Annotated in this window: 99 protein-coding genes and 1 pseudogene (2 of these 100 only partly in view); 50 read left to right on the top strand and 50 right to left on the bottom strand. The window is 64.0% G+C overall.

What is annotated here, in order from left to right:
• The 6 genes in view from U5A57_RS11955 to U5A57_RS11980 are tightly spaced (at most 60 nt apart) and all read left to right on the top strand, a layout consistent with a single transcriptional unit that may run on beyond the window.
• Positions 1-195, top strand: partial view of a MaoC family dehydratase gene (locus tag U5A57_RS11955; RefSeq protein ID WP_321911046.1) — the final stretch only. It extends 258 nt beyond the left edge of the window; 195 of the gene's 453 nt are visible here — the last part of the coding sequence; its start codon lies beyond the left edge, outside the window; its stop codon occupies positions 193-195.
• A 36-nt stretch (positions 196-231) separates the two neighbouring features.
• Positions 232-939, top strand: a complete 708-nt coding sequence (locus U5A57_RS11960; RefSeq protein WP_321911048.1) for a flavin reductase family protein — start codon at positions 232-234, stop codon at positions 937-939.
• Positions 940-968: 29 nt separating this feature from the next.
• The gene (locus U5A57_RS11965; protein ID WP_321911050.1) at positions 969-2150 is read left to right on the top strand and encodes an alpha/beta fold hydrolase; all 1182 of its coding nucleotides are present in this window, start codon (positions 969-971) and stop codon (positions 2148-2150) included.
• Between the two features lie 41 nt (positions 2151-2191).
• On the top strand, positions 2192-3085 hold the full coding sequence (locus tag U5A57_RS11970; RefSeq protein ID WP_321911052.1) for an alpha/beta hydrolase: 894 nt from the start codon (positions 2192-2194) through the stop codon (positions 3083-3085).
• Positions 3086-3115: 30 nt separating this feature from the next.
• Positions 3116-3904, top strand: a complete 789-nt coding sequence (locus tag U5A57_RS11975; protein WP_321911054.1) for an enoyl-CoA hydratase/isomerase family protein — start codon at positions 3116-3118, stop codon at positions 3902-3904.
• Between the two features lie 60 nt (positions 3905-3964).
• Positions 3965-4876 carry a LysR family transcriptional regulator gene (locus U5A57_RS11980; protein WP_321911056.1) on the top strand — a complete coding sequence of 304 codons (912 nt, stop codon included), beginning with the start codon at positions 3965-3967 and terminating at the stop codon, positions 4874-4876.
• 289 nt (positions 4877-5165) lie between these two features.
• On the opposite strand, the gene U5A57_RS11985 is transcribed toward U5A57_RS11980, so the two are convergent.
• Both U5A57_RS11985 and U5A57_RS11990 read right to left on the bottom strand, forming a co-directional pair.
• Complete coding sequence (locus U5A57_RS11985; protein WP_321911058.1) at positions 5166-5531, bottom strand: hypothetical protein; 366 nt, start codon at positions 5529-5531, stop codon at positions 5166-5168.
• Positions 5532-5583: 52 nt separating this feature from the next.
• Positions 5584-6072, bottom strand: coding sequence for a hypothetical protein (locus tag U5A57_RS11990; RefSeq protein WP_321911060.1), 489 nt, complete (start codon positions 6070-6072; stop codon positions 5584-5586).
• A 153-nt stretch (positions 6073-6225) separates the two neighbouring features.
• On the opposite strand from U5A57_RS11990, the gene U5A57_RS11995 reads away from it, so the two are divergent.
• Positions 6226-6921, top strand: coding sequence for a response regulator transcription factor (locus U5A57_RS11995; RefSeq protein WP_321911062.1), 696 nt, complete (start codon positions 6226-6228; stop codon positions 6919-6921).
• Here U5A57_RS11995 and U5A57_RS12000 read toward each other — a convergent pair.
• The gene (locus tag U5A57_RS12000) at positions 6918-8930 is read right to left on the bottom strand and encodes a hybrid sensor histidine kinase/response regulator (protein WP_321911063.1); all 2013 of its coding nucleotides are present in this window, start codon (positions 8928-8930) and stop codon (positions 6918-6920) included. The two genes, U5A57_RS11995 and U5A57_RS12000, sit on opposite strands and share 4 nt — an antisense overlap.
• A gap of 192 nt (positions 8931-9122) precedes the next feature.
• On the bottom strand, positions 9123-10433 hold the full coding sequence (locus U5A57_RS12005) for an MFS transporter (RefSeq protein ID WP_321911066.1): 1311 nt from the start codon (positions 10431-10433) through the stop codon (positions 9123-9125).
• A gap of 142 nt (positions 10434-10575) precedes the next feature.
• Here U5A57_RS12005 and U5A57_RS12010 point away from each other — a divergent pair, with 142 nt between their 5' ends.
• The 5 genes from U5A57_RS12010 to U5A57_RS12030 all read left to right on the top strand — a co-directional run bounded on the left by U5A57_RS12010 (position 10576) and on the right by U5A57_RS12030 (position 14330).
• Positions 10576-10908 (top strand): hypothetical protein, encoded by a 333-nt coding sequence (locus U5A57_RS12010; RefSeq protein ID WP_321911068.1) that lies wholly within the window; start codon positions 10576-10578, stop codon positions 10906-10908.
• Entirely contained in the window at positions 10883-11692 is an 810-nt protein-coding gene (locus U5A57_RS12015; RefSeq protein ID WP_321911070.1) for an acetoacetate decarboxylase, read from the top strand. The genes U5A57_RS12010 and U5A57_RS12015 overlap by 26 nt, the downstream gene beginning before the upstream one ends.
• Before the next feature lie 34 nt (positions 11693-11726).
• Positions 11727-12509, top strand: a complete 783-nt coding sequence (locus U5A57_RS12020; protein ID WP_321911072.1) for a 3-hydroxybutyrate dehydrogenase — start codon at positions 11727-11729, stop codon at positions 12507-12509.
• A gap of 26 nt (positions 12510-12535) precedes the next feature.
• On the top strand, positions 12536-13798 hold the full coding sequence (locus tag U5A57_RS12025) for a patatin-like phospholipase family protein (RefSeq protein ID WP_321911074.1): 1263 nt from the start codon (positions 12536-12538) through the stop codon (positions 13796-13798).
• Between the two features lie 97 nt (positions 13799-13895).
• Positions 13896-14330 carry a MarR family winged helix-turn-helix transcriptional regulator gene (locus U5A57_RS12030; protein WP_321911326.1) on the top strand — a complete coding sequence of 145 codons (435 nt, stop codon included), beginning with the start codon at positions 13896-13898 and terminating at the stop codon, positions 14328-14330.
• A 30-nt stretch (positions 14331-14360) separates the two neighbouring features.
• Here U5A57_RS12030 and U5A57_RS12035 read toward each other — a convergent pair whose 3' ends face one another.
• Positions 14361-15137 carry an enoyl-CoA hydratase-related protein gene (locus U5A57_RS12035; RefSeq protein ID WP_321911075.1) on the bottom strand — a complete coding sequence of 259 codons (777 nt, stop codon included), beginning with the start codon at positions 15135-15137 and terminating at the stop codon, positions 14361-14363.
• 245 nt (positions 15138-15382) lie between these two features.
• Between U5A57_RS12035 and U5A57_RS12040 the strand changes: the two genes are divergently transcribed.
• Together U5A57_RS12040 and U5A57_RS12045 are read left to right on the top strand one after the other, a co-directional pair.
• Complete coding sequence (locus tag U5A57_RS12040; protein WP_321911077.1) at positions 15383-15844, top strand: hypothetical protein; 462 nt, start codon at positions 15383-15385, stop codon at positions 15842-15844.
• A gap of 131 nt (positions 15845-15975) precedes the next feature.
• Positions 15976-16353 carry a hypothetical protein gene (locus U5A57_RS12045; protein WP_321911079.1) on the top strand — a complete coding sequence of 126 codons (378 nt, stop codon included), beginning with the start codon at positions 15976-15978 and terminating at the stop codon, positions 16351-16353.
• A 253-nt stretch (positions 16354-16606) separates the two neighbouring features.
• On the opposite strand, the gene U5A57_RS12050 is transcribed toward U5A57_RS12045, so the two are convergent.
• The 11 genes from U5A57_RS12050 to U5A57_RS12100 all read right to left on the bottom strand — a co-directional run bounded on the left by U5A57_RS12050 (position 16607) and on the right by U5A57_RS12100 (position 34878).
• Entirely contained in the window at positions 16607-17773 is a 1167-nt protein-coding gene (locus U5A57_RS12050; protein ID WP_321911081.1) for an alginate O-acetyltransferase AlgX-related protein, read from the bottom strand.
• Positions 17774-17777: 4 nt separating this feature from the next.
• On the bottom strand, positions 17778-19187 hold the full coding sequence (locus tag U5A57_RS12055; protein ID WP_321911082.1) for an MBOAT family protein: 1410 nt from the start codon (positions 19185-19187) through the stop codon (positions 17778-17780).
• Between the two features lie 4 nt (positions 19188-19191).
• Entirely contained in the window at positions 19192-19908 is a 717-nt protein-coding gene (locus tag U5A57_RS12060; RefSeq protein ID WP_321911084.1) for a cell division protein FtsQ, read from the bottom strand.
• A 39-nt stretch (positions 19909-19947) separates the two neighbouring features.
• Positions 19948-20601, bottom strand: coding sequence for an SGNH/GDSL hydrolase family protein (locus U5A57_RS12065; RefSeq protein ID WP_321911086.1), 654 nt, complete (start codon positions 20599-20601; stop codon positions 19948-19950).
• Positions 20602-20646: 45 nt separating this feature from the next.
• Positions 20647-24696: a cellulose biosynthesis protein BcsC gene (locus U5A57_RS12070; protein ID WP_321911088.1), complete on the bottom strand. Its 4050-nt coding sequence runs from the start codon at positions 24694-24696 to the stop codon at positions 20647-20649.
• A 13-nt stretch (positions 24697-24709) separates the two neighbouring features.
• Complete coding sequence (bcsB, locus tag U5A57_RS12075) at positions 24710-27046, bottom strand: cellulose biosynthesis cyclic di-GMP-binding regulatory protein BcsB (RefSeq protein ID WP_321911090.1); 2337 nt, start codon at positions 27044-27046, stop codon at positions 24710-24712.
• Positions 27047-27086: 40 nt separating this feature from the next.
• Complete coding sequence (gene bcsB, locus U5A57_RS12080) at positions 27087-29474, bottom strand: cellulose biosynthesis cyclic di-GMP-binding regulatory protein BcsB (protein WP_321911092.1); 2388 nt, start codon at positions 29472-29474, stop codon at positions 27087-27089.
• Positions 29471-31717 carry a UDP-forming cellulose synthase catalytic subunit gene (bcsA, locus tag U5A57_RS12085; RefSeq protein WP_321911094.1) on the bottom strand — a complete coding sequence of 749 codons (2247 nt, stop codon included), beginning with the start codon at positions 31715-31717 and terminating at the stop codon, positions 29471-29473. Before bcsA ends, bcsB (U5A57_RS12080) begins: the two co-directional genes overlap by 4 nt.
• On the bottom strand, positions 31714-32259 hold the full coding sequence (gene bcsR, locus U5A57_RS12090) for a BcsR/BcsP family cellulose biosynthesis protein (protein ID WP_321911095.1): 546 nt from the start codon (positions 32257-32259) through the stop codon (positions 31714-31716). Before bcsR ends, bcsA begins: the two co-directional genes overlap by 4 nt.
• An 89-nt stretch (positions 32260-32348) precedes the next feature.
• A complete protein-coding gene (bcsD, locus tag U5A57_RS12095; protein WP_321911097.1) occupies positions 32349-32777 on the bottom strand; it encodes a cellulose biosynthesis protein BcsD in 429 nt (142 codons plus the stop codon).
• A 463-nt stretch (positions 32778-33240) separates the two neighbouring features.
• Positions 33241-34878, bottom strand: coding sequence for an MFS transporter (locus U5A57_RS12100; protein WP_321911100.1), 1638 nt, complete (start codon positions 34876-34878; stop codon positions 33241-33243).
• Positions 34879-35089: 211 nt separating this feature from the next.
• On the opposite strand from U5A57_RS12100, the gene U5A57_RS12105 reads away from it, so the two are divergent.
• Entirely contained in the window at positions 35090-37174 is a 2085-nt protein-coding gene (locus tag U5A57_RS12105; RefSeq protein WP_321911102.1) for an alpha/beta fold hydrolase, read from the top strand.
• On the opposite strand, the gene U5A57_RS12110 is transcribed toward U5A57_RS12105, so the two are convergent.
• On the bottom strand, positions 37160-37639 hold the full coding sequence (locus tag U5A57_RS12110; RefSeq protein WP_321911104.1) for a monooxygenase family protein: 480 nt from the start codon (positions 37637-37639) through the stop codon (positions 37160-37162). The two genes, U5A57_RS12105 and U5A57_RS12110, sit on opposite strands and share 15 nt — an antisense overlap.
• 60 nt (positions 37640-37699) lie before the next feature.
• Between U5A57_RS12110 and U5A57_RS12115 the strand changes: the two genes are divergently transcribed.
• The 6 genes from U5A57_RS12115 to U5A57_RS12140 all read left to right on the top strand — a co-directional run bounded on the left by U5A57_RS12115 (position 37700) and on the right by U5A57_RS12140 (position 45520).
• Positions 37700-38263 (top strand): TetR/AcrR family transcriptional regulator, encoded by a 564-nt coding sequence (locus U5A57_RS12115; protein ID WP_321911106.1) that lies wholly within the window; start codon positions 37700-37702, stop codon positions 38261-38263.
• Between the two features lie 75 nt (positions 38264-38338).
• The gene (locus tag U5A57_RS12120) at positions 38339-39457 is read left to right on the top strand and encodes a patatin-like phospholipase family protein (protein ID WP_321911108.1); all 1119 of its coding nucleotides are present in this window, start codon (positions 38339-38341) and stop codon (positions 39455-39457) included.
• A gap of 94 nt (positions 39458-39551) precedes the next feature.
• Positions 39552-40322, top strand: a complete 771-nt coding sequence (locus U5A57_RS12125; RefSeq protein ID WP_321911109.1) for a hypothetical protein — start codon at positions 39552-39554, stop codon at positions 40320-40322.
• A gap of 54 nt (positions 40323-40376) precedes the next feature.
• A complete protein-coding gene (locus U5A57_RS12130; protein WP_321911110.1) occupies positions 40377-41156 on the top strand; it encodes a phosphoribosyltransferase in 780 nt (259 codons plus the stop codon).
• 392 nt (positions 41157-41548) lie between these two features.
• A complete protein-coding gene (locus tag U5A57_RS12135) occupies positions 41549-44524 on the top strand; it encodes a patatin-like phospholipase family protein (protein ID WP_321911111.1) in 2976 nt (991 codons plus the stop codon).
• Between the two features lie 138 nt (positions 44525-44662).
• Positions 44663-45520, top strand: coding sequence for a lipase family protein (locus U5A57_RS12140; RefSeq protein ID WP_321911113.1), 858 nt, complete (start codon positions 44663-44665; stop codon positions 45518-45520).
• A 14-nt stretch (positions 45521-45534) separates the two neighbouring features.
• Here U5A57_RS12140 and hydA read toward each other — a convergent pair whose 3' ends face one another.
• The 5 genes from hydA to U5A57_RS12165 form a co-directional block, all read right to left on the bottom strand.
• Positions 45535-46989 (bottom strand): dihydropyrimidinase, encoded by a 1455-nt coding sequence (gene hydA, locus U5A57_RS12145; RefSeq protein ID WP_321911114.1) that lies wholly within the window; start codon positions 46987-46989, stop codon positions 45535-45537.
• 44 nt (positions 46990-47033) lie between these two features.
• A complete protein-coding gene (locus U5A57_RS12150) occupies positions 47034-48536 on the bottom strand; it encodes an NCS1 family nucleobase:cation symporter-1 (RefSeq protein WP_321911115.1) in 1503 nt (500 codons plus the stop codon).
• 73 nt (positions 48537-48609) lie between these two features.
• A complete protein-coding gene (preA, locus tag U5A57_RS12155) occupies positions 48610-49887 on the bottom strand; it encodes an NAD-dependent dihydropyrimidine dehydrogenase subunit PreA (RefSeq protein WP_321911116.1) in 1278 nt (425 codons plus the stop codon).
• A gap of 62 nt (positions 49888-49949) precedes the next feature.
• Positions 49950-51344, bottom strand: a complete 1395-nt coding sequence (locus U5A57_RS12160) for an NAD(P)-dependent oxidoreductase (protein ID WP_321911118.1) — start codon at positions 51342-51344, stop codon at positions 49950-49952.
• 121 nt (positions 51345-51465) lie between these two features.
• Positions 51466-52731, bottom strand: coding sequence for a Zn-dependent hydrolase (locus tag U5A57_RS12165; RefSeq protein ID WP_321911120.1), 1266 nt, complete (start codon positions 52729-52731; stop codon positions 51466-51468).
• A gap of 347 nt (positions 52732-53078) precedes the next feature.
• On the opposite strand from U5A57_RS12165, the gene U5A57_RS12170 reads away from it, so the two are divergent.
• Positions 53079-53798 carry a TetR/AcrR family transcriptional regulator gene (locus U5A57_RS12170; RefSeq protein WP_321911327.1) on the top strand — a complete coding sequence of 240 codons (720 nt, stop codon included), beginning with the start codon at positions 53079-53081 and terminating at the stop codon, positions 53796-53798.
• 61 nt (positions 53799-53859) lie between these two features.
• On the opposite strand, the gene U5A57_RS12175 is transcribed toward U5A57_RS12170, so the two are convergent.
• A complete protein-coding gene (locus tag U5A57_RS12175) occupies positions 53860-54636 on the bottom strand; it encodes a helix-turn-helix transcriptional regulator (protein ID WP_321911121.1) in 777 nt (258 codons plus the stop codon).
• Positions 54637-54770: 134 nt separating this feature from the next.
• On the opposite strand from U5A57_RS12175, the gene U5A57_RS12180 reads away from it, so the two are divergent.
• From U5A57_RS12180 to U5A57_RS12205, 6 genes and pseudogenes are all read left to right on the top strand, one after another.
• Positions 54771-55718, top strand: a complete 948-nt coding sequence (locus U5A57_RS12180; protein WP_321911122.1) for a DMT family transporter — start codon at positions 54771-54773, stop codon at positions 55716-55718.
• A 213-nt stretch (positions 55719-55931) separates the two neighbouring features.
• Positions 55932-56420, top strand: a complete 489-nt coding sequence (locus tag U5A57_RS12185; RefSeq protein ID WP_321911124.1) for a MaoC family dehydratase — start codon at positions 55932-55934, stop codon at positions 56418-56420.
• The gene (locus U5A57_RS12190; RefSeq protein WP_321911125.1) at positions 56417-58102 is read left to right on the top strand and encodes a class I poly(R)-hydroxyalkanoic acid synthase; all 1686 of its coding nucleotides are present in this window, start codon (positions 56417-56419) and stop codon (positions 58100-58102) included. The genes U5A57_RS12185 and U5A57_RS12190 overlap by 4 nt, the downstream gene beginning before the upstream one ends.
• A 392-nt stretch (positions 58103-58494) precedes the next feature.
• Positions 58495-60415 (top strand): annotated as a pseudogene (locus U5A57_RS12195) (SMP-30/gluconolactonase/LRE family protein).
• A 1561-nt stretch (positions 60416-61976) separates the two neighbouring features.
• Positions 61977-62228: a hypothetical protein gene (locus tag U5A57_RS12200; RefSeq protein ID WP_321911127.1), complete on the top strand. Its 252-nt coding sequence runs from the start codon at positions 61977-61979 to the stop codon at positions 62226-62228.
• Between the two features lie 438 nt (positions 62229-62666).
• The gene (locus U5A57_RS12205; protein WP_321911129.1) at positions 62667-63428 is read left to right on the top strand and encodes a YoaK family protein; all 762 of its coding nucleotides are present in this window, start codon (positions 62667-62669) and stop codon (positions 63426-63428) included.
• A 35-nt stretch (positions 63429-63463) separates the two neighbouring features.
• Here the strand turns inward: U5A57_RS12205 and U5A57_RS12210 are convergent, their stop codons facing one another.
• From U5A57_RS12210 to U5A57_RS12250, 9 genes are all read right to left on the bottom strand, one after another.
• Positions 63464-63760, bottom strand: a complete 297-nt coding sequence (locus U5A57_RS12210; RefSeq protein WP_321911130.1) for an H-NS histone family protein — start codon at positions 63758-63760, stop codon at positions 63464-63466.
• A gap of 118 nt (positions 63761-63878) precedes the next feature.
• Positions 63879-64154 (bottom strand): hypothetical protein, encoded by a 276-nt coding sequence (locus tag U5A57_RS12215; RefSeq protein ID WP_321911131.1) that lies wholly within the window; start codon positions 64152-64154, stop codon positions 63879-63881.
• 137 nt (positions 64155-64291) lie between these two features.
• A complete protein-coding gene (locus U5A57_RS12220) occupies positions 64292-65134 on the bottom strand; it encodes a J domain-containing protein (RefSeq protein ID WP_321911132.1) in 843 nt (280 codons plus the stop codon).
• Between the two features lie 161 nt (positions 65135-65295).
• On the bottom strand, positions 65296-65493 hold the full coding sequence (locus tag U5A57_RS12225) for a hypothetical protein (RefSeq protein ID WP_321911134.1): 198 nt from the start codon (positions 65491-65493) through the stop codon (positions 65296-65298).
• Positions 65494-65581: 88 nt separating this feature from the next.
• Positions 65582-65875 carry a TIGR01841 family phasin gene (gene phaP, locus U5A57_RS12230; RefSeq protein WP_321911136.1) on the bottom strand — a complete coding sequence of 98 codons (294 nt, stop codon included), beginning with the start codon at positions 65873-65875 and terminating at the stop codon, positions 65582-65584.
• Between the two features lie 421 nt (positions 65876-66296).
• Entirely contained in the window at positions 66297-66581 is a 285-nt protein-coding gene (locus U5A57_RS12235) for a hypothetical protein (RefSeq protein WP_321911138.1), read from the bottom strand.
• 446 nt (positions 66582-67027) lie between these two features.
• Positions 67028-67246, bottom strand: coding sequence for a hypothetical protein (locus tag U5A57_RS12240; protein ID WP_321911139.1), 219 nt, complete (start codon positions 67244-67246; stop codon positions 67028-67030).
• 208 nt (positions 67247-67454) lie between these two features.
• A complete protein-coding gene (locus U5A57_RS12245) occupies positions 67455-67595 on the bottom strand; it encodes a hypothetical protein (RefSeq protein WP_321911140.1) in 141 nt (46 codons plus the stop codon).
• A gap of 70 nt (positions 67596-67665) precedes the next feature.
• Complete coding sequence (locus U5A57_RS12250; RefSeq protein WP_321911141.1) at positions 67666-68856, bottom strand: porin; 1191 nt, start codon at positions 68854-68856, stop codon at positions 67666-67668.
• 491 nt (positions 68857-69347) lie between these two features.
• Between U5A57_RS12250 and U5A57_RS12255 the strand changes: the two genes are divergently transcribed.
• The 10 genes from U5A57_RS12255 to U5A57_RS12300 all read left to right on the top strand — a co-directional run bounded on the left by U5A57_RS12255 (position 69348) and on the right by U5A57_RS12300 (position 80462).
• Positions 69348-70205: a VOC family protein gene (locus tag U5A57_RS12255; protein WP_321911142.1), complete on the top strand. Its 858-nt coding sequence runs from the start codon at positions 69348-69350 to the stop codon at positions 70203-70205.
• On the top strand, positions 70202-71305 hold the full coding sequence (locus tag U5A57_RS12260) for a M14 family metallopeptidase (RefSeq protein WP_321911143.1): 1104 nt from the start codon (positions 70202-70204) through the stop codon (positions 71303-71305). The genes U5A57_RS12255 and U5A57_RS12260 overlap by 4 nt, the downstream gene beginning before the upstream one ends.
• 46 nt (positions 71306-71351) lie before the next feature.
• Positions 71352-72368, top strand: a complete 1017-nt coding sequence (locus tag U5A57_RS12265; protein WP_321911145.1) for a quinone oxidoreductase family protein — start codon at positions 71352-71354, stop codon at positions 72366-72368.
• The gene (locus U5A57_RS12270) at positions 72365-72787 is read left to right on the top strand and encodes a PaaI family thioesterase (protein WP_321911147.1); all 423 of its coding nucleotides are present in this window, start codon (positions 72365-72367) and stop codon (positions 72785-72787) included. The genes U5A57_RS12265 and U5A57_RS12270 overlap by 4 nt, the downstream gene beginning before the upstream one ends.
• Positions 72788-72856: 69 nt before the next feature.
• Positions 72857-74515 (top strand): ABC transporter substrate-binding protein, encoded by a 1659-nt coding sequence (locus tag U5A57_RS12275; protein WP_321911148.1) that lies wholly within the window; start codon positions 72857-72859, stop codon positions 74513-74515.
• Positions 74516-74528: 13 nt separating this feature from the next.
• The gene (locus U5A57_RS12280) at positions 74529-75521 is read left to right on the top strand and encodes an ABC transporter permease (RefSeq protein ID WP_321911150.1); all 993 of its coding nucleotides are present in this window, start codon (positions 74529-74531) and stop codon (positions 75519-75521) included.
• Positions 75518-76411, top strand: coding sequence for an ABC transporter permease (locus U5A57_RS12285; RefSeq protein WP_321911152.1), 894 nt, complete (start codon positions 75518-75520; stop codon positions 76409-76411). The genes U5A57_RS12280 and U5A57_RS12285 overlap by 4 nt, the downstream gene beginning before the upstream one ends.
• A 46-nt stretch (positions 76412-76457) precedes the next feature.
• Positions 76458-78005, top strand: coding sequence for a class I adenylate-forming enzyme family protein (locus tag U5A57_RS12290; protein ID WP_321911154.1), 1548 nt, complete (start codon positions 76458-76460; stop codon positions 78003-78005).
• Positions 78006-78013: 8 nt separating this feature from the next.
• Positions 78014-78793 (top strand): SDR family oxidoreductase, encoded by a 780-nt coding sequence (locus U5A57_RS12295; RefSeq protein ID WP_415774612.1) that lies wholly within the window; start codon positions 78014-78016, stop codon positions 78791-78793.
• A 13-nt stretch (positions 78794-78806) separates the two neighbouring features.
• Positions 78807-80462: an ABC transporter ATP-binding protein gene (locus tag U5A57_RS12300; RefSeq protein WP_321911157.1), complete on the top strand. Its 1656-nt coding sequence runs from the start codon at positions 78807-78809 to the stop codon at positions 80460-80462.
• Between the two features lie 38 nt (positions 80463-80500).
• Here the strand turns inward: U5A57_RS12300 and U5A57_RS12305 are convergent, their stop codons facing one another.
• The 8 genes from U5A57_RS12305 to U5A57_RS12340 all read right to left on the bottom strand — a co-directional run bounded on the left by U5A57_RS12305 (position 80501) and on the right by U5A57_RS12340 (position 87443).
• Entirely contained in the window at positions 80501-81460 is a 960-nt protein-coding gene (locus U5A57_RS12305; RefSeq protein ID WP_321911160.1) for a branched-chain amino acid ABC transporter permease, read from the bottom strand.
• A gap of 9 nt (positions 81461-81469) precedes the next feature.
• Positions 81470-82348, bottom strand: coding sequence for a branched-chain amino acid ABC transporter permease (locus U5A57_RS12310; protein ID WP_321911161.1), 879 nt, complete (start codon positions 82346-82348; stop codon positions 81470-81472).
• Between the two features lie 12 nt (positions 82349-82360).
• Positions 82361-83107 carry an ABC transporter ATP-binding protein gene (locus tag U5A57_RS12315; protein ID WP_321911163.1) on the bottom strand — a complete coding sequence of 249 codons (747 nt, stop codon included), beginning with the start codon at positions 83105-83107 and terminating at the stop codon, positions 82361-82363.
• Entirely contained in the window at positions 83104-83874 is a 771-nt protein-coding gene (locus U5A57_RS12320; protein ID WP_321911164.1) for an ABC transporter ATP-binding protein, read from the bottom strand. The genes U5A57_RS12315 and U5A57_RS12320 overlap by 4 nt, the downstream gene beginning before the upstream one ends.
• On the bottom strand, positions 83871-85112 hold the full coding sequence (locus U5A57_RS12325; protein WP_321911166.1) for an ABC transporter substrate-binding protein: 1242 nt from the start codon (positions 85110-85112) through the stop codon (positions 83871-83873). Before U5A57_RS12325 ends, U5A57_RS12320 begins: the two co-directional genes overlap by 4 nt.
• A 42-nt stretch (positions 85113-85154) precedes the next feature.
• Positions 85155-85700, bottom strand: a complete 546-nt coding sequence (locus tag U5A57_RS12330; protein ID WP_321911168.1) for a carboxymuconolactone decarboxylase family protein — start codon at positions 85698-85700, stop codon at positions 85155-85157.
• A 45-nt stretch (positions 85701-85745) separates the two neighbouring features.
• Positions 85746-87122: an LLM class flavin-dependent oxidoreductase gene (locus U5A57_RS12335; RefSeq protein ID WP_415774613.1), complete on the bottom strand. Its 1377-nt coding sequence runs from the start codon at positions 87120-87122 to the stop codon at positions 85746-85748.
• 174 nt (positions 87123-87296) lie between these two features.
• Positions 87297-87443, bottom strand: coding sequence for a hypothetical protein (locus U5A57_RS12340; protein WP_321911171.1), 147 nt, complete (start codon positions 87441-87443; stop codon positions 87297-87299).
• A gap of 400 nt (positions 87444-87843) precedes the next feature.
• Between U5A57_RS12340 and U5A57_RS12345 the strand changes: the two genes are divergently transcribed.
• Together U5A57_RS12345 and U5A57_RS12350 are read left to right on the top strand one after the other, a co-directional pair.
• Complete coding sequence (locus U5A57_RS12345) at positions 87844-89454, top strand: ABC transporter substrate-binding protein (protein ID WP_321911172.1); 1611 nt, start codon at positions 87844-87846, stop codon at positions 89452-89454.
• A gap of 29 nt (positions 89455-89483) precedes the next feature.
• Complete coding sequence (locus tag U5A57_RS12350; protein WP_321911173.1) at positions 89484-91016, top strand: amidase; 1533 nt, start codon at positions 89484-89486, stop codon at positions 91014-91016.
• A gap of 49 nt (positions 91017-91065) precedes the next feature.
• On the opposite strand, the gene U5A57_RS12355 is transcribed toward U5A57_RS12350, so the two are convergent.
• The 4 genes from U5A57_RS12355 to U5A57_RS12370 are packed head-to-tail and all read right to left on the bottom strand — an operon-like array spanning position 91066 to position 95765.
• Positions 91066-91806, bottom strand: a complete 741-nt coding sequence (locus tag U5A57_RS12355) for an ABC transporter ATP-binding protein (RefSeq protein ID WP_321911329.1) — start codon at positions 91804-91806, stop codon at positions 91066-91068.
• A 53-nt stretch (positions 91807-91859) separates the two neighbouring features.
• Positions 91860-92726, bottom strand: a complete 867-nt coding sequence (locus U5A57_RS12360; protein ID WP_321911174.1) for an ABC transporter ATP-binding protein — start codon at positions 92724-92726, stop codon at positions 91860-91862.
• Between the two features lie 13 nt (positions 92727-92739).
• Positions 92740-94563, bottom strand: a complete 1824-nt coding sequence (locus U5A57_RS12365; protein WP_321911175.1) for an ABC transporter permease — start codon at positions 94561-94563, stop codon at positions 92740-92742.
• Positions 94560-95765, bottom strand: coding sequence for an ABC transporter substrate-binding protein (locus U5A57_RS12370; protein ID WP_321911176.1), 1206 nt, complete (start codon positions 95763-95765; stop codon positions 94560-94562). Before U5A57_RS12370 ends, U5A57_RS12365 begins: the two co-directional genes overlap by 4 nt.
• A gap of 305 nt (positions 95766-96070) precedes the next feature.
• On the opposite strand from U5A57_RS12370, the gene U5A57_RS12375 reads away from it, so the two are divergent.
• On the top strand, positions 96071-97270 hold the full coding sequence (locus U5A57_RS12375; RefSeq protein WP_321911177.1) for an ABC transporter substrate-binding protein: 1200 nt from the start codon (positions 96071-96073) through the stop codon (positions 97268-97270).
• Between the two features lie 210 nt (positions 97271-97480).
• Positions 97481-98821 carry an LLM class flavin-dependent oxidoreductase gene (locus tag U5A57_RS12380; RefSeq protein ID WP_321911179.1) on the top strand — a complete coding sequence of 447 codons (1341 nt, stop codon included), beginning with the start codon at positions 97481-97483 and terminating at the stop codon, positions 98819-98821.
• A gap of 266 nt (positions 98822-99087) precedes the next feature.
• Here the strand turns inward: U5A57_RS12380 and U5A57_RS12385 are convergent, their stop codons facing one another.
• The 6 genes from U5A57_RS12385 to U5A57_RS12410 all read right to left on the bottom strand — a co-directional run bounded on the left by U5A57_RS12385 (position 99088) and on the right by U5A57_RS12410 (position 106471).
• Positions 99088-99366: a hypothetical protein gene (locus U5A57_RS12385; protein ID WP_321911181.1), complete on the bottom strand. Its 279-nt coding sequence runs from the start codon at positions 99364-99366 to the stop codon at positions 99088-99090.
• Between the two features lie 2 nt (positions 99367-99368).
• On the bottom strand, positions 99369-99716 hold the full coding sequence (locus U5A57_RS12390) for a hypothetical protein (RefSeq protein WP_321911185.1): 348 nt from the start codon (positions 99714-99716) through the stop codon (positions 99369-99371).
• Between the two features lie 537 nt (positions 99717-100253).
• Positions 100254-101072 carry an alpha/beta hydrolase gene (locus tag U5A57_RS12395; protein WP_321911186.1) on the bottom strand — a complete coding sequence of 273 codons (819 nt, stop codon included), beginning with the start codon at positions 101070-101072 and terminating at the stop codon, positions 100254-100256.
• 488 nt (positions 101073-101560) lie between these two features.
• Positions 101561-104659: an efflux RND transporter permease subunit gene (locus U5A57_RS12400; protein ID WP_321911188.1), complete on the bottom strand. Its 3099-nt coding sequence runs from the start codon at positions 104657-104659 to the stop codon at positions 101561-101563.
• On the bottom strand, positions 104656-105777 hold the full coding sequence (locus tag U5A57_RS12405) for an efflux RND transporter periplasmic adaptor subunit (protein ID WP_321911190.1): 1122 nt from the start codon (positions 105775-105777) through the stop codon (positions 104656-104658). Before U5A57_RS12405 ends, U5A57_RS12400 begins: the two co-directional genes overlap by 4 nt.
• A 76-nt stretch (positions 105778-105853) precedes the next feature.
• Positions 105854-106471: a TetR/AcrR family transcriptional regulator gene (locus U5A57_RS12410; RefSeq protein WP_321911192.1), complete on the bottom strand. Its 618-nt coding sequence runs from the start codon at positions 106469-106471 to the stop codon at positions 105854-105856.
• Between the two features lie 98 nt (positions 106472-106569).
• Between U5A57_RS12410 and U5A57_RS12415 the strand changes: the two genes are divergently transcribed.
• The 8 genes from U5A57_RS12415 to U5A57_RS12450 form a co-directional block, all read left to right on the top strand.
• Positions 106570-108039, top strand: coding sequence for an efflux transporter outer membrane subunit (locus U5A57_RS12415; RefSeq protein WP_321911193.1), 1470 nt, complete (start codon positions 106570-106572; stop codon positions 108037-108039).
• Between the two features lie 548 nt (positions 108040-108587).
• Positions 108588-110057, top strand: a complete 1470-nt coding sequence (locus U5A57_RS12420; RefSeq protein WP_321911195.1) for a catalase — start codon at positions 108588-108590, stop codon at positions 110055-110057.
• Between the two features lie 66 nt (positions 110058-110123).
• On the top strand, positions 110124-110765 hold the full coding sequence (locus U5A57_RS12425) for an HD domain-containing protein (RefSeq protein ID WP_321911196.1): 642 nt from the start codon (positions 110124-110126) through the stop codon (positions 110763-110765).
• Between the two features lie 171 nt (positions 110766-110936).
• The gene (locus tag U5A57_RS12430; RefSeq protein WP_321911197.1) at positions 110937-111683 is read left to right on the top strand and encodes a glucose 1-dehydrogenase; all 747 of its coding nucleotides are present in this window, start codon (positions 110937-110939) and stop codon (positions 111681-111683) included.
• 996 nt (positions 111684-112679) lie between these two features.
• Positions 112680-112994 (top strand): AraC family transcriptional regulator, encoded by a 315-nt coding sequence (locus U5A57_RS41675; RefSeq protein ID WP_415764311.1) that lies wholly within the window; start codon positions 112680-112682, stop codon positions 112992-112994.
• Between the two features lie 243 nt (positions 112995-113237).
• The gene (locus U5A57_RS12440) at positions 113238-114059 is read left to right on the top strand and encodes an alpha/beta hydrolase (RefSeq protein ID WP_321911200.1); all 822 of its coding nucleotides are present in this window, start codon (positions 113238-113240) and stop codon (positions 114057-114059) included.
• 104 nt (positions 114060-114163) lie between these two features.
• The gene (locus U5A57_RS12445) at positions 114164-115087 is read left to right on the top strand and encodes an MBL fold metallo-hydrolase (RefSeq protein ID WP_321911201.1); all 924 of its coding nucleotides are present in this window, start codon (positions 114164-114166) and stop codon (positions 115085-115087) included.
• 29 nt (positions 115088-115116) lie between these two features.
• Positions 115117-115343, top strand: the 5' end (the start) of a protein-coding gene (locus U5A57_RS12450; RefSeq protein ID WP_321911203.1) for a carbonic anhydrase. The gene runs 319 nt beyond the window's last position; 227 of the gene's 546 nt are visible here — the first part of the coding sequence; its start codon is at positions 115117-115119; its stop codon lies beyond the right edge, outside the window.

Below are 115343 nucleotides of genomic sequence, written 5' to 3' on the forward strand. Positions count from 1 at the left end.
TGCGAGATCGAGTGGAAGCTGCCGACGCGCGCGGGCGACGTGCTGCATGTCGAAAGCGAAGTGATGGAGCTGATTCCTTCGCGCTCGCGCAGCGAAATCGGCACCCTCGTGCTGCGCTCCAGAACACTCAATCAGCAAGACCAGGTCGTGCAGAACATGACGGCCAAACTGATCGTCGCACGCCGCCCCGCATAACGCTGCGCACCTGACACCGTTTCAAGGACACGCTTCATGATCATCGACCCCACCACTCAGGACGCCGCTGCGAACTACAAGCTGCTGATCGGCTCGATCCTGCCGCGCGCCATCGCCTGGGTCAGCACACTCTCCACGGACGGCGTCGCCAACCTCGCGCCCATTTCGTTCTTCACCGCCGTGGGCCGCAAGCCGCCGATGATTTCCATTTCGATGCAGCCCCGCTCCGACGGCGTGACGTTGAAGGACACCTTCGTCAATATCCGCGACACCGGCGAGTTCGTCGTCAATATCGCCAATCTCGAGCTTGCGGATGCAATGCATCGTAGTGCATACGAATTTCCTTCCGATATCGACGAATTCGACGCACTCGGACTCGAGAAGGCCGATTCGCTGACGGTGCGCCCGCCCCGCGTGAAGGCCGCGCCGATCGCGCTCGAATGCAAGCTCGACCGGATCATCCCGATCAGCGATTACGACCACGTGATATTCGGTGAAGTGCTCCGTTTCCAGATCCGCGATGACCTTTACCTCGAACGTGGCCGGATCGACACCAGCGCCCTGCAAGCCGTTGGCCGCCTGGCGGCCGAATACACGGTGGTACAGAGCGCGTTCACGACGCCGCTCGCCCCGGAGGTGCTCGCGCGCCTGCAGAACAAGCGCATTGGCCGGCTCGACGACTTTGACGACAACTACTCGCCTGTCGATGCCGCGAACTGGTCCGCATCCGGCGCGACACGCTGATCTTCGAACCGCCAGCGAGAGAAACGAACATGCATCCGACTCATTCGACCCAGCCCGCGCTCGTATTCATCCACGGGTTCCTCGACGGCGCCCAGATCTGGGAAGACGTCACGCGGCACCTCGGCCAGCGCGCGGCCGGCGCGCTGTGCATCGATCTGCCCGGCATGGGCGCGCGCGCCGACGACCCCGGCCCGTTCAGCCTCGACCGCTTCGCAGCAGACATCACAACGCAGGTTCGCACGCTGTCGCGACCGGTCGTGCTCGTCGGCCATAGCATGGGAGCGCAGATTGCCGAACTCGTCGCACAACGGCTGGATCACCAGGTCCACGGCCTCGTGCTGTTGACGCCGGTGCCGCTGGGCGGCGCGAGACTGCCCAAGGAAGCCATCAGTGCGTTCCATGCAATCGGCGGCAATCCGGCGGCGCAACGCGAGCTACGCCGCAATGTCTCGGTAAGCCTCGATGACGCGCGGCTCGAACGCCTCGGCCAGCTCGGCGACCGCGTGGCCGCCCGGGCGGTCGGCGTCTTTGCCGACCTCTGGAACGCGGGGCATGCATCCGGCGCAGAACCCTCCCGGTATCGCGGCCCGGTCCTCATTATCCGCGGCGACGGCGACAGCTTCGTCGACTTCGCCATGCTTTCCTCGGGCGTGATGCCGCGCTTCAAGGCGCCTTCCATCGCGTCTATCGAGCACGCTGGCCACTGGCCGCACGTCGAGCAACCGGCTGCCGTTGCACATGTCGTCGAGTCGTTTCTCGCCGATATCGAACACGCGCCCAATGCCGCGCACTCGCAGGACACCCCTGTCGCCCCACAAGGATGGACCCGGGCCTTCGAGCAGAAGTCCGCGGATGCCTTTGCGGACGCATTCGCATCGAACGTCGTGCTCGAAGCGAGCGTGCTCGCGAAGCCGGCTGTCGGCATCGAACAGGTCAAGACCGTGATGACCACCGCGAGCAAGATCTACGAGGCGCTCTCGTTCACGCATGAGGCACACAGCGGGCTGCGCGAATACCTCGAGTGGGAAGTCCAGGCGTTCGGCGGCGAGCGCATGCGCGGCGTCACGGTGCTCACGAAGAACGCGGCGGGCAAGATCGTCCACGTGGCGATCCATCATCGGCCGCTCGGCGGCGCGCTGAAATTCTCCGCCGAACTCGGCCGCCGCCTGCAAGGCAAGGTGGACGCGAGCCTCTTTTATCCCGGCGCGTGAGTGGTATCCACGCGCAATCATCCCGATTCCAGGAGTGTGAAATGGTGCAACGTAGCGATGTTGAATTCGAAGTGGACGGCGGCGTCAAGCTGCGCGGCTGGCTCTTCACGCCGCCCGGCGAAGGAAGGCGCCCCGCCATCACGATGGCGCACGGCTACGCCGGCGTGAAGCAGCACGGTCTCGAGCCGTTCGCGCGCGCCTTCGCCGAAGCGGGCTTCGTCGTGCTGCTGCACGACCACCGCGGCTTCGGCGCAAGCGAGGGTACGCCGCGCCACGACATCGACCCGTGGCGTCAGATCGCGGACTGGCGGCGCGCGATCAGCTACCTCGAAAGCCTCGACGTCGTCGATCCGGCGCGCATCGGCCTCTGGGGGACGAGCTATGCGGGCGGCCACGCCATCGTGCTGGGCGCAACCGAGCGGCGCCTGCGCTGCGTCGTCGCCCAGGTGCCGACGATCAGCGGCTACGAACAGGGGCTGCGCCGCATTGCGCCGGAGAACGTCGCGGCCATCGAAGAAGCCTTCGCCGACGACGACCGCGCGCAACTGCGCGGCGAGGCGCCGCGTCGCCAGGCAATCGTCAGTGCCGATCCCGCGGTCGCCGCGTCGTATCGTGCAAAAGACGCGATCGACTTCTATCTGCAGTCGCTGCCGGAAGGCGTCTGGGAAAACAACGTGACGGTGCGCTCGACGCGCGCGGCGCGCATGTATGAGCCGGGCCAGTGGATTGCGCGTGTATCGCCGACTCCGTTGCTGATGGTGGTCGCCACGCGCGACGCGATCACGTTGACGGACCTCGAATTGACTGCCTACGAACGCGCGCTTGAGCCCAAGCGGCTCGTGACGATCGAAGGCGGGCACTTCGATCCGTATTTGTCGCAGTTTCAGATTTCCAGCAGCGCCGCGCTCGAGTGGTTCAAGCAGCACCTCGGCTAATCTCCGCACTCACGTTTCAAGGATCACCTCATGGCTCACCTGACTGTCAGCTTCGACGGCGCGCTCGCGACGATCGTCATCGACCGCCCTCCGCAAAATCGCATCGACGACCTGATGATCGACGAACTCGATGCGGCCGTCACCGCAATCGAGCGCAGCGAAGCTCGCGCCGTGCTCGTGCGCAGCGTTGGCGAAAACTTCTCGTTCGGCGGCGACATCATGACCTGGCCCGATGCGAGTGTGCGCGAACTGCGCGCGCGTTTCGGGCGTTACCTGTCCGTGTTCAATCGCTTCGAGCACCTGCCGCTGCCGGTGGTCGCCGCGGTGCAGGGTCTGTGCTTCGGCGGCGGCTTCGAACTCGCGCTGCGGGCAGACGTGATCTTCGCCGCCGAATCGGCGACCTTTGGCCATCCCGAGCAAACACTGGGCATCGTCACCGTGCTCGGCGGCATCTACCGCGTCGCGGAACGCGCGGGACGCTCGCGCGCTTCCGAATGGGCGCTCACGTCGGAGAAAGTGCCCGCCGCCACGATGGAGCGATTCGGCATCGTGAATCGCGTGGTGGCCGACGCAGCGCTGCTGGATGAAGCGACCCAGTTCGCGCGCCAGCTCGCGAGCGGCCCCACGCGTGCCTATGCCGCGCACAAGGCGCTGCTGCGCGCATGGGCCGTTGGCGGCGTCGCGGCGGCGGACGAAGCGATGCTCGACATTGCGATGCCGCTGTTCGAAACCGACGACGTGCAACGCGGGCTGCGCTCCGCCGTCGACGCGCTGAAGGCGGGCCGCCCACGCCCGGCGATGGACTTCAAGGGCATCTGAAAGCAGGTGTCGCGATTGTGCGGTCTAATGGCGGCGTCCCTTCGAACGGAGACGCCTGTCATGGACCGCATCGCAGCGATGAACGCGTTCGTGCGCGTGGTCGAGGCCGGTACGTTCACGAAAGCGGCCGAGACGCTCGACATGCCGAACGCGTCGTTGACGCGGCTCATCCAGAAGCTCGAAGAAGACCTGAAGGTGCGTCTGCTGCATCGCACCACGCGCTCGGTGACGGTCACGCCGGAAGGCGCGCTCTACTACGACCGTGTCGTGCGTTTGCTCGCCGACCTCGCGGACATCGAATCGTCGACGACCCATGCGCGGACCAAGCCCTCGGGCAAGATCCGTGTCGACGCGGCGACGGCGATCGGCACACTGGTGCTCGCGCCGGCGCTCGATGACTTCTACCGCACCTATCCGGACGTCCAGATCGAACTGGAGGTGGGCAATGAGCGCGCCGACCTGATTGCCGAGGGCTTCCACTGCGCGATCCGCGCCGGCAAGGTCGACGAACCGTTTCTCGTCGCACGGCAGATCGGTGCGTTCGGCTTCACCACATGCGCGACGCCGGCGCTGCTCGACGCGCACGGCACGCCCACCTCGCCGGATCAGTTGAGCAACTTTCCGACCATCGGCATGATTCCCTCGGGCGCAGGCTACCCCGCGTCATTCCCGTTTTTGTACGACGATCGAAAAGAGGGGCTGCCGCTCACTCACCGGCTCATCGTCAACGATACGAATACTTATCTGGCAGCCGGCCTCGCGAGCCTCGGCATTATCCAGGCACCCGCCTATTCGGTGCGCGACGCCATTGCCGCGGGAAAGCTCGTGCCGCTGCTCGAGGACTGGTCGCAGCCCACCTACCCCGTGCACGTGATCTATCCGCCCAACCGCTATCTGAGCGCGAAAGTCCGTGTATTTATCGACTGGCTCGTCGAGCTGTTCGAACACAATGAGCTTCTGCGACGCCGATGAGATTCAGGCGTCACGCTCGAAAAAAATAAATGCCGTGCGGCGCGATACGCGTGCCGCACGGCGAACGCCAACAACCCTGTAGTTATTGCTGGGTCTTCAAGGGCGGCGGTTGTTCTTGCAATCTCCTTGCCTGAACGAGGGACAACGGAACCCCGAGCGTTGCTGTGTCCGATGCCAGCATCGCGTTCCCGCTAGTGCGAATGGATGGTTCTTTCGCTGATTTTTTGGTGGTCTCTCACGCTTCCCGTATTGCTTTGCTATGCCCCCGCTTTTCTGCTTCCAACATTATTCAGCCCATTGCCTGCCCCCCGGACATGACCGCGAACCGATCCAGCAAACACTTCAGCCGACGCTCCTGAACGTACAGAATGCCCGGTGTGGACCGGAGTTCGAGCACACGAGCGTGCCAATAGCCCGCACCGAAAATCTCCATCGCTTTATCTGCGCCAATGGCGCTTTCGAGGTGAGCAATCGCGGTGTCGAGAGTGTGGACAGTGTAGGGACTGTGAGGCCGCCGCTCTGTCTCTGTCTTTGTTTCAATCGCTTTGTCGCGCCCTGCCCGCCGGCCTCCCACCTGGCTTTCGCGTTCCTGCGCGAGCAGGGATTGCAGGCGCCTTTCATCAACGGCGTCGTACTCGATGGAATGGTCTTGCATCGCACGATCTCCTCGTCAGCCAGGCGGTTCAGTCGGCCCATGCGTTGATCGTTCACCAATTACCATCGAGCCCATTGAGCCCGTCGCGCCGCTCGCTGATGATGACGGTCTGGCCACGGTTGTCGTGATTCACCAGGGTCACATCCGTGCACACGGCGCGCTTCGCTGCGGCCCCGCGCCGGTGCCGCGCAATCGACTCCAGCAGACTCAGCGTGATGCAGAAGCTCCGGTCGATCTGCTCCGTCCAGCACTTCTGGTCGTAGGCGCTCAAGGCCTGCACGAATACGTCGTAGATCTGGTCCGGGAATTTCACGCCGCTCGACTCGATGCGCACCATCAGCGCCCTTGCCCGCAGAAGCTCCGCCAGGATCGTGGCGTCAGGCTGCGTTGCCGGTTCCGCCTCCGGCTCCGGCTTGCACTGGCGCGCACGGGTTTCGTCGTCCGACGCGAAGCGGAAAATATTCAGCAGGCTTTTGAAGTCGGCATGCGGCGTATGCATGGTGGTGTCCCTAGTCGTCTGAACTGCACGTCCGAACTGCATTGACGCCATCGTGCTCGTTTCGGGACGCTGGAAAAACCGGCCATAGCGGGGGAAATACGCCTCCAGAAGGTGGCCCCGGATGCGTCCCCCGCTATGGGGGGATCGCAACCAGATGAATTACGGGTACAGTGGTCGCGACTAGAGAGGCGCCCGATGGACAACCTGTATTTCCGCCACGTACTGCTCGTAGAAGACGAAGGCCTGACGCGTATCGCGATGAAGAGCCTGATTCTGACTTCGGAGCCGACGCTCGATATCGACGAGGCGGGCTCGTACGACGCCGCCGTCGAGCGGCTCCAGAACAAGGCTTACGACCTCGTTTTTCTCGACTACCAGATCGGGAACAATCACACCGGGCTCGACCTGCTGCGCTGGCTGCAGGACAACGAGCGGGCTGCCCATGTAGTGATGCTGTCCGCGCAGGACGACCGCGAAACCGTGCTGGACTGCATCAAGAATGGCGCTGGCGGCTTCATTTCGAAGGCCAGCGAGGAAGGCGGCGCAGTGTTCCGGGAGGCCCTGCAGACGATCCTGAACGGACGCGTTTATCTGCCCAACAGCGTGCTCGGCAAAGGCGGGCATACCCCGCAGTCCCCGGGCCCGAGCAAGGGCGTGCCGATCGACTCGCTGAACCTGCCGCCGCGCCTCGCGCAAACCTTGGGCTTTCTATTGCAGGGCATGTCGAACAAGGCCATCGCGCGCAAGATGAATATCTCTGAGAACACCGCAAAGGAATACATCAGCGATCTGCTGAGCCGCTTCAACGTATCGCGGCGTACGTTCCTGATCGTCGAAATGGCGCGCCGGGGCATTGAGATTCCCACCGTGGCGCATGCCCCGGCGGTCTAACTCGCCCGGGCCGACGCCTCCGTCAATTCGAGCATGCGCGCAATCAGCAGGTCGGGAGACAACGGCTTGCTGAGCACGCAGCGCTCCGGCAATACGCCCTGCGTGCTGGCCACGGCTTCGCCCGTCACCACGAGGCACGGCACGGGCCGCGCAACGTGCTCGCCAAGCAGACGAATGACGTCGTGTGCGGTCGACATCTCCGGCAACCGGTAGTCGCTGATCACCAGGTCCGGCACGCGTTCGATCGACTGCAGCAGTTCGCTGAGTTCGGCGGCGGAGCGCACCGAATCGGACAGCACCCCCCACCGCGCAAATAGCGCTTCCATGGACGCGCGCACGAGGCTGTCGTCTTCCACCAGCAACACATAGAGACCGCGCAGCGACGACGGTGACTGCGACGCCACCGTATCGGCTGGCGGCAGCGTGGCATCCTGGAGCGCAAATTGATCCGCCACCGGCAAGCGCACCGAGAAGCGCGATCCGTGTCCCTCGATCGATTTCAGTTCGAGACGGTGCCCCTCGAGCAGGGACACCACCGCATTCACGATCGACAAGCCGAGTCCAAGTCCTTTCTCGCGGTCCCGCTCCGGATTGCCGAGTTGCACGAACGGCTGGAAGATCGTGTCCCAATGCTCCGGCGCAATGCCAATGCCGTTGTCGAGCACGTCGAGGCGAACATAATTAGGCATACGTACCAATCCCACTAGCACCGTGGAGCGCCCCGCTTTCGATGGATCCGAGTATTTGATGCCGTTCGCAATGAGATTGCTCAACACGCGGGGAATCCAGTCGGGGTCGGTACGCACCCATGCCGGTTTTTGCAGCGCCCTTGCATAGCGCAGCGTCACGCCGCGGCTCGCCGCGAAGGACGCGAGTTGCTCAACCGTCTCCGCGATTACGCGGCTTAAGTCGACGCTCGTATAGACCGGGTCGACATGGCCCGATTCGAGCTTCGACAGGTCGAGCACCGCGTTGAACAAACGCGCCGACAACACGGAAGCCTTGCGCGCCTCGCCGATCAGCTTGCTCGATGCTTCGATATCGCGCGCGTCCAGCGCTTCGTCAGCCGCGGCAAGAAAAAGGTTGAGCGCGTGCATGGGCTGGCGCAGGTCGTGCGCGGCTGCCGCCATGAAGCGCGATTTCGCCCGGCTCGCCTGCTCGGCGGCTTCGCGCTGCTGCTCGCGCAACGCGATCAGGGCTTCCGACTTGGTCTGCTGGTCGCGACGCGCGCGCTCGAGATCCTGGTGCTTTTGCGCGAGTTCGGCATTGGCGCTTTGCAACGCGTCGTTGCTATGGGCAAGCGCCTGGACGGCGACATAGCGGTCGCGCACATGCCGCTCGGCGTTCACGTTGACGCTATGGCCCAAAAGGGCGACGTTCAACAGGTAGAACATGCCCGCCGCGAAGTTATCGGGCTCGACCGCCTGAGTGAGCACTTGCGCCGCCACGATCACGGTTATCACGCACACGGTGAGTATGAAAGTCGCCTTGGCCCGCAAGCGAAGAAAGCCGAACAGATAAAAGAGAATGAGATAAAAGCCGACGAAGAAATGGGTGAAATTGAACGGACGTGGCGCGAGCACCGTTTGCATCAACAGGCAGAAGCACATGAACGCCAGCCCCGAAAGCAGGATCCAGTGTGCAACCTTGTCGCGATGAAATTCGAGTCTGAAGGCGAGCACAATGCCGACGGTCGCGCCCAATGCCCCCGCGCAACGGAACGCGAACACCTCTGGAAAGTACGGCCGGAACACCGTGCTGGTCTGCGCGAGACTGATTTCCCAAAAGCCGAAACACACCCAGATCAGCGTGCCGAGCACTAAGGCCGCGCGGCGAAAGTCGGCAAAACGCCGGCCGTAGTCCTCCGTGAATTCGCGCTCGACCTGCGGATCCTGGAATCGGGCTGGCCAGCAAAGCATGTCGACCAGCCATGCGCGAATCGCGCTGGGCGCATGCGATCGTTTGAGAAATGCCGAGTCCGTCGCCGATTGAAACCTGAATATGCTCATCGCATCTCGCCGGTATGCTCGCAGGCCTCGCGAAACAGGAAGCACGTCTTGTGCTTAGGCGTGCCAATCCATTTTAGTCCGTCACTATCTTGCTCACTCGTAAAGTGTCACGTTCCAGCCCTGGCCTGCGAACCCGCATTCATGCGCAATGAATTTGGGCGGCAGGCCGCGCATACCGTCGCTCGTTTGTGATCAACCGACGAGCGCCGGTGCCTCTTCTTCCTGTGCGACAGCGATCTTGCCACGCACGAGCGCCACATAGGCGAGTGCCGCCAGCAGCGACATTCCCGCGCCAATGTAAAGCGCAAGATCGAACGAACCGGTCTTCTGAACGATGAGACCCGTCACGATCGGCGCGCAGGCGCCGCCCAGGTAGCCGCCGAAATTCTGCAGCGAACCGAGCGAACCCGTATAGGCCGCGGGCGCAAACACGCTGACCATCGCCCATGCGATCGTCGTGGCGGCCGTTCCGCAGAACATGGCCCCCGAAAGGCATGCAATCGCGACCGCGTTGCTCGTGCTCGACACCGCGCAAATGACGAGCAGCGTCTGCACGAAGAGGAACACGCACGCGGGCGCCTTGCGGCTCGTGGTCAGGCTCGCGCCGCGCTTCGAAAGCCAGTCGACGAGATAGCCCGCCGTGATCGCGCCCACTACCGCGCACGAATACGGAATGGCCGCCATCCAGCCCACTTGCACGAGGCTCATGTGCCGCTGCATGTGCAGATAGCCGGGCAGCCACGTATTGAAGAGCCAGTTCACGTAGATGATGCCAAAGTAGCCGGCAAGCATGCCCCAGGTGGTGCCGGACCGGAAAAGGCTCGCCCACTGCCGCAGGCTCACCTGCTGAGCGCGCGCGCCGCCATGGGCGGGCGTGCCGAAATAGGCTCGCTCGTCTTCACCGAGCGCGACTTCGTGCGGGCTGCGGTATTTGAGCCCCCAAACGAGCGCGACGATCAGTCCGAGCACGCCCATGATGACGAACATCCAGCGCCAGCCGAACGTCAGCATGAGCCCCGTGATGAGCGGCGCGGCAATGCCGGTGCCGAGATAGCTCGCGCACATGAACCAGCCGGTGGCGCGGCCGCGATCGCGCACGGCGAACCAGTCTCTCGCCGCGCACGCGGCGGTCGGAAACTGCGGTGCCTCCCCCACGCCGAGCAGCGCGCGCGAGCCGGCGAACGCGAGGGTGCCTGTAGCCGCGCCGCACAGCATTTGTGCCGTGGACCAGACGGCAATGCCGGCGGTGAGCACACGGCGCGGACCGAACCGGTCGATCATCGGCCCGATGGGCAACTGGGCGACGGCGTAGGCCCACAGAAACGCGGACAGCAGCAGCCCCATTTCCGAAACGGAAAGGCCGAGGTCATGCCGGACAAGGGGATTGGCCACCGCAAGCGCGGCGCGGTCGATGGTGCTGATCGATACACAAATGACCAACAGGATGAGGGTTTGACGCTGAATGGTTTTGACGCGCCGTGAAGGCGCCACGTCAGGCTGCATAGTGTCTCCGTAACTATTCTCGCTACCGGCGGGCCTGCCCCGCCGCCTTCCCCGCAGGAAGCGACGCTATGTTACGCCAGACAACCCAAAAGATGTATTACAACATCGACTGTGCTGCAGGTCGGGGCGCGACGCGGCGTTCGTGCACGATGCAAGGGGGCTGGCCGCCCTTCCCGATCCACGCATTAATCTATTTCGTGTTTTGAGCGCGGCATTCCTCATACGTTTTCACGCAGATAAACGTAATGCGCTGATTAAGCGCCGGAAATTGGCAAATGCGAGGCCGAATTCATTACCTGAAAATAACCGCGTTATGGCCAATAAACTTTCAATTTCCTTTTTATTTAACGAAATCGAAACGGTGTTTTATCGCCATAAATGCGATTGTGTCATGGTTTCCCCTTACCATCTGTTGCGACGTTTTCACGCAACCTGGCCTGGAGAACAGTATGGATCTGGCAAGAATCCGCCGTGATGCTTTCGCAATGCCGATGCACAACCCCGCGTATCCGCGGCCGCCGTTTCGCTTCGTCAATCGCGAATATTTCATCATTACCTACGAAACCGATCCCGATGCGCTGCGCGCCATCGTGCCGGAGCCGTTGAAGCCCGAAAACAATCTCGTCCACTACGAATTCATCCGCATGCCCGACTCGTCGGGTTTCGGCGACTACACCGAAAGCGGCCAGGTGATCTCCGTGCGCGATCCGCAAGGCCGTCTCGCGAATTACACGCATTCGATGTATCTCGACGACGAAGGCCCGATTGCCGGCGGACGCGAAATCTGGGGCTTCCCGAAGAAGCTTGCACGCCCCGTGCTCGCGGTCGACGGCAACGACACGCTGCTCGGCACGCTCGATTACGGCACGCAGCGCATCGCGACCGGCACGATGGGCTACAAGCATCATGTGCTCAATAGCGAAGACGAGCGCCGCAAGCTCGCCGACACCCCCAACTATCTGCTCAAGATCATTCCGCACGTGGACGGCACAGCACGCATTTGCGAACTCGTGCGCTTCTATCTGCGCGACGTGACTGTGCGCGGCGCATGGAGCGGCCCGGCCGCCATCGAACTGCATCCGCACGCGCTTGCGCCCGTCGCCGATCTGCCCGTGCGCCGCGTGGTGGGCGCCCGCCACGTCATTGCGGACCTCACGCTCGACATCGGCGAAGTCGCCTTCGACTATCTCGCTGACGCATCCAACCACGGCGCGAGCCGCGGCGCCGCCTTGGACGAAGCCGAAACCGAGATCGCCTGATCTTTTTATCTATTTCACTTAGTAAGGAATACGTATGTATTTGAAAGATAAGGTGGCAGTCATCACGGGCGCCGCGAGCGGCATTGGCGAACATTGCGCACGCACGTTTGCGAGCCAGGGCGCGGCAGTCGTGATTGCCGACCTCAATCTCGCCAACGCCGGCAAGGTGGCGGACAGCATCGTGGCCGCAGGCGGCAAGGCGCTTGCCGTGGCGATGGATGTGACCAACGAGGAAGCCGTGAACGCCGGCATCGACGAAGCGGCGAAAGTCTTCGGTGGGATCGACGTGCTCGTGTCGAACGCGGGCATCCAGATTATCAGCCCCGTAGACGAGTTTGCGTTTGCCGACTGGAAGAAGATGCTCGCGATCCATCTCGACGGCGCGTTTCTCACGACCAAGGCCGCGCTCAAGCATATGTACGCGAGCGGCAAGGGCGGCTCGATCGTCTACATGGGCTCGGTGCATTCGCACGAGGCTTCGAAGCTCAAGGCAGCGTATGTGACCGCGAAACACGGTCTGCTCGGCCTGGCGCGCGTAGTGGCGAAGGAAGGCGGCCCGCGCGGCGTGCGCGCCAACGTCGTGTGCCCGGGCTTCGTGCGCACGCCGCTCGTCGACAAGCAGATTCCCGAGCAGGCCAGGGCGCTCGGTATTTCGGAAGCCGACGTCGTGAAGAACGTCATGCTCAAGGACACCGTGGACGGCGAGTTCACCTCGCTCGACGACGTGGCCAACACGGTCGCGTTCCTCGCGGGCTTTGGGTCGGCGGCGTTGACGGGCCAGTCGGTCCTCGTCACGCACGGCTGGTCGATGCACTAAGCGACAAACGAACGAAGGGAGAACGTATGCGCAGCAGCACACTAACCGCACGCACGGAGCGCAAGCCGTTTGAGCTGCCGCGCTACGACGAAATCGCCCTTGTTTTGCAGGGCGGCGGCGCGCTCGGGTCGTATCAGGCCGGCGTGTTCGAAGGGCTCGCGCAGGCTGGCGTCGAGCCGCATCGCATCGCGGGCGTGTCGATCGGCGCGCTCAATACGGCGATCATCGCGGGCAATGAGCCTGCGCAGCGCGTAGAAGCGTTGCGTGGCTTCTGGGAGTCGATCTGCCATCCGATCGACTGGCTCGGCAACCTCAGCGCCCTCGCCATGCCGATGTTCAGCCATCAGGAACTGGCGCGCCGCTGGGCTAGCATGTGGGCCGCAGGCCGCGCGATCACGGAGGGCCAGCCTGGCTTTTTCGCACCGCGCCGCCCGCTGCCCATCGCGGGCTGGCACAAGGCAACGCCGAGTGCCGTGAGCTACTACGACACCGCCGCATTGAAGTCGACGCTGCAACGTTTCGCCGATTTCGACCGTATCAACGATGGCCCAATCCGGGTGTCGGTGGGTGCTGTCAATGTTCGCAGCGGCAATCTCGTGTATTTCGATAACGCGAAAATGCGCCTCGAGCCCGAGCACTTCATGGCATCCGGCGCGCTGCCGCCGGGCTTTCCAGCTGTGGAAATCGACGGCGAATATTACTGGGACGGCGGCCTTGTGTCGAACACACCGCTCACGGAAGTGCTGCGTGACGCGGACCATAAGGACACGCTCGTCTTCCAGGTCGATCTCTGGAGCGCGAGCGGCACTGTGCCCGCCGATTTCATGGACGTGGCCGAGCGAGCCAAGGACATTCAATACTCGAGCCGCACGCGCGCCATCACCAACATGCTTGCCGATCGGCAAAAGCACGCGCGTTTTATCAAGGAACTGCTCGAGCACGTGCCCGCCGAGGCGCGCAGCAGCGATCCCCTCTTCCGGCTCGCCGAAAAGGTGGCCGACGGTTCGTCGATCAACGTGGTCCACCTGATCTACAAGAACAAGCCTTACGAAGGGCATTACAAGGACTACGAATTCAGTGCCGACACGATGAAAGAGCACTGGTCGAGCGGCGTAGAAGACATTCGCGCCTCGTTCGCGCATCCGGACTGGTTCGCGATACCGAGCCGCGAACAGGGCTTCGTCACGCATGACATCCATCGGCGCGCGGGCGAGGTGCCTGAGTCGGACCGCGCCGAGCTGAGCGCCGGCGCTTCGGGGCAAGTGGATTTGACTCGCAAGGTCGCGTAGGCAGCAGAAGGCAGGGAAGCCACAGAGGAAGATGCCGACTATCGCGCGTGATATCATTCGCGCGCGAACTAAATCGCTCAACCTTCTCTGCCGCGAAATGAAGCACCGCCTCGTCTATCTATTGAATGTCGGACAGCGTCGACTGCAACGGTGGTCGCAAGCACGCGCCGCCGGTGGCGGCGTGACAGCCGCGCAAGCGGGGCTGCTGTTCTTTCTGGGTGAGCGCAACGGCGCGCTGATGAGCGAGGCCGCTGCCGCGCTGGATCTGGGCGCACCGGGAATGAGCGGTCTCGCTGACCGCACAGAAAAAGCCGGCTTGATCGAACGCTGTGCCGACGAGAACGATGGCCGGGTGTCGCGCCTGTGGCTCACTGAGGCCGGGCGCACCGCACGCCAGCGCTCAAAGCTTCGCATGAAAGACTTGAACGCGAAATTGACCGAAGGCTTTACGGAAGCGGAAATTGACGTCGTGGCGCGATGGCTGACCAGCCTGCAGACCAGGTTTCCGCTCGCCGAAGACGGCGACGCGTAACCCGATCCGCAGCCGCCAGCCAGGCATTGACTAGTGCTGCGCAACCTTGGAGAAGTCCGGCTTGCGTTTTTCGGCAAAGGCCGCGAATGCCTCCCTTGCCTCGGCACTAGCCAGCCGTTCCTGGAACTTTGCACTCTCACTGTCCATCTGCACAACCAGCGCCTCGGCGTCGCGCATGAGCTTTTTCATGGCGCTCAGTGAGCCGGCCGGCTTTGCGGCGATTCTTTCTGCCATCCTGCGCGCGTCATCCCGTAGCTGCCCCTGCGCACAGACCTTGTTCGCGATGCCCAACGCGACAGCAGATGGCGCGTCGAGCGGTTCGCCCAGCGCAAACATCTCGAAGGCCCTGACGTGGCCAATGCGCAGCGGCAGCAGCCAGCTGGACGCCGCCTCGGGAACGAGGGCGAGATTGACGAATGGGGTGATCAGCTCCGCGTCGGGTGCGAGCAGCACGTAGTCGCAGTGCAGCAGCATGGTGGTGCCAATGCCGACTGCCTTGCCCTGGACTGCCGCGATGACGGGCACGCTCGACTTCGCCAATGCATGCAAAAAGCGATGTACGTGCCGCTCAGCCGGCCCCTTTCCCGCTGCGATTGCGGCGAACTCGCCCACATCGTTGCCCGCGGTAAACATGTCTCCGTCCCCTTGCAGCAGCAATACACGGATTGTGCTGTCGTGCTCGGCGTTCTCGATGATGTCCGCCAACGTGCCGTACATCACATTCGTCAGCGCATTCTTCTTGTCCGGCCGGGCAAGCGTAATCGTCAGAATACCGTCGGCTTGATCGACATGAATTTCGGCAGTCATCGTGCTCTCCATGAATTTACTTTGCATGCGAATTATATAGATAGTTCGCATGCAAAGTAAACCTGTGAGTCTTTAGCCGCGCGCGAAACGTTAGTAGACATATCAATCTCATGTCATTGACGGGCGGCCACCCTGCCAATAATTAGAGTGGAGCCTCAATGCGCGCCGCCTGGTCGCAGGCCTCCAGCCGGTGAAATCCTATGCTCCAGTTGCCCCCGAGAAACCCATTGCACAGGAGCCGCAACGTGGACAACATCAAGCCCTTTCGCCCAGGATCGAAGGCTTCGCCGTCTTTCCACCTCGCGCACGTTCGCTCCCTGATTCAGTGCCCTGGCACGGGTGGCGACGCCATCGATCCGGCTCCGAATAGCACGGCCGCCACCTTCGAGGATCGCGTGGCCGGCGAAGTGACCGTACTCCTGCCTGGTGGAAGAGTGAGCCGCGCCCTTGCCTTCGAATCTCCGGCCTGCGATGAAGTCCCTTCACACCGCTTTTCCCACGGTGTCCTGAATGGAATCACCTACTGGTTTCGCTGTTCAGACGCGCCGGGAGTGCGTGACGATTCGCCCTGTTTCCGGGCGTATTTTGACCGCGAGGGAACGTGGTTCTTCTTCTACACCCAGGACTGCGCGCTGCCGTTCGGCGCAGAGGTCAGTTTCTCCGGGAACACCCATCGGGCGACGTGGAGCGTCGCGAGCGCAGCCTGACGGACCGTACCTGAGCTGTTTCGCCCGCGTGCGGCCGAGGGTTTTCCCGAGCGTCGGGCACGGCAACATTGCCAATGGTTGGTCAACGAAGGACGTGCTAGGCTTTTCTCCAAACAACTCCGGAGACTGCGATGCCGTTCATCTGCGAAAACGTTGAATGCCGTGCCGTGCTGGCTCGCGGGCAAGTCAGAGCCAGTCACGAGGACGCGGGTTGGTGCTTCTACTGCCCGGACTGCCACGCCAGGAACGAGTTGAAGGATATCGGCGCGCCCGAGGGGCCGGTCGAGTTGGTTCAGCCAGAACGATCCAGCCCTCCGCACAAGATCATTGCGAGGGCTCAGCCATTGGAGGATGGCCGCTATGCGGCGCAATTGTGCGTGCAGCGTGCGCTCGCGAAAAAAGGGACCTACGCGGTCGAAGAACGCTGGGAACAGCTCGGCGTATTTCCCGACGCGCAAAAGGCCGTAGCGCACGCCAATTCTTTTGCAGCGGAGCTGCTGAAAGCTTAGAAGCGCGCCGCCCGACGCCTCCAGGCACACTGCCACCCCAACGGCATGTGATTGTTGGCGCAGTGCATCGACAGGCGTCGGACCGTGTGCTGTCAGCGGACCATTCGACGGCCCATGGGTTGGCGCTGAAACGGCTGCCGGTGTTGGAAGCGTTCACTCGGCAGCGCAAGCGCCCGGTCGGCAAAAGCTGAAGGACGAAACCTACGTCAAGCTCAACGGCCACTGGCGCTAACTGTACCTGGCCGTGAAAGCTTCAACGCGAAGCCACCGTGCCGACTGCACCGGATTTCGGCACGACAACATCATCTTCCGCTTCGAGCGGCGCCTGCAAATCCCGTTCGTCCAGTTCCCAAACGATCAGTTTGGGCGGCGTCTGCGCATACGCGGCGCTAGTGAAATAAGCGCGTGCCGAGCCGCCGAACTTGCCACCCTCGCGCGCGAAATTACCCACGCCCTTGCCTAACGCCAACGCCAGTTGGGGCACGAAATCGGACGTCGTCGAATACGACGTGCCGATCACCGCGATGGCCGGCAGGTCGGCATCGCCGAACAGATCGTCTGCCGACGCAGCCGCCTGGGCTACGTGAAGGTAATCGCGGCCGGCCACGATCTCCGCTCTCGGTTGCCACGACACCGGCAACGCATCGAGCCCGGCCAGTCGTACGAGATCGCCGGGCCGACGGGCGGCCGGCTTGCCGGCGACACGGTAGCCGGGCTGGCTCGAAACGCCTGAACCCAGCGGCTCGCGCATCGCCCGAATATGCTGCGCGAGCGCCTGCGCCGCAGCGCCCGCGCCGTCCTGGGTCCAGTGTGTGTCGGTCCGGAAGAACGCGTCGCCCGGCACACTACGCAGCGCTGAAGCGAGGTCGACCACCGGCACGCCTTCGGCGGCCAGACGCGATGTCCAGTCAGAAAGCCGCGCACCCAGCGATGCAGGCCGATAGAGCCCGCACAGATGTTGGGCTTCGATGCGCGACTTGTCGGGCACCACGGCGACGACGAGCGCAATACCGTGGCGCGCCAGTTCGCGCTGTACGGCGGCAACCGTAGCGGCGCGCGTTGCGAGATGGCGCTCGCCGTCGGCGTACACGTTCAGTTCGTCGCGCAGGAATAGCCAGCCGGGACAGCCCTGCCGCACGCGCGGTCCCAGATCGCCCACAGTGAGCCAGCCCAGCGCGCGCTGCATGCGTGCGGCGTCGGCCGCGATCGGCGTATCGGCCATGCGGCCGGCGACTTCTTTCGATACGGCGCCGTCCAGCAGGCCTGCACGCGTGAGCGCGTGAGGCAACAGTGATGCCGTCGTCGCGGCGAAGCGGATATTGAAGCACAGGCCCGCGAACAGAAACACCATCAGAATGACGGCAACGACCTTGCCGGCGCGCGTAGCGGGCAATTGCGGTAGCGGCTTGGGATCGTCCATGGCGTCAGAACTGGAAGTAAAGGAAAGGCACCGCGCCACGCGCGACAATCAACCCGAACGACAGCAGAAAGCCCGCGAGCGGCCACCCGGCTTGCCACAGCCTTCCCAGCGACGTATCGGCCATGCGGTCCCAGCGCGATTGCCAGATCGGCAGCAGCACGCAGACGATGCCGAGCGTGGCGGCCAGCCCATGCACAGGCCGCAGCAGCACGAGCGTCGCGTCGCTCAGGCCAATGCCGTTCAGGCCGAATTGGCCTCGGTACATGGCGAGCGCCGCGTGAAAGCCCACCGCGCGAAACAGCGTCCAGGCCAGCATGACGAACAGGATCGTCAGCACGTGCGACAGCCAGAGCGGCACGGCGGCCATGCCGGCGCGGCGCCACAGGCGCGCCACGGTCAGCGCCACACCATGCGCGACGCCCCACAGCAGGAAGTTCCAGCTATCGCCGCCGTGCCATAGGCCCGCGATGGCCATGGTCAGCAACAGGTTGCGGCAGGTTTGCCATTCGCCGTCGCGGTTGCCGCCTAGCGGGATGTACAGGTAGTCGCGAATCCAGCTCGACAGCGAGAGGTGCCAGCGGCGCCAGAAGTCCTGAATGCTGCTCGCGAGGTACGGATGATTGAAGTTCTCGGGAAAGCGAAAGCCGAGCATTTGCCCCAACCCGATGGCCATCGCGCTATAGCCCGCGAAATCGAAGAACAGTTGCAGCGTGTAGAAGCCGCAGCCAAGCCACGCGTCCGCAAGCGTGGGCGCGTGCATGGCGAAGACCGCGTCGACGATGGGCGAAAGCGTGTCGGCCACCAGCACCTTCATGCTCATCCCCACCATGAGCCGCCGCGCGCCGGCCGCGAAAGCGTCCCAGTCGACCGTGCGCGACACCAGCTCGCGCTTGACCCAGGCGTAGCGAATGATCGGCCCGGCGATCAGGTGTACGAACATTCCCTGATAGGCGCCGTAGCGGATCACGCTGCGGTCCGCCGGCACCGTGCCGCGCTGCACGTCGATCAGGTACGAAACGGACTGCAGCACGATGAAGGACAGCCCGATGGGCAACACGACGTGCTGCCAGGGAATGGGTCCCGCGTGGCCCGCCGCCAGCACGCTGTCGAGGCTATCGACCACGATGTTGGCGTACTTGTACCAGCACAGGATCGCGACATTCACGGCGATGAAGACCGCGAGCCAGCCACCGCGCGCACGCGGGCTCGGCGCGCTGTCGATCACCACGCCGCCGAGCCAGCCGCAAAAGGTCAGCGCAATGAACAGCAGCAGAAAGACCGGGCTCCACCAGGCGTAGAAGAACCAGCTGCAAAAGAGCAGCACCGCGTTGCGCCAGCGCGCGGGCGATACGACGTAAATCGCGAGAAAGGCCGGCAGAAACAGTGTCAGGAATTCGAGGGACGCGAAGACCATGCGCTCAGCGGCTCACCGCGTCGTTCGCGAAAAAGATGCGCGACTGCGCCCCGGCCGGCACGAGGAACACCGTATAGCGCTGTCCCGCCACGAGCGTGCCCAGACTCAGCGGCTGGCCCACCGGCTGGCCGCCGCACGCCAGTTGCACCGACAGCGCGACCGGGTTGACCTGGCGGCGCTTGCCCTGCCCCGCGGCCACGCCGTCGAGCAGCACGATGTCGCGGCCAGGCACCTTCAGCGTGGGTGCGGCGCAGCGCGCATCGAGGTTGTAAAAGCCCACCGAGGCTTTGAGCGCGTTGAAGTCGTCCGGTTTTTCGCGCACCGTCACGACCTGCGAGCGCGCGCCTTTCTGCGCGCCGTCGAGCGCCACGATGCTGACGAATTCGCCGGGCTGCACGGTTGCGCTCACGTCCTGGTGGGCGCCGCCCGCCGTCAGCGTTCCGGCCACCGGCTTGCCCGCGGCGATCGGGAAAAAGTGGCTGGCCGGCGTCGCGGCATTGAGTGTCAGGCGGGCTTTCGAACCTGCCGAGCTCACGTCCACCGGCTGCGATCCGCCGTCGACGAAACGCACGAACGACGCATCCTCCGCGGGCCCGGTTGGGTACAGCGGGATATCGGCGGCCATGGCCGGTTCAATGACGGACTGCGCGGACAGCGCGAAGCCGGCCAGCGCGAGGCCGCGAAAAACGAAGCGCAGCGGCTGGAAAAGGACTTTTTTCATTGTTCTTCCACTCTTTCGATGTCGCGAGGCGGCGGCGCCTTACTTGTGCTGCTGCACGGCCGGCAGTTGAACCAGCGCCTTCATGATGTCCGCGCCCCAGTACTTGTAGCCGGTCGTCGTCAAATGCTGACCGTCGACGGTCGCCCATTCGCCCGGCTTCGAAAACGTGAGCGAGTCGATGTACTGGCACGGCGCGACATTGGTAGCGAGAAACGACGAAAGCTGCTTCACGCGCGCAAAGGTCTTCTGGTACTTGCCGCCCTCGGTGCCCCAGGCCGGGCCGACCCAGACGCACGCCGTCTTGCTGGCCGCCAGGTCTTGCGTGAGCGCCGTGACCTGCTGCCACGCCCAGCTCTTGGGAAAGTCGTCCTTGCCGTAACCGCCGATCGTGTCGCCTTCGACGATGATGACGAGGTTGGCCTTGTTCGCGGCGACCAGCTGATCGATCGGCTGGGTCTTCGCGTTGTGATCGACGACGAGCGGCGACTTGCCGTTACGCGAGGCCCCGCCGCAGGTGCCGGGCACCGACTTCACCCAGTCGCCCGGCGCACTGCCGCACACGCCGTAGGTATGCACCTGCGCGCCGGCGGCGATCAGCTGGTCCTGCAACGTGTCGATGAGATAACCGGGCTCGCTCAAATGGCTATCGCCAATCATGAGAATGCTGAGACCTGCAAGTACGGAAGCAAGCATGAATCTGTGACTCCTGAAAAACGATCGATCGTCGAATCGATCGGGCTACTGATCGTTGTAATGCGACTGGTAAGGCATGACCGGCATGTCCAGCGACTTCGTTTGCGGTGCGAAGCTAAAGCGCAGATACAGTCCGGCCACCCACTGGCGGTAACTGGACGCGTTGTTGGCCCCCACGGACGCGCCGCCCGTGAGGTGATTGCTGAAGCGGTATTCCGCCGCGGCCAGCAGGTTGTAGCCGATGCCGGTTTTGGACTGCGCCGGATGCACCGCGCCATCGCTCAAGCCAAGCGTCGAAGCCGCCGATTCGGCCGCCGACTGCAGCGTGCTGTCGGTCGGGAAATACGGCGCGCCGGCCTCGTGGTAGTACTGCAGCCCTGCGGACCCTTGCAGCTTGTAGGTCCAGCGATCCGAGCGCTGCGCCCAGGTGACCGGCACGGTGAACGCATAGAAGCGCTGCGGACTGAAATAGCCGCCGTTGCCGTAGGTGAAGTTGTTTTCGTTGTGGCGGTAGAACTCGCCGCTCAGGTTCATGCCGACGGTCAGCATGGTGTTGGCACTGCGAAGCAGGTACCAGTACGTGCCCGCGCCGACTTCAGCGCCCTCGTTGGACTGGACGTTATGGCCGTCCAGGTACTTCAAGGAACCGTAGCCGTAGAAACCGTATTCCTGATTGTCGAGGCCGATCGCTCCATGCAGCCCCGTGGCGGTCACGCCGCCCCAGCTCAGGCCCGAGCGTGCATCGGTCGAACCGGCGAACGACGTGATGCTGTCGGTCACGGCCCGGCGCGACACGCCAGCGTTGAACCAGCCGCTGTCTTTCGCGCCGATGCTGCCCTTGAACGACACGCCGCCGACCACGTTGGTGTACTGGAAACCCAAAGGCGTCGTGCCGATGTCGAACGCCCACTTGCGCGTCTCATAACCTACGCCCAGACCCACGCCGTAAGCGCTCTGCGCGCCGGGAGCCGCGACCGTGCCGTCTTTCTGCGCCTGCGCCGCCACCGGGCCGCCGCCGAACTGGCTGCTGCTGTAGACATCGGTGCCGAGCGTGCCGCCTTCGAGTTCAACCGGCGTCACGCGCAACGACAGCTTGCCGTTGCCGGCCGGCAGCAAGGCTTCGAGCGGCTGCTGCACGTTCGTCAGTTGCGAGGTCCCGCCGGCGCTGTTGTTCGACGCGACGAACAGGCCGCCGCGAATTTCCGGCGAGCGCTCCGAGCGGATATCGTCGAGTTCGTTGCGCATGTCGTCGAGCGAAATGGCGCCCTCCTGAGGCGCGCTCGTGGCCACGGCGTCCTGCGGCGCCCGCTCGCCGATCGGCGTGCCGGCCACCGTAGGCAGCGCGGACGCGCGCACCGGCGAACGCTCGCCCGCCGCCGTGGACGCCGTTGTTGACGCGAAGCCGGGCATCGTTGCCGCATCGTTCGCGAGCGCGCCGTCGGACACGGCGCCTGCGTCGCCCGCGGTGCCTGCGGTGCCTTGTGCCGCGAGCGCATTGGCCGCGCTCCGGCGATTGTCGCGAGCCGCGCGGCGGCGGCGATCGTCGTCGTGCACGAAGGGATTGCCCGCCACATGGGCGCCTTGCGCCTGCACGCCGAGCCGCTGTTCCTTCGCGGCAATGGCCCTCACCAGCAGCGACTGCGCCTCGCGCGTCTTGCCCTGCATGACGTAAATGCGCGCGGCGCCCGCCAGCACGTCAGGATCGTTCGGCGCCTTCGCAATGGCCTGTTTCAAGGCTGCGTCCGCCACGCCGCCCTTGCCGGCCTGCACCGCCGTCATCGCCACGCCCAGTTGCAGCCCCGGATTGTCGGGGTCGTTCGCGAGCGCCTTCCGATAGAGCGACAGCGCTTTGCCGTACTGGCCGTCGGCGGCATACATGCGCGCGAGCGCGGCGTTGGCCAGGCTGTCGTTGGGCCGCTTCGCGAGCACCGGCGCGAGCGTGTCGTAAGCCTGCGCAAGATCGCCTTGCTGGCGCTGTTGTTCGGCGAGACGTACGGCGTAGAGGTAATTCAGATCGTCGAGCTGGCGGCGCTGGTCCGCGGTCAGCGTCACGGTCTGCAATCCGCGCATCACTTCCTGGGCCTGAACGTTCTGGCCGGTCTTGAGCAGCAGGCCCGCATAGGCCAGTTGCACATCGGGACCGCCGCCCTTCACGCCGCTCCTGGTCGAATCAAGCATCAGCCCGTGCATCAGGGCCATGGCGCGCGGCAGGTTCCCGGCGTCCACCCAGGCCTGGGCGAGCGCGCTCACCCGCGCCGGGTCCTTGCCCGCCGACGCCTCGAGCCGCGCCAGCATGTTGCGCGCGTCGTCGAGATTGCCGTCGCGCGCCAGTTGCGAGGCTTGCGCCGCCACCGCCTGGAAATCGATCTGCTGCGCAGTCGCCACCATGCTCGGCGTGCGCGCGGCAGCGGGGATGCGCGCCATCGTGTCCTGCGCGCGCGTCCAGTCGCCCATTTGCATCGCCAGCAGCGCGCTCGCGTAGAGGGCGTCCGGATTGTCCGGGTTCGACGCGAGCAGGCCATCGACGAGTTCGCGCGCCTCGTCGGCATGGCCCTGCCTCAGTTCGAAGCGCGCCAGTTCCAGACGGAGCCACGGATTGTCGGGATCCGCGCGCTGCGCGTCTTCGAGAATGCGGTGCGCCTCGTCCAGATCGCCGCGCTGCTCGGCGGCGTCGGCACGCCCGGAAGCGACTGCCGCGCGCAGACGATCGAGGCCGCCGATGCCGGCCTGCTGCTCGGGCGACATGCCGTCGACCCACTTCTGGGCCTCGTCGGCGCGCCCCGTTGCCGCGAGGATATCGACGAGCCCGCTCACCGCTTCGCGGTTGTTCGGGTGTGCCGCCAGCACCTCCCGGTAGACTTTTTCCGCATGTGCGAGATCGCCCTGCGCCGCATACAGGCGGGCCGATGCGTTGCGCCCGCCCGGTTCGGCCGGGTCCATGCGCAGCGCCTGGTCGAGCTTGCTGCGCGCGGCGGCGTAGTCGCCCACGCTTTGCGCGCCTTCGGCCTGATTCACGAGCAGCCAGTAGCGCGCCGAAGCGAGCGCCTTGTTCCAGTTGGCGCCGGCGCCCGGACGCGCGACGGCGCGCGCGAGCAGCGTCTGCGCCTGCGCGAGGTCGCCTTGTTGCATGCGCACCAGACCCAGGCCGCCGAGCGCGTCGGTGTCGTTGGGTTTGTCGCGCAACACGTCGGTGAACGACTGCTCGGCGGTCGTGATGTCGCCCGCCTTGAACGCCGCGAAGCCGCGCGTGAGGCGCGGGTCCATGACCGGCACGGCGGCGGCGCCCGGCGCGCGCGGCGAGAGCAGTTGATGACGGATCTCGTCGTCATCGGGATGCAGCTTCAGATAGTCCTCGAACCACGACCGGTTCTTCGGCGTGGGCGTGACCCAGGTCAGCACGGAGCGCCAGGCTTCCGTGGCCGCGCCGCCGATGTCCGGCCGCACGGCCAGCTTTTCCAGCAAGGCGACGCCGGCCGCGCGCTCGCGTTCGTCGCGCACCTGATGCTGGGCCAGCGCCAACAGGGTGTACGGATCGTTGGGCGTTTGCGCGTCCAGGCGCGTCAAGCCCTGAATGGCCGGGTCCACGCCACCCTCCGTATAGCCGAGGAAGGTGTAGTACTCGCGCGCCACGCTGCCTTGCGGCGGCTTGCCGCCCAGGGCCTTGTCGTATTGCGCCATCGCCGCCGACAGCGCCTTCGGGTCGTTCTGGTTGACCGCGTCCTGCGCCATCTGCCGCGCCTTGGCAAACGTGGACTTGCCGGGCTCCACCGCAAGACGCAAGTCCTGCTCGAGCAGCGGCACGTAGCGGCTGTCGGGCGCCGCGGCGCGCAGTCTCGCCAGATAGTCGTTGGCGACCGAGAACTGCTTCTTGCCGACGGCGATCGACCCCATGCCATACAGGCCTTCGGGCTGCTTCGGGTCGGTCAGCAGCAGTTTCGACCAGGACTGCGCGGCCAGATCGGGCTTGTCATGCGCCTGCCAATAGCGGCCCTGCTCCAGCAGCATTCTGGAACTGGCGTCCTGCGCCCACGCGGGGTGGCTGACCGAGGTGAGCAACAAACCCAGAACACAGGCCTGGCTGCGGCTGACTAACATGAAGGTTTCCTGATTATTGTTGCGCGTGCTGCCCGGCGCGCAGCCGTGCCTCGGCCGCGGCATCGCGCCGTGCCTGACGGCGCCGCAAGGCGACGAACCCGAGCGCGGCGAGCAGCACGAGCGCGACAGCACCGAGCGCCCTGAGCAGCGAAGCCAGCGAGAGGCCGAACGAAGCCAGCCACCAGTCGAGGCCGCGCCAGAGGCCGAGATGCCCGACGTAGTAGGTGTGCTCGCCCACGAGCGAATCGACTTGCTGGCCGCGGATCGACACGAGGCTGCCCTGGATGGGCTGCTTGTCGTAGTTCGGCACGCCCAGCAGCGCCGCAACCGCATCCTTCAGGCCCTCGGGCTGATTGCTGACCAGCATGACCACGCTGCGGCCCGTTGCCTTCGGCGACTCGAAGCCCGCCAGCACGGCGCTCACGCCAGGCCCTGTCCAGGCGAGCGAGAGGCGGCCAGGCGCCGTGTCGAGACGCGGGTTGGCGTGGAACCATCCGCGCACGCGGCCCGGCAGATCCGAGAGCGAGAACTGCGCGCCGTGGTCATAGGCTGCGGGCATGTACGGCGCCCAGTCCTTGAGCCACGCCTGATCGGCGCCCGTGGCGATCACGAGCAGGTCCTTCGCCGTCGGCATGGCGTCGATCCGCTGACCGCGCAGCACGGTCACGCCGCGCGCCGGATAGCCGGTCGAGTCGCCCATGCGGCCCATCACGGCCAGGTACGTGCTGTATTCCTGCGGCCCCGCATTGGCGCCGAGCACCACATCCGTGTCGGACAGATCGGCCATGCGCGTGAACGGGAAACCCGCCTGCGCGAAGGCGGCCAGATTCGGCATGGCGATGTAGTGCGGATAGGTCGAGAGATCGATCGTCGATTCGGGATCGATCGCGCCGCGCACGTTGTCGATGATGATGTCGCGGCACTCGCCCTGCTTGATGTAGTCGTACATGTAGCGGAACTGCAGCTGCGTGTTCGGCTGCAGGAGCGTCTCGAGCGGCACTTCCAGCTTCGCCTGGCGCGGCAGGCTGCTGTCGGGCAGCACTTCGGCGCGCAGCTTGTCGCCGCCTTCGAGGCGCTCGAGCGGCAGCAGCGGGATCGACTTCATGAACTGGTCGCTGACGCTGAAGAGCAGCGACGAATTGACCATATAGGGCTGCGGCGTGTAGCGGTAATGCAGATCGATCGGCACGTTGGGCGCGTGCCAGCCGAACAGGTCGGGCGGCACGCGCGTGCTGATGCGGATGAGGTCGGGACTGTAGCCCGACACGCTCAACTGTTTAGTGTCGATCAGTTCGCCGAACGACACGGGGCGATCAGTCCGCAGCCAGCGCGGCGCGTCATAGGGCTTGCGCGGCGCGAGATCGGCGAAATGCGTGATGAGCGCGCTCGCGCCCGACAGCGTCTGGCTGCCCGTGACCAGCGCATCGGCCGCCTGCTTGAGTTCCTTGCCGTCGCGGCCCATGACGAGCAGCAGCTTGCCGTTCGCATCGTTCGGGTTGCCGACGATGGCGATGGTCGGGCCCTGCAGCGGTGCGCCCGCGAGCGCCGCCTGCTGCGCGCCCTCGACGATGACGACCGCGTTGCCCTGCGCGGGCACCGTGGAGAGCGACACCGGAAAGTCCGCGCCGCGATAGCTCGCCAACGCGCCGAACCACGACGACACGGCGCCGGCCGCCTCCAGCGCGGCCGCGTCGGGGTTGCCTGCGAACACGACCGGCAGGGTCAGCCGGCGGATGTCCTGGCCGTCGAAGAACGGCTTCGGCAGGCGCGCCAGATCGTTGGCCTGCGCGAGCGGCTGCGTGTCGAGGCTCAGCGTGCTTTCGTTGCTGATGTTGGCCCACAGGCTCGAATGCAACGGGTCTTCGCACTGCGTGGTGTAGTGGCCGATCAGTTGCAGACGCAACTTGCTGTTCGAGGTGAACAGATACGCCGGCAGCGCGATCGTGCGCTGCAGGCTCGCGCCGGCCGTGTCCTTCGGCACCGCGATCGAAGCCGCCACCTGGTCGTTCACGAGCACGTTGATGTGCGAGACATCGGGCAGCAGCGCAGGCGAATACGCATAGCGCAGGTTAAGGCGCGCGCCGCTCACGACCCGATCGTCGCGCACGCCGACCGGCAGCGTATTGCTGCCGTCGACACCGCGCAGGTTGAGCGCGTATTGCGCACCCAGTTGCCGCAACGACCAGGTCACGGTCGACGCCGCCGACGACGATGGCGTTGCCGCTGCTGCCACGGTTGCCGCGGCGGGCTGCGTCTGTGCGTTGCTTGCGGCATTGCCGCCTGCCGCGGCCTGGGCGTGCGCGGCCGAGGCGAAGACGCAGCCGAGCAGCAACGCCGGCTGAACAGTCATGCAACGCGCGAGGCGTGCCCGGGAGATAGCAGGCCGTCTTTTAAACATGAGAACCTCGTCGTCCTTCTTCACGTTGCAATGTCTGGGGGATGTCCAGGTTCAGGCGGCTCAGGGCGCGCCGATGCAGCAGCACGCCGCCGAGCAGACCGATGAGCACGACGCTCACGAGCGTCGACACGAGCAGCAGCACGATGTGGCTCGCGAAGAACCACTCCACAGCGAGCCGGAACGGCAAGGACCCGATGAAATAGCTCTGATCCTTGTTCAGCGTGGTGAGGATGCCGTCGTTCACGACCACGAGGCTGCCGCCGATCGTGTCGTCGACGCGGTAATGGCGCGTTTGCAGCGCGTCCACGACCGCACTGAGCCCGCGCGGCGTATTGCCCGATACGAGCACCACGCTGCGGCCGTGCGCCAGCGGCGACTCGAACCCGGCCACCATGCCGTCGTCGTCGTCGCTGCGATAGAGCGCGGCAATATCGGCTTCGCGTCTGGCCTGCGCCTGGCCGCCGGTCAGCTTGTCCCACCACCTGGCGAACCCGTTGCCCGGCGTCGCGTCCGGTGCGAAGAACCCGCGCGGCAACTCGGCGCGCCAGGTCGTGAGCAAGGGCTGGTTGTCGCCCGAAGCCAGCACGAGCAGATCCTTGTTGCGCAGCGTTTGAACCTGCGACGCATTGCCTACTGTCACGCCCAGCACCGGATAACCGGTGGCCTGCCCCATGCTGCCCATCAGCGTCAGATACGCGCCGTAGTCGTCCGCGACCGGCTGTGCCGGCAGGATCACAGCGGTTTCGGACAGATCGGCGAGGCGCGTGAACGGAAAGCCCGCGTTGGTGAAAGCACCCAGGTCGGGCATGGCCGTGTAACGCGGCAACTGCGAAATGTCGATCGTCGAACTCGGATCGATGGCGCTCAGCAGCGGGCCGCCGGGCACGTCTTGCCAATGGTCCTTCGTCTTGACGGCTTCGTAGCGGTAGTCGAATTGCAGCGTCGTCAACGGCGGCAGCAAATACGTAGGAATACGAATCACGGCATGGCCGTCCGACGCGTCGCCAGGCAGCGGCAAGGCCGCGAGCGGCGTATTGCCCGCCAGCACGTGCAGCTCCGAATGCCGGGACTCCGGGCGCGCCGTATAGCGATAGCGCAGATTCAGCACCGCACCGGCGTTGTTGAAACCGAACAGGCCCGGCGGCAGACGCAGGTCCACATCGATCGCGCCGGGGCGCAAGCCCTGGATCGTGAAACGGTCCGCCGGCAGCAGCTCGCCCAGTTCCACCGGGCGGTCGCCCGGCAGCCAGTTCGGTGCGTCGAAAGGCTTGCGCGGTAACGCGTCAACCGGGCCATCGATGCGGACCTGAGGGCCGGCCAGCGTCTTCGCGCCAAGCACCAGTGCCATCGCCGCCGTGCGCAGTTGCGGCTCGTCGCGGCCCGTGACCAGCAGCAATTTGCCGTTGGGGTCGTTGGGGTTGGACACGATCGCGAGCGCCGGACCGCTCGGGCCGTCCAGCGCGGCCGGGGCCAGGCCGAGGCCCGGCAACTCGTCGCGCAGCGCCAGCACGACGGCATGGCCATGCGCGGGCAGCGCGCCGAGACTCGCGGAAAAGTGCGAGCCGCGATAACCCGCCTGCGCGCCCAGCCACGAGGCGACGATTCCCGCGGATTCGAGGCGGCCGGTTCCCGGCGTGCGCGGCATCACGATGGGCAGGCTCAGCCTGCGCACGTCGCGCACGTCGAAGAACGGTGCGGGCAGTTGCGACAGGTCGCTAGCGAGCGCTGCCGGCGCGACGGTCAGTTCAAGCGCGCTCTGCGGGCCGGCCTTCAGCCACAAGTCGGGACTCAGCGGATCATTGCCCTGATCGCTGGCCTTGCTGTGCGCAATCAACTCGAGGTTCAGATGGTTGAACTCGGTGAGCAGCGACACCGGCAGGTCCACCGTCACTTGCGTCGACGTGCGCGGCGCAGGTTCGGGCAGTGCAAGCGTCGCCCCTACCACGCTGTTGACCAGCACATTGAGGTGCGAGAGCGTGGGGAGCAGCGTAGGCGAATAGCGATAGTCGAGCACGAGCCGCGCGCTGACCACGCGCTCGTCGCGGCGCAAACCGAAGTCCATCCCGCCATACGCGTCCTCGCCGAGCAAGGTCAGCCCCTGCGCCGCGTTTTGCCGTAGTAGCGGAATGCGATAGGTATAGGTGTTGGCCGAGTCGGCGGCGGCTGGCTGCCCGGCCTCGGGCGAAGCCGGCGCCGCGGACGCGGCCTGCGAAGCGAACGCAGGCGCCGCTACGGCGGGCACGGTGGGCGCGGCGGGCAAACTCGCGGCCAGCGCAACGTTGGCGCCGAACGCGAGACCGGCGAGCACCGAAGCCCACCGCGGCGCCAACCGGCGCGTGCACGCGAGCGCGCGCAAATGCAACAAATAGGCGTGGCTCACGATTGCTTCGATCCCAACTCGCTCGCCTGCGCCTCGGCCGAACGTGCGAAACGCTCGCGTCCGCCCATCAACAGATGGCGGGCCAACTCCTTCAGCCCGCGCATGCCGACGCCGAGCACCTCGAACAGGCTGCGCAGCGGCCGGTCGCGGCGATAGCGGCCCCAGGAGCCAATCCAGCTGTCGGCGCGCGAGAACGTCACGCGCATCAGGTCGCGTTCCTGATCGATCGTCAGGGCCGGGAAACTCACGCCCACGGTGCGGCCGCGGCACACCTGGACCTCGGCGGGGAACTTGCCCTCGTAGTCGTCGCGAAACACCGAGACCACGACGCGCTCGCCGCGTTGCGGCAGTGGGGCGTCCTCGGGCAGCACCAGTCCCAGGCCGCCTTGCGAATAGTCGCTGGTCTGGCACGTGACGCGACACCCGTTGGCGAGCTGCAGCGCGGCGGGCAACTCGATCTGCACGCGCGGCGTGAGGCGCAGCTGTTTCGACTCGGCCGCCACGCCTGCCGCCGCGCTCAGGTTCATGACGTTGTAGGTCACCCAGACCAGATTGAACAAAATACTCATCGCCTCGGGCCAGCCGGGGCTGCGGATCAAACCCGCCACACCCACCGCGAACCCGGCGAGGTTGATGAGCAGCAAGACGATATAGGGCCGCGCCATCGCCCAATCCAGGAAGGACTGCCGGATCACGCCGCCCTTGGAGGTCACGTTGAAGCCGCGGCTGCCGGGACGCAGCACGGCCTGGAGCGCGGGCAGCATCACATACCACGCGAGCACCGTTTCGTAGACTTCGCTCCAGAACGAATGGCGAAAGCGTCCTTGAATGCGCGAAGCGCCGATGCTCGAAATCACGAGATGCGGGACGACGTAGGCCAGCACCATGAGCGCCGACGCATGAAAGACATGCGCGCCGAAGAACAGAAAGGCCATGGGCGTGATCAGAAACACGATGCGCGGCAGGCCGAAGAAGAAGTGCATCATCGCGCTCAGGTAGCACAGCCGCTGCGGAATCGTCAGCCCCGAGATCAAGAGCGGATTGAACTGGCGGAAGATTTCCGCCATGCCGCGCGCCCAGCGAATGCGTTGGCCGATGTGCCGGCCCAGGCTCTCGGTGGCGAGACCCGCCGCCTGCGGAATGGCGAGGTAGCCCGTGTTGTAGCCCTTCATGCTCATCTTGAGCGCGGTCAGCGCGTCTTCCGTGACGCTTTCGGTCGCCACGCCGCCGACCTCCTGGAGCGCGGAGCGTCGCAGCACCGCGCAGGAACCGCAGAAAAACGCGGCGTTCCAGAGATCGTTGCCGTTTTGCAGCACGCCATAGAACAGGTCGCCCTCGTTGGGCACCTTCCGGTAGGTCTCGAGATTGCGCTCGAACGGATCGGGCGAATAGAACACGTGCGGCGTCTGCACCATCGCCATCTTCGGATCTTTCAGGAACCAGCCCATGCAGACCTGCAGAAACGAGCGCGTGGTGACGTGGTCGCAGTCGAACACGGCGATGAACTCGCCGCTCGTCTTCGGCAGCGCCGCGTTGAGGTTGCCCGCTTTGGCATGCGCGTTGTCGGGCCGCGTCAGATAATCCACGCCGGCCTGTTCGCAGAATGCGCGGAATTCGTCACGACGGCCGTCGTCGAGCAGGTAGACGCGCAACTTGTCGGCCGGCCAGTCGAGCAGCGTCGCGGCCAGCACCGACTGCCGCACCACTTCGAGCGGTTCGTTGTAGGTGGGGATATACACGTCCACCGTGGGCCACGTCGAGGTATCGGCGGGCAGCGGCGCAGGCCGGCGATGCAGCGGCCAGAGCGTCTGGAAGTAGCTGCACAACAGCATGAGCACCGCGTAGCCTTCAGCCAGCAGCAGCAGATAACCGAAGGTCCTGTCCAGCGAGTTGGTGAAGGACAGCGTCTGCGTGACGCGCCAGTACAGGTAGCGCAACGAGATGAACACCGACAACGCCACCAGCGACACCGTGAGCACACGGCCGCGAATGCGGCTCAGCGCAAGCGCCACACCCATGCAAAGGATGGCGAACACCCACTGCTTCGACAGCGCGAGGTGCACCGTCATGGCGGACGTGAACAGCAGCACGGCCGCCAGCGTTACGAGCACGCGCGACCAGCGCGACGCGAGCAGCGACGCCCCCACTTCCAGCAGTGTGTCGTCCCAGTCTCCCGCATCGTCGCTTTGTCCCGCACCGGCGGGTGGTCGTTGCGGCTGCATCGATTTGCGTTTGAAGATCATGGCGCCCCGCGTGCTGCGACATCGGCGCGAGGCTCATTGCGTTCCATGAGGCGCGCAAACACACTGCTCAGCGCGGCAGACTGCTGCGCGGCGACGACAGGCTCGGGCGTAAGTTGAACGACAGGCTGCTCGGGTTCAACCTGATCAACCGGGGGAGGTTCTGAAGCGGCAGCGGAAATGGTGCACGCGACCGGCTGCGGCGGCTGGGGCGCGTCGGGTAACGTATCGGGCGTGGCGGCCGTTTCGCGCTTATCGACCGTCTCGACCGTCTCGACCGTCTCGACCGTCTCGACCGTCTCGGCCGTATCGGCCGTATCGGCCGTATCGAGCGTGGCGATCGCAGCGGGAGCCTCGGCCGAATCGGCGGCGGCGTCCTGCAACGCCATTGGCGCGGGCGCGACGGTATCCGGCTCCGCCGCGTTCAGCGTGGACCAGCGCCCACGCAGACCTTGCATCTGCTCCGCCCTTTCCACTTCCTGATACTGAAAAGGGCTTGCGTCCACTACCTCGAAAAGATTCGCAATGTCCGATGCACTGCTCATGCCCCGACCCCGTAGTATTCGTTGTGCTGTCCACGAAGGCGCGTGACGCGCGCAGCACGTTTTGTGTTTTTTTACTGACTTGCCGACTTCTACTTACCGAACAGGAAAACCATCGTTCCCGACGCATCCGCTGGGCCTGCCGTGGTCATTCGCAACTGCGAATCGGCGCCCAGCTGGTGCATCCATGCTTCATAGGCCCCCTCGAGGAAAGCGCCAGCCCAAGCCACGTTCTCCGCGCCGAATACGACCTTGAGCGGCGCGTGGTAATGCGTGAGCACCAGCCAGTCCTGAGCCTCGCGTATCTCGACCTGCCCCCAGTCCAGCTCGCCCCAAACCTGATTCATGGCGTCGCGCATCGCGGCCACGGTGAGCGCCTCGGCAAGCGCATATTGACGGGCGAACTGGCCGCCAGCAGCACGCATGAGCTGGGTCAGAAACCTGGGCGTCAGGTTCTGCGTCAACTCTTGCGTGAGGAACGACACGAACGGACGCCATTGCGGTGCTGGCATGGAATTCATCACATATTCATGCGCCCGGAAAGAAGGCGCATAGGGTCAACAAAACTTGCGCAAGCAACCTCATCACCATCCGGGCGGTGACCGGCGTTAAGCGCAGGCAATTCTTGCTGGTGATTCCGGAAGAACGTCGGATCAACTGACACGCGCGGCGGATTATACGTATTATTCCCGCCGTGTTTATTTTTTAATTGGCCTGCATCATTGAATTTGTCACGCCTGCGCGACAGATCAAATACGAAAACGTTTGCGCATAAAATGGGGCACGTAAGACTTAAGGCCGCTCGCATGGCACGGGCGTTTTTGCGCCCGCCACGGTGCACGAGATAATGTTGTCGTGCTGTTGTTCGTTTCGATTTGCCCGAATTTGAAACCTGAATTCAGTCGTTGTCATTTTTATTTAGTGCGTGTATAGCCCTCCGCGATTCGCGAAATGTACGTGCCATGTGTAATTTTGCGAAATATTTCAGCTGCAAACGTTTGCAGCGCGTTTGCGCGGTTGGATGGCTGCCGCAGCAATCCCAGCGCCAGCAAATGCGCACGCGGCAGACACAACGGCGACGGCGCGCAGCGCATCGATCAGGGCGTCCGCTTCTGCACGCGCCATCAGCGTCTCGTGCTGCCCGTGGGCGCCGCGCGATGGCATTTCCCCTCGCGCGTCAGGCTCCAGCAACTGCCTCGCCTCGCGCGCGTCGGGCGGCACGTGCAACGCGTCGAGCCGCGCCGATAGCGCCGCGTGATGCGACCACACGAACACGATGCCAAGCACCGCAACCGCCAGCAGGCTCGCCACGCGCGCAACGGCATTGTTGATGCCCGAGGCGACGCCAGTGCGCTCGTGCGACACCGAGCCCATGACGGTGGTGGTGAGCGGCGCGACGGTAATCGTCATGCCGAGCCCAAGCACCGCGAGCGCCGGGAAAAATCCGGCCCAGTAGCCGCCGCGCACGAATGGCAATGCCAGGAGCGCGAAGCCGATTCCGGCGACGCCCGGCCCCACGGTCAGCAACGCGCGCGAGCCGAAACGGCTAGTCAATCCGCCGGTGAAGCGCGATAGCAAGCCGATGATCACAGGCACCGGCAGCAGCGCCGCGCCCGCTTCGGTCGCGGTGTAGCCATGCGCGCGGATCAGCGTGAACGGCAGGAAGAAGAATGCGCCGCCGAGCCCGAAGTAAAGCAGCAGGGTGACGAGATTCGCGCCGGTGAAATCGCGTGAGCGGAACACGTCGAGCGGCATCATGGGGCTGGCGCTGTGTGCTTCGATCACGACGAATGCGACAAGCACGAGCACGCCAGCGCCTATCGCGCCCAATACGAGCGGATGCTGGAAGCCTCGCGCCGACGCCTCGGTCAGCCCGAACGTCAGTGCGCCGAGGCCTCCTGCCGCGGCCAGCGAGCCGGGCCAGTCGAGCTGCCCGGGCGCATCGAGCCGGTGGCTGTTGGGCACCGACGATACGGCGAGCACGATCGTTATCGCGGCGAGCGGGACATTCAGGAAAAAGATCGCGCGCCACGAAAACGCGTCGACGAGCCAGCCGCCCGCCACGGGCCCCACCGCCGACGTGATCGCGCCCACGCCCGCCCAGGTGCCGATTGCCCGTCCGCGCGCGGCGTCGTCGAACACCGCGCCGATGATCGCGAGACTGCTGGGGACGAGCAGCGCCGCGCCTATGCCTTGCACCGCGCGCGCGGCGATCAGTGCGCCCGCATTCGGCGCCAGTCCGCAAGCAGCCGACGCCAGCGTGAAAAGCGCAATGCCCGCGATAAACACCGTGCGGCGGCCAAGCTTGTCCCCCATCGAGCCGCCGACCAGCACGAGGGACCCGAGAAAGAGCAGATACGCGTTGACGACCCATTGCATCGCCGCGACGCTCGCAGCGAGTTCGCCCTGAATGGACGGCAATGCGACATTGACGACCGAGCCGTCGATAAACGCCATGCTCGAACCCAGAATCGTCGCCGCGAGCGCGAGACGCTTGCGCTGGCACGGACGGTCGACTGTGGTGGGCTGCGTGCGGATCACGAGCTTGTCGCACGGGCTCGCCTGCGCAGCGACGACGTGCACGCCCTTCGGCTCGCTTTCAACAAGATCCGGGTTGGCCAAGTTCGCTCCCTTGTGGATCGAGGGTGACTAGAGTCTGTTGATGCCGGGCTCGCCAGTCAACCCGGGAGAGCACATACCTGCGCGCCGCGGATCACCGCGCGAACGCAATCCGGATCAGGCTGGTATACATCGACCTGATGGCCACAGCGCCGCGCCGTCCCCCATTTCGCCACACGCTTGTGCGCGCCCGCGCGATTGGCCTGGATCCTTCATGACGCGCCCTTACTCATCACGCATGCCGCGTTGCCCGCAGGTGGCCCGTGTATTGGCCCAGCTTTCGGTCATTCTCGTCGCCGCGCTGCTGTCCGGCTGCGCGATGGTGCGCGTGAACTCGCTCGGCCCGCAGCAGTACTTTGCCATGCGCCGCGGAGATATTCTCTCGACCGGCCAGTTGAGTACGGCGACACAGGCCACGTTGCGCGTTGCAGCCCTGGACGAAAGTGCGTGCCGGAGCGCGCCACAAGCGTGTATCGACACGATCGCCACTGTCGGCGGGCTCAATACCGACCAGCGTCTCGCCAGCCTCGCCGAGTTATCGCTCCAGATGGCGCTTGCGCAAACGCCGCCTGCCGGCAACCCCTGGGGCGACGCGCAATTCGATTCGTGGCTCAAGACCGCGCGATACGCGTACGCCTTTCTGTTCCTCGGTCAACGCACGGCTGGCGAGCGCGCATTCGAGGACCGCCAGACACAGGTTCGCGACTACTACAACTATGCGGTCCAGGAACTCGCCGGCGCGCTGTTCCTGCGCGGCGCGCATGAAACGAACAACAGCAACCGCGATCCAAAAAAGCAGTTCATAGCAGGCTGGACCCTACGCATCGACCTGAGAGAAGTCCGGCTGCCCGAGGGCGTACGCGAACTCAGCGAAGTCATTCCGGCCGCGGGGCTGTCATTCGCGGGACTGCGCAACACGTATCGCCGCGACGGCCTGGGCGCGGAACTGGTCGCCGTCACGCAACCCGCGGCGCCCGACCCGGCCAGCGAGACGAACAACAGCGACGAAAACAGCGCCAAAAACAGCACAACAAGCAGCGCACCAACTGCCGAAGGCAACGGGAATTCGAACGCGGCCGCCACTATCTGGCTCGCCCCCGGCGCGCGGCCGTTCAACGAAATGCCTTCGCCGAGCGTCACCGCACTGCTGTCGTTTGGCGACGGCACGCTCGAGCAAGTGCTCGATTCGCACGACGTGGTCTTTTCCGCCTACGATCCGTATCGCGTAGAGAGCGTAGAGCTGAACGGCCAGACCGTGCCGCTCGCCGCCAACTTCAGTGCGGGCTATGGCATCTGGCTCGCCCGCTCGGGCTTTGCCAGGCAGTCCTTGCGTTCTCTGCTCGGCCGCACGCGGGGCATCGACCGTCCGCGCATTTACATGATGCAGCCCTTCGACCCGGACCGGCGCATCGTTCTGATGCTGCACGGACTAGCGAGCAGTCCCGAGGCGTGGGTCAACGTCGCCAACGACATTCAGGGCGACGAAACGCTTCGCGAGCATTTCCAGGTCTGGCAGGTCTACTACCCGACCAACGTGCCCATTCTCGTGAATCTCGCGAGAATACGCCAGGCGGTGCAACTGACACTCGCGCATTTCGATCCCGCTGGCGTGCTGCCCGCATCGAACGGCATGGTGCTGATCGGGCACAGCATGGGCGGCGTGCTTGCCCGGCTGCTCGTCTCATCGTCCGACGATGTGCTCTGGGTCACCGTCCAGAACAACTACCTGCCCGAAGGCATCGACATCGTTCGCGAGGACGAGCGGCTCAATCGTCTGCTGCGCTTTACGCCAATGCCACAGGTCGAGCGCGCGATCTTCATCGCCACGCCACACCGCGGCACGCCGTTCGCAAGCAATCGCCTTTCTCGCTGGGTTGCAAACCTGGTGCGCTTGCCGCTTGCGCTGTTAAAGGAGCTTGACGAGATGCTGCAGAGCGCGACCAACGCGGATAGCACCCACAGGGCGGGAGAGACCATCGCGGTTCCCAACAGCATTGAGCAGTTGCGGGACACCAATCCCATCATTCAGTCGACCTCACGACTGCTGATCAGCCCAAACGTGTGCTTTCACTCGATTATTGCGAGACGCCGCGAGACGGGCCCGCTCGAGGATTCCGACGATGGGGTCGTCCCTTATCGCAGCGCGCACCTCGACGGCGCACTCTCCGAAAAGGTGATCGTTTCGGGACATAGCGTTCAGGAAACCCCGGAGGCGATTTTTGAAATCCGCCGCATTCTGCACGAGGATATCGAAGTGTTTGATAACGATGGCGCTTGCGCGCATTTACGCGCCAATTGAACCGGCCACGCCCTTGTCCGCCGCCATGCGTTTTCTCGCGCTCATAAAAGGCCCGGTCGGCTCGCACGCCGGCGCGAACCGGTCGAAGCCCACGGGCCCCGGCATGTCGACATAAACCGCTTCCATGCCTTGCCGGCTATAGCTTTCATGCCAGAAGCCCGCACCGCCGCTGTCGCGCAGGAACTCGCCCCACCAGCGCGAATGCGGCGCGCTGCGCGTGAAAGCTTCGAGGCTTTCGAGGTCACGCCAATACTGGCGGATCCCCACGTGGTTCAGTGCGAACAGGAACTGCTCGCTCGAGAGCAGTCCGGCAGGCGGGTTCAACTGGATTTGCCGCAAGCCTTTACCGATGCCGAACAAGGTGGCGATGCCGCGCAGCCGCCGCACGCGAAAACCCAGGAGGATGACCACGAGATTCGGATAGGCGCTGAGATCGACGGACCTGCGGGTAACGGAGGCTTGCATGATGGCTCCCGGCTGCTTACGCTGTAAGCATAGTCCTCGATGATTACAGTGTAAACAGCCATGAGCGATTCGATTTCGTCCTTGCGTGACCGGCTGGTTGACTGCGCGTTGGCCCTGCTCGAACAGGGCGAGAGCGACGTCAGCCTGCGTGCCGTTGCGCGGGCAGCCGGTGTTTCGGCGATGGCGCCCTATCGCCATTTCGAGGACAAGGCCGCGCTGATGGGCGCCGTCGCGCTCAAGGGCTTTGCCATGCTGGAAGCAGACGCCGCGCGCGCGGATCAAGTGGACAACGCGCACGAAGCGCTCACGGCGCAGGGCCTGGCCTACGTTGCCTTCGCCCGCGCGCATCCTGCGCTGTTCCGGCTGATGTTCGCAGATGGCGCGGGACTCGCGCTGCCCCACGGTGACTGCCGGGGCGCTTACACACTGATGGCGCGTCGGGTGGCGGAACTGGCGCCGAATTGGGCCGAGGCCGGAGCACTTGCCTGCTGGGGACTGGTTCACGGCCTGGCGACGCTGGCGCTCGACGGACGCATTCCGGCCAATGCCGCCGGTGAACGACTGGCAATCGCCCTGCTGACGCATGCGCTGGAGGAAGCGACGCCCGCCCTCACCCGTTGCTGACGCAGCATCCATAGCACGCGCATTCCCGCTCGCGCGTACGATGGCCAGCAACGCGATGACGACGAGAGAAAAGCCATGGCGACCGAGCAATCCCCGAGCGGTGTGCAACAGTCCGGCCCCAAAGTCGCGCTCGCGCTGCAAGGCGGAGGCTCGCACGGCGCGTTCACGTGGGGCGTGCTCGATCGACTGCTCGAAGCGACATCGCAGGGAACGCCACTCAATGTCGCGGCGATCAGCGGCGCGAGCGCGGGCGGCATCAATGCGGCGCTGTGCGCAGCGGGCCTCGCCACCGGCGGCGCCGCGAAAGCGCGCGAGATGCTTCGCACCTTCTGGGAAGCGGTGTCGCGCGCCGGCACGCTGGCCGGCAATGCCCTCTTCGGCTTTTCCGAGCCTGGGCCGTTCGGCGGCTGGAATATCGACTGGAGTCCCGGCGCCATTTTCACGGAGGTCGTGGGGCTCGTCGCCTCGCCTTACAACAATCCCTTTTATCGCGATCCGCTCGGCCCGCTGATCCACGCCACACTTTCGAAAACGGCTCTCTCCACGCTCAACACAACGCGCGGCGCCCCGCAGCTTTTCATTTGCGCGACCAATGTACGAACCAACGAACGCGCCATCTTCACGCAGCCCGACATCTCCGTCGAGGTGCTGCGCGCCTCCGCGTGCCTGCCGAGCGAATTCCGTACCGTGGAGGTCAACGGCGTGCCGTACTGGGATGGCGGCTATCTGGGCAATCCGCCGTTGGCCCCGCTGATCGCCCACGCGCAGGACCTGATCCTGATTCTCGTGAATCCGTTCGCGCGCCACGACATGCCGCCTAAAAACGCACGCGGCATTCTGGAGCGGCTCAACGAAATCGGTTTCAACGCCTCCGTCGTGCTGGAGATCAACGCGATCGAAGCGGTCAACCGCGTGCTCGACTCGGTTGGCGAGGAAGCCGCAAGCAAAAGCCGCTACAAGACCGTCCGCTTCCATCTGATTCGCGACGACGACTTTCTCGCGAAGTTCGGCTTCGTCTCCAAGAGCAGTACGTCCTGGTCGTTGCTCAAGGCGCTGTTCGAGCGCGGACGCGAGGTGGCGGACGGATGGCTCGAACATGACTACGCGAATCTCGGGCAAACGTCTTCGCTTGACGTAAAGGACGCGTTGCTCGATCCAACGCTCAAGCAAGGCAACGCGCCGCACTCGCAGTGACGCTCGCTCGAACGGCGGCTCAATAGCGTACAGTGACGCTTCGCGCACGGTGGTCCAGGAATCGACCTGGACTCGGCCTTGAGGGAGCAGATCGATGCCGTTCGAATATATCGATGTCGAAACAGCAGTCCAGCGGGACGGATTGCGCATGGTCGTGGTCGGCGGCGTTCCTAGCCCCTGGAGCGAGGCGGCCAAGGGCATCCTGCATATCAAGGGTATCGAGTGGGCCGCCGTGCGACTCGCCTACGACAGCGAGACCCTGAAAAAGTGGACCGGGGAGTTGAGCGCGCCCGTGCTCATGGTTGGACAGGAGCGGCCGCGCCGCGGTTGGGCGGATATTCTTCTGCTCGCGGAACGGCTGGTGCCCACGCCTTCGTTGCTGCCGGACGACCCCGCGGAGCGCGCTCTGGCTTTTGGCCTCGCGCATGAACTGTGCGGCGAGTGCGGTTTGGGATGGTCGCGCCGTTTGCAGCTCATTCATGCAGGTTTGCACAATAGCGGCGGCTTCCCCGAGCGGGTCGCGAAATATCTGGGCAAGAAATATGGGTACAGCCAGGAAACCGGCGCGGCGGCGACCGGGCGCGTAACCGCCGTGCTGGGAATGCTGGCCGCGCGTCTGAAGGCGCAGCGGGCGGCGGGGTCCTCGTATTACATCGGCAATACCGTGACCGCGGTCGATGTCTACAGTGCCAGTGTTGTCGGACTTTTCCGCCCGCTACCGGATGATGTGTGTCCGATGGACGCGAGCGTGAGGGCCGCATTCGAAATGCGCGACCCCGAGACCGACGCGGCGCTGGATCCCATTTTGCTTGAACATCGCGATCTGATGTACGCGCGGCATCTTGCGCTGCCGCTTTCGCTGTAGATGAATTGACGCCACGTGAGCCTGAATTTCGCCCTTAAGATGGAGCAAAAATAGATGGACACCGAGTTCGCCAAACGCCCCGTCTACTTCTATGGCTACGACGACATAGAAACGTTTTGCCTGTCCAGAAGAGACCCACTGAGTCACGAAAACGTGGGTTTGATACTCGGCATCTTGCGAGGCGGCGCCATACCCGCCCTGATGCTTTCGCAGATGTTGGGCCTGCCCGTGGACTTTGTTCACTACGATCGGCGCGAAGCTAAGGCCGAGATCAAAAACAAGAAAGCGCTCGATCTTGTCGACGCCTGCATCAAGGAAGGCAAGAGAATCCTGCTGGTGGACGACGTTGCCGGCGTGGGATATACGCTGGCCAATTGCCGCGATTATTTGCTTTCCCTTGTTAAAGACGAGTCTTCGATCAGGGTGCTGACACTGGTGCACCACGCAAACAGCAGAGCACAAGCGGACTACTACAAAGACTGTTCGTCAGTCCACGCGGTTTTGCCATGGGAGCGCTATGTCACCAGCCACGAGTGCCTCGATGATTTCGCGAAGGCGCAAGCGGCACTGCTGGACGATCAACGGTATAAAAAAACATTGGCCATCGACGACGCTAACTACCCATTGAACCTGAAGCAGGAGTGGAGAGTCGATTGCCGCCTGGCATTCAACGGTGACTATCATTCGATCGTGCATGGCATTCGTGCCGTTGGCCCCGAGGAAATTTATTGCAATAACGAGTCTCTGATCAGCGCCATATTGAGCGAATGCCCGTTCTCCATCATCTATAAAACCATTCATGGCAGACGATACAGAATAAGCGCGTTTGATTGACGATTGAGTCGGCATTGACCGCGCCGACGCCTACCCGCACGTTGTAAGCAAACCAGTCGCTCACCACACGATCTCATGGTCAAGCGCCCAGCGCTACGTGAGTTACCTCAAGTGTTTGCGCTGCTTGTGTTCGCCAGATCACATACGCGTCCCACTATCCGGCCTTTAATTTCCTCATATGTGTTCGAAAGCGCATCTGCAAAGCGCCTGCCGTTAGCGCTTCACGTTCGCCCGGTTCCAGCACCGCTTCGGTAGCAGCCGGCGGGCGGGCTTGCGCGCATGCCAGGGCTCGCCGCCGCAGTTCGAACACGCCACGGTCTCGCGTTCTGCGCCTGTCTGTCCTGCCACTGCGACAAGTGCTGCGCCGTTCATCGTCCAGAGAACAGGAGTGAATGATGCCGGGCCTCCTCTCGTTCCTTGTCAGGACCCTACTGCGGCCCGCCTCCAAACGCGCCAGGGCGCCGACGCCCCCACCCGCGCCGTCCTGGCAATTGCCCACGGACTTCTCCCGCCGCGAGCACGCGCAGGTCGAGCGACACCGGCATGCGGTCGGCCTTCCCGCGTTGCCTCATGCCACCGATGCCTGCGGCCTGGCCATCTCGGGCGGCGGCATACGAAGCGCCGTATTTTCGTTAGGTATCCTTCAGGCGATGGCGGACAAGGGTACGCTCAAGCATTTCGACTATCTATCCACGGTATCCGGCGGCAGCTACATCGGCGCATTCTATGGCAGTCTTTTCGTTCCGGACGAACTGCGCGCCGGAAACCTGCAGCTTGAAAAGTCGGCTTATATCGACCAAGCCAAAAGCGCGTCGGGCAAACTATGCCCGGACGCGCAGCCTGACGCTGCGAACGCGGTCACGCCCATCGCCTATTTGCGCGACAACTGCAACTATCTCGTGCCGAACGGCTTGAAGGACTACCTTCAATATCTCGTGTTCTCGATGAGAAACTGGTTCGCCGTGCAGTACGTAATCGGCGTATCGCTCCTGACTATCCTCCTTGCGTTTGGCCTGCTGGACTTCGCCGCGCACGGCCTGGCGGAGCAGCTCCTCGGGCCGCCCTCGCCAGCATCGAACGTCTGGTGGTTCTACGTACTCTCGCCGCACCCGGCGACCTGGTTGACGCATCCATCGATGGCCACAGCCGGTCTAAAGCAATTGCAGCTGGTTTCGCCGGAAGTGTGCTGGTCTCCGCTGCTCTCGTCCGTACCCGACGTCTGGTGTTCGCCGCTGATCGTGGGCGACCCCTGGTGGGCGCCGCTGCAGTCGGCCGTGCCCGACATCTGGTGGGCCCGCTCGCTGTTGCCCGCGTCCATCGCCGTCTTCATCGCCGCATTTGTTTTCTCTCCGCTCAGCCGCGCCTACTGGCTGACCCAGAACCTCGCGCAGAAAACGGGTTTCGTCGGCAAGTGGCTGCCATTCATCTCGCTCTTCGTGGTCACCGCATTGGCCGTCAGCACGATCGTCATCTTCAACCACGGATCGTCAAAGCCGATCGCAACCCTCCTTCTGGGCCAGCTCAAGCATCCATCCGGCAAACTTCTCGCTGCGATATTCGTCATCAGCACCGGCGTGCTCGGCACCCTGTATCTCATCATTGCATGGCTGTATGTCGGCAAGCGCGGCAGCGGCTCCGGAAAATCGTGGTTCCGCGGGTCGACGCCCTCCTCTTCGCCGCGCTCGGACAGCCGCGCCTTCGTCGACCGCTTGCGCAATGCGCTCACGAACGCGTTCACAACACCGCTTCGCCTCTGTGGACATCGTGTCGGCGCCGGTCCAATTCAGATCGTGCTCTGGTTGCTGCTTCTCGCACTCGTCGACGCGCTCGGCGGCCTCGCATACGAGGCCACTCGCCATGTCTCCATGAACTTCCTTAGCGCGACGAACTCCGGCCCGCTGGGCGCGCTGGCCGGCATCGGGGCGGTGCTATGGACTCTCGCGCGGTTCCTGTTAGCGCAAGGCGACAACATCGTCGGCGGTCTGGCCAAGATTCCGCGCCTCGTTCTCGCTTCGGTCGCCGCCATCTTCGCCGCGCTCGCGACGCTGGCGTTCTGGTCCGCCGTGGCCCTTTCGATCTCGATGGTCATATGGCGGCATTACGGCAACGGGCACGACTACGCCACGCGCATGGCGATCCTGTGCGTCGCCTTTCTCATGCTCGCGATCGTCGACGGCCTGTGCATTCAGTTCCTGAACCTCTCGACTTATCAGCGGCTCTATAGCACACGACTCACCCGCGCTTTCCTGGGCGCAACGAATGCCGAGCGGTTGCGCACGCCCGCCATGCGCGATGTGACCAATCTCGTAGCCGGCGACAGCATCACGATGGGAGAATATTTCCACTCACGCAGCCATGCGCCGGTGCATCTCATCAACGCGACGATCAACAAGACGATCGACTGGGACTCGTCGCTGGTGCAGCGCGGCGCGCGGGGGCTCGCCTTCAGTATCGGACCAGCAGGCATGACCGTGGGCGCGAGGCTCGGCGTGCTCGAGTGCGAATGGGAAAGCGCGAATGATATTTCGACGCCGGCGTGTTACGTGCGCGGCGACTTGCGCACGCGTGACATCTGGCTCGAATCGATGACGCTAGGAGACTGGGTCGCCATTTCCGGTGCGGCTGTGAGCACCGGGCTCGGCCAGAATACGCACGTCGGCTACTCGCTGCTGCTTGGCGTGGCCAATATCCGCCTGGGCTATTGGTGGGACACGTATTCGAAGCCGTTCCGGTTCGGTGCGGTGAACTTCGAGCGCAAGCGTGTACCGATACCCGATGCGAACCTCCCTCACCGTTTTCTCTCCGAGAAGCTCTTCGGCACGCAGTTCTGCCTCATGGACGAACTGATGGGCGAATTCGACGGACCTCGTGGCCGACGCTGGTATCTCACCGACGGCGGTCATTTCGAAAACACGGGCGCCTATGAATTGCTAAGGCGTAAGCTGAAATTCATTGTGCTGATCGACAATGGCTACGATCCGAAATACCGGTTCGGCGATATCGCTAACCTGATTCGCCGCGCGCGCGTCGATTTCGGCGCCGAAATTCGCGAGCCGGCCACACGGCTTTCGCTCCCGTCGTCATTGCGCCTGAATCCGGCCCATATCGCCCTGTCGATCGGGGAATTCAGGAAGAAGCGCAAGTTTCTCGCGCTCCAGTTTGCCGTCAAGTTCGCCGACGCAAGCGACGGACAGATACTGGTCATCAAGCCGCGCGTCACGTCTGCCGCGCCGCCCGACGTGCGGGAGTATCGCAAGCAGAACCGCACGTTTCCGAACGAGACCACGGCGAACCAGTTTTTCGACGACATCCAGTGGGAATCGCATCGCGAGTTGGGCTACTCGCAGATGCGCAATCTAATGCAGTAAGCGGCACGCTTTTGAAGCGCTTTTATCCCGGAAGCGATTCTATGCCCGCTTTATCGATTCGAGCCCCGCAGTGATCTGCCATTGCCCCGCGAATGCGTGGCAACAAAGAAGAAGCTCAACGCGAAAATGGAGGTACACATGCCGACTATCCCCTACGATCCGTCGCTCAACGCGCTCAACTCACCGGGACTCAGGCCAACAGTGTTCACCGCCGGTGTCAACTATGACATCGACGGACTGTGTGCCGAATTCGCCCGCCTTGCCTACATACGCTACGAGAATGGCGCCGCTGAACGCCAACAGCTCGACCAAGCGCTCGCTCTGGTCGGTTTTCAAGGCGCTGTCACCTTCAACTTTGCAGGCGATGACGTGCACGGATTTGGCGCCGTGAGGCAAGCCGACGGCCTCGCCATCCTCGCCTTCCGCGGAACGGACCCGCAGTCGATTAGCGATATCGCGGATGATCTGAAATTCAACTTGACGGACTGGCCGGAAAGCGCTGGCCAGGTTCACGCTGGATTTGCGGGCGCTGCCCGCGGCTTGCGCAGCGCAGTGGAGAACTGGTTGCAGAAGACCGGGCCGACTCGATCGCAACTCATATTAACGGGCCATAGCCTTGGTGCGGCCATCGCGACGCTCTTCGCCAGCCTATGCAAGCCAAGCGCCCTCGTGACGATCGGCTCGCCGCGAGTGGGCAACGCGGCGTTTGTCGCAACACTCAACGGGTTGCACATCACGCGCTATGTCGACTGCTGCGATCTCATCACCGATTTGCCGCCGCCTACGCTTAGCGGATACGTCCACGCGGGAGCGTCGAACTACATCACGCGCGAGGGCGAGCTTGCGCCGCACGCAGACGACGCCTTCGTGCAAGCTGACCGAAGCGCCGCGCGCGACGACTATCTGCTCAATTGCGCGTGGCGCATCGGTAACGTCGTGGTGCGCGACCTCGCGGATCACGCCCCGATCAACTACGTGAGAAGTCTGGTGCCTTGAAACAACGGTCGACGTCAGGACGCATCGCCCTCACGATGCACCGGTTGCGTTTCCTTCAAGCTCTTCGCAAGCCGCGACGCCTGCAGATAACCGGGATTCGCCGGACGCTTCAGGTAACGCCCGGCGCCGCGCCGCGCACGCAGATCGCCGTTCGCCCACACGAGTTCGCCTTGCGAGACCGTGTGCGTGGGCACGCCGCGCACCGTCATGCCTTCGAAGACGTTGAAGTCGACGTTTTGGTGATGCGTCTTCACCGAGATCGTACGCGTGGCCTCCGGGTCCCACACGACCAGATCGGCGTCGGCGCCAACGGCCACCGCGCCCTTGCGCGGGTACAGGTTGAATATCTGCGCGGCGTTCGTGGAGGTCACCCGCACGAACTCGTTTGGCGTAAGCCTTCCCGTGTTCACGCCCTGATCCCATAACACCGCCATGCGATCTTCCACACCGCCGCATCCGTTCGGAATCCTTGTGAAATCGTTGCGGCCCATTGCCTTTTGCGAAGCGCAGAACACGCAGTGGTCGGTCGCCGTGGTGTGCAGCAACCCGCCCTGAAGGCCGCGCCAAAGCGCGTCGCGATGCTCTTTCGTGCGGAACGGCGGGCTCATGACATGGGCGGCCGCGCGCGTCCAGTCCGGGTCGCGATAGACGGACTCGTCGATCACCAGATGCCCGGCGAGCACTTCGCCGAACACGCGCTGCCCTTCGCTGCGTGCACGGGCGATGGCTTCGAGCGCGTCTTTCGCCGAGACATGCACGATGTACACCGGCACGCCCAGCACCTGCGCAATGCGAATGGCGCGATTCGCCGCCTCGCCTTCGACTTCCGGCGGCCTTGAAAGCGGATGCGCCTCCGGCCCCGTGAAGCCGCGCGCAAGCAACTGACGTTGCAACTGGAAGACGAGTTCGCCGTTTTCGGCATGCACAGTGGGCAACGCGCCCAGTTCCAGCGAACGCGCAAAGCTGTTCACGAGAATCTCGTCGTCGGCCATGATGGCGTTCTTGTATGCCATGAAGTGCTTGAAGCTCGACACGCCGTGTTCGTTCACGAGCAGCCCCATGTCGCGATGCACGCTGTCGTCCCACCACGTGACCGCCACATGAAAGCCGTAGTCGGCGGCGGCCTTTTCGGCCCAGCCGCGCCATTCGCGAAACGCGTCCATGAGTGGCTGCTTAGGGCTCGGAATCACGAAATCGATGATCGACGTCGTGCCGCCCGCGAGGCCGGCCGCCGTGCCCGTGTAGAAGTCGTCGCTAGCCGTCGTGCCCATGAACGGCAGTTCCATATGCGTGTGCGGGTCGATGCCGCCCGGCATCACGTACTGGCCGCCCGCGTCGACCGCGGTCGCGCCCGCAGGCGCGTCGAGGTTCTCGCCCACGGCCTGGATCACGCCGTTTTCGCACAGCACGTCCGCGCGCCAGCTCTTGTCCGCATTGACGATGGTGCCGCCTCGAATCAGGATCGCCATGATGCCATGTCTCCTTCAGTTGAACGATTTCACGCCGCCATGCCTCAAGCGCTCGCCACGCTCGGCCTCCGGCTCTTGCCGAGCTTCATCATCACGCCGTACACGATCGCCGCAATGGCAAGCCCCACGAACCACGCATAGGTGTAGATGCTTTTGAACGCGTCGGGCACGGAGGGAAACGCGTTCGGAAACGCGGTGTTGAGGAATCCCGGCAGGTTGGGCAGCACGCCCAGGACGAGGGCGATCACCGCTGCCATATTCCAGCCGTTCGAGTAAGCGTATTCGCCGCTTTCTTCGAATAGCTCGGCCGTATTCAGGCGCGTGCCGCGTACGAGAAAGTAGTCGACGATGAGAATGCCCGCCACGGGCCCGAGCAGCGCCGAATAGCCGACGAGCCAGGTGAAGATGTAGCCCTGCGTGGTGGCGAGAATCTTCCACGGCATCATCACAATGGCGATGCCCGCGGTAATCAGGCCGCCCGCCTTGTACGAAATGGCTTTGGGCCAGAGGCTGGAAAAGTCGTAGGCCGGGCCGACAAGATTGGCGGCGAGATTGCAGCACATCGTGTCGAGCGTGAGGATGACGAGCGCGATGCCCACGCCAACGCCTTCCATGCGGCTCGTGAGGTCGATAGGGTCCCAGATCGCCTTGCCGTAGATCACCACCGTCGCCGAAGTCACGACCACGGAAACCACCGAAAGCAGCGCCATCGGAATAGGCAAGCCGATGGCCTGGCCGACAAACTGGTCCTTCTGCGTTTTCGCGAAGCGCGTGAAGTCGGGAATGTTGAGCGCAAGCGTGGCCCAGAAGCCCACCATGGCCGTGAGGCTGGGCCAGAACGTCGCCCAGAAGAGCCCCGCCTTCTTGCCGCCCGCGACGAACTGGGAGGGTTGCGAGAGCATCGAACCCACCCCGCCTGCCTTCGAACAGGCCCACCACACGAGCACCACGCACATCACGACCTTGATGGGTGCGGACCAGCTTTCGAGCCAGCGGATCGAATCGGTGCCGTGCAGGATGAAATAAAGCTGCAGCACCCAGAACACAAGGAAGCACGCGCCCTGGCCGATAGAAATGCCGAGAAACGGCAGCGCGTCGCCCACCAGCGCGTTATGCGTGAGGATATTGATGAGCGTATAGATGGCGCTGCCGCCCAGCCACGACTGGATGCCGTACCAGCCGCACGCCACGATGGCGCGCAGCATGGCAGGCAGCTTCGCGCCCTGGGTGCCGAACGAGGAACGCACGAGCACAGCATAGGGAATGCCGTATTTCGTGCCTGCGTGGCCAATCAGCAACATCGGCACGAGCACGATGAGATTACCGAGCAGCACCGTGAGCACCGACTGCCACGGCGACATGCCCTGCTCGGTGAGCCCCGCCGCGAGCATGTACGAGGCGATGTTCATCACCATGCCCACCCAGAGCGCCGCGAAGTGATACCAGCGCCACGTGCGCTGCGCAGCGCCGGTTGGCGCGAGATCGTCGTTGTATAACTCGCTTTCGGCGCGGCGCGCGCTGGCGTCGCCAGTCAAGGGTTGACTCATGGTTGCGGTTCTCCGTGGCTTGTCGTTGGTTTCTTTCGTTTCGTTCGGTTCGGCTCAGTGCGGTTTCAATGCGTCAGGCGGCCTTCGGGTCGGCCACGCGTGCAGGGTTATTCGGATGCGTGGTCCAGTTCGCGTAGCGGCCCGAGTCGACGCGCTCCATCGTGATGCATTGGTCGACCGGGCAGACATGCATGCATAAATTGCACCCGACGCAATTCGCGTCGACCACTTCGAAGTGGCGCTTGCCGTCGCGCGTGGCGGTAATGGCCTGATGCGACGTGTCCTCGCAGGCGATATGGCACAGGCCGCACTGAATGCAGCGGTCCTGGTCGATGCGCGCCTTGATGTCGTAGTTGAGGTTCAGGTACTGCCAGTCGGTGACGTTGGGCACCGCGCGGCCGCGAATGGCGTCGAGATTCGCGTAGCCCTTGTCGTCCATCCAGTTGGAGAGGCCATCGATCATGTCGCTGACGATTCGGAATCCGTAATGCATCGCCGCGGTGCAGACCTGCACGCTTCCCGCACCGAGCACGATGAATTCGGCGGCGTCGCGCCAGTCGGAAATGCCGCCAATGCCGGATATAGGCAGGCCGTGTGTTTGCGGGTCGCGCGCGATTTCCGCGACCATGTGAAGCGCAATGGGCTTCGCGGCGGGGCCGCAGTAGCCGCCGTGCGTGCCTTTTCCATCCACGGTGGGCAGCGGCGCCATCACGTCGAGATCGACGCCCACGATCGAGTTGATCGTATTGATGAGCGAGACGCCGTCCGCGCCGCCCTTCATCGCGGCACGCGCGCCATGGCGTATGTCGGTCACATTGGGCGTGAGCTTCACGAGGCAAGGCAGGCGCGTGCCCTCCTTCACCCAGCGCGTGACCATTTCGATGTATTCGGGCACCTGGCCCACGGCCGCGCCCATGCCGCGCTCGCTCATGCCATGCGGGCAACCGAAGTTCAGCTCCACCGCGTCGGCGCCGGTGTCTTCCACCAGCGGCAAGATCCACTTCCAGTCTTGCTCGGTGCACGGCACCATCAGCGAGACGATAAGCGCGCGGTCGGGCCAATCGCGCTTCACCTGCGCGATTTCCTTGAGGTTCACGTCGAGCGGCCGGTCGGTAATGAGCTCGATGTTGTTCAGCCCGGCAATGCGCTGGCCGCGCCAGGTGGTCGCGCCATAGCGCGAGCTTACGTTCACTACGTGCGGGTCGAGCCCGAGTGTTTTCCACACCACCCCGCCCCAGCCCGCCTCGAAGGCGCGGTTGACGTTGTAGGCCTTGTCGGTGGGCGGCGCAGACGCGAGCCAGAACGGGTTGGGCGATTCAATGCCGGCGATCGTGCAACGCAGGTCGGCCATGATGCGACTCCTTCGAATTGTCTGGTTTCGATGTGTTGATCGCGCAGTTCAAGCCGCGCAGTTCAAGCTGCTCTGGCGGACTGACTCGCAAGGTAGCGGTCGATCGCGCGCGCAGCGAGCTTGCCGTCCTGCACGGCCTGTACCGTGAGGTCGGTTGCACCGTGGCCCGCGCAGTCGCCGCCAGCGAATACGCCTTCGATGGACGTCGCGCCGTCCGCATCCACGGCGATACGCGCATCGCCTGCGCTCAGCTGCAGGCCATCAAGGCCAGCCAGGCCTTCGGGCACGAGCTTTTGGCCAATGGCTTTCAACACCATGTCGGCCTCCACACGCACCATTTCTCCGGTGCCTCGCAGCGCACCGCCTGCGTCGAGCACTGTGCGCTCGAACTCCACGGTCTGCACGCGCGTGTCGCCCGTAATGCGCAGCGGCTTCATCCATTCGACCAGCGCCACGCCCTGTGCGCGAGCGAATGCCTGTTCGGCCCAGGTAGCGCTCATCTGCGCCGCGCCGCGCCGATACACAAGCGTCACCTGCTCCGCGCCCAGCTTGCGGCTTTGCACGGCGGCGTCGATGGCCGTATTGCCGCCGCCGATCACCACCACCTTGCGGCCCACGGCCAGCGTGGAGAGATCGCTGGCTTCGCGCAGGCGTGCGATGAATTCCACGGCATCGAGCACGCCATCGAGCGCTTCGCCTTCGATGGAAAGCGCTTGCGTGCCGCCGAGGCCCACGCCAATGAATACGGCGTCATACGCGGCTCGCAGCTCCGTTAGGGTGATGTCACGGCCAAGGCGCTGCCCCTGATGTATTTCGATCCCGCCGATGGAAAGCAGCCATTGCACTTCGCGCTGCGCAAAGTCGTCGACGACCTTGTATGCCGCGATGCCGTATTCATTGAGGCCGCCCGCCTTTTCGCGCGCGTCGAACACGCTCACGCAGTGCCCGGCAAGCGCAAGCGTATGCGCGCAAGCAAGCCCTGCCGGCCCGGCCCCGACCACGGCAACGCGGCGCCCCGTCTCGCTGGCGCGCTTGAAGAGCGCCGGTGCACCGGCGGCTTCGCGCGCCATCTGGAAGTCGGTGGCATGGCGCTGCAGCGCGCCGATCTGCACTGGTTCGCCATCCTGATGATTGCGCACGCATGCGCCTTCGCAGAGAATCTCGGTTGGGCACACGCGCGCGCACGTGCCGCCCAGCGGGTTTGCGCCCAGAATATCGCGCGCCGCGCCCTTGAGATTGCCGTTGCCGATCTTGCGGATAAAGCCCGGAATATCGATGCCGGTCGGGCAGGCCGCTACGCACGGCGCGTCGTAGCAGTAGTGGCAGCGGTCGGCGGCAATGACAGCGGCGTTGGCGGAAAGCGGCGGCGCGACGTCGGCAAAGTTGCAGCCTAGCTGTTCGGCGGTGAGGCGGCCAGGCGCGATGCCGTCGGCGGCATTCGAGTTGGGCTGGGACATCCGGATGCTCCTTGCGAGGCAAAACACGGACTCGCCGGCTGTGCGGGACGCACAGCCGGTACGTGGGGACAACGGGAATGACAACGCGGCTCTCAGGCCGCTTGCGCTAGCGTCAAAAGCGTCAGCCGGGCTCGCTCGCGCGTTCGAGCATGGCGTGCAGCAGCACGTTCGCACCCGCCTCGATCCAGTCGATCGTCGCGTCTTCGATCTCGTTGTGACTGATGCCGTCGATGCATGGCACGAACACCATCGAAGTCGGCGCGACCGTCGCGAGATAGCACGCGTCGTGGCCCGCGCCCGATACGATCTCGCGGTTCGAATAGCCAAAGCGCTCCGCCGCCGCGCGCACGGAACTCACGCAGGCCTTGTCGAACGGCACCGGCGCGTAATAGAAAATCTGCTCGACCTGCGCTTCCAGCTTGCCTTGCTCTGCGATCTTCGCAATGCCTTCGCGCAGTTCGGCGTCCATCTGCGCAAGCACGTCGTCCAGCGGATGGCGAAAATCGACGGTGAAGAACACGCGGCCCGGAATCACGTTGCGCGAATTCGGATGCACCTGCATCATGCCGACCGTCGCACAGGCGAGCGGCGCGTGGCGCAGGCCAATTTCGTTCACGAGCTGCACGACGCGCGAGGCGCCCAGCAGCGCGTCGCGGCGGCGCGGCATGGGCGTGGGGCCCGCGTGCGCTTCCTGCCCCGTGAGCACGACTTCGTACCAGCGCTGGCCCTGTGCATCCGTCACGACGCCAATGGTCTTGTTTTCGGCTTCGAGTATCGGCCCCTGCTCGATATGCAGCTCGAACGCCGCGTGAATCTTGCGCCCGCCGCACGGCAGCTCGCCCGCGTAGCCGATACGCTGCAATTCCTCGCCGATGGTCTTGCCATCGACATCCTTGCGGGAAAGTCCGTAATCGAGCGTGAAGACGCCCGCAAACACGCCGGAGGCGACCATCGCAGGCGCGAAACGCGAGCCTTCTTCGTTGGTCCAGATCACAGTTTCAACGGGGCGCTCGGTCTGAATGCCGTGATCGTTGAGCGAGCGGATCACTTCGAGCCCGCCCAGCACGCCATAGATGCCGTCGAAACGCCCGCCCGTGGGCTGCGAATCCGCATGCGAGCCGGTCATCACGGGCGGCAAGTCGTTGTTGCGCCCCGCGCGGCGCATGAAGACGTTGCCCATCTGGTCGACGCTCACCGTACAGCCCGCCTCTTTCGCCCATTGCACGATAAGATCGCGTCCCTGTTTGTCGAGGTCGGTCAGCGCGAGACGGCACACCCCGCCTTTGGGCGTGGCGCCGATTTTCGCCATTTCCATCAGGCTGTCCCACAAACGCTGGCCATTCACGTGGATCGCGGTCGTCAGCGCGGCTTCGCTTACTGCGTTCATGCGTGTCCTCCTGTGCGTGTTCGTCAAACGTGCATTCGTGCCACCTTCTGGGGCGGGAAGAACCATGGCGGTGCACGCCTCGGTGACTCTTCGCGATTGCCGAAACCTCGCCCCGCGAATCCTGTCCGATTGGACAGGTTGTAGACGATAAACTTTGCGAATTCAATGCGGTGTTACCAGCGAGAAGCGTGCCATCGATGCTGCAGTGCGCGAAAGCGCCCGCGCCGGTCCACGCGTTTTCCCCGAGTGCGGCGAATGCACGAGGCGCTTACATCGTGACTACAATGAAGCCGTCAAAGGCGCGGGAGCCGCGCGCCGCCTCTTTTCTTCTGAACGGACCGATCATCATGCGCGACGACGAACCCACCACGCGAGCCGCGACCCACGCGCTGCGCGGCACGGCGCACGAACGGGAAGCGGCTGACGCAACGCACAAGCCGCGCCGTCGCAAAGCCGCCATTCGCGAGTCGAACGAAGCGCATCTGCTCGCCTGCGCGGAGGCCGTGTTCGCCGAGCGCGGCTTCGAAGGCGCGAGCACGGCGCTGATCGCCGAGCGCGCGGGCCTGCCGAAGGCGAATCTGCACTACTACTTCCCGACCAAGCTCGCGCTCTACTGGCGCGTGCTCGACGACCTGTTCGAGGAATGGAATGCGGCCGCCAACACCTTCGACGCGAGCGACGATCCGGTCGAAGCCATTGGCGGTTATGTGCGCGCGAAGATGGCACTCTCGCGGCGCAGGCCGCTTGGGTCGAAAGTGTGGGCGAACGAAATCATTAGTGGTGCGACGCATATGCAGGACATCCTGCTCAAGCGCGTGAAGCCATGGATGGAGACACGCGTCACGCTGATCGATCGCTGGATTGCCGAAGGACTGCTTGCCCCCGTCGATCCGAAGACGCTCCTGTTCATGATCTGGGCAACCACGCAGCACTATGCCGATTTCGAGGCGCAAATTCGCGCGCTCTCGGGCAAGCGCGCACTTTCCACGGCGGGGTTCGAGGCGAGCACCGAGGAAGTGGTGCGATTGATCTTGCGTGCAAGTGGCGCGCGCTCGCCTGGGCAATAAGAAAATCGGCAACGTCGTGCCGATCGCCGTCTTGCTGGCATGAACGCGTGCTCAATTAATCTCAGCGGTAAAACTCGGAAGGCGCAACACCAAAATGCCGCTTGAACATCGCGGCAAACGCACTCTGGCTCGTATAACCGTGGTCCAGCGCCACGGTCACGATCTTCTCGCCTCGCGCAAGACGCTCGAGCGCCAGAAAGAGCCGCGCATGCCGGCGCCAGCGCCCAAGCGTCATGCCGGTCTCGCGCTGGAACGCGCGGTGCAGCGTGCGCTCCGCCATGCCCAGCCTGTGCGCCCAATGCGCGACTTCGTGGGGCGCATCCGGCGCGGCGATGATCGCGTCGCAAAGCTTGCGCAATCGCGCGTCGGCAGGCCAGGGCAAATACAGCGGCAGTCGCGGTATCACCGCGAGTTCGGCGAGCAGCAAACGCATGAGCAGGTCGTGGCGGCCGCCCGGCGCGTAGTCGAGCGGCACTTGCACCGCGCCAAGAATCAATTCGCGCAGTAACGGCGGCACCTCGACCACACAGCTGCCTTGCGGCAGATCCGCTACAGCGCCGGGTTCCACGAACACGGTACGCATGCGCACGTTGCCGCTCATGCGTACCGTGTGCTCGAGCCCGGCATCGAGCCATACCGCACGCGTTGGCGGCACGACCCAGCGGCCCGCCTGCGCTTCGATCAGCATGACACCCTCGACCGCATAGAGCAGCTGCGCGCGCCTATGGCTATGCGTGGCGACGAACGCGCCGTGTGGGTAGTCGGCGGCGAGCGCCGCGACCGGCATTGGCGTGTTTTCAAAGGGAACGTGCACGTCCGGCGGCGGGAGGACAGTCATCGGCGTGGGCGCGGGGTCGAAGTTGAGTTGATGTTCGGTGGCAGTTTTGCGACAGGAGTTGCCATTCTAGCGCGAGACAGCCCCCGTTCTGGGCGCGCAATCTCCGGGTTCATTCCACTCGCACACCTACCCCGATGCTCGCTGCTTCCTCGCGCTCCGCGCTCTATTCGCTCTTTCCGGTTACTGCGATTGCGCTGTGGTCCGGCAACGTCATGGTGTCGCGCCTGTCCGCGCACACCATCGATCCGTACGCCATCACCTTCTGGCGCCTCGTGCTCGCCGTCGCGCTGATGAGCCTCTTCGTGCCCGTGGGCGCGTGGCGCAACCGCGCGGCGATCATTGCGCAACTGCCCAGGCTCGCCTTTCTCGGCCTGCTCGCAATGGCGCTGTTCCAGTGCCTCTCCTACGAAGCCGCCAAAACGACAACGGCCACCAACATGGCCATCATGACCGCGCTCGTGCCGCTGCTCACCCTGCTGCTCTCGGTCGTGTTGCTCGGCGAAACGCCGACGGCCGGCATGGCCACTGGCGGCATGCTGTCGTTCGCGGGACTCGTGTGGCTGATCACGGGCGGGCGTCCTGCCGCCCTGCTCGCGGGCGGCGTGCATGCGGGCGATCTGCTGATGCTTTGCGCAAGCGCCGCCTACGCACTCTATGGCGTGCTGCTCAGGCGCTGGCATGTCGGACTGCCTTCGTGGCAATCGACTTATTTCCAGGCGATCGCCGCGTTGCTCTTCATGCTCGTGCCGATGGCGCGCCTTCCGCTCGCCGAAGCGCTGCCCACGCGCGCGAGCCTGCCGCTCATCGCCTACGCCGGATCGCTCGCATCGGTCGTGCTGCCGTTTTTCTGGATGCAAGGGGTGAAGCACCTCGGCCCGAACCGTTGCAGCATGTACATGAATCTGTTGCCTGTGTTCACCGCGGTGCTCGCGGTCGGCGCGTTCGGCGAGCGGCTGTACGCGCATCACCTCGTGGGCGGCGGCGTGGCGCTCGCTGGCGTGCTGCTCGCGCAAACGTGGCGCGTGCCGATTGCGGCCTTTTTTGCGCCCCGTTCCGAAGCCGATGATGGCGCGAAATCTTAAAACTGTGGCGTCCAATCATAAATGCGTTATCCGTGTTTGCCGTATTGTGCGAATTCGACCACGAACCCTGTACTGACGACATTTCGTGTGAACAATCGCGACATGATCGTCGGGCCGCGACAGCATCCTCCGCCGCGCTACGCGAGGTGAGGTGAACCGCCTTCGCCGCATGCCCCAACAGATCAAGCGACAATCATATCTTTAGGATAACGTATGAATGATATTGCAGGATACGACTTCGAAGATCTGGCACCGGGCATGAGTGCGAGTTTCGCCAAGACCATCACCGATGCGGATATCGTGCTGTTTGCCGGCGCGTCGGGAGACAACAACGCCGTGCACATCGATGAAGAGTTTTCGCGCAAGACGCCCTTCAAGGGGCGCATTGCGCACGGCATGCTCAGTGCAAGCATTATTTCCGCCGCAATCGCCGGCCGCTTGCCTGGCCCCGGCACGATCTACCTCGGGCAGAATCTGCGCTTCAAGGCGCCCGTGAGGCCGGGCGACACGGTGCAAGCCACCGTGACGGTGCGCGAACTCATTCCCGGCAAGCGGCGCGTCGTGCTGGACACCGTCTGCACCGTGCAGGGCAAGGTCGTGATCGACGGCGACGCGCTCGTCATGCCCACTTCACGCGCGGATCGCGCTATCGAAGAGCGTTCGGCAAACGACTTCGCGAATACTGCATTGGAACGGGCATGAGCAATCTCTTCAATATGCCCGACGAGGTCGCGCACGGATTTTCCCGCTCGGCGAAAGACTTCCTGAACGCGCTGGCCGGTATTCCCGCGAGCGCAGCCGTTGCGCCAGCCGTGTTGCAGGAAGCGGGTTCTCGCTACTGGGGGCAGCAGTGGGCGCTGTGGACGAACATGCTGAACCTGCAGCCTGCAGGCAGCGAGGCATGCCGCGACCAGCGGTTTCGGGCGGACGAGTGGACCAGCAACACCTGGTACAGCCTGCTGCGGCAGAGCTACCTCGCCAATGGCGGCCTGCTCGAAGACATGATCGGCGCGACGGGCTATGACGAACGCGAAAAGCACAGACTGCGCTTTTTCATGCGCCAGTTCATCGATGCTGCGAGCCCCACGAACTACGCCGCCACGAACCCGGAGGCGATCCGCATGGCCATCGAGTCGAACGGCGAAAGCCTGCGGACTGGCATGACCAATCTGATTGGAGACCTCGCCCGCGGCACCATTACGATTACCGACGAGGCCGCCTTCGAGGTGGGTCAGAACGTTGCTGTGTCCAAAGGGGCGGTTGTCTTCGAGAACGCCCTGTTTCAGCTGATCCAGTACGCCCCGCTTGGCACGCACGTAGCCAAACGCCCGTTGCTCATCGTGCCGCCTTGCATCAACAAGTTCTATATTCTCGACCTGCAGCCTGAAAACTCGTTTGTTCGCTTCGCTGTCGAGCAGGGACAAACGGTATTCATGGTGTCGTGGCGCAACCCCGACGCGCAAACCGCGCATACGACGTGGGACGACTACCTGGAATCGGGCGTGATGGAGGCGATCGATATCGCCCTTGCCATTACCGGTGCGGACAAGGTCAACACGGTAGGCTGGTGCGTGGGCGGTACGATCCTCTCTTCGGCGCTTGCGGTGATACGCGCGCGCGAAGAAGAAAAGGTTGCGAGCCTGACGCTGCTGACGACCATGCTCGACTTCACCGATCCGGGCGATCTCGGTGTATTCATCGACGAGCAAACCGTGTTGCAGCGTGAGCGGGCGATCGGAAGCGGCGGCATCTACCCGGGGCGGGAACTCGGCTTCGTGTTCCAGATGCTGCGCGCCAACGATCTGATCTGGCCTAACGTGATCAACAACTATTTGAAGGGGAAAAGCCCGGCGGCTTTCGACCTGCTGTACTGGAACGCGGATAGCACCAACCTGCCCGGCCCGATGTACACCTGGTATTTGCGCAACATGTACCTTGAAAACAACCTGCGCGTGCCCGGTAAGCTCACCATGTGCGGCGTTCCGGTCGACCTCGGCCGCGTCGACATGCCGGCCTATGTGCTGGCAACCCAGGAGGATCACATCGTTCCGTGGAAATCGGCGTGGCGCAGCACCCAGCTTCTTGGCGGGGAGACCCAGTTCGTGCTCGGGGCAAGCGGACATATCGCTGGCGTCATTAATCCGGCGACGAAGAACAAACGGTGCTACTGGGCAGGCGGCGATGTGAACAGCAACCCTGCAAGTGACGCCGATGGTTGGTTCGCCTCTGCGCAGCAGGCTTCAGGCACATGGTGGAACCACTGGATCGCCTGGCTGCAACCGCACGCGGGTGGGCGAGTCAAGGCGCGCACAAAGCTTGGAAGTGCGAAGTTCCAGCCGACCGAGCCCGCGCCCGGGCGTTACGTCAAGACGCGCTCGAGTTGAGCGACGCGTGCGAGCAGTCATCGCACGTGCTACGCGGCCCTGACTAACTCACGCTCGCCAAACACATGGCGATGTTCCAAACCACGCAACTCGTGTTAGAGGGGGCGGCCTTTCGCCGTGCCCCGCTACCGGGCTTTCCGGAATGGCGGCTTCGTCGCGACGACACGTATTTACCATCGTCAACTCAACGCGCATACCGTTGGCCAATCCGCTGCGCACCATTGACCCAAACCCATGAACGGGTTGACACGCCGAGCGCAATTTCCTGACTACACTTCATAGGCACGGGCGCACAAGCATGACCTCCTGGATGCAACGGTGCTTCCAGTGCGGTCACTTTATGCGCCGCGATTCGCGCCATCCTGGTGCGATGTCTATGGGAAATACGGCGTATGTCCAAAAGCCGGATTCGTGCAGCACTCATCGGTGTCTTCGTCGCCGCCATTGCGCCCGCCAGTCACGCGCAATACACGACCGACTGGCTCGCCAACACGTTTGGCACGCTCGCCGCCCACGTTGGTAACGGCGCACGCTCGATGTGGGTTGCGCCCGAGGGGGTCATCTACACGTCATCGCGCTGGGACGAAAACGCGGGCGGCGTAGCGCTCGCTCTATCAGAACGGCGCCGCGCGTGGCACCGTCGGGGCGCACGACGAATTTCAGGGCAGTGCCATTACCGGCAACGCGACGTCGATCTTCGTCGCGCTCGGTTACAGCCGCGCATTCGGCAGCGGCTCCGTGGGCCGCTACAACCGGAACGCGAATGCGCGCGACCTGCGCATTGCAGTCAGCACGTGGACCGGAATCCAGAACGCAGACGTGATTACGGGTCTCGCAACAGCGGGCACACTGCTCTACGCCAGCGACTACTACGGCAACCGCGTACGCGTGTACACGACCGACGGCGTCTGGCAGCGCGACATCGGCGTGCAGCAACCCGGCGCACTTGCCATCGACGGTGCCGGCAACGTTTGGGTGGCGCGCGAAAACGCTGGCGTGCTCGCGCAGTTCAGCCCAAGCGGCGCACTGCTGAACACGATCCAGATGGCCGCGAGCGCCCGTCCATCGGCGCTCGATTTCGACGCACCGACGAATCAGCTGCTGGTTGGCGACCAAGGGCCCGACATGAACATCAAGTGTTACACCCTGACCGGTGTGCCGGCGCTGGTCGGCACCTTCGGCGTGCAGGGCGGCTATCTCGACACCACCACGGGCATCAAGGGGCAAGTCGGCGACAAGCGCTTCACGCGCGTCGTCGGGATCGGCAAGGACGCAGCCGGCAATCTCTACGTGCTCAATAACGCGTGGGGTGGCGACTGGGATCTCGGGCGCAACGGCAGCACCGACATTCATTCGTACAACTCAACGGGCACGCTGCAGTGGACATTGCAGGCGCTCAATTTCGAGGCCATCGCGGCGCCCGACCCGGCAACGGACGGCGCGAACTTCTACAGCGGCAACACCATCTACACCGGTACGTCAGGCGGCACGTTCGTCGCGAACACGATCGATCCGTTCACCTGGCCGACCGATCCGCGACTGAACATGAGCGACTATCAGCGCGGCCAGTTTTTCGGCCAACTCGTCGTCGCGGGCGGCAACCGCATTCTCGTCGCCTCCGGTCAGAATCCCGACACGTTCAACTTCTTTCATTTCCATCCGTCTAGCGGGTATATCGCCATTCCCGACGGCTCGATTCCAGGCAAGGCGTTCAATACGAATACGAAGGTGACGGGCGGCTTCGCGATCGACGGCAATGGCGACGTCTGGGCCGGTCTCGACCGCACCAACCAGATATTCCACTACCCGCTAGCGGGCTTCGACGCGAACGGCAAACCGTCATGGGGCCCAGCCAGTACGATCCAGATTCCGCGCACCGTGCGGCCGCTCACGCGCATTGTTTATCAAGCGGACAGCGACACGATGATCCTCGCGCAAGGCATTGCGGGAAGCTGGGACTGGACGGCGATGAACGGTCACATCGAGGTCTATCACGGCTGGCAAGCGGGCAACACAAGCGCGCCGGGTCCGGTGATCGATCTCACGAGTCCGAATCCGAAATCGATCGCAGCGGCCGGACACTATCTGTTCGTCGGCTACGTGCATACGGTGCCGAATATCGACGTGTTCGACCTCGACACCGGCAGTCTCGTCACGACGCTGACGAACTCGAATCCAGCCGCAATCGATGTCGGCAACGACGTGGATTCGATGTATGGCATACGCGCGTACCTGCGCTCGAGCGGCGAATACGTGATCACGAAAGACAATTACAACGGATCGAGCATCGTGGTTTATCGCTGGCACCCGTAACCGCATGGCCTTTAATCGCGCAAGCAGTTCGACGAGCGCGACGCGATCCAACGACCCATTGTCGGACGCTTCGCGCTCGGTGCGATGGTTAAGGCGATGCGGGTCGCCAACAATGTACGTGCGCTGAAGCGGCACATGTTCGAGTCGGAAAACCGGTTTCGCGGCAGCGAAGATGCACGCGCAGTGACTCCGCATTAGGGCACGCTGCCGGGCCTGACCCCGCGCAGGCATGTGGGGCGTCTGGTTCGCGCGTTGAAAGCGCTTTGTTCGCGCGCTACCGTCCCCTGCCGTGGGCGTCCCTTCCCCGCCATTCGCTAGCATTTCTTCGCCAACGCACCCCATCGCAACGGTTAGCCCCGACAATCCATATAAGGCGGCTCCGCGTTGACCGCGCGAGTGGATCATATGAATCGTATTGCTTCGTAATGCAAATCAAGTAGTGGATGACTTGCGTTTCAAGTCATCGCGCTTTGCAGCGATACGTTATTGCGCTCCGCTAGTAACCGGCGGGGCCGCAACGACGATAGTTGCTCTGAACAATGCCGACGACGCACCAGGGGAGCGAGTCGAGGTATATCGCTTGCGCGCCTGTGGAGCGACGCGCGGAGCGGCTTTGCGCGAGCCAGACGCGGTTTTTGAGTCGGCTTGCGCGAAATTGGGGGGGACGATGAACCGATCAATCAAGCAGGCCGTGGTCTGGGTGCTCGTTTTAGCCCTGTCGGGCGCGGCCTATGCTGCGGCCGGTGGTAATGGCGGTGGGAACGGCGGTGGTAATGGTGGCGGGAACGGCGGTGGGAACGGCGGTGGGAACGGCGGTGGTAATGGCGGCGGGAACGGCGGCGGGAACGGCGGCGGGAACGGCGGTGGGAACGGTGGCGGGAACGGCGCAGGCGGTGGCCACGGCTCTGGGTCGGGCTCTGGGTCGGGCTCTGGGTCGGGCTCTGGGTCGGGCGCTGGCTCCGGCTCAGGCTCCGGATCGGGCTCAAGCTCTGGATCGGGCTCCGGATCAGGTGCAGGCGGCTCGGGTTCAGGCAGCTCCGGCGCAGGTAGCTCGGGTGCGGGCGGCTCCGGCGCGGGCAGCTCAGGCGCAGGCAGCTCAGGCGCAGGCAGTTCGGGTGCGGGCGGCTCCGGCGCAGGCAGCTCCGGCGCAGGCAGTTCCGGCGCAGGTAGCTCGGGCGCGGGCAGTTCTGGTGGAAGCAGCGCTGGCGCAAGCGGTTCCGGCGGAAGCAGCTCCGGCGCAGGCAACTCGGGGGCGGGTAGCTCCGCGGGCGGCGCGAGTGCAAGCGGGCCTGGCGGACATCTGGGCCGCAGCTCATTTGGCGTGAGTACACCTTCGGCCGTAGTCGAAATAGTGCCACCTCGCCCACCCGCGCCGGTTATGAACGCGTACGACCCACCGTCGCACGTCCTCGATTCGGACGCCCCCAAGAGCGCGGCGGCGGTGCCCGCACCACCCAGGAGCGACTACGCCGCGCCAACGAACGTGACCCCTTCGGTCCGAAGCACGACCGCTGGGGCAGCCACTACGCCGATTGCACACAACGCCCCGCCGCCGGCTGTCTTGGCCCCTGTTGCGGTACCGAGGCCCACTGCCGCGGCGGCGGCGACCGATTACGGTCCGCCAGCCATAACCGGCACGGGCAGCGGCGCCGGTCCCGCACGGGCTTCGAACAACTACGGCCCGCCGGCTGGTATGGCCGGCGTGGCCAAAACGGGTTTCGCGGTGGATACGGGCGGCTACGAGCCGCCGATACTCACCCCAACGCGCAGCGGCAAGGGAGCACAGGAGGCTCCCGACGAGCCAGCGCAGTGACGTGCGGTCCAGGTTCGGCGCGAGGTCGTGCGCCTGTCAAGAGCGCTCGCCATGACCGCATCGCTTTGGTATCGGCACGGCGCAGCGTTACCGTGCCGAATGCACAGACGTCGGTGTCGAACCGCGTGAAGACCGACGCGCCGTTCAGCGCGAATCGCAATCTGTTCGCGACAACCGGTGAGAATCTCAACAATCTTTACCGATTGATCGTCCAAACGATGCCTCGCACGCGAGCCTGAACGATCTCCCACCGACGCGCACCGCAAAAACCCGGCTCGTGCGTGGCAAAGACACGTGCAATCGAGCTACACGAATTCACGACAACGTGGCGGGCCCTGCGGCAAACAACCGCACCCCAACGCCGCATCGCGCGGGGCCATGCAATCCGTACGCATCGTAGACTGTGCGTTTCGACGCTCGTAGCCCCGGAACGCCGTCGTGCCCATTCACTATCTGCGCAGCTTCACCTCCGTCGAACGCACCGAGCAGGCCAACCTGCGGCTCGGCCGCGCACTGGCCTGGGTCGCCGGCGCGATCAATGCCGGCGGGTTCCTTGCCGTTGGGCAATACACGTCGCACATGTCGGGCATCGTCTCGTCTCTTGCCGACAGCGCCGCGCTCGGCAATAGCGCCATCGCGTTGTCCGCAATCAGTTCCGTCCTTGCCTTTGTGAGTGGCGCCGCGACTTCCGCCATTCTGATCAACTGGGGACGCCGCCGTTGCGCGCGCAGTGTCTACGCACTGCCGCTCATGCTCGAAGCCGCCCTGCTCCTGTGCTTCGCCGCGCTCGGCGCGAATCTCGAGATTCATCGTGTTCTCTTCGTGCCGCTGACGGTTGCCGTGCTCTGTTACGTCATGGGCGTGCAAAACGCCATGATCACGAAAATCTCGCACGCAGAAATCCGCACAACGCATGTGACTGGCATCGTGACCGATCTGGGCATTGAATTGGGGAAGGCGCTGTACTGGAATTGGGGCGTACCGGCTTCAGGATCGGAGCACGTGGCAGCCGATATGCAGCGCGTACGCGTACTCGGTTCCCTGCTCGGCATGTTTTTGCTTGGCGGAACGCTAGGCGCACTGGCGTTCCGCCATTTCGGATTTGCCGCGGGCGTGCCTTTGTCGATGCTGCTGGTGGTCCTTGCCAGCGTTCCGGTCACCGACGATTTGCGTCGCCTGCCGCTGCGCGACCTTTTTTGAGGACGACGTCGGTCTGACTGCCGATATCAGGCAACTTATTCGCTTATCAGAAACTTGTCGCGATTCTTCGCGTCCTTGATCCAGTTCGGTGCGCGGCCCCTGCCGGACCAGGTCGCGCCGCTTGCGGGATCGCGATATTTCGGGGCCGCCGCGTGATGCAAAAGCCCCGGCCTGCCACGGCGACTACCAAAGATGTCCTGCTCCGTGTAACCGAATTCGGCCACCTTTGCGCGGATATCGGCGAGAACCGTCTCGAACTCTTGCTGACGGGCAATCGCCGCTTGAGCCTCGAGTTCCGCGAGTTGCGCTTTGAGTTCCTTGTACGTTGCCACGAATCGTCTCCTGCACGTGGACACCATTCGCTAATCATAGTGGCTTTCGCGCGCGCCCCCTCTCAACGTGATCGCACGATCTTTGCGGCGGCGAAACCAGGCGGGCGCGGCAGATCGGTCAGGCTGCGACGAAGACGACTGCCCCCACGTCGGCGACCTGAGCGAACAACCGTACAAAACGATAGCTTTGCGCCTGGATAGTCAGTTCGTTGAGCCCGGAGCGCGTGCCCTCCAGTATCGCCCGGGCCACCGGCTCTGGAATTGCGCCAAGGTGCGCCCACTCCTCCTGCAACAGAGCGGGGTCACCCAGATACACCTCGCTTTTGCCGCCAGGCGTGCGAACGAGAATCAGGCTTCCCCCCTTGTCGAGTGCAAGCTCCAGATACTCTGACAAGGTAGCCAACGCCTCTGTGTCGACATCGTGGGAGGCATGTGAGTTCGAAGTCATAGGGTGACCACGCTGAGTAATGTTTCACTCACTATCGTACCCCTGCTCCTGCACATGCGCCTGAATTTGGCACGGGTTCAGGATCAGGGATGCAACCCGAACATACCGTGCCAGATCGCACTAAAGAGGTTTGCGTGACGGCGATCGTCGGCATTTTGCGACGCTTCGTCGCCTGCACGATGCGTTGCAGATGGCTGCATTGCCTCGTCCGGTTCCCCGGTTTCGCGCGGCGTGGCGTTGTCCGCCTGACGCGAAAGGTGCAGCGCGAGCGCACCGTCGGCAATACGCCCGGCCAACTGGGTTTCGCAATCGCCTGCGAGCAGTGCGCCAAACACGACGTCGCGGTTGTAGCCCTGCTCGGCAAAGCGCATGGCCACGGCCACGTAACGCGCGTACGCCTCCTGGCGCGCCGCCTCCTGCAAACGCGCCTGTTCCTCCTGCTCACGGGCAAGGCGCCCCATCTCCTCGGCATAGACCGCGTCATAGACGCTGCGCTGCACCGGATCGGAAAGAATCGCGTAAGCCTCCGTGATCTCCTGGAACTGCGCATGGGCAGAGGCTTCGCGTCCCATATTACGGTCGGGATGCGCTTTCATCGCGGCCCTGCGGTAGGCCCGCTTGATGTCCGCGTCGCTCGCGTCGTCGCTTACGCCCAGCAAGTCATACAACGTCGCCATGGCTCGCACAAATTGAAGTGAGATGCCGTCGATCGTAGCATGTCGTCGGCGGACACACCGGTCGAGCGTAGGCAATCGATCAATTATCCTAAGCAAATGGGCATCGATTGAAGACCTCTGCCCGCAGCGCCATAACGCAGCACGAGGCGGCTCAGCGTCGAACGCGTGTCCAGCGACACCAATCGTGGTGATCGAGATTGCGCAGCAAATCGGCCCGGCGCCGTTCGCGGCGGTAGTGAGCGGTGACACTAACTGCGGCTATCACAAGCACGATCGTGCCGGCAGCCATACCCAGCCAGGACTGGTCCACGTCAGCCTCCTCAGATCCATGCGGATCGCAACCCATTTGTGAGCAACGCACTCTGAATATAGCCGGTTCATGTGACAGGCTATGCGGTCTCGACCGCCAATCAGCGCACTCGGGCAACCGCTCTCAGAAGCGCATCGCCTTGCGGCGTCACTCGGGGCGTTGGGAAACCCGAATCGGGCGTATCGACAATAACCAGATGAAGGTCGCGAAGCGCCCAGAGTTCCTCGCGGTCCGGCTCGATACGCCCGGGCGCATTCTTTATCAGCATCAACGTGGCAAGTTCGTGGGGGCTCAACATGTTATTTCCCTCCCGCATGATCCCGCTTTTTTCTGCTTCGCATTGGATCGCGCCAGTGAGCGCACTCGTCGCTCGAACGCGATGCGCGCTATCTCAGCTTTGCCGCAGTTTCCGCCGCGATTTCCATATATGCGCGCGTGTAGCCAGCCGTCTGCGAAGCGACCCACGGCAATATATCGACCTGGTTGCGGACCAGTTGCTCCGGCGTCTGCGCCGACAAGATGCCTTCGAAATGCTCTCGGGACCCAGCGAATATCGACCTGCAAGTCGCGAGATTCAGGCGTGCCAGTTCACAAAAACCGTCGAACAGATGAGCGCTCATCGTAGTGATATTTGCGGCCCATGGTCCGCTTTCCCCGGTTGCGAATTGTTGATTAGACATACTAATTTATCCCCCGTGTATTTCATCAATCGTTATGTCTGTATCGACCGCGCTTGATGTATGGCTTCGCAACGCAAGAGACGTTGCCCGTTCAGAGACGAATGCCGGCGTCGATCTAGAGCCTTCATTCTAACTTTGTTAAATCCGCGAGATGACCAGGGATTGAGTCAGGAGTTTCCCCAATTCATTACGCAAACTCGTTGACCCCGAACTATGACGGAGGCGAGTTTCGAACAGGCATGCGGAAAATTGACTTGTCAGATTGGACTTAAGCCAGTCAGACAAGAAAGGGCGAACCACAGGTTTTGCAGCGGGGATGACGCAAGACGTCAAACAAGACAGCGCCGCGATGAGAAGTCAACGTAAGCGTTTGGCCAATGCTGTGCTCTGATGCAAATCAAAACCAAGGTGAGTTGGCAGATCAATGTGCGCCAACTTTCACCGCATTGCGTTGCGCAAGCAGCTCGCGTATGCGCGCCAGATGCAGGTCGCCGACGGCCGTATGGACGGGCTCGATCTTGCGGGTACGACGTGCAGAAGGAGGCCACGCACCCAGGTAGCGGCACAGCGCGGAAACGAACGGCCGCTTTCCTCCGCCAGCAAGCCGTTGGGCCGCCGCCGCAACGCGATCCGCACCTACATTTGCGAGCAGCCATTCAAACGCCTGACGGTCTTCGTCGTTCACAATGCGGATTGGCGATTTCATGCGACGCTCCTACTGGACGTAAACACATACTGTTAATTTATACAGTATTTTGCGTCAGTGCAAGGAAAGATCGGAAATCGCCCAGTGAGTGACCGCCACTGACATTTTTTGGGGGGGTTACTTGGCCGCTCGATTGGTCTGACGGGCTCCGGCCACAAGACCCACGGCGATCGGCTACCGGACAAGTCGACGCCGAGGAACCCAAGAAAAGTGCAGAAGCGGATGCAACGCCAAGGAGGCGCGACTGCGGTCCAGTTAGGGTCTCGCGCCCAGCAATCTGCTGTGCTTTTCCGCATCAGGAAATGCTCGATCAAGGCAGCAACGCCGACGCGGCGAAATGGGCAAGACAAGGCACACCGCGCGCGCTGTTCGATCGCGATCTCACAGTGCAGCGCCGATTCACGACGCTCGCGCGGAAAAATCGCAGCTGTGGCCGATCCGCTCTCTCATCTCGCAGCCGGCTTGCCGCGCTGATCAATCCATAGTCGAGCCCAGCGTGAGGCGTGCGCGACGGCGTGATCGGCCTCGAAAAAGTAATCGAGCGCTTCGAAACAAAACGACGATTCAAGCGCGGGCGAGCTGTTCTCGATGGTCAGGTTCGCCGCATAGCGTCCGCTTGGCAACGCATGCGCGGACGGTTCGACGTTGTATCCCTTGTATCGCATGAAGGTTTCCGTGAGCACACAGGCGGACAGGAGCGCCCGCGGCCTTTCATAGCTGTGCGCGAATCGCGCGGAGCCAAAGAATGCTTTGGCGATAGCAAATCAGCGTGAGCCTCACTTCGTCATCACGCTGTGCTTCGCGCCAGCGTGCTTCGATTCAACGCAAAGCACATATGGTTTGCGCAAATCGTTATTTTCCGGCGCCCTGGATTCAGGATTCGCGTTGCTCGAACACAGCGTCGCGCACATAAACCGTTGCGATGATCGATCCAATATAAAAAACCGCCACGTTGTGCGCGGCGGGTAACTCCACTTCAGGGTGTCCCGGAGAAGACCCCATGATCGTATCCATGCGGTTCACGCGCGTGAACCGACGGATCGATATAAGCAAATAACGGTGCCGGCTTGAGAGCGCCTGTCGCCTAGAAGCGATGCGTCATCCCGAAAATGGCCGCAACCGCGTGGCTCGTGCTCGAGTACGTCGAGCCGCTGAAGTTCGCCACGGCGGCCTTGCCGGTCGAATCCGTCCCCGCAGCAGCTTGATAGAAGCCATCCGCATAGAGCGACGTGCGCTTCGTGATCGCGTAGGTCGCGCCCAGGTTCACCTGGTTGTAGTGGGCACTGTCGTAGTTGCCGGCGCCGCTGTTGTGGGTATAGATATAGGCTGCGGCAAGCGTCAGGCTGGGATTGACTGCGTACTTGACGTTCAGTTCTCCCGAATTGAACGTGGCCGTACCACCATGGTATTGCGTGCCGTAGCTTCCGCCGGCGTTGACCTCGCCGAGATTCTGGAACTGCGTGTTCGAATACAGCACCGCCACCGTTACCGTCCCGAGCACGTACGAGCCGCCCGCAGTCACGATCTGCTGGGAACCGGCCGACGCATAGCCGCCAAAAATGCGGCTTGGCATGTTGTTGTTGGTGCCGGTGGCGGAGGTCGAGGAGTTCCCCTGATTGCCGAAGGTCGCGTAGTACGGGTCCTTCGTGAACATGTAGCTCGCGCCTAGTTTGACGGGCCCGTTGGCATACGCGAGCGCCACGTCCTTGACGGAGTTCTGGCCGAAGTTGCCGGCAACGTTGCCGAAACTGTAGAGCACGCCGAGCGTGAAGCCGCCGACGTTCGGGCTCGTGTACTTCACGGCGTTCTGGATGCGGTTGGACGTATCGACGTTGTCGACGTCGGCAGCGCGCGTGCCGTAACCGAGTCCCGAAGCGGCCCAGTCCGCACCCGATGCAAACGAGCTTGTTGCGTCGTTGCTGGCCGAGTACTGCCGCCCGGCGGTGACGGTACCCCACGTCACGCTGCTCAGGCCCACGAATGCCTTGCGTCCGAACAGCAGGCCGCCCTGCCCCAGTGCGCCGGTACCCACCGTGAAGCCGTTTTCGATATCGAAAATTGTCTTGAGGCCGCCGCCGAGATCCTCGGCGCCGAGCAGGCCCCAGCGCGACGACGTGCCGGACGACAGGCCGTACAGCGCCCCGCCCTTCACGTTGTTGTTGTACAGGAAGCCGGCATCGACAATGCCGTAAAGGGTGACGCTGCTTTGCGCGTGCGCGGCGCCGGCAACGAGGCCGAGCGAGAGAGCCGCTGCGCTGAACTTGTTGAATTTCATCTGCGATGAGTTCTTCGGTGATTGTGGACTAGTCGACAACGTGCGTGTGTAAGTGCAGCGGACCGGCATGAAGATGCGGCGGCGATCAGCAAAGTGCTGCCTTGCCGAATCCGCGGGCACCGAGTCTAGGCACTCCACATTCCTTTTCAAAACAAGTTATTTGTCTAAGCTTTACGACGGGCAAGCGGATCGTGGGCACCTCAGCGCAAAGCGATGATCCGTGAAGCGGGTCATTCATCTACTGCGATGTTGATTTGGATTCCTCTATATTTGATCAACGCTGGCGGAACAAAACGTATGACACAACCCACGGCACGCCGCACACAAGTGAGCTGCCCACATTCGAACGAATCGCGCTGAGCAAATCACGATAGGTTGGTTTGTTGCGGACCGAGCCGTCACTACACTCTTCAGCGACCTTCCATCTGACGCAATCGCAGTGGGCTACGTGGCGTGCGTTCCGCCGCTGCCCACAGGAGACCCTCACCACGATGAGCCGCATCCCCGCCCCCGTTCTCGATCACGTCGTCGTCAACGTCAAGGACCAGCTCGACGACGCCTCGCACACGTATCGCAAGCTCGGCTTCGCGCTGACCGCGCGCGGTCATCATTCGCTTGGGTCGAGCAACCACCTCGCCATCTTCGGCGAGAACTATCTGGAACTCCTCGGCTTCGAGCACGGCAAGAGCGTGGACCGTCCCGACATTGTCAACGCGCCCCCCGGCCTGTCCGGGCTCGTGTTCAAGACCGACGATTCGCTCGCGCTGCATGAAGCGATCACCGCGCGCGGCATTGCCGTCGAGCCGCCCGCCGAATTTTTCAGACCCGTTCAACTGCCGGACGGCGCACAGGACGCACGCTTTCGCACCGTGCGTCTGGGCGCCGAGCTGGTACGCAACGGCCGCACGTTCTTCTGCCATCACTTCACGCCGCAACTCGTGTGGCGCGACGAGGACCGGCGCCATCCGAACGGCGTGACGGATATTGTCGGTTTCGTCGTCGCTGCGCCTGCACCTGAGCAGATCGCGGACCTTTATGAGCGGCTGTTCGGGCCCGGCATCGTCGAGCGTGCCGGCAACGATCACTATCGCCTGCCGGCCGGGCGAGCGACAGTCGAGTTCGTCACGCCCGCCGAGGCAGAACGTCGCTACGGCGCGGTCGCGGCCACGCAAGACGGCAGTGAACGTTATGTGGCGCTCGATCTTCGCGTTCGCTCGCTCGATGCCCTGCGCCAATTGTTCGAGCGCAATGACGTCGCTTTTGCCACGATCGCGGACGGCTCCGTGCGCGTTGCCGCCGCGCACGCCGCGGGCGTTGCGCTGCGCTTCGTCGAAGGCGGCGCGGCATGAGCGAGGCAGCCGCCTTTTGGCATTACTTCGCTCCCGACTATGCTTCGGCGCGCGAACGGTTCGTCGCCAGCGCCCAACGCGCTGGCGCGCAACTCGCGAGCTACCGGCATCCGCATGCAAGCGGACCGGGCGGCATCGCGCTCAGCATCGACGTCGCGCGTCTCGGAGCGCAGCACGCGCCAAAGCAGCTTCTCGCTATCAGCGGTACGCACGGTCTTGAAGGCGCCGCGGGCTCGGCTGTGCAGATTGCGTGGCTTGAGAACGCGGCAGCCAGCCTGCCGCCCGATGTCGCCGTCACGCTCGTACACGGCCTCAACCCTTACGGTTTCGCGCACGCTTCGCGCACCACCGAAAACAACGTCGACCTGAATCGCAATTTCGTCGATCACGACGAGCCGCATCCGCACAATCCGCATTACGCAGCGCTGCACGAGTGGCTGATTCCGCCGCGCTGGGACCACGACACGCTCGCGGCCGCGAAAGCGGCAACCGACCGCTTTCGCGACACACACGGCGCCGACGCCCTCTTCAACACGCTCGCGAGCGGTCAGTACACACACGCTGACGGTCTGATCTACGGCGGCCGCGAACGCGAATGGTCGAACCTCACGCTGCAGCGTGTGGTCGAGGACCATCTGGCGCACGCACAGCGCGTGGCGTTCATCGACTGGCATACCGGCATCGGCGAATACGGCGAGCCGTTTTTTCTCTGCTTCAACGCGGAAGGCAGCGAGCTTCAGCAGCGCGCCGCGCAATGGTGGGGCGCCGGGCGCGTGCTGGGTCAGCGCCCGCACGGTCTCGCGCGGCCCGACTATCGCGGGCTTGTGTTCCGCGGCGTCGAGCGGTTTCTCGCGGGACGGCCGATGGCCGGCGCCGTGGTCGAGTTCGGCACGCGCGGGCCGAATGTGAGCCTCGCGTCGCGGCTCGACCAGTGGCTGCGTTTTCGCGCCCCGCAAGCACCCGAACCCGAGCGCGACGCACAACTGCGCGCCGATCTGCTCGATGCGTTCGTACCCGTTTCTTCGCTTTGGCGCGACAGCGTGATCCGGCATGGCCTCGCCATCACGGCGCAAACGCTAGACGGGCTCGCTCGCTGGTAACCAATATTCATCGTACTTCGAAGTTATCCACGTTTTCGTCTCCATCATGAAAGCTATTGTTTTGCGCGAGCACGGCGGCCTCGACAAGCTGCGGCTCGAAACTGCGTTCCCCGATCCGGCGGCCGGTCCCGGTGATGTCGTGCTCCGCGTGAAAGCCGCTTCGTTGAACTACCACGACGTGTTCACACGGCGTGGCATGCCCGGCATCAATCTGCCCTTTCCCGTCATTATCGGGCTCGACGTGGCGGGCGAAATCGTCGCGGTCGGCGAAGGCGTGCGCGACTGGCGGCCAGGCGATCGCGTGCTCGTCGACCCCATCGATCGCGTCGACGGCGGCCTCGTCGGCGAAACCACGCACGGTGGCCTGGCCGAACTGTGCCGCGTGCCGGCGCATCAGCTGATCCGCTTGCCCGACGATGTGAGCTTCGACGAAGCGGCCGCATTGCCGGTCGCCTACGGCACCGCACTGCGCATGATGCGCCGCATCGGCCAGATCGAGGCCGGCGAGCGCGTGCTGATTCTCGGCGCGAGCGGCGGCGTAGGCGTGTGCGCGGTGCAGCTCGCGAAGCTCGCGGGCGCGGAAGTGATCGCTTGCGCGGGTTCGCCGGAAAAGGCACAGCGCCTGCGCGATCTCGGCACGGATCACGTCATTCTGTACACCGAAGAAGACTTCATGCGGGCGGTACACGCGAAGTTCGGCAAGCCCGCGCGGCGACGCAACGCCGCGCAACGCGGCGGCGTGGACGTGGTCGTGAACTTCACCGGCGGCGACACCTGGACGCGTTCGCTGCGCTGCCTGCGTCTTGGCGGGCGCCTGCTCACCTGCGGAGCGACCGCGGGCTATGCCCCGCCTGAAGATATCCGTTACATCTGGACTTTCGAATTGCAGATTCGCGGCTCGAACGGCTGGGAGCGCGAAGACCTTCACGAACTGCTCGATCTCGTTCAGCGTCGCCAGTTGCGCGTGCTGATCGACCGGAAGTGGCCGCTGGAAGAAGGCGCGCAGGCACTGGCGACGCTCGAAAACCGCGAAGTGGTCGGCAAGGTGCTGGTGGCGTCATGAGCGAAGCGCGCGACATCCTCACGATCGAGCAGATCCAGCAGGCGTTCGACCGTTCACCCTACATCGCCTCGCTGCGCATGCGCGTGACCGGGGCCGACCACGAAGCGCAGGCGCTGCGCGTACACATACCGTTTCAGCCCGGTTTCGAGCGGGGCGCGGGCACGGGTCAATGGCATGGCGGCCCCCTCGCGGCGATCATCGATACCGTCGGCGACTTCGCGGTCGGCATGTTGGTCGGGCGCGGTCTGCCCACCATCAACTTCTGCGTCGACTATTTGCGGCCCGCCATCGAGACCGGCATCGAGGCCGTCGCCACCGTACGACGCCTCGGCCGCAGCGTGAGTGTGGCCGACGTCGAACTCTACAACGACAAAGGTGTGCTGCTGGCCATCGGCCGCGCCAGCTACGCCACCGCGTGAGACCACGACGGCTCGCGATCCCTCCAGAACCCACGCTACGCCGGCCCGTGCGGGTCGCCCCATTTCGTCATGAAGAAGAATCCGCCCTACTCCCGACGCTCCTTTCTTTCCTTGACCGCTCGCGGCGCGCTCGCGGCCGGTGCCGGCGTTAGCGGCATCGGCGGTCTCGCCACGGCGGGCCGCGCCATCGCGGCCACGCCCGCCCCGCAAACCGTCGCGCCCAGACGCGGCGGCGCGCTGGTGGCGAGCTGGGGCGGACTTGAACCCCAGGCGCTGTTCGTGCCCGGCGGCGGCGGCTCCAGCCCGCTGCAGACGTCCACGAAGATCCTCGAGCGCCTGCTCAAGCTCGACAGCACGCTTGCGTTCCAGCCGGTGCTCGCCACGAGTGTGAGCGCTTCGCCCGACTTCCAGACCTACACCATCAAGCTGCGCCCGAACGTGCGCTGGCACGACGGCCAGCCGTTCACGGCGGACGACGTCGTCTTCAATGTGCTCGAATACTGGAAGCCCATTTCCGCGGGCATCGCGCTCAAGACGCTGCAAAGCGCAAAGGCCCTAGATCCGCTCACGGTCGAACTGCGCTTCACGCGGCCCGTGCCCGACTTCTTCCTGAAATCGGTGCTCGCGGGTCAGTACCAGGTGCTGCTGCCGAAGCACCGCTATGCCGGCAAGGAAATCCTCACGAATCCGCTGAACAACGCGCCGGTCGGTACTGGCGCGTGGAAATACGGCGAGTGGGTGCGCGGCAGCCACGTCGAGTACCGGCGCAACGATCAATACTGGGGCGCGGGTCAGCCGTATCTCGACAAGCTGGTCGTCTCGTGGTGGGGCGACTCCGCCTCGCGTTCGGCAGCACTCGAAACCGGTGAGCTTGCACTCGCGTACTCAAACCCGGTGCCGGTGCGCGATATCGACCGGCTCGTGAAAACCGGCAAGGTGGTCGTCGATACCAGGGGCTACGAAGATTCCGCGTGGACGGTCACGGTCGAGTTCAACCAGCGCCGCGCCAACGTGCAGCGCCGTGAAGTCCGCCAGGCGTTGCTGCATGCCATCGACCGCAAGTTCATCGTCGACACGATCTACTTCGGGCGCGGCCGCCCCGCCGTCTCGCCGATCTTTCACAGCAATCCGCTCTTCTTCACCGACGACGTGCCCCATTACCCCTTCGACCCGAAGCGCGCAGGCGCGCTGCTCGACGCGGCGGGGCTGCCGAACCGCGAGGGCGGTCGCTTCACCGTGAACCTGCTCGCGGCCGCGTGGTTCGAGGAGAACGCGAAGCTCGGCCAGTACCTGAAGCAGGCGTTCGAAGACGTTGGCGTGAAGGTGAGGCTCGATTCCGTTGACCGCGCGACCGCGCTCAAGCGCATCTACACCGACTACGACTACGACATCGCCATTTCGAACTTCACCGCGCCGCTCGAACCGGTGCCGGTAGTCACGCAATATTTCACGACCGATGGCATCGTGAAGGGCGCGGCGTTCCGTAACGCGACCGGCTATTCGAATCCGGCCATGGATGCGCTCGTCGACAAACTCAGCACCGAGACGAACCCCGACAAGCGCAAGCAGCTCGCGCACGACTTCGCGCGCCTCGCCTCGACCGAGGTGCCGATCGTGCCGCTCGTCGAAATGCAGTCGTTCACGCTCGCACGAGCGAACGTGCGCGATTTCACCACCAGCTCGAACGTGCAGGGCGACTCGCTCAACGCGGTCTGGCTGGCCGCGTGAGAGGGGCGCAGCCATGATCGCGCGCCTGATCGTACGCCGGCTGTTGCAGGCCATTCCGCTGCTGCTGGGCGTCATCGTGCTCAACTTCTTCCTGATTCACTCGGTGCCGGGCAGCTTCCTCGACGTGATGACCGCCGACCAGCAGGTCACCGACCCCGCGCTGATCGAGCGTCTGCGCGTGCTTTACGGCATGGATCAACCGCTGTGGCAGCAATTGCTGCATTACATCGGCGCGGTCGCGCATCTCGATCTCGGCTACTCGTACCGGCACAACGAACCGGTGTTCGACGTGATCGTCGAGCACCTGCCCGCCACGCTCGTGCTGATGCTCTCCAGCATCGCGATCGCGGTGCTCGTCGGCGTAAGCGCCGGTGTGATCGCCGCGGTCAAGGTGAACACGTGGTGGGACTCGCTCGTTTCCGCCGCGGCCGTGCTGTGTTTCGCGGCGCCGAGCTTCTGGCTCGGCATCATGCTCATCATCCTGTTTTCGGTGCGGCTCGAATGGTTTCCCGTGGGCGGGATGACCACCATCGGCGCCGACTATGGCGGCGGGCTCGCGGGCCAGTGGCATGCCGCGCTCGATGTCGCGCGGCACCTCGTGCTGCCGGCCACCACGCTGGGGCTCTTTTATGCCGCCACCTATGCGCGCGTGATGCGCGCGTCGATGCTCGAAGTGAGCCGCCTCGACTTCGTTCGAACCGCCTACGCCAAGGGCCTCACGCGCCTGCGCGTCGTGCTCTCCCATATGGTGCGCAACGCGCTGCTGCCCGTTCTCACGCTGCTCGGCATCCAGCTCGGCGCGGTGCTCGGCGGCAGCATCGTCGTCGAGGCCGTATTCAGCTGGCCGGGCATCGGCGGCGTGCTGTTCGACAGCGTGATGAGCCGAAACTACCCTGTCGTGCTGGGCATCCTCGTGCTCAGCTCGCTGCTCGTCGTGCTCGCCAATCTCGTGGTTGACCTGCTCTACGCGCGGCTCGATCCGCGCATTCGTACGGAGGCGCCATGACGACGCTCGATCCGCTCGCCGGCACCGCGCCCGTTGCACGCGAGCCCTCGCCCGCGCGCGGCGGCGCATGGCGGCAGTTCCTGCGCCATCGAGGCGCGGTGCTGGGCGCACTGCTGCTTGTGTTCACGGTCGCCGTCGCCGTCGCGGCGGGCTGGCTCTATCCTGGCGACCCGCTGCGTATCGTCGGTGCGCCCGAGACCTGGCCCTTCCAGACGCACGACTTTCCGCTCGGCACCGACGCACTCGGACGCGACATCGCGGCACTGCTCGCGCACGGTGCGCGCGCCACGCTGCTCGCGAGCCTTTGCGCCAGCCTCGTCGCAACGCTGATCGGCGTCGCGATCGGCCTCGCCGCCGCGTGGTACGGCGGCTGGATCGACGCCCTTCTCATGCGCACGACCGAGCTGTTCCAGATCGTGCCCAACGTCGTGTTCGTGCTGACTATCGTCTCGATTCTCGGCCCGCGCCTGCAAAACACCGTGATCGCCGTGGCGCTCGTCTCGTGGCCGGCAATCGCCCGGCTCACGCGCGCGCAATGCCTGAGCTTCAAAAGCCGCGACTTCGTGGCGGCGTGCCGCACCGTCGGACTCAGCCCGTGGCGCATTGCGTTCGGCGAGATCCTCCCCAACGCGCTGCCGCCCGTGCTCGTGATGGGCACGCTCGTCATAGCGGGCGCGATCCTCTATGAATCGGTCGTGTCGTTCCTCGGGCTCGGCGACCCGAACCTCGCGAGCTGGGGCCGCCAGATCGGCGAGGGGCGCACGCTCATCAGGTCCTCCTGGTACCTGTGCGCCGAGCCCGGCATGGCGATCATGCTCGTCGTGCTGGCGCTCAACCTGATCGGCGACGGCCTGAACGACGCGCTCAATCCCGTGTTCCGCAAGCGCTAGGCGCGCGGTCGCGATTTTTCAAACTCATCAAGAAGGATTCCTGATCATGACACGATGGACCAATCTCGGCAGCCTGGTCGATCGCTCGCTCGATCTCGACAGCCCCGCCATTATCGATCTGCGTGACGCCTCGCGTCCCGTTACATGGACACACGCCGAGGTCGACCGTCTCGCGAACGGCGTGGCGGCCGCGCTCCTCGCGCGCGGGTTGCAGGCTGGCACGCATGTCGCCATCGCCTCGCTGAATCGGGCCGAATATCTGATCGCCTACTTCGGCATCATGCGGGCGGGACTCGTGGCGGTTCCGATCAACATCAAGCAGTCCCAGGAGAACCTGGACTACGTGCTACAGGACGCCGAAGTGGCGCTGGCGTTCGTCGACACGGACCGCCGCGAGGCGCTGGCCGCGCGCGTACCCGTGATCGACTTCGACGACGTCGGGCCCGAAGGCTTCGCGGCGCGCATCGCGCCAGCCGACTTCGAAGCCGTCGCCGCGAACCCCGGCCAGGTCGCGCAGATGCTCTACACGTCGGGCTCGACGGGCAAGCCCAAGGGGGTGCCGCTCACGCACGCGGGCCAGTTGTGGGCGCTCGGGGCGACCTGGGTCAAGCCCGCCGACCCTGGCGCGGAGCGCTATCTGCTCGCGCAGCCGCTCTTTCATATGAACGGGCTGTTCATGGCCAAGCGCGCCTTCTCGGTGAACGGCCTGCTCGTGATCCAGCCAGGCTTCGACGTGCCCGCCTACGTGGATGCGCTCGAACGCTACCGCATTACCGTGCTCGCCGCGGTCCCCACCATGTTCGCGCGCATCGTGAAGGACCCCGCGCACTACGCCGGCCGCGACTTTTCCGCGCTCGGGCGCATCATGCTCGGCTCCGCGCCGATGAGCTTCGCGTTGTTCGAGCGCATCCAGGCGGTGTTCGCGCAGGCGCGCATCGTCCACGGCTACGGGACCACAGAAGCCGGGCCGAGCGTGTTCGGGCCGCATCCGCAAGGCTTGCCCACGCCCCCGCTTGCCCTCGGCTACCCGCTTTCGGCCGATGCGGTGCGTCTCGTGAACGGCCCGGATGAAAGCGAAGGCGTGCTGCTCATGCGCAATCCCGCCGTGATGCATGGCTACCACCGGCTGCCGGAAAAGACCGCGCAAGTGCTCGACGACGGCTGGTACAACAGCGGCGACGTGATGCGCCGCGACGCGAACGGCTTCTTCTACTTCGTAGGCCGCGCCGACGACATGTTCGTCTGCGCGGGCGAGAACATCTATCCGGTCGAGGTCGAAAAACTGCTCGAGTCGCACCCCGAAGTGCGCCAGGCGAGCGTTGTGCCGCTGCCCGACGAGGAACGCGCCGCCGTGCCCGTGGCTTTCGTCGTGCGGCAGCCCGGCAGCGCGCTGTCGGCCGATGCGCTCAAGCAGCATGCGCTGGCGAACGGGCCAGCCTATCAGCACCCGCGCCGTATTGCGTTCGTCGCGGAACTGCCGTGGGCGGGCACGAACAAGGTCGATCGCCACGCGCTGCTGCAGCGCGCACGCGAGCTGGAAGCCGCCGGCGGCTGGAGTCGCGGCAAGCTGGCCGCGCCGGGAGTCCTCGCATGAGCGCCGCCCTGAACGTCAATGCCGCGCCCGGGAGCCTCGCGGGCAAAGTCGCGCTCGTCACGGGCGCGAGCCGTGGCATCGGCCGTGCGATCGCGCTTGCGCTTGGCCGGCGTGGCGCGTTCGTCGCGGTACATTTCGGCAGCGCGCATGAAAAGGCCGAGCATGTCGCACGCGAAATCGCCGATGCAGGCGGCCAGGCCTTCGTGCTAGGCGCGGACCTCGCCACCACCGATGGCGTGCGCGTGCTGCTCGACGGCCTGCGCGCCGCGCTGCGCGAACGCGGCCTGCCCGAAGCCTTCGACATCCTCGTCAACAACGCCGGCGAGGGCTTGCGCGCACGCATTGCCGAGGTGCAGCCCGTCGACTACGACCGCATCATGCAGGTCAACCTGAAAACGCCCTTCTTCCTGATCCAGCAGTCGTTGGCGTTGCTGCGCGACGGCGGGCGCATCGTCAACATCTCGTCGATGGGCACGCGCGCCGCCTATCCGCGCATGAGCGTCTATGCGCCCGCCAAGGCCGGGCTCGAAGCGCTGACGCTCGTGCTCGCCGCCGAACTCGGCAGCCGCGGCATCACCGTGAACGCCGTGCTGCCCGGCGCGACCGCGACGGACCTGAACCGCGACGCGAGCGACCCGGTCGCGAGCGTGGCCATCGCGCAAACCGTCGCGCTAGGCCGCGTGGGCCAGCCCGACGACGTTGCCGACATCGTCGCCTTTCTCGCAAGCCACGAGGGCCGCTGGGTCACGGGCCAGAAAATCGACGCAAGCGGCGGCCAGCGCCTCTAACCCCGGAAACGCGATGACTACGCTGCTCGAAGTACGCAACCTCACGGTCGACCTGCCCGCAGGCGCCGACCGGCCGCACGCGTTGCGCGACGTATCGCTCTCGCTCGACGAGGGCGAACTGCTGTGCATGGTCGGAGAAAGCGGCTCCGGCAAGTCGATGACCGCCGGCGCCCTGCTGGGATTGTTACCGGAAGGCGTGCGCGTGACGGGCGGCAATCTGCTGTGGCGTGGCGACACCGATTTGCTGACACTGCCGCACGCGCAGTTGCGCCGCTGGCGCGGTAGCCGCATTGGCATGATCTTCCAGGAGCCGATGACAGCACTGAATCCGCTGCGCACGATCGGCGACCAGATTGCCGAAGTCTTTCGCACGCACACTCGCCTTGGCCGCGGCCAGATTCGCGCGCGCTCGCTGGAACTGCTCGACGCCGTGCAGATTCCCACACCGGAACACGCGCTGCGCCGCTACCCGCACGAGCTCTCCGGCGGTCAGCGTCAGCGCGCGATGATCGCCATGGCGCTCGCGCTCGAACCGGCGCTCTTGATCGCCGACGAACCGACCACGGCGCTCGACGTTACGACGCAAGCGCAAATCCTCCATCTGATTCGCGACCTGCAGCGCCGCAACGGCACCGCAGTGTTGTTCATCACGCACGACTTCGGCGTGGTGGCCGAAGTTGCCGATCGCATCGCGGTCATGCGGCATGGCGAAGTCGTCGAACAAGGCGCGGCCCGCGAAGTGCTGAACCGGCCGCGTCATACCTATACGCAGACGCTGATCGACGCAGTGCCACCGGCGCCTGCGGCAGCTCGCGTCGACGCCGCGCCGCCCTTCACGCAAGGGGCCGCGCCGGCGTTGCTGAGCGTCGAGGGACTGACGAAGACGTACCGCGCCCGCGGCCGGCGCGCGCAAGCCACCGCCGCCTTACGCGACGTCTCGTTCGAGGTGCAGCAAGGCGCGACGCTCGGCATCGTCGGCGAAAGCGGCTCGGGAAAATCGACGCTCGCGCGCGCCATCATGCAACTCATCGCCCCCGACGCCGGCGCGATCCGCTACGGCGGCGACCTGGCCCACCGCGCCCGCACCCGCGAAACGCGCGCGCACCGCCTCGGCGTACAGATGGTGTTCCAGGACCCGTACGGTTCGCTGAACCCGCGGCGGCGCGTTGGCGACATCGTCACGCAAGGGCCGATCGCGCGCGGCGTGGAGCCGGCGCGCGCCTATACCCGCGCACGCGAACTGTTCGCGCTGGTCGGTCTCGCGCCCGACGCGCTCACGCGCTTTCCTCATGAATTCTCCGGCGGACAGCGTCAGCGCATCGGGCTCGCGCGTGCGCTCGCACTCGAGCCCAAGCTGCTTGTCGCCGACGAGCCGGTATCGGCACTGGACGTTTCGGTGCAAGCGCAGGTGCTGAAGCTGCTCGCGCGGCTGAAGAACGAACTCGGCCTGTCGATGCTGTTCATCACGCACGACCTGCGCGTGGCGGCGCAACTGTGCGACCGCGTCGCGGTCATGAAGGGCGGCAGCATCGTCGAGTACGGCGCGCCGGGCGAGATATTCTCCGCGCCGGCCCACCCCTATACGCGCACGCTGCTCGAATCGGTGCCGGGGCGGGACTGGAATCCGCCGCGGCGGCGCGAGGACACCGCGCTTGCGCAAACCGGCTGATCGCGCGAGCGCACGTGGGCGCTTGCGCGCTTGCGCACTCACACCGATCGCTCACCCGCGCTTGCCGCCGACCGCCTCCGGCGCCCGCCCCCTACGCCGTTAGCGGCCTGATTCGATTGCGAACCGCGCCCGACTTCGAGCCGGTACTCGCGCACGAAACCTTCGGGCTTGAAGATCAGCGCGAGTATCAGCCCCAGTCCGACCAGCATGAGCCGCAACGCCGCGAGCTGGCTCGAAGACAACCATGTCACGTAGTCGTTCAGGAATCGCGTGCCCTCGAGCAGCAGCACCACCGTGAACGTGCTGAGCAGCATGCCGCGATTGCTGCCCCTGCCGCCGATGATCACGTTCATGAACGCATACGCGGTGAGAATGGGACCGAATTGCGTCGGGTCGATGTACTGGTAGTAAAAGGCATGCAGGCAGCCTGCCAACCCGATCGCGCCGCCGCCCAGCGCGAACAGACGCAGGCGCAGCGCCAGCACGTTCTTGCCGAGCGTCGCGGCGACCAGCGGATCGTCGCGGATCGCGCGGGCCGCACGCCCGAGCGGTGCGCGCGCAACGAGTTCGAATAGCACGAACACGCCCGCGAGCAGCGCGAGCGTGAGGAGCAGAAGCGACGCGTCGCCCGCGACGGGCCGCGCGATGTTCGAGATGCCAAGGCTTCCGCGCGTGAGCCATTCCTCATGAACCACCACGAGCTTCAGACATTCCGCCGCACCGAGCGTGACGATGGCGAGATAGTCGTCGGACAGACGTATCGAGATGAGGCTGACACACGCGCTCGCCAACGCGGTAACGACGACGGCGAAGACCATCGCGAGCCACGGGTTGAGACCCATCTTCGTGAGCTGTGCGCACACGTACGCCGCCAGCATGTAGAAACCGAAGAGCCCGAAGTTGACGAGACCCGTCAGGCCCCATTGCGCGTTCAGCCCGAGCGCTGCGATGCCCGCAATCGCGATCAGCATCATCAGAGAAAGAAAATACGGCGCCATGTCCTTGACCTATCGAGTAACGCGCGCCTGCCCAAACACTCCCCAGGGGCGTGCGAGCAGCAGCGCGGCGAGCACGGCAAAAGCGACCACGGTGCGGTAGTGCGACGCAATGACGAGCGTCGAGAGTTCGGATGCCACGCCCATGACGAGCGCGCCGAACACGGCGGCCATCGGCTTGTCGATGCCGCCGAGAATCGCCGCGGCGAACACCGGCAACAGGTAGTTCCAGCCCATTTGCGGATCGAGCGTGGCGTCGAGCCCGACGAGCAGCCCGCCGGCCGTGGCGAGCGCGCCGCTCACGAACCACATCGCGGCCACCGTCCGGTTGAGCGAGACGCCGCGCACCGCAGCAAGCGCCGCGTTGTCCGCGACCGCCCGCATCGCCCGTCCCAGACGCGAATAGCCGAACAGCGCCCACACGGCGACGAGACTGCCGAGACCGACGGCAGCGATCAGCCACTGCTCATGATTCACACGCAAGCCGCCGAGCGAATCGAGCGACGGGAAACGCGTCGGCCGCGCCGGCTCCACGTCGTAGCCCAGCGGCGTGCCGCCCGCCACGAAGCGCACCGCGTTTTCCATGACCAGCGCGACACCCATGCTCGCGACCAGCAGCGTCACGCCGGAGCGGCCGCGCAACGGGCGATAGACCAGCCAGTCGATCACGACCGCGATCAGTCCGCCCAGCAGGATACCGGCCAGCGCCGCGAACTGGATTGGCCAGCCCAGCGCGACATTGAAGAAGTAGATCACGTAGGCCCCGAGCGTGAGCATTGCGCCGATCGCGAAGTTCGCGAAACGCAGAATGCTGAAGCTCAGCGCCAGCGCCAGTGCCGGCAGTGCGACGAGCAGGCCGGAGACGAGACCGTTGAAAAGGATCTGCAACATGGTGCGAGGTAATCAGAGAGTCTCGGGCACGCCGGGCTGCGTGCCGAGGTAAAGACGATGCAGCCGGTCATCGGCGAGCAGTTCCTGCGCTGGCGCGAGCAGGCGAACCTGTCCCGCGACGAGCACGAGACCGTGATCCGCTGCTGCGAGGCCGAGCTTCACGTTCTGCTCGATCATCAGCAGCGTGATGCCCGTCGCGCGAATGCGCGCGATCGATTCGAACAGCAGTGCCGCGTTGCGCGGCGAGAGGCCCGCTGAGGGCTCGTCCAGCACCAGCAGCGAAGGGGTCTGCATCAGCGCGGACGCGATCGCCACCATCTGGCGCTGCCCGCCGCTCAGCAAGCCGGCGCTCGCCGCAAGGCGGTCGCGGATCTCGGGAAAGAGCTGCAGAACGTAATCGAGCCGATCGCGCCGTGCGGATATCTCCATGCGTGGATGCAGAAACTCCCAGCCGAGCCGCAGGTTGTCGCCAACGGTGAGATTGGCGAACACATTGCGCTCCTGCGGCACATACGCGAGCCCGAGACGCGATCGCGCGAGCGCGTTCAACGCTTCGACAGGCTTGCCGCTTAGCGCGATCGATCCACGCGACAGCGGCAATAGCCCGACCACCGCCTTGAGCAGTGTCGATTTGCCCGAGCCGTTGGGCCCGACGACGGTGAGCGCGCCGCCCGCCTCCAGCTCGATATCGACGCCATGAAGAATGTCCTTGCCGGCGTATCCCGCATGCACGCGTTGCAGTGACAGGGCCGCGCTCATGCCGGCGCTCCGAGCCAGGCTTCCTGCACGCGCGCATCGGCGGTGACAGCGTCGAACGTGCCCTGGGTCAGCACACGGCCTTCCGCGAGCACATACACGTGATCGCACAGCGCCGCCATCAGTTCCATGTTGTGTTCGACGATGCCGAACGTCATGCCTTCATTGCGCAGATCCACAATGAACTCGCCGAGTTCGCCGATGAGCGCAGGATTGACGCCCGCGGCGGGTTCGTCGAGCAGCAGGATGGACGGTTCGAGCATCAGCGCGCGGCATAGCTCCAGCAGCTTCTTCTGACCGCCCGAGAGGACCCCCGCCGGTTCGTCGGCCAGATGTGTCAGACGTACGCGCGCGAGCAGCGACAGCGCCTGTTCCGTGGCCAGCGCTTCGGCGCGCCTCACGCTGCGGCGCGAGAACACTGCGCCCACGAGACTTTCGCCGCGCTGTGCGGGCGCGGCGAGCAACAGATTCTCGAGCACCGTGAGGCTATCCAGTTCGCGTGACAGCTGAAAGGTGCGTCCGATGCCCGCATGCGCGCGCGCATGGACCGCGAGCCGTGTGATGTCGCGTCCGCGCAGCATCACCGTGCCGCGCTGCGGTCGCAGCGTGCCCGCGAGCACATTGAAGAGACTCGACTTGCCCGCGCCGTTCGGCCCAACGAGCCCGGTGATCTGGCCGGCCCGCAAACCGAGCGATGCGCCGTCGAGGGCGTGCACGCCACCGAAAGCAACGCTGACATGCTCGGCGCTCAACGCAATGTCGTCGTTCATCCGAGCGTGTCGACCAGTTGATTCGCGCCGTTCTTGATGACGAAGTGCCCGTACTCGCGGTTGAGCTGATCGCCGGTCGGCGTGAAGCGGAAACTCGACCCCGCGCCGCTGTAGGCGATCGCCTGCTTCGCGCGCAGCGCCTTGAGGCCATCGACCGGATTCTCGACCGTTTTGGGATTCGGCCCCGTGCCGTTGACGACCGGCAAGATGAACTTCGCGAACACGGCGGGGTCGGCACTGCCCGCGCGTTCGATCGCAAGCGCCAGCACCGAAATCTCGTCCCACACGTTGGAAGGAAAGATTGCGAGCGTGTTCGCCGGAATGCTCGCCCGCTGCGCAAAGGTCTTGTACGCGGTCGAGCTTGCGCTCGGAATCGACTGAATATGATGAATGCCCTCGGCCACGCTCTTGCCGACGTTCTTGATGAATGCGCCCTCCGCGTCCGCCGCCGACGAGTTCGCATAGATACGCGAGTCGCTGAAGCCGCTGCGATAGACTTCGCGCGTGATCGCCGAGAGATCCGGCAGATAGCTCGGCAGGAACACGGCGTCGGGCTTCTTGCCGAACACCTTCTCCACTTCCGCGCGATACGAAGCCTGATCCGGGTTGTAATACACCACGTCGAGAATCTTCCCGCCACCCTTTTTGAAGGTATCGACGAACGGATTCACCATGCTCAACGTGAACGGCGTTTGCAACGCGAGCACCGAAGCCGTATGCGCGCCGTCTTTCAGCGCGGCGCGCGCGAAGGCCGCGCCCCAGTCGGTGCCGCGCGCCTGGAAGCGCCATACGAGGCCCTTGTTGTCGCCTTGCGTGACTTCGTCGCCGGAGCCGGTCACGAACAGCGGCACGCCCTTTTCGATGGTGAGCGGCTTGATCGCCATCGCAACCGCGCTGCTCCACACCCCTGTGATCGCCACGACCTTCGAGACGTCGAGCAGCTTGCGTGCGGCGGCAACGCCTGCGGTCGGATTGCTTTCGTCGTCTTCGACGAGGATCTCGATCTTGCGGCCGCCCAGCACACCGCCGCCCTCAGTGTTGATGAAGTCCGCAGCCTTTTTCGCGGCGTTGACCATGCCTTCGCCATAGGCGCCGCCCGCGCCGGTAAGTGGCGCGAGCAGCCCGATGCGGACAGGACCACGGTCCTGTGAAAATGCGAGACGCGGAGCGGCAAGTGCGGCAAGGGCGGCACTCGCCACACCCAGGAAGGCACGGCGGTCGAAGGTGGAATCGGACATGACGAACGGTGAAAAGCGGTGAAAAACGGTGAAAGGGAGCGGTTAAGCCGGATGCACGGCAGTCGGGTCTTCGCCGATCTGCAGCGCCTGGTTGAAGCGATTGAAGAAGCCGCACAGCGCGATGCGCAAGGTCAGTTCGACGATCTGTGCCTCGCTGAAGTGCTCGCGCAGACGCTCGAATACATGGTCGCGAATGCGCTGCGGCGCGTTGGTCACCGCGATCGCGTATTCCACCACCAGCTTGTCGACGGCATCCAGTTCCGGATGGTCCCGATACTCGAGCAACGAGCGCGCACCGGCCTCGCTCACGCCTTCGATCGCGAGACGCGGTGCGTGATTGCTCACGCAGTACTCGCAGTCGTTCAGCAGCGAGACCACGACGATCGCCATTTCGACGTACCGGTACGGCACCGCATTTCGCGCTTTCAGTGCAAGCAGCATGCGCGGCAAATGCTCGACCGCGGGCCCGACGTGCGAAAGTACGGAGAACTGATCGGCGAAGTGTGCGCCATTACCGGTGAATGCATCGAAGCGTTCACGCAGTCCGGCGGAAAAGTTGGAAGGATCGGGTTCGCTAACGCGGGGCATAGGGGGTTCTACCGTGAAAGGAAGTGGATGAAGGGCTCGTACTCACTACGCCGCGCCGGAATCGAAGCGCAAGCGCGCGCCCACGTGTGGCGCTTCGAGATGCGCACCCTGTCCGAGCAGTTTCTCGCGCAGCGTGCCTTCTTCATAAGATGTCTTGTATGCGCCGCGCCGCTGCAGTTCGGGCACGAGGTAATCCACGACATCGTGGAACGTGCGCGGAGATTCGACCCACGCGAGATTGAAACCGTCGATGCCGGTTTCCTCCACCAGCGACTGCAGTTCGTCCGCGACCTGCGCGGCATCGCCGACGATCACGGCGCCGCGTCCGCCGATCGTCACGAACTCGACCGCGTCACGCACCGTCCATTCGCGATCCGGATCGAGCTTGCTGAACGACGCGAGCGCGGACTGGCCCGCATCCGTATCGACATAGTGCAGCGTATCCTCGGGCTTGTAACGCGACAAATCGATTCCCGTCCAGCCTGAAAGCAGCGCCAGTGCGCCCTCGTAGCTCGCACGTTGCCGGTAGGCTTCGTAACGCGCCTGTGCCCGTTGCGCGGTTTCGTCGACGATGACGGTGCACATTGCAAACAGCAACGCGCTGTTGGGCGCGCGTCCCGCTTCTTCGAGCGCCGCGCGGATCGCCTGGACCGATTTGCGAAGACCGTTGCGCGTGGGCGCGCCAACGAAGATACATTCCGCGTGCTTCGCGGCAAACTGCGTGCCGCGTGTGGACCCGCCGGCCTGAAACAGCAGCGGCGTGCGCTGCGGCGACGGCTCGCACTGGAAAATGCCTTCGCTCTGGAAGTAACGGCCCTTGTGCACGATCGGGCGAACCTGTTGCGGGTCGGCGTAGATGCCTCGCGCCGCGTCCCGCTTCACGGCCCCGTCTGCCCAACTCCCCTCCCACAGCTTGTAGCAAACCTCCAGGAACTCGTCGGCGCGATCGTAGCGTTCGTCGTGCGCGCGCAGTTGCGTCTCGCCAAGACTGCGGGCACCGCTTTGCAAATACGACGTCACGATGTTCCAGGCTACGCGTCCTTTCGTCAGGTGATCGAGCGTCGTGAAACGTCGTGCAAGCAGGTAGGGGGCTTCATAAGCGACCGAGACGGTCACGCCAAAGCCGAGCGACTTTGTGGCGTGCGCCATCAGGGGAATGAGCGGGACGGGATCGTTCATCGGCACCTGCGCGGCCGTGCGAACGGCGGCTGCGGGGCTTGCGCCGAAAACGTCGTAGATGCCGGTCACGTCGCCGAGGAAGAGTCCGTCGAAGAGTCCGCGTTCCAGCACTTTTGCGAGGTCGACCCAGTAGTCGGTATCGAGGTAGCCGATTGAATTGTCGGCGGGGCCGGTCCACTGTCCGGGCGCAAGATGCCCGACACAATTCATCATGAAAGCGTTCAAGCGGATCTGGCGGGGCATGGCAGCAGGGAACGGCGTGTGAAACGGCTGATTGTATTGCTCGCTCATGGCCAGGTGAACGCTGCTCTTCTTATATCCTTATGGGGGCCTTCATCAAAAGCAGCACACGATTTCGAATATGGTCTTGAAGCATTGCGCAATGCGCTGTGAGAGCACGGCCATTGCGGACTCCATCTAGCCGATGGCAGGCGAACGCACGATCCGCACGGTGATTTCGGGCTTGAAGTCGCTCACCTGCACGACGGATACCGGAAATGATTCGATGTTCGTATTATCGGCGGCCGATATGTAAATCTCGAATTGATATTGGCCGTCGTTCAAGGCGAAAACCATAATCGGCAATGAGCGGCTCTCGCCGCACACGCGCGCTCGCCCTGGCGTGAAACGCGCGCTCTCAACCCCGTCTGGACCGCTGCGGGCGCGAACGCTTGCGCCACACGGTGATACGCCTCGCGCCAGCGCCTGCATACAGGAGGTAACGTCTTGAGTACTACTGATCGGGCAGCTATGGCTCGGCGTGCTCGGTCAGGCCTCATAAGCCGCGCATTTTCGCGCAGCAAAGCGTTGCCGGCCGCTGTCCTTACGCCGACGAATTCCGTACAGCGAACCTGCACAACGATACCTGCAAAGGCTATCGGCAGCCCGACTAGTTCCCGCGTTGGCACGAACGCATTGCGGCGCGCGAGGCGCGCCGAATCCCGTTTCCACCACTGGAGGCACGATGAGTATCGACCGCAGGGCTTTCCTGCAACTTTCCGCGAGCCTGCTCGCGAGCGGAGCCGGCATGCCGCTCGCGGCGCGCGCACAGACGGCCGCCGCATCCCCCACGCCTGCAGCGGGCGGCACCCTCACCTACGCGGTCCAGCAGGAGCCCCCCGGCCTCGTCTCGCTGCTCGACACCAATACGGTGATCCGCAACATCAGCGCGAAAATTTCCGAGGGACTGCTGCGCTATGACGCACAGTTCCGTCCGCAGCCGCTGCTCGCGGTGCGCTGGTCGGTGAGCGACGACGGCCTGCGTTATACGTTTGCGCTGCGTCCCGACGTGCGCTGGCACGACGGCCAGCCATTCACATCGAACGATGTGCGTTTTTCCGTACTCACGCAAAAGCGCCTCGGCCCGCGCGGGCGCATCACGCTGGCGAACGTCTCCCGCGTGGACACGCCCGACGCGCTGACAGCCATACTCGTGCTCGACAAGCCCACGCCGTATCTGCTCAAGGCGCTCGCTTCGGCCGAACTGCCGATCGTGCCGCAACACCGCTACGGCGAAGGCGATCCCGCGACGAACCCGAACGTGCTCGCGCCCGTCGGCACGGGTCCGTTCGTTTTCGACAAATGGGTGCGCGGCACGTACATCAGCCTCAAGCGCAACCCGGACTACTGGCGCAAGGGCGCGCCGCATCTCGACCACGTGGTGTATCGCATCACGCCCGACCAAGGCGCGATTTCGGCGGCGCTCGAAACGGGCGAAGTCGACGCCGCCACCAACGTCGCGCTCGCCGACTTGCCGCGGCTTGCGAGCCTGCCACATCTGCGCGTGGACGACAGCTATGACGCGTACCTCAACAATGCAGCGTTCCTCGAATTCAATCTCGACAATCCGGTGTTCGCGAACGCCGACGTGCGCCGCGCCATCGCGCATGCGGTCGATCGCAACTTCCTGCGCGATCACGTGTTCTACGGCCGTTCGCAGGTTGTCAATTCGCCGGTGCCGCCCGTGCTCGCCGACTACTACGACGACAGCACCTTCGCCTATTCGTACGATGTCGCAAAGGCCAATGCGCTGCTCGACGCCGCGGGTCAAAAACGTGGCGCGGACGGCCAGCGCTTCACGGTGAAGATCAACTACATCACCGGCAGCGATTTCCGGCGCAGCGCCGAATACCTGCGTGCGGCGCTGTCTCGCGTGGGCATCAGGGCGACGATTCTCGACGGCGATCTGCCCACGTATCTGCGCCGCGCTTATACCGCACGCGACTTCGATCTCAACATCAACGGGCTCGGGCGCCTCTACGACCCGACCGTGGGCGTGCAGCGCATCTATTGGGGCGACGGCGTGACGCATCCGCTCATCTGGATCAACGCGTCGCATTACCAGAGTCCGGAGGTCGACGCGCTCTTCAAGGCAGCGGCCGTCGAGCAGAACGACGCTCGGCGCGCGGCGAACTTCAAGCAGATCCAGCAGATCGTCGGCCGCGATTTGCCCGTGCTCCCGCTCGTGACCGTGCCCTCGGCGGTACAGGTTTACAACCGCCGCGTGCACAACCTCAACAACAGCATCGATCTCACGGCCGGAGACCTGTCCGACGCATGGATCGCACCGGCCTGAGCCGACCCGACCACAAGGAAAGCCACACCATGAGCACCACCAACCTGCACGACACCGACACCGACAACGACACTGCCAGCGTGCTCGATGCGCTCACCTTCGCAAGCGCGAGCGAACAAGCCCGCGCGCTCTCCGAAGGCCGCGTGAGCGCACTCGAGTTGCTCGAACACAGCCTCGCGCGCATCGACCGCTTCGACGGCGCGATCAACGCAGTCGTCGTGCGCGACGACGAACGCGCCCGCGCCGACGCCCGTGCCGCGGACGCCGCGCTCGCACGCGGCGAGCGCAAGCCACTGCTCGGTGTACCCATCACCGTGAAGGAATCGTTCGATGCCGAAGGGCTTGTCACGACGGTCGGCAAGCCAGAATTGGCTGAAAACCGCGCGCAGCGCGATTCAGCGGTGGTCGCCGCGTTGCGCGAGGCAGGCGCAGTCGTGATCGGCAAGACCAACGTGCCGCTCGGGCTCACCGATTTGCAGAGCTATAACGCGGTCTATGGCAACACCAGTAATCCGTGGGACCTTGCGCGTACGCCTGGCGGCTCATCGGGCGGCGGTGCGGCGGCCGTCGCGGCGGGCTATGTCGCGCTCGAAGTCGGCTCGGATATTGGCGGCTCCGTGCGTATTCCGGCGCATTTCACGGGCGTCTATGGGCACAAGGCGAGCTATGGCCTCATCGCCACGCGGGGCTCGGGCCTGCCGCCCGGCCGCCACGCACCGCGCGATCTCGGCGTGGCCGGGCCGCTGGCGCGCTCCGCCGCCGATCTCGATCTCGCGCTCGGCCTGCTGCTCAACCGCGACCCGGAGTTGAACAAGGCGTGGCGCGTCACGCTGCCGCCGCCGCGCCACTCGCGGCTCGCCGAGTTTCGCGTGCTCGTGATCGATCGCTGGCCGGGCGTGGAGCCGAGCGCCTCGGAGCGGCTCGTTGTCGATCGCGTGGTCGAGCGCCTGAACGCGCAGCGCGTGAAATTCCGGCGCCCTGCCGATCTACCCGAAGGCCTGCTGCCTGATCTGCGCACTTCGCACACGGTGTACCGGACGCTGCTCGGTTCATCGGCGGTGCAGCCGTTGCCCGACAAGACTGCGCAAGCGCGCCTCGCCGCCCTCGCGCACGACGACGACAGCCACGAAGCCGCCACGCTGCGCGCGCCTTCGATCTCGCATCGCGACTGGCTGGCCGCCAACGAGCGCCGTTTCGCGCTGCGCTCGCAATGGGAAGCGCTCTTCGAAGCGTTCGACGTGGTGGTCACGCCCGTCGCCCCCACGCCGGCTTTCCGCCACGATCACAGCGAACCCAAGGACCAGCGCGGGTTCGCCGTGACGTTCGCGGACGGCGTGCGTACGCTGCGTTTTAGCGACTTTTTCTACTGGGCCGGCTTGCCGGTGCTGCCCGGCCTGCCCGCGACGAGCTTCCCGCTGGGCCTGGACGACGACGGACTGCCGATCGGCGCACAGGCGGTCGGACCGTGGCTGGAAGATCGCACGCCGATCGCGTTCGCACGCTTGCTGGAAGATGCGTATGGCGGCTTCCAGGCGCCGCCGGGCTATGGCTCGGGCGAATGAGCGGCACGACTGCACGTCGCGCCGAGTGGCGGACACACGGGCCGCGCGCTCAGGAGGCGGTCTGCGCCGCGAGCGGGCCGCCCAGGTAAGCGTCACGAATGCGCTCGTCGGCGAGCAGCGCGCCAGCCTCGCCCGCGAGCACCACACGCCCGGTTTGCAGCACGTAGCCACGATGCGCGATCTGCAACGCGAGGCTCGCGTTCTGCTCGACCATGAAGAACGTCACGCCCTGTGCGTTGATCGTGCGGATCAGGTCGAGCACCTTGTCGACATAAAGCGGCGACAGTCCCATCGTCGGCTCGTCCATGCACACGAGCCTCGGTCGGCTCATCAACGCGCGCGCCATCGCCAGCATCTGCTGCTCGCCGCCGGAGAGCGTGCCCGCGCGCTGGCTGAGCCGCTCCTTCACACGCGGGAACAACGTCAGCATGCGTTCGTAGTCCTCGGCAATGCCTTCGCGGTCGCGCCGCGTGAAGGCGCCCATCAGCAGATTCTCGCGTACGCTCATGTCACCGAACAGCCGCCGCGCCTCCGGCACGGAGGCGATCCCGCGGCGCACGATCTGTGCGGTGCTTAGCCCGTCGAGCGGCGCGCCGTCGAAGTTCACCGTGCCCGCGCGCGGCTTGTGCAGGCCGAGAATCACCTTCATGGTCGTCGATTTGCCACTCGCGTTGCCGCCTAGCAGGCAGACGATCTCGCCGCGCGGCACCTCGACAGTCACGCCGAAATGGACCTGACTCTGGCCGTAGAACGTGTCGATGCGCTCGAGTTTCAGGAGCGGCGTGGTCATGGCGCGGCGCTCGCGTGAAGCGTCGTTGAAAAGTGGAATGACGTGCGCCTCGCTCATAAGCCCACCGCACGCGATAGATCATCGGCGCCGACATGGCGATGACCGAGATAGGCTTCGATCACTGCCGGATCATGACGCACCTCGTGCGGCGCGCCCGCTGCGATGACGCGGCCCTCGTCGAGCACGAGCACGCGGTCGGACAGCGTCATCACGAGTTCGAGTTTGTGCTCGATGAGCAGAATGGTCAGCCCTTCGCGCTTGAGATCGAGCAGCAGCGCGAGCATCTCGGCCGTTTCGGATTCGTTCATGCCGGCGGTCGGTTCATCGAGCAGCAGAATGCGTGGGCCGAGCATCAACGCGCGCGCGATCTCCACGCGCCGCCGGTTCGCATAGGAAAGGCTATGCGCGGGCTGATCGACGCGCGGCGCGAGACGCTCGCCAAAGCGCGCGATCACGGCGTGCGCTTCGGCGCGCAGCGCCGCCTCCTCTCGCCTCACTGCGGGCGGCTGGAACAACGCGCGCAGCAACTCCACCACTGCCCCCGCAACCGGCAAGCCTTTGCGCGCGGCGTCAAGGCGTGCATGCGCGCCCATCAGGACGTTGTCGAGCACGCTCAGGTTGCCATATACGCGGCCGTGCTGAAACGTGCGCGCGAGACCGCGCGCGGCAAGCTGCTCGGGCGCATAGCCCGTTACATCCTCGCCTTCGAAACGGATCACGCCTTCATTGGGCATGTCGGCGCCCGCGAGCAGGTTGAAGAGCGTGGACTTGCCCGCGCCGTTGGGGCCAATCACGCTCACGCATTCGCCTCGCGCAATGGAAAAGCTCACGCCCGCAACCGCGGTCAGTCCGTCGAACCGGCGCGTGACATTACGCACGTCGAAGAGGATTTCGGCTTGCGCCGTGGAATGGATGGACATCGCAGATCCCCCTTCAGACCGAACCGAACAGACCCTGCGGCCTGAATCGCACGAGCAACAGAAGCACGACACCGTACACAAGCATTCGATACTCCGCCGCGAAGCGGAACAGCTCAGGCAGGCCAATCAGCGCCGTCGCGCCGATCAGTGCGCCCGCAACGTTTCCGAGTCCGCCCAGAATCACCATCGTCAGGCCGAGAATCGACACCTGCGAATCGAAAGTCTGGTAGTTGATATAGCTGTACAGGTGCGCGGCAATGCCGCCGCCTATCCCCGCCGCGAAGCCGCCCCACGAAAACGCAAGGGCTTTGTAGCGGTTCGGACGCACGCCGTACGCGCGCGCGGCCACGTCATCTTCGCGCACCGCGCGCCATGTGCGGCCCAGATGCGAACGCAGCAGCCGCAGTTGCAGCAACGCGAGCACGATCAGGACGGTGAGCGTGAACCAGTAAACCTGGCGCGCACCTTCGAGCGTCCAGCCGAAAAGCGAGAGCGGCGCGATCCCCGACACACCGATCGGGCCGCGCGTGAGACTGTCCCAATTGAGCACGATCAGTCCCACGATTTCGCCAATGCCGAGCGTTGCGATCGAAACGTAGTGGCCGCGAAGGCGGAACGACGGATAGACCAGCAGCGTGCCGAGCGCCGCCGTCAGCAATCCTGCCAGCACAATGGTCAACGCGGGCGTCCATCCGAAATGGGCGCTGAGCAGCGCCGAGGCATAGGCGCCGATCAACAGCAGCGCCGCGTGGCCCAGCGAGATCTGCCCTACAGTGCCCGCCACGAGCGTGAGACTCAGCGCGAGCAGGCCATAAATCCATGCGTTCGTGAGCGTTTGCAGCACATACGGCGAAGCGACCACGAACGGCAGCGCGGCCGCGATCACGATCAGGGCGGCGATCGCGGGCCTGGGCACGCTCAGCGCCCGCCGATTCGAAACAAAGGTGCCCGTGAGCGGCTCCGGCGGCAAGCGCCGGTTTGCGCTGAACAAGCCGTTGGGACGCCACACCAGAAACGCCAGCAGCAGCACGAACGCAAACAGATCGCGATAGCTCGTGCCAAAGAGCGCCACGCCATAGCTCTCCACGAGCCCGAGAATGAGGCTGCCCGCGATCGCGCCCGGCACATTGCCGAGCCCGCCGATCAGCAGCGCCACGACGCCTTTGAGCGTGGCCTGGAAGCCCATCGCCGGGTCGATGCTGTTGTAGTACATGCCGACGAGCAGCCCGCTCAGTCCGCCGAGGCCGCACGCGATGGCGAACACCGCACGGTTGACCGCGTTGACGTCGACACCCATCTGCTGCGCGGCGTCGCGGTCCTGGGCCGTCGCTCGCACGGCCCAGCCAAGGCGGCTGAAGCGCAGGAAGGCATAGAGCACGCCGGCCGCACCGATGCCGATCGCCGCGATCAGCACGTCAAGCGAGCCCAGCGTGGCCCCGCCGACCGCGAGCGTCCAGTTCGGCAGCGGCGACGGCACGGGGCGCGGATCGGGCCCGAAGGCGAGCTGCGCGAGCTGATCGAGCACGAAGCTGATGCCGATGGTGGCGAGCAGCGGTGCGATGCGCGCGGCCCCTTGCAGCGGACGCAAACCGATGCGCTCGATCGCCATGCCGAGCAGCGCGCATCCCGCCACGGTGGCAATGAGCGCGAGCGGCAACGGCAGGCCGAGCCGCGTGAGACACAGCCAGCCGATGAACGCGCCGACCATATACACGGAACCGTGCGCGAAGTTGATGAGGTGCGAAACGCCGAAGATCAGCGCCAGCCCAACCGCCAGCAACGCATAGATGTTGCCGACGATCAGGCCGTTGAGGGTGTAGTCAAGCCATGCGCTCATGGTCGCGGAAGTTCCGTATGGGAAGTGCGAAAAACACGGCGCCTACTGCGCGCGCAGCGCGCGAACTTGCCGTCCTTGACGACGAGATCCTGATTCTTCGCGCCCGCCACGCGGCGCGTTTGCGGGTCGAAGCGAAAGCGCCCGAAGATCACGCTCGGCACATCGTCGATTTGCGCGAGGCCGTCATGCACAGCGGCGCGCGTCGCGCCGTAGCGGCGCAACAATTCACCCGCGAGGATCATCGCGTCGTAGGCGCGCGCGGCGAACGTGTCGGGATCGGCGCCGTACTTCGCGCGATAACGCTGCACGAAGCTCTGCACCTCGGGGCGCGGATCGCCGGGAAAGAAGTTCGACTCGGTATAGACGCCGCTTACGGTGTTCCCGCCGAGTTCGAGAAACTTCGGCGAATACACCGATCCGACGGCGGCAATGGGCAGCGTGACACCCGCGGTGCGCGCCTGGCGCACGATCTGCGCGCCGTCCGAGTAGTAGGAGATCAGCACGATCGAATCGGGGTTGGCGCTGCGCACGCGGGTGAGTGTTGCGCGGAAATCCTTTTCGTCGGGCGGGTAACCTTCGGCGGCCACGATCTGCGCGCCGTGTGCACGCGCGGCCTTCGCAAAGATGTCCTCGCTGGTGCGGCCCCAATCGCTATTCAGATAAAGCACGGCGATCTTCCTGAAGCCAAGGCCGCCGGTTACGTATTTCGCGAGCATCGGCTGCTCCTCCGCCTGGCTGATCGCCGTGCTCCACATATAGTCGCCGCCCTTGGTGAAGTCGGGATGCGAGTTCGTGAAGCCGAATTGCACGAGCCCCGCGCGCTGATAGACGGGCGAAGCCGCCATCGAAGCGCCGCTCGAGAGGTCGCCCAGTTCCAGCAGGATGCGGCTGTCGCCCGCGAACTTCTGTGCGATGGCCACGGCCTGGCGTGGGTCGCTGCGGCTGTCTTCGAAGTCGTATTGCAGCGGGTGGCCATGAATGCCGCCGCTGCCGTTGATCTGATCGAGCGCGAGGTCGAAGCCGCGTTTCCACTGCTCGCCGTACTGGGCGTCCTGACCGGTTAGCGGTCCGCTCACGCCTACCCAGTATGGGTCGGCGGCGTGCGCCGCGCACGGCAGCGCAAGCGCGCCGAAGCACGCCAGCGCGCGCAGCCACCTGAATGACGCCAATGCGCCGCCCTCTTTGCCTACCCCGTTTGCCATGCTCTGTTCCCGTACAACGGATTGATGTGCCGAGATCTAATCACGCGGCAAAGAGGCGGACCAACCAAGTTTCGTGTCAAAGCTTTTAAGCGCGGCTGTGAAATGCTTATTCGCATTGCTGAAATGCGCTTTGTGCCTGTTGAACGACGCGCCCGGCGCACTTCACGAAGCGGAACCGGGCCCTTGTGAACCGCATATCGATAGTTGAATCGCTTTGTTGTGCAGAGGGAGGGCACGTTGGAGACTCGACAGGAAATCGCTTTCCATTCATGCGAACTCAACGAATCCACAAAGGAAGCACAGCCATGACGACATCATTTCGCGGTGCAAGACGCAAGCTGCTCGCCCGCCTCGCGGTTGCGCTCGTGCTCGCGCCAGGCGGTGCGGGCTTTCTCGCGTTTGGCACAAACGCGCAAGCCGCGGCTGCGACGGGCGAACCTGTCTGGTTCGGGGTGAGCGGTCCGCTCACGGGCCCGAACGCGCAGTACGGCGCCCAATGGCAAGCGGGCTTCGATCTCGCGCTCGAGCAGATCAACGCGCAAGGCGGCATCAACGGTCATCCGCTGCGCTACGTGTTCGAGGACAGCCAGAGCGACCCGCGCCAGGCCGTCACCATCGCGCAGAAGTTCGTCTCCGATCCTCGCATCCTGATCGAGCTCGGCGATTTTTCGAGCCCGGCTTCGATGGCGGCCTCGCCGATCTATCAGCGCGCGGGCCTCGTGCAGCTCGGCTTCACGAACTCGCACCCTGACTTCACCAAGGGCGGCGACTATATCTGGAGCCCATCGGTCAGCCAGGCCGACGCGCAGCCGCTCATCGCCGATCTCGCCGTGAAGCAGGGCTTCAAGCGCGTGGCAGTGCTCTATCAGAACACCGACTGGGGGCGCGCCAGCAAGGACGTGTTCGTGAAGGCCGCCGACGCACGCGGTGCGCAGGTCATTGCCGCCGAAGGCTATCAGCCCACTGACAAGGACTTTCGCGCAACGCTCATTCGTGTGCGGGACACGCACCCGGACGCCCTCGTGCTGATCGCTTATTACGCCGATGGCGCGCAGATCGTGCGCCAGGCGCGCGAAAGCGGGATCGGCCTGCCGGTGGTCGCGGCGGGCTCAGTCTATTCACCGAAATTCCTCGAGCTGGGCGGCGACGCCGTGAATGGGGTGACAACGAACACGAGCTTCTTTCCCGGCGACCCGCGCCCCGAGGTTCAGCGCTTCGTGCAGGGCTTCAAGGCAAAATATCATCGGGACCCCGACGCGTTCAACGCCTACGCGTACGACGCGGCCATCATCGCCGCCTATGCGCTGCGCGCGGGCGGCACGACACGCCAGGGCGTGCACGACGCGCTACCGAAGCTGCACGACGTGCCGAGCGTGGTATTCGGCAAGGCGACCTTCGATCCGCATACGCGCCGCATCGACGGCGTGAAAAGCATCGACCTCGTGGTGCGCGAGCATCAATGGGCGCTGTTGCCCGTGCAGCAGACCGTTGCCGTCAGGCAGTAACAAAAAAAGGGCGGCGCGCGGATGCATGCCGTGCGCCGCTTTGGGATCCAACCGCCAGAACAGCCTCGGGCTGCCCCGGGGCCGAGGTGAAAAGCCTGCGAAATCGGGCGGCAATCCCGAACGCGGCCCAATGTGACGTCCAGCGCAATGCGCCGATCCGGCGTATCGTTGGTGCTCCCTGTTTCCCGATGACGCCCTCGGCGCTCCACCATGAAACGTCAACGACAACTGCATCTCGGTGCCTTCATGCGCCCAGTCAGCCTGCATACCGGCGCGTGGCGTCATCCGGACGCGTGGCCGGACGCCAACTTCAACCTGACGCACCTGAGGCGCTGCATCCAGACGCTCGAACGCGCTCGCTTCGACGCATTCTTCATGGCCGATCATCTTGCAGTCCTGAACATGCCGATCGAGTCGCTCAAGCGCAGCCACACGGTGACGTCGTTCGAGCCGCTCACGCTGCTGTCCGCGCTCGCCATGGTTACCGAGCGCATCGGCCTCGTCGCGACCGCTTCGACGACGTTCGAGGCGCCCTATCACGTCGCGCGCCGATTTGCCTCGCTCGATCACCTGAGCGGCGGGCGCGCCGGATGGAATCTCGTGACCACTTCGAATCCGGACGCCGCCCTGAATTTCGGCCTCGACGAGCACGTGGAGCACGATGCCCGCTATCACCGCGCGCGCGAATTCTTCGACGTCGTCACGGACCTATGGGACAGCTGGGCTGACGACGCGTTCGTGCGCGATGCCGAAAGTGGCCTGTATTTTGACCCGCAAAAGCTGCACGTCCTCAGCCACAAGGGCGAACATTTTTCCGTGCGCGGCCCGCTGAATATCGCGCGCCCGTTGCAGGGCTGGCCCGTCGTCGTGCAGGCCGGTTCGTCGGAGGCCGGCCGCCAGTTGGCCGCCGAAACGGCCGAAGCCGTGTTCACGGCGCAATCGTCGCTCGACGCCGCCAAGCGCTTCTATGCCGACGTCAAAGGACGGCTCGATGCGCTCGGCAGGCAGCGTGATCACCTGAAGATTCTCCCTGGTGCGTTCGTCGTGGTAGGCGATTCGCTCGAGCAAGCGCGCGAGAAGCGCGAGCGCCTCGATTCGTTCGTGCATTACGACAGCGGTATCGCATCGCTGTCGATCGCATTGGGCCATGACGTTTCGGGCCTCGAGCCCGATGGGCCACTGGCCGAAATTCCCGAGAGCAATGCAAGTCGCACGTCCCGCCAACGTGTGATCGAAATGGCCCAAACTGAAGGGCTGACGGTGCGCCAGCTTGCACAACGCGTTGGCGGCTACTCCGGCTTGCAGATGACCGGCACGCCGGAGATGATCGCCGACGAAATGGAGCAGTGGCTGGTAGAGGAAGGCTCGGACGGGTTCAACGTCATGTTTCCGTACTTGCCGGACGGGCTCGACGATTTCGCGCAGAAGGTCGTGCCCGAATTGCAGAGGCGCGGCATTTTCAGGCGCGAATACGAAGGGACGACGCTGCGCGATCATCTGGGCCTCCCGCGTCCGGACAACCGATTTTTCCCGGTACGCGACGCGACCTGAGATTCGCCTGAGTGGCCCGTGTCCTGCCGATGCCGCGCGACACGCAACCCGTGCGCATCGCGTCTCGCCTGCACGGGCGCCCGGCCAGTGTGTGCACGGCGCGCTCGCCCCCCGACAAACCGGTACGCCAAAAGCGCCGATTGCGCAATAAAGTGTCCGGCGAGGTCGTCCCTCTCCCGTGCTCCTCTTCAGGCTGACGGTGTGGTCCAGGATCCGTGAGGCGGATTGCTCTGATGAGTGCGATAAAGATTGCTTACCCTGCTTCGTTAAGAAACAACCATCGAGAAGACTTTCTCCCGAAAGGGACCTGACCGGACTTTGCGGTCAAGCACAAGCAGGACGAGATCTCTGCCCTGCCGGTACAGGGTACCCTCTTCCAGCCGCTGCATGCGCTCGAATGGCTTGCCGCTACCCATGCTCGTTTCGAGGAACAGGGGCCATTCGTCCAAGCCCAGACAAAGATCCCTGGCAGGGATCGAATACTTCAGGAAGGAACGTGTAGGTTCAACGTCCTCCCAGTGAATAATTTTGGGTTTGCAGTTCATGATCAGTATTGCTCAGGGTGGTGTCCAAGGGCGGCCATCGCATGAAAGGCCGCGTAGACCGGGTCCATCGTGGGCGACTTTTTTGCAGTGTCCGTCGATTGGTGCACGCGTGCCGCCCGGTCTTTGACGGGTGCCAGGCCACGCCTGAAATGGCGCTCGCCACTTCGGCTGTCGCGCTGCGAAACATGCACGTCGCCGCTCAACACCAGTGCCCTAAGCACGTTCGTTAGTCGCCGGCCAGCTACACCCGAGGCTGCCGCCAACTGCGCGACGCTCTGTTGCGCTCCATCAGCTAGCACATCCAGCAATCGCGCTTCCAGCGTCCCGACAAATTGTTGTTCGGTCGTCATCGCCCCTCCGTCTTTCAAGTTGATAAATCAACTATAATTGAAACTGTAAGTAATTTGTATGCGTCGGTGAGTCGCCAATGGCCGTTTAAATCTGGGTGTGGACCTTCCGAAAACGCTGACCATGCACCCGCAAACGTGGGGAGATACCGCGGGCAGTTGTACCCCCGTAGGCAGACATTGGTGTAGTGCCGGTCTGAAAGACTGTTCAGAGCCGAAATACGTCCGCCCAGCGACGCATGCTCAGAGTGGCTCGTCATCGCCCGGCATCGGGGCACGCGCGACGTGGACGCGCGGCAACGGTCTATCCGAGGCACGCATGGCGGCGCGCAGAGGGGTGACGGGGCGAAGGAGGTCGCGAGTGCGCGCCCGCCTGGATCCTTCTCTCTATTCGCGCGAGTTGAAAGTTGGGGAAGCCGCGCCCAAAACGCATCGACCTGATTTTCGTCTGTGGCCCAAGACGTTACGAGACGAATCACAGAACGAATCGACGCCGAGATCTAGCAGATGCTCAGCGCCGTCAGCAGTCCCTTCGTCCAGTCAGGATCTGATAAACGCGAGAAGGTCGGGGTTGAGGACGTCCGCGTGGGTGGTCAGCATGCCATGCGGGAAGCCAGGGTATGCCTTCAGCGTGCCGTTCGCGAGCAGGTCGACTGCGCGCGGCACCGAACTGGCGAACGGGACGATTTGGTCGTCTTCGCCGTGCATGACGAGGACCGGCACACTGATCTTCTTCAGATCTTCGGTGTAGTCCTCCAGCCAGGAGAAGACGGTCTCATAGTGGGCCTGGGCGCTGCCGGCCATGCCCTGGCGCCACCAGTTCGCAATCACTGCGTCAGACGGCTTGGCGCCCGGACGGTTGAATCCGTAGAACGGACCCTCCGGGACTGCGCGGTAAAACTCCGACCGGTTGCCAAGCACGCCCGACTTAACCGCTTCGAACCACTCTTGCGGCTGACCGCCGGGGTTCGCGTCGGTTTTCACCATGTTCGGCGTCAACGAGGCCACCAGCACTGCCTTGGCGACCCGCTCCTGGTGGCGAGCGACGTAGCGGGCCACCTCACCGCCGCCGGTGGAGTGGCCGATGTGGATCGCGTCGCGAATATCGAGTTGCTCGGTCAGTGCAGCGAGGTCGGCGACCCAGTGGTCCATGTCGTTGCCGGTGCCGACCTGGTCGGACCGACCGTGCCCGCGCCGGTCATGGGCGATCACCCGGTAGCCGTGGTGCAGGAAGAACATCATCTGGGCGTCCCAGTCGTCGGCCGACAGGGGCCAGCCATGGCTGAAGAGGATCGGCTGACCGGACCCCCAATCCTTGTAGAAGATTTCTACCCCATCCGGGGTAGTGATCGTAGGCATCGCTGGCACCTCCTCTCGTCGTTTGTCCTGTGGCATCTCGCGGGGTCCACACCGTAGACCACGCTCCTGGGTATGCCGCCAGAAGCGTAGTCAATTTGTCAGCATCGCTGTAGGGAGTTTCAGCGGCGGTACGTTGGATACCGCACATTCCGTCTGGATTTTTTCAGTCCACCCGATCCCTGACTTTCGCCCCGCGCCCGGGAATGTTTTGAACGACAGCTAACGGCGAAATCGGCGAGCGCGCGATCGGCCAGGACGAGCCATACAATCACGTCGTCGCTTGTTGCAAAACCCCTAAATTCGGATGTTCCACAGCCGATGCGCTCAGGTTTGGTTTGCTTCCGCGGAACGTCGGTTTGAGTGTCCTGCCAATACCGCAGTCGTCTTGAGGACTTCAGACACGGAGTTGCTTCCTGTCCGAATGCCTCGTTGAGGGCCCGCATCGACGAGCCCCGGGCGAAACCAGCATCGCCCGGATGTGGACATGTCTACATAATCGCACTGGCACTGGGTTCGAGCGCGGAGTGGTTTTCCCCTGTACCGGGCCGGATCTTGAACCAGATCGAATACATCGCCGGCAGAAACACCAATGTCAGAATCGTGCCGGCGAACGTCCCTCCTATCAGCGTATAAGCCAACGTGCCCCAAAATACGGAATGGGTCAGCGGAATGAAGGCGAGCATCGCGGCTAGCGCGGTCAGGATCACAGGCCTGGAGCGCTGGAGGGTGGCCTCCACCACCGCGTCGAACGGCGTCATGCCCTCGCGCGCGTTCTGCTCGATCTGGCCGATCAGGATGAGCGTATTGCGCATCAGGATGCCGGAGAGCGCAATGAGCCCCACCAGCGCATTGATCCCGAAGGGCTGGTCGAACAGCAGCAGTGTCGGCACAACGCCGATCAAACCCAGCGGACTGGTCGCGAACACCATCATGGTCGCGGCAATCGAGCGCGTCTGGAAAATGATGATGAGCAGGGTCAGCGCGATCATGATCGGGAACAGGGGTGCGAGCGCCTTCGTCGCCTTGTTGGCTTCCTCGATGGAACCCGCCTCCTCTATCCGGTAGCCTTCTGGCAGCTTCGCGACAATAGGCTGAAGCTGCACGAGCATCGCGGTCGACACGTCGGGCGGTTGCAACCCCTCCGCGATATCGCCACGCACAGTGATCGTCGGCGTCCGATCGCGGCGGCGAAGAATCGGCTCTTCCATGCGGATATCGACCTTGCCGACCTGCGAGAGCGGCACGCGCTGACCTGCCGCGCCGATCAGCGTAAATCCGTCGATGCGCTGTGGATCGAGCCGGATGTCGCCCGCCGATCTCGCGACAAGTTCCACCGAACGAATGTCCTCGCGCACATGCGTGACGGGAATGCCGGTCAGCAGGAATTGCAGTTGTTGTGCGACGGCGCTCGACGTCAAGCCGAACGCACCGAGTCGATTCTGATCCAGCGTGAAATGCACCGTGGGAACGCGCGGCCCCCAGTCGGCGTTCACCGTTCGCATCATCGGGCTCGCGTTCAGGGTCCGTTCGACCTGCGCGGCGATCGTGCGCAAGGTCTGGGAGTCCGGGCCCATGACCCTGAATGCAACGGGGTAAGGCGAGTAAGGGCCGAACACCAGTTGGGTAACGCGCACCTGAGCCCCTGGCACCAGGCCTTCGGCAATCACTTTGCGCAGACGGAATTTAAGCGCCTCCCGCTGCTTCTCGTCATTCGTGCGGATCACCATCTTCGCGAAGGATGAATCCGGCAACTCAGGCGACATCGCCAGATAGAAGCGCGGCGCCCCCTGCCCAATGTACGACGTCACGATCTTCGCTTCCGGCTGCTTCGCGAGCCAGGCCTCGACTTTCTCCGTCGCCGCGGAAGTTTGTTCGATCGACGTACCGTAAGGCATCTGCACTTCCACGAGTACTTCCGGGCGATCGGAGGTCGGGAAGAACTGCTTTTTCACGAGCCCCATGCCCATCACGGCAATCACGAACGAGCCCACCACGATCCCCGCGACCAGCCACTTTCGCCGGATCACACGCCCCAGGAACCGGCGAAAACGCTGGTAGTTCGGCGTGTTATAGATCGCGGCGTGGCCGCCTTCGATCACGGGAATGTCGGGCAACAGCTTGACGCCGAGATACGGCGTGAACACAACGGCCACGATCCATGAAGTCATCAAGGCGATGCCGACAATCCAGAACATGTTGCTCGTGTATTCGCCGGCCGTCGACCGCGCAAAGCCATTCGGCATGAAGCCGACGGCCGTGACCAGCGTGCCCGAGAGCATCGGCGCCGCCGTGTGGCTCCACGCATACGCCGATGCCTGAACGCGGCTATAGCCCTCCTCCATCTTCACGACCATCATCTCGATGGCGATGATCGCGTCGTCGACAAGCAGGCCCAGCGCGAGAATCAGTGAACCCAGTGTGATGCGGTCGAAGCTCTTGCCCGTTGCGGCCATGACGACGAACACGCCCGCGAGCGTCAGCGGCACCGCAGCCGACACCACAATGCCGACACGCCACCCCATGCTCGCGAAGCTCACGACCATCACCACGAGCAGCGCAACGAAGAACTTGACCATGAACTCGTCGATCGCCGAATGAATATTGACGGCCTGATCGGTCACCTTCGTGAAACTCATCCCGAGCGGCAATCCGGCGTTGATCGACGCGACTTCCGTGTCGAGCGCCTGCCCCAGGCTGAGTCCGTTCCAGCCGTCCCGCATCACGACGCCAAGCAGTAGCGCCGGTTCGCCGTTATTGCGAATCTCAAAGCTAGCCGGGTCTTCGTAACCGCGCTCGACGCTCGCCACGTCTGAGAGCTTCAAGGTTCGGCCCTGAACGACGATGGGCGTGTCGCGGATGGTCTGCAGCTTGTCGAAAGCCCCTTCGACACGAATGAAAACCTGCGCGCCTTTGGTGTCGATCGACCCCGCGGGCGTCAGCACGTTCTGATTATTCAGGGCTGCGAAGATATCCTGAGGCGTCACGCCGAGCGTCGCGAGGCGGTCGTGCGAAAACGAAACATAGATCCGTTGCGCCTGTTCGCCGATAATGTTCACCTTCTTGACGCCCGGCACATGAAGGAGCCGCTGGCGCAGTCCCTCTGCGTCGCGCACCAGCAATCGTTGCGGCTCGCCTTTCGCCTTGAGCGCAAACAGCGCGAACGTCACATCGGAATACTCATCATTGACGAGCGGACCAATCACGCCGGGCGGCAGGCTGCCCGCTTCGTCGGAGAGTTTTTTGCGCGCCTGATAGAACTCCTCGGGAACGTCGGCGGGTGGCGTGCTATCGAGCAAGGTCACGGTGGTGAAGGCCAGCCCCGGGCGAGTATAGGTCTCGGTGCGGTCGTACCAGCGCAACTCCTGCATGCGCTTCTCGAGCGGCTCGGCCACCTGATCCTGCATTTCCTGCGCGGTAGCGCCCGGCCATGCTGTGATGACCGTCATCGACTTGACGGTGAATGGCGGGTCTTCGGCCCGCCCCAGTTTGAAGAAGGCAACGACGCCTGCGATGGAAATCAGAAGGATCAGAAACAGCGTGACCGAGCGCTCCCGCACCGCAAGCGCCGATAAATTGAAGCCGCTCATTGCGCAGCTCCTTGCCGGGAGACCGACGCCGTCGACACGGCATCGTGGGCGAGGCGCACGCGTTCTCCGTCGTGAATCAGCTGGGCGCCGAGCGCAACGACCTGGTCGCCTTCGTGAAGATCGCCGGTCACCGTTGCAGTGTCGTCGCTCAAGGCGGTGACACGAACCTTGTGCCAGCTCGCCCGCGCCTGCGATCTGTCGACGGTCCAGACGCCCGTGCCCGTGCCCGGGTCGAACAAGGCGCCGACCGGCACTTCCATCGCGGCCGGTCCCTGGCTGGCATCGCCGGCCAGATCGATGGTCACGGTCGCACCGAGCGGCGCATTCGACAGCGCGCCCTCGAGTACGTACCTTGCCTCGTAGGTCCGCGTCAGCCGGTCGGCCGAATCGGAGAGCTGACGCAAGGCGGCGGGCACCGGCTTCTTGTCCGCGCCATACAGCGTCGCCTCGGCAATCGAGCCCGGTGCGGGACGCAGCGTCTCGGGAAGCTGGACGACTGCCTCGCGGGGCCCGGCATGCGCGAGACGCACGACGATTTGCCCCAGCGCAACCACTTGACCCGGCTCTGCCAGCGTCTCTACCACCACGCCGTCGGCGTCCGCCACGAGAACGGCGTATCCGGACGCGTTGCTGGCGAGCGCCGCCTGCGCCTTCGCCGCGACGAGTTGCGCGCTCGCGGAATCGGCGGCCGCCTTGAGCTGCTCATAGGTCGACGCCGACACCGCGCCGGCCGCAACGAGATCCCGATAGCGCGCCTCGTCGGCGGCCGTCTGCGTGGCGCGTGCCTGTGCGGCATCCACGAGTTCCTGCTGCGAGCGGGCCTGCAATCCCAGATCAATCGGGTCGATGCGCATCAGCGGCTGGCCGCGCTTGACCGTTTGGCCCACGTCGACCAGACGCTCAATGACCTTTCCCTGAACCCGGAAGCCGAGATCGCTCTGAACGCGAGCGCCCACGACGCCCGAAAACGACCGGCTTGCGCCCGACGCGCCGTGGACAGCGCTTGTCTGCACGAGCGGCGCCTCGGTACGCGGATCAGCGGCAGGCCGCTCGCCGCACGCCGCGAGGGCGAGCGAAACCAGGCTCAGTGCGCAGACAAAATGATGGTGCCGGAACATGAGGTCGCCCCTCGCAAAGAACAGGAGGCCTCATTTTGATTCCAGTGACTATTTCAGTCAATAGTCACTATCAAATTTATGGAGCAAGACTTCTGAGCACCAGGCTCGCGAGTTGAACCGTTGCCTCGTCGGCAGCATCAAGGTTGTACTGGAGCAGCAAAGGATTGAAGTAAGGCTTCATCACCAGAAAGATCGCATTCACGGCCTCGTCCAGTGGCGTCTTGCGCTCGAATTCGCCGGTTTCGCGTCCGAGCCGCAGGATATCGGCAATGAGTTGCCGGATCTGTTCTTCATAGCCTGCAACGGAAGGCCAGGGCGAGCCGGCCGCCACGGCGGCGATATCGTAGAGCTTGCGATCCTGGAAGAAAAGCTGGCTTCCTGCTGCCAGCAAGGTCTTGAACATACGTCGAAATTTTTCCGTCGCGCTGTGCGCGTCGTCGACGTTTTCGCTGACGGCCGCAATCATGGCCGCGAGGCGATTGGCGCAGATGACTTCGCCGATCGCCTGTTTCGAGTCGAAAAATTTGTAGATATAGGCCTTCGAAAACCCGATTTCCTTCGCAAGGTCGGAGACCGTGGTCTTTTCATAGCCGTAGCGACTGAAGTATTCCGTTGCGGCTTCGACGATCTGGGCACGAACTTCGTGGTCCGAGGGGCCACGGGACGGAGAGGCGGTGGGAATGGGCTTGTTCATGTCTCAAGCTTAGCCCCTCACCCAGCAGTTGACAACTTGTGACCATATTGTATATTGGTCACACTTTCACCGCTTCCGATGTCGCTCCCGAGATGATCATGTCTTTGCGCCGTCCACTCGCTCTCCTGACTAGCGTCGCCGCCCTTTCGGCCTGCGCCGTGGGTCCCGACTACCATCGCCCGGATGCGCCGCTGGCGCAGCGCTATGCGACCCAGCCGCCGTCCGCCAGCGCTGCAAAGGCTCCGGCTGCCGATCTGTCAGCATGGTGGGAAGGCTTCAACGACCCGCTGCTTACGCACTATGTTTCTCTGGCGCTGGCCCAGAATCTGGACCTGGCCCAAGCCGTGGCGCAAATCGCTCAGGCGCGCGCGCGCCTCGGCACGGCCAACGCCGCGCTGCTTCCCTCAGCCTCGGTTTCGGCCACGGCGGCGCGAGCCTACCAGTCGGTCGACACGCCGGTGGGCCAATTGCTCAATGCCACGCCGGGTTACGAGCGCTGGGGCACCGAGTACGAAACCAACCTGGAGGCCGGTTGGGAGATCGACATTTTTGGCGGCCTGCGGCGCCAGCGTGAAGCCGCGCTCGCCGACTATTCGGCGACGCAGGCGGCGGCGGTCGCCACCCGGCTCGCCGTCGCGGCCCAGACTGCGGATATCTACGTCACGATACGCGGCCTCCAGGCGCGTCTGGATATCGCAAACCGGCAGGTGCAGACGCAGCAGGCGCTGCTTGCGGACGTGCAACTCCTGTATTCGAAGGGTGCGGCCGCCGACTATCAGGTTCAGCAGGCGCAAGGCTCGCTCGACCAGGTTCAGGCCAGTGTGCCCGTCCTCGACGCGGCGCTGGATGCAGCGTCGAATTCCCTCGACGTGATGTTAGGTGCGCCGCCCGGCACGCACCGGGCAGAGTTGAACCCGCCGTCGTTGATCCCTGTTGCGCCCACGCTCGCGGATTTGGGCACGCCGGCCGAACTGCTGCAAAGACGCCCCGATCTGATCGCCGCAGAACGTCACCTCGCCGCCGCCAATGCGCGCATTGGCGCTGCGATCAGCGAGTACTACCCAACGGTCTCGCTGAACGCCTTCCTCGGCAGCGCGACCGCGGCCGCGGCCGGCACGTTGTTCTCGGGCGGCGCCAGCCAGGCGGCCGGGCTCGTCGGGCTGCGCTGGCGCCTGTTCGATTTCGCGCGCATCAACGCCGATGTCAACGAGGCGAAAGGCGCCGACGAGCAAGCGCTCGCGGCTTATCGCCAGTCCGTCCTCCGAGCCACCGAGGACGTGGAAAATTCGCTTTCGTCATTGGTGAATCGCGAAGCACAAGCGGCCACGCTGACGCACGCGGAATCGTCCTTATCCAAGGCCAAGGACTCGTCGATGACCGCGTACCGGAGCGGCGCGGCGAGCTTCATCGATGTATTGCACGCCAACGAAACCCTCCTCCAGGCCGCCGACGCGCGCGCGCAAGCGCAAACGGAATCCGCGCATGCAGCGATCTCGACGTTCAAGGCGCTCGGCGGTGGCTGGGATCCGGTCTCGCTCCAGATGCCGCCGTCGCTGTCTTCGCGCTGACGAGCCACCCGGTGGTGGAGCGCGCAACGAAAATCGATACGAGCCTCGCGACCATCGCTTCGAACTGCGGCCTTTTCGCTCAGAGGCAGTTTTCGCGGGTGTTCTCGCGCCTCGAAGGGTGCGGGCCGAAGCACCGGCGCCAACAGAAGCGATAGCGTCGTGTATGCACAAGCGTCGTTATCGACGCTTGTACGTCCGCGCGATGCTCGCCGACACACAACGCGCCGGAATTCCCTCGCCTTCGCCATTCCCCTGCAACACGAGCGACGGCAACAGCTGCGCGACGACCGCCCGCGATTTGTCCATCGAATCGTTGTTTTATCCAAGATCGGTCTGGCACCCAACAGGTACGCTTTCTCCACATCGACGAGTCGATGCCTCCGCCCCTCATCGCCCTTTGATCGAGAGGCCACCGCAGCGCGGCAGTTTCGTCACTCGCCGCGCCCGCAGCAATAGCACGCTGATTTGCCCGTAAAGCCTCGCGCGTGCGCCAGCCTGGAACGCTACGGCGCTGCGCCGGTCCCGCACAACCTTCCTGGAGTCGTGGCATGACAAATCGCGATACGTCTACGCGTCTTGATCACGCAACGGGTGCGCCCGTTGTCGACAATCTGAACATCGAAACGGCCGGGCCGCGTGGTCCCGCGCTGCTGCAGGATATCTGGCTGATCGAAAAGCTCGCGCACTTCGACCGCGAGGTCATTCCTGAACGACGCATGCACGCCAAAGGATCGGGCGCCCACGGCGTGTTCACCGTCACGCACGACATCACGCAGTACACCAGGGCGAAACTCTTTTCGGAAATCGGCAAGACCACGCCGGTATTCCTGCGCTTCTCGACCGTGGCCGGCGAGCGCGGCGCCGCCGACGCCGAGCGCGATATCCGGGGCTTCGCAGTGAAGTTCTACACGGAAGAAGGGAACTGGGACATCGTGGGCAATAACACGCCGGTGTTCTTTTTCCGTGACCCGCTGCGTTTTCCCGACCTCAACCATGCGATCAAGCGCGACCCGCGCACGGGACTGCGCAGCGCAAACAGCAACTGGGACTTCTGGACGCTTTTGCCGGAGGCGCTCCACCAGGTCACGATCGTCATGAGCGATCGAGGTATTCCGCGCAGCTATCGCCACATGCACGGATTCGGCAGCCATACGTTTAGTCTTGTCGATGCCGACAATCGCAGGACGTGGGTAAAGTTTCACCTTCGTACGCAGCAAGGCATCGAAAATCTGACCGATAGCGAAGCCGAGCACCTTGTGGGCAAGGATCGCGAGACGCATGGCCGCGATCTTTACGAGAGCATAGAGCGCGGCGACTTTCCTCGTTGGACACTCTTCATTCAGGTGATGAACGATGATGAGGCCCGGTCTCTGCCATTCAATCCGTTCGATCTCACCAAGGTCTGGCCGAAAGGCGATTTCCCCTTGATTGAGGTGGGCGTTCTCGAATTGAACCGCAACCCCGGCAACTTTTTCGCCGAGGTCGAACAGGCGGCCTTCTCGCCCGCGAACGTGGTCCCCGGGATTGGCTTCTCGCCCGACAAGATGCTCCAGGCGCGCCTCTTCTCCTATGGCGACACGCAACGGTATCGGCTCGGCGTGAACTTCAATCACATTCCCGTCAATGCGCCGAAATGCCCCGTCCACAGCTACCACCGCGACGGCGCCATGCGCACCGACGACAACCTCGGCGGCACACCGTCTTACTACCCAAACAGTTCCGGCGAGTGGGAGGTGCGTCCCGAACTTCACGAACCGCCGCTGCGAATCGACGGCGACGCCGCCCATTGGGACCATCGGGTGGACGTGGATCATTTCGCGCAGCCCGGCGATCTGTTTCGTCTGATGAGCAAGGCGCAGCAGCAGTTGCTGTTCGATAACACCGCTCGCCAGATGGCCTCCGTTCAGGCGCATATCCAGGAACGCCACATCCTCAATTGCTCGAAGGCCGACCCCGAGTACGGCGCGGGCGTTCGCGAGGCCCTCGCAAGACACAGGGCGATGACTGCAACGAAGTAGCAGACCATTCGCGCGCGGCGTCTGCGAGGACGTCAACGCGCGCTCAGATCTCGATGGAGAAACGTCATGTCACAGTTCGTTCAGGATGTCTCCGTACCCGACAGTCAGCTCGCACGGGAAATTACCGAGTTCGTGCGCGACACGTCCAGCCCGCTGCTCTTTCATCATTCGAGCCGGGTGTATTTGTTCGGCGCACTGGAGGGCCTGCGCCGCGGCCTGAAATTCGATCCGGAACTGTTGTACGCGGGCGCCATGTTTCATGACGTGGGCCTGGCCGGTGCGTACAGCAGCGCCACCGAGCGATTCGAAGTCGACGGGGCCAATGCAGCCCGCGACTTTCTCTCGGCCCGGGGCATCATCGCGAGCGACATCGATCTGGTCTGGACGGCCATCGCATTGCACACCACGCCCGGCATTCCACGCCATATGCACCCGATCGTCGCGCTGGTGACGGCCGGTGTCGAGATGGACGTGCTCGGCCTCTCCTACCACGAGTTTTCCCACGAGGAACGCGAAGCCGTGACGCACGCGCATCCGCGCCCGCCCCACTTCAAGGAGGCAATCATTCAGGCCTTTTACGACGGCATCAAACACAAACCGGAGACCACCTTCGGCAACGTGAAAGCCGACGTAATCGCCGACAAGGAGCCGCATTTCCATCGCGGCAATTTCTGTTCGGTGATCCGAAATTCGCCGTGGCCGGGTTAAAGAAAAAGTCCTGCGGGACGATACGCGGCGATTCGTGCTACGCCATGCGATTGGCACTCCGATATCGCGACGCCGCATCGGCCCGGGGTGGCAGAAAACATTGGCGATCGCATCGTACGCGACGCGACGTCGGCTTCTATCAGCGGATTCATTCACACTGAGGTGAAAATCATGAGCAAGCTTGCAGGGAAAGTGGCGGTTGTCACCGGCGCGTCGAAAGGGATCGGCGCGGCCATTGCGAAGGCGCTTGCGGCAGAGGGAGCGTCGGTTGTCGTGAACTACGCGAGCAGCAAGAGTGGCGCGGATGCCGTGGTGTCCGCCATCACCACGGCCGGAGGCAAGGCGATTTCCGTGGGCGGAGACGTATCGAAGGCCGCCGACGCAAAAGGCATCGTCGAGGCGGCAATCGAAACCTATGGCCGCCTCGACATCCTCGTCAACAATTCCGGCGTCTACGAATTCGCGCCTATCGACGCGTTCACGGAAGCGCAATACCGCAAACAGTTCGACATCAACGTGCTCGGTGTTTTGCTCACCACGCAGGCTGCCGTCAAGCATCTTGGCGAGGGCGCAAGCATCATCAACGTCAGTTCGGTCGTCTCGACGCTCACGCCCGCCACGACCGCCGTGTACAGCGGCACCAAGGGAGCGGTCGACTCCATCACCGGCGCGCTCGCACGCGAACTCGGGCCGCGCAAGATTCGCGTGAACACGATCAATCCAGGCGTGATCGTGACCGAAGGCGCACAGCTCGCCGGAGTGATCGGATCGGAGTTCGAAAGTTCGGCGGTCAGCCAGACGCCGCTCGGGCGCGTGGGCAGACCGGACGACGTGGCGTCGATCGCGGTTTTCCTCGCCTCCGACGATGCAAAGTGGTTGACGGGCGAACATATCGTCGCCAGTGGCGGGATGCGATGAGGCAGGTTCGCGAAACTGCGCATGCATGGTCGTTCTCCTCGAATCCGCGAAACAAACGTCACGTTCGTTCTGGATTCCGCAGGTTTTAGTGTGTTGCCACGTCTAGTTGAAGCGTGACGACCGAGCGGCGCTGACACAAATTGACCACGCACGCGCTTAGCGGTAACGCACATTCGCAGGTCACCACCCTCCCGCCCGGTCAGTTATGGCAAGCCTGGCGGCGACTCCGGGCGCCGGCCGTCAGGCATTTCAGACGACGGCGCCCGGTTAGCGCAGCAGAAATAAAATTCGGTTAGATTAACGATTCCTTCTTTTCACCTGATACCCCGCAACGGCAGAGCCGTCGGCACGGTCCCTTCGCGAGCGAGATCGATGAACGAAAGAAGCCCTGTGGATCTGAACCCGCCGTCTCTGGAGGAGGCGCTCGCCAAGCGGTTCAACCTGCTGGAAGCGCCGACCGTGCGCGCAGGCATCGTTTCGCAAGGCCCCCCGATCTCTTTCTCGAGGCTGACAAACAACCGGCCGCAACCCGGACGTTCTCTGACGCCACAACCGGAAGAGGCATTCGTCTTTCAAATTCCGCTTATTGCGTGTCCGGATTCCGACGTACGTTGTTCAGGTGCAAGCGTCTACGGGTCGACATCCTGCGTACCGGGCTACAGCTATCTGCTTGATCTGCGCGCGGGGCCGACGCGCCGGCTCGACTTGCCATTCGACAATATCCGGCTCTATCTCTCGCAGAGCACGATCGAGGAGTTTGCCTGGCAAAAAGGGCGACGGCGCATCGGGGGTCTCATGCAACGGGAATTCGGCGCGAGCGACCCTGTCCTGTTTCGCCTTTCACAAACACTGCAGGCTGTTCTGGAAAAATCGGACACGGCGAGTTCATTGTTTGTCGATTACATCGCCCTCGCTTTTTGCGAGCACGTGGTGATGCGGTATGGCAACGCCAATAGATCGAACCGCCCTCGCCGCGCTGGACTCGCGCCGTGGCAGATGCGGCGAATCGAAGAATTTTTCGACGCTCACCTGCACGGCAATCCGTCCATTCTCGACCTGGCGCGCCAGTGCAACCTCTCCACGAGCTATTTCACCGATGCGTTCAAACAGACAACCGGGCTCACACCCCATCAGTGGCTGCTGAAGCACCGGATCGAACGAGCGAAATCCCAATTGCGCGAGACCGACGCGAGCCTTGCCACCATCGCGTCCAACTGCGGCTTTTTCGACCAGAGCCACTTCTCACGTGTGTTTTCGCGCCTTGAAGGATGCGGGCCGAGGGAGTGGCGTCAGCACAATCGCAGACGCTAGGTTCACGCCAACGTCGCCGTTGACAGCTTCGAAGCCGAACCCGTTCGACTTTTGCAGCAACCGCCCGTGGTTTGTCCATCGTATCGTCGCTTCGTCCAAGACCACCCCGGTTCCGGCAGGTACGCTGGACATCCAGAACGCCGGTGTCAGCAGGGCGAACGATTCGCAATCACTGATTCGGCCCGATGGCCGTATTGCTCTGCCTGAAGTATCCCTTCCATTTTTATCAACAAGGAATACGTAATGAGCTATTTCAAGTCCACAGACGGCACCGAAATTTTCTACAAAGACTGGGGCACTGGCACCCCAATCGTCTTCTCCCACGGCTGGCCTCTCTGTGCCGACGCCTGGGATGCACAGATGCTGTTTTTCGGATCCAAAGGCTATCGCGTCATTGCGCATGATCGCCGCGGTCACGGCCGCTCCGGTCAGCCGTGGGAAGGCAACAACATGGATCAGTATGCCGACGACCTCGCAGCGTTATTCAATCATCTCGATCTAAAGGGAGCGGTCCTGGTTGGGCATTCGACCGGCGGCGGCGAGGTCGCCCATTACATTGGCCGTCATGGAACAGGGCGCGTTGCGAAGGCGGTGCTGATCGGAGCCGTTCCGCCCATCATGCTGAAGACTACGGAAAATCCCGGGGGTCTGCCGATAGACGTATTCGATGGACTTCGTGCCGGAGTCGTCAACAATCGCTCGCAGCTCTACAAGGATCTGGCCGTCCCCTTCTACAACTTTAATCGTTCGGGTGTGGAAGTGTCGCAGGGGACGATTGATGCCTTCCAGGTTCAAGGGTTGATGGGCTCGATCAAAGGACAATTCGATTGCATTCGTGAATTCTCCGAAGTCGACTATACGGAGGATTTGAAAAGAATCGACGTCCCCCTCCTTATTCTGCATGGCGACGACGATCAGATCGTCCCCATCGACACATCGGCGCGACGATCGGTCGAAATCGCCCCGAACGCAAGACTCAAGGTTTACCCCGGCGGCTCGCACGGCATGGCCACGATAAACGCGAACGCAGTCAATCTGGATCTTCTCGAGTTCCTGAAGAACTGAACAGTTTGTCTGCGATGGTGTGCCTGTATAGCGATTCATACAGGCCTCGCGCAACAAATTGCACGCCCCGGCGAGGCTCGCGGGCGAGACAGAGGAGACGTCGCGTGGATCGATCACTTGAACACGCCATCGAGATCATCGTTCAGACTCGTGCCGGTCAACATAGGATGCCGGTCGTCCGTTCATTTTTTGACGAGGCCACGTTCACCGCGAGCTATGTCGTCCATGATCCGATTTCGCTTGCGGCAGCAATCATCGACCCCGTGCTCGACTTCAACGCGCCAACCTGCCGATATTCATCGAGGTCCGCCGAGGCCATCGTTGCGTATATTGAATCCGAGGGCCTTTCGACTGAATGGCTGCTCGAGACCCATGCGCATGCGGATCACCTGTCCGCCGCGCCTTTCCTGCAGGCTCGTGTCGGCGGCACGCTCGCAATCGGGCGTGCCATAACGACGGTGCAGCAAATCTTCGGCGACCTGTTCAACGCCGGGCCGGAGTTTGCGCGCGACGGCTCACAGTTCGATCATCTGTTCGATGACGGCGAGGAATTCATAATCGGCTCGATCGGGTGCAGGGTGCTTGACGCGCCTGGCCATACGCCAGCCGGTGTCGCCTACGTAATCGGTGATTCGGTATTCTGCGGCAATACGTTGTTCATGCCGGACTATGGGACTGCAAGAACCGACCTGCCTGGCGGAGACGCGCGGCAGCTTTTCCGCTCCATCCGGCGCTTACTCTGCCTTCCCGACGAAGCGCGACTTTTCTTGAGTCACGACTACAAAGCACCCGGCCGCGACACCTATGCGTGGGAAACAACCATCGGGGCCGAACGCATCGCAAACGTACATGCTCGTGATGGGATCACAGAGGGCGAGTTCGTCGCGGCACGCACCGCACGAGATGCAACGCTGGCCTTACCGAAGCTGATTCTTCAAGCGATGCAGGTGAATATGCGGGCCGGTGCACTTCCACCTGTGGAAAGCAACGGCAAGCGCTACCTCAGAATCCCGCTGAACACGATCTGATGCAGTCGGCTTCAGACAAGGAGAACGTCATGGACTACATCGACACCCTGATGCGCCGTAACGTCGAGTTTGCCGAAAAGAGCTTCAATCCTGACCTCCGGATGATGCCGACAAGCAAAACGTTAATCATTGGATGCGTAGACCCGCGCGTCGATCCCATGGATATATTCAAGCTCGCGCCCGGCGAGGCGGGGATCTTCCGTAACGTCGGCGGTCGAGTGAATCCTGCTGTATTTGAAACGCTCGGGATTCTTCG

Origin of the sequence: Paraburkholderia sp. J11-2 (genome assembly GCF_905220185.1) — a bacterium.
Classification (GTDB): Bacteria; Pseudomonadota; Gammaproteobacteria; order Burkholderiales; family Burkholderiaceae; genus Paraburkholderia.

Coding starts and splice junctions, on each gene's coding strand:
- bcsB (WP_321911090.1), bottom strand. CDS start 27,046: ATGACTGTTCAGCCGGCGTTGCTGCTCGGCTGCGTCTTCGCCTCGGCC.
- U5A57_RS12030 (WP_321911326.1), top strand. CDS start 13,896: ATGAAGCACCGCCTCGTCTATCTATTGAATGTCGGACAGCGTCGACTG.
- U5A57_RS11990 (WP_321911060.1), bottom strand. CDS start 6,072: ATGCAGTTCGGACGTGCAGTTCAGACGACTAGGGACACCACCATGCAT.
- U5A57_RS12440 (WP_321911200.1), top strand. CDS start 113,238: ATGAGCTATTTCAAGTCCACAGACGGCACCGAAATTTTCTACAAAGAC.
- U5A57_RS12270 (WP_321911147.1), top strand. CDS start 72,365: ATGAGCGAAGCGCGCGACATCCTCACGATCGAGCAGATCCAGCAGGCG.
- U5A57_RS12280 (WP_321911150.1), top strand. CDS start 74,529: ATGATCGCGCGCCTGATCGTACGCCGGCTGTTGCAGGCCATTCCGCTG.
- bcsD (WP_321911097.1), bottom strand. CDS start 32,777: ATGAATTCCATGCCAGCACCGCAATGGCGTCCGTTCGTGTCGTTCCTC.
- U5A57_RS11980 (WP_321911056.1), top strand. CDS start 3,965: ATGGACCGCATCGCAGCGATGAACGCGTTCGTGCGCGTGGTCGAGGCC.
- U5A57_RS12180 (WP_321911122.1), top strand. CDS start 54,771: ATGCTCGCTGCTTCCTCGCGCTCCGCGCTCTATTCGCTCTTTCCGGTT.
- U5A57_RS11975 (WP_321911054.1), top strand. CDS start 3,116: ATGGCTCACCTGACTGTCAGCTTCGACGGCGCGCTCGCGACGATCGTC.
- U5A57_RS12405 (WP_321911190.1), bottom strand. CDS start 105,777: ATGTTCCGGCACCATCATTTTGTCTGCGCACTGAGCCTGGTTTCGCTC.
- U5A57_RS12260 (WP_321911143.1), top strand. CDS start 70,202: ATGAGCGAGGCAGCCGCCTTTTGGCATTACTTCGCTCCCGACTATGCT.
- U5A57_RS12275 (WP_321911148.1), top strand. CDS start 72,857: ATGAAGAAGAATCCGCCCTACTCCCGACGCTCCTTTCTTTCCTTGACC.
- bcsA (WP_321911094.1), bottom strand. CDS start 31,717: ATGATCTTCAAACGCAAATCGATGCAGCCGCAACGACCACCCGCCGGT.
- U5A57_RS12420 (WP_321911195.1), top strand. CDS start 108,588: ATGACAAATCGCGATACGTCTACGCGTCTTGATCACGCAACGGGTGCG.
- U5A57_RS12335 (WP_415774613.1), bottom strand. CDS start 87,122: ATGCCCCGCCAGATCCGCTTGAACGCTTTCATGATGAATTGTGTCGGG.
- phaP (WP_321911136.1), bottom strand. CDS start 65,875: ATGTCTAATCAACAATTCGCAACCGGGGAAAGCGGACCATGGGCCGCA.
- U5A57_RS12225 (WP_321911134.1), bottom strand. CDS start 65,493: ATGTTGAGCCCCCACGAACTTGCCACGTTGATGCTGATAAAGAATGCG.
- U5A57_RS12120 (WP_321911108.1), top strand. CDS start 38,339: ATGGCGACCGAGCAATCCCCGAGCGGTGTGCAACAGTCCGGCCCCAAA.
- U5A57_RS41675 (WP_415764311.1), top strand. CDS start 112,680: ATGCGGCGAATCGAAGAATTTTTCGACGCTCACCTGCACGGCAATCCG.
- U5A57_RS12355 (WP_321911329.1), bottom strand. CDS start 91,806: ATGACCACGCCGCTCCTGAAACTCGAGCGCATCGACACGTTCTACGGC.
- U5A57_RS12390 (WP_321911185.1), bottom strand. CDS start 99,716: ATGACGACCGAACAACAATTTGTCGGGACGCTGGAAGCGCGATTGCTG.
- U5A57_RS12430 (WP_321911197.1), top strand. CDS start 110,937: ATGAGCAAGCTTGCAGGGAAAGTGGCGGTTGTCACCGGCGCGTCGAAA.
- U5A57_RS12315 (WP_321911163.1), bottom strand. CDS start 83,107: ATGAGCGCGGCCCTGTCACTGCAACGCGTGCATGCGGGATACGCCGGC.
- U5A57_RS12130 (WP_321911110.1), top strand. CDS start 40,377: ATGGACACCGAGTTCGCCAAACGCCCCGTCTACTTCTATGGCTACGAC.
- U5A57_RS12185 (WP_321911124.1), top strand. CDS start 55,932: ATGAATGATATTGCAGGATACGACTTCGAAGATCTGGCACCGGGCATG.
- U5A57_RS12160 (WP_321911118.1), bottom strand. CDS start 51,344: ATGTCCCAGCCCAACTCGAATGCCGCCGACGGCATCGCGCCTGGCCGC.
- U5A57_RS12325 (WP_321911166.1), bottom strand. CDS start 85,112: ATGTCCGATTCCACCTTCGACCGCCGTGCCTTCCTGGGTGTGGCGAGT.
- U5A57_RS12070 (WP_321911088.1), bottom strand. CDS start 24,696: ATGTTAGTCAGCCGCAGCCAGGCCTGTGTTCTGGGTTTGTTGCTCACC.
- U5A57_RS12400 (WP_321911188.1), bottom strand. CDS start 104,659: ATGAGCGGCTTCAATTTATCGGCGCTTGCGGTGCGGGAGCGCTCGGTC.
- U5A57_RS12050 (WP_321911081.1), bottom strand. CDS start 17,773: ATGGACGATCCCAAGCCGCTACCGCAATTGCCCGCTACGCGCGCCGGC.
- U5A57_RS11985 (WP_321911058.1), bottom strand. CDS start 5,531: ATGCAAGACCATTCCATCGAGTACGACGCCGTTGATGAAAGGCGCCTG.
- U5A57_RS12150 (WP_321911115.1), bottom strand. CDS start 48,536: ATGAGTCAACCCTTGACTGGCGACGCCAGCGCGCGCCGCGCCGAAAGC.
- U5A57_RS12410 (WP_321911192.1), bottom strand. CDS start 106,471: ATGAACAAGCCCATTCCCACCGCCTCTCCGTCCCGTGGCCCCTCGGAC.
- U5A57_RS12105 (WP_321911102.1), top strand. CDS start 35,090: ATGACGCGCCCTTACTCATCACGCATGCCGCGTTGCCCGCAGGTGGCC.
- U5A57_RS12005 (WP_321911066.1), bottom strand. CDS start 10,433: ATGCAGCCTGACGTGGCGCCTTCACGGCGCGTCAAAACCATTCAGCGT.
- U5A57_RS12415 (WP_321911193.1), top strand. CDS start 106,570: ATGTCTTTGCGCCGTCCACTCGCTCTCCTGACTAGCGTCGCCGCCCTT.
- U5A57_RS12055 (WP_321911082.1), bottom strand. CDS start 19,187: ATGGTCTTCGCGTCCCTCGAATTCCTGACACTGTTTCTGCCGGCCTTT.
- U5A57_RS12360 (WP_321911174.1), bottom strand. CDS start 92,726: ATGTCCATCCATTCCACGGCGCAAGCCGAAATCCTCTTCGACGTGCGT.
- U5A57_RS12290 (WP_321911154.1), top strand. CDS start 76,458: ATGACACGATGGACCAATCTCGGCAGCCTGGTCGATCGCTCGCTCGAT.
- bcsR (WP_321911095.1), bottom strand. CDS start 32,259: ATGAGCAGTGCATCGGACATTGCGAATCTTTTCGAGGTAGTGGACGCA.
- U5A57_RS12285 (WP_321911152.1), top strand. CDS start 75,518: ATGACGACGCTCGATCCGCTCGCCGGCACCGCGCCCGTTGCACGCGAG.
- U5A57_RS12045 (WP_321911079.1), top strand. CDS start 15,976: ATGCCGTTCATCTGCGAAAACGTTGAATGCCGTGCCGTGCTGGCTCGC.
- U5A57_RS12035 (WP_321911075.1), bottom strand. CDS start 15,137: ATGACTGCCGAAATTCATGTCGATCAAGCCGACGGTATTCTGACGATT.
- U5A57_RS12240 (WP_321911139.1), bottom strand. CDS start 67,246: ATGCGATACAAGGGATACAACGTCGAACCGTCCGCGCATGCGTTGCCA.
- U5A57_RS12250 (WP_321911141.1), bottom strand. CDS start 68,856: ATGAAATTCAACAAGTTCAGCGCAGCGGCTCTCTCGCTCGGCCTCGTT.
- U5A57_RS12310 (WP_321911161.1), bottom strand. CDS start 82,348: ATGTTGCAGATCCTTTTCAACGGTCTCGTCTCCGGCCTGCTCGTCGCA.
- U5A57_RS12025 (WP_321911074.1), top strand. CDS start 12,536: ATGCGCAGCAGCACACTAACCGCACGCACGGAGCGCAAGCCGTTTGAG.
- U5A57_RS12015 (WP_321911070.1), top strand. CDS start 10,883: ATGGATCTGGCAAGAATCCGCCGTGATGCTTTCGCAATGCCGATGCAC.
- U5A57_RS12245 (WP_321911140.1), bottom strand. CDS start 67,595: ATGGATACGATCATGGGGTCTTCTCCGGGACACCCTGAAGTGGAGTTA.
- U5A57_RS12020 (WP_321911072.1), top strand. CDS start 11,727: ATGTATTTGAAAGATAAGGTGGCAGTCATCACGGGCGCCGCGAGCGGC.
- U5A57_RS12305 (WP_321911160.1), bottom strand. CDS start 81,460: ATGGCGCCGTATTTTCTTTCTCTGATGATGCTGATCGCGATTGCGGGC.
- U5A57_RS11960 (WP_321911048.1), top strand. CDS start 232: ATGATCATCGACCCCACCACTCAGGACGCCGCTGCGAACTACAAGCTG.
- U5A57_RS12255 (WP_321911142.1), top strand. CDS start 69,348: ATGAGCCGCATCCCCGCCCCCGTTCTCGATCACGTCGTCGTCAACGTC.
- U5A57_RS12380 (WP_321911179.1), top strand. CDS start 97,481: ATGAAACGTCAACGACAACTGCATCTCGGTGCCTTCATGCGCCCAGTC.
- U5A57_RS12265 (WP_321911145.1), top strand. CDS start 71,352: ATGAAAGCTATTGTTTTGCGCGAGCACGGCGGCCTCGACAAGCTGCGG.
- U5A57_RS12000 (WP_321911063.1), bottom strand. CDS start 8,930: ATGAGCATATTCAGGTTTCAATCGGCGACGGACTCGGCATTTCTCAAA.
- hydA (WP_321911114.1), bottom strand. CDS start 46,989: ATGGCGATCCTGATTCGAGGCGGCACCATCGTCAATGCGGACAAGAGC.
- U5A57_RS12395 (WP_321911186.1), bottom strand. CDS start 101,072: ATGCCTACGATCACTACCCCGGATGGGGTAGAAATCTTCTACAAGGAT.
- U5A57_RS11970 (WP_321911052.1), top strand. CDS start 2,192: ATGGTGCAACGTAGCGATGTTGAATTCGAAGTGGACGGCGGCGTCAAG.
- U5A57_RS12425 (WP_321911196.1), top strand. CDS start 110,124: ATGTCACAGTTCGTTCAGGATGTCTCCGTACCCGACAGTCAGCTCGCA.
- U5A57_RS12170 (WP_321911327.1), top strand. CDS start 53,079: ATGCGCGACGACGAACCCACCACGCGAGCCGCGACCCACGCGCTGCGC.
- U5A57_RS12140 (WP_321911113.1), top strand. CDS start 44,663: ATGCCGACTATCCCCTACGATCCGTCGCTCAACGCGCTCAACTCACCG.
- U5A57_RS11965 (WP_321911050.1), top strand. CDS start 969: ATGCATCCGACTCATTCGACCCAGCCCGCGCTCGTATTCATCCACGGG.
- U5A57_RS12375 (WP_321911177.1), top strand. CDS start 96,071: ATGACGACATCATTTCGCGGTGCAAGACGCAAGCTGCTCGCCCGCCTC.
- U5A57_RS12135 (WP_321911111.1), top strand. CDS start 41,549: ATGATGCCGGGCCTCCTCTCGTTCCTTGTCAGGACCCTACTGCGGCCC.
- U5A57_RS12320 (WP_321911164.1), bottom strand. CDS start 83,874: ATGAACGACGACATTGCGTTGAGCGCCGAGCATGTCAGCGTTGCTTTC.
- U5A57_RS12350 (WP_321911173.1), top strand. CDS start 89,484: ATGAGCACCACCAACCTGCACGACACCGACACCGACAACGACACTGCC.
- U5A57_RS12385 (WP_321911181.1), bottom strand. CDS start 99,366: ATGAACTGCAAACCCAAAATTATTCACTGGGAGGACGTTGAACCTACA.
- U5A57_RS12175 (WP_321911121.1), bottom strand. CDS start 54,636: ATGACTGTCCTCCCGCCGCCGGACGTGCACGTTCCCTTTGAAAACACG.
- U5A57_RS12115 (WP_321911106.1), top strand. CDS start 37,700: ATGAGCGATTCGATTTCGTCCTTGCGTGACCGGCTGGTTGACTGCGCG.
- U5A57_RS12235 (WP_321911138.1), bottom strand. CDS start 66,581: ATGAAATCGCCAATCCGCATTGTGAACGACGAAGACCGTCAGGCGTTT.
- U5A57_RS12065 (WP_321911086.1), bottom strand. CDS start 20,601: ATGCTTGCTTCCGTACTTGCAGGTCTCAGCATTCTCATGATTGGCGAT.
- U5A57_RS12125 (WP_321911109.1), top strand. CDS start 39,552: ATGCCGTTCGAATATATCGATGTCGAAACAGCAGTCCAGCGGGACGGA.
- U5A57_RS12110 (WP_321911104.1), bottom strand. CDS start 37,639: ATGCAAGCCTCCGTTACCCGCAGGTCCGTCGATCTCAGCGCCTATCCG.
- U5A57_RS12300 (WP_321911157.1), top strand. CDS start 78,807: ATGACTACGCTGCTCGAAGTACGCAACCTCACGGTCGACCTGCCCGCA.
- U5A57_RS12190 (WP_321911125.1), top strand. CDS start 56,417: ATGAGCAATCTCTTCAATATGCCCGACGAGGTCGCGCACGGATTTTCC.
- U5A57_RS12345 (WP_321911172.1), top strand. CDS start 87,844: ATGAGTATCGACCGCAGGGCTTTCCTGCAACTTTCCGCGAGCCTGCTC.
- U5A57_RS12330 (WP_321911168.1), bottom strand. CDS start 85,700: ATGCCCCGCGTTAGCGAACCCGATCCTTCCAACTTTTCCGCCGGACTG.
- U5A57_RS12165 (WP_321911120.1), bottom strand. CDS start 52,731: ATGAACGCAGTAAGCGAAGCCGCGCTGACGACCGCGATCCACGTGAAT.
- U5A57_RS12060 (WP_321911084.1), bottom strand. CDS start 19,908: ATGAAAAAAGTCCTTTTCCAGCCGCTGCGCTTCGTTTTTCGCGGCCTC.
- U5A57_RS12370 (WP_321911176.1), bottom strand. CDS start 95,765: ATGGCAAACGGGGTAGGCAAAGAGGGCGGCGCATTGGCGTCATTCAGG.
- preA (WP_321911116.1), bottom strand. CDS start 49,887: ATGGCCGACCTGCGTTGCACGATCGCCGGCATTGAATCGCCCAACCCG.
- U5A57_RS12365 (WP_321911175.1), bottom strand. CDS start 94,563: ATGAGCGCATGGCTTGACTACACCCTCAACGGCCTGATCGTCGGCAAC.
- U5A57_RS11995 (WP_321911062.1), top strand. CDS start 6,226: ATGGACAACCTGTATTTCCGCCACGTACTGCTCGTAGAAGACGAAGGC.